Raw genomic sequence first — 113,527 nt, 5'->3', positions numbered from 1 at the left:
TGGTTTAGGGTCCGGCTGGACAACGGAATCGTGGCGGGTAGGACAGCATGGCGAGGCTCCCGGTCGGGGCTTCGGGTCTTGGTCGACAGCTGTCCTATCTGGAGCCTCGCACCCCTCGATCATCGGGTCCGCCACACCCGCCCTGAGCTGCAAGATCAGCTTGGAAAGGCTCAATGACATCGAAGCGTGGATCAAGGAACGGCGTCCGCATCAGGACGACACCGACTGACAGTGCAATCGGCGGGTCACCTCAGTTGATCCTGCCCTTACGTTGGGGTTTCGCGCTGGTCGACGTACTCGGCCAGTGCGTTGTCGTCGAGGCCGTGGAACCAGTTCAGGAAGTCGGGCAGCCTGGGGCTGATCGCTTCCGCCGCGGTGGAGGTGGCCATGGCTTCGGCCAGGCTGAGTCGCCCGTTGAGCACGTCGTCGGCCAGGTCGCGTAGGCGCAGGTCGCAGCTCTCGTTTCGTAGGTGTTCGAGGAGCCGTTCGACCAGCCGGTCGTCGTCCGGTGTCTGTTGGTGACTGTTCACAGCTCGCTCGTTTCGGGGTGGTGGTAGGCGGCTTGCGGCAACGGGTGCCGGGCCAGCGCACTGGTGTCGCCGGACGCGGATTGGATGAAGCCGGTGGCGGTGCCGATCACTGCTGATCCGGCGGCGATGATTTCGCGGGCACGAGCGGTCATCTGTCCGATCTTGTATGCCTCGTAGGCGGCGACTCCCCATCCGGTGACGAACCCGACGCCGGTCTGGATGGTGGCCGTGCCGACCGCGGCGCCCAGCGCGCCGATGAGCGCGGAGTCAGCAATGTCCTTCATCAGGCCCGACAACGCCTCGGTGAGGCGGTAGGTGCCCTCGGCTGCCTGCTCGTAGCCCTTCGCCAGTTCGGTCAGCGGGATGCGTTGCGCGCTGACCGCAGCGCTCAGCGCGGTGAAGCAGGTGTAGGCCGCGTCGGCGGCGTTACCGTCCCAAGACTGGTCGAGCTGGATGTTACCGGCCGATACGTTGACGCCGATGTCCTGCAGCGCGCCGGCGAGTGCCCGGTAGGCGCCGGCGCACTGCCAGACCAGCTCCCAATCACCGCTGACCGCTGCGGCGGCGTCGCCGAAGACGTCGTAGCCGGACACCGTTTTGACGAACTCGTTCACGAGGTGGGTGGGGCTCAGCCAGTCCAGGGCGGCGGTGCTGCTGAACGGCTGGCCCAGGATCGACTCGCTGTGCCCGGTCGGGCTGGTCAGATGCTGCAGCGGCTCGGCCGCGTCGGCGAACACGATGTCAATCCCGCCGCGGAGTAGGGCGCTCGATACGCGGATAGGCGTTGTCGAGTGCAGCGGCCGCGTGGTGGTCGGTACGGCGGTACACCGCCGACGCAGCGGCCAGTTGATCCTGCGAGGTGTCCAGCAGCGTCACCAGATGCTCCAGCATTGCGGTCAACTGACGCCGCACCCGCAGATGCTCGTAGGTGAGTGGATTGATGATGCCACCGGTCACCGGCGAGATCTCCGGCACCCACGTGCCGAAGTAGATTCGGCAGTCCCGGGCATCATCGGCGGCCCTGCCCAGCAGGCCGGCGAAGCCGTCCAAGTGTGACGGCTCGACACGAAAAACGGCCATCGATTTCCCCGTTCGAGATCAGACGACGAGTGCCCGGATGCCGTACAACAGCACGTCACCCAGCACAATGAGCACCGCAGCGATGGAAAGTCGCAGTCCCGAACTGCGCGGCTCGGCGGCCAACATGCCGCCCACCGCGAACACCACACCGACGAGGTTGATCGGCGCCGCGACGAACACCGAGATCCACTCCTTGTCAGCCGCCCCGGGATCAGAAGCCACCAACGCGAGACCGGCAACCGGCGCAACCGCAAGGAATACCAACAGCAACCCCACGAACCAGCGCAACTGACGTGTCGTGTCGTCCATCCGCTTAGCCCCTCGCTCCCGACAGCTACCGGAGAATATCGATCCGGCACGATTCCGGTTCACCGTCAATCGCGGCTCGTCCATGACAGAACTGCACGAGCAGCAAAGTGATCTCGTGACCGCTCCTGGCGCCGAGTAGTGCTCAACCAAGCTCCGGAGTGCGCTCCGGACATGGGAGGGCGCACACCATCGAGCTACACGGATCGGATACAGCCTTCACTCGTGGCTAGGGTGACTGCATGGGCAGCAACGATGTTGACCAGGCAATACAGCGACTTGCGGACGCCGCAGGATCGCTCACCATCGACCAAAGGCTACGGATCGCAGCACTCCTGGCTCAGCCGCCAGAGCCAGTGGCGGCCACACCACGGGACTACCCGGCAGCTAACCTCGTAGCCGCTGACTCGATTGTGCTTACGGTCGAGGAAACAGCTGAAGTGTTAAGGGTCGGCCGAACGACCGTCTACGACTTGATCAAAACCGGCCAGCTGAGCAGCATCATGATCGGGCGACTCCGCCGGGTTCGGCACACCGGTCTGACGACCTACCTCCATCAAGCAGCCGGCGACGAGTAGCTGGCCGACATTGCATGAGCGCTCCCCGACCTCGGAAGACGCTGTTCGGTGCTCCTCACGGCCGACAAGAACGGCCAACGAGCAGCACAAACACGCTCGCCGGGAGAATCGACGCTGCTCCCCACGCATGACACCTCGGCCCGCGTTCCAGAGACCGGCCAGATCGGGAGACCCGCAGAAACCGGCAAGACGCCTGGCGGGGAGCAAGCTGGGAGCACACCACCGCCCGGCGACACCCAAAAGAGTCCGTCTTACCATCGCGCTGCTCCCATCAGCGAAGCATCTACCGCAGTTCGCGGTCACCAACCGTAGTCGGGATGGACGGCCCAGCCATGATCGCGTTTCCGGACAAGTAGCCGATGTGAGCGCGTATGTAGCGAGTTCAAGTGGCCGACGCGGCCTTCCTGAGCGGTTGTCTCCGCAAGTCCCATGACGCCTGCATCCGTGAAGGCCAGCCCAGCGGCTACAGCGGAGACCCGCAATGCGGACAGTAACCGCGAACCTGCTGGGAGAATGGTATACCGCTTTTGGTAGCGTGAGCCATGTCGGCTTTAGCGTCGAGGAGGCCGGGCGGGTATTCATCTTCACGAAGGATGCGCGCCGTTCCGTCCTCTTCAATAATTGCGAAGTCGAAGTTGACGCCGTCAGCCCAAGTGAGTTCCATAAAGCGGGCTTTCGTAGTGTCTTGAACGCACCGACACAAATCCCGAACCGCCGATGCAACACTTAGTATTCTGGCGCTGCGCGAGCGCGCTGCCAATACGACATCTTCCCGTTCAATCACAATTTCGAAGACATCGCCAGGCTCAACCATCGCCGCGCCATCAATCTTTCCGGCGCCGACGGCATACTCATCTAGGTGTTCTGAGATATTGCGCAAATCTGTAACATGGAAGGTCTTTTGACTGAATGTCCTCAGGGCGGCGATTATGTGCCCGTTATTGTTCAATCGCTTGTGCAGGTCCCGCGCGATCCTCTCCATTCTCCGAGCGCAATTTATGATCGCCAGGGCGTCAATGCGCGCCACAAACTGAACTTGCTGGCGCTTGTTCCATGCCCTTGGGCCGACGGCGTTGTTAAAGTTCTTCAAGTCCGCCGCGAGCCGACGCTCGTGGATTGAAAGCTCCTGCAATAGAGCCTCCAGCGACGTCTCACCCCTTAGTCGTTCAAACCCTTCACGTGAAGCTCGGGTTGGCAGAAAGACAATCTCGCCAGGCTCATCTACGCCCTTTTGTTCGCGCAGCTGATCGCCTGCATCGACGGCAATCGCTATCAGCTGGGAGTCTTGGGGTGCGATATCCATGGCAATTGTAACGGCAGTATCAGCGAAATCATCCATCCACGCGCTCAGGAAGCCGCTATTGCCTTCAATGGTGATGGCAAACCAGACGTCTCCATCTTCGGCCTCTCGGCCTATCGAGGTATCAGCCCGGCGCCATCTCGTGTAGGCGGCGAACTCGCGAACCCATGATAATAGTGCGCGACTCGGCGGAGCCGCTATTCGGAATTGAACTGTCCGCCAACCCATTATCCTCCGCTCAACAAATCATGCGAAGTGAGGCTCCCACCGCGCCGATGACGGCCAGTGTCTCCAGGCATTATTCTACGTCCAAGTCATACGCTCCCGGCAAGCTCATTTGTTGGACGCACTAAACATGCAGCCGTCCCTGCGGATCGGCCCGCGCCGCACGACGGCGCGTGGGAGGGGTTGGCCGCTGGCATCGGTATAACGGGTGGCTGCCGAGCCGTGCCAACGGGTGTGACCGCGACACCTGGAACCCAGCAGACGCCTCCCGTAACCTCGAAGCCATAATCCGTTGAGCGGAGAGTAGGTATGAGTACGTACAAAAGCATCTATATTGATGGCAAGGAAGTCTTCTCTTTTCGGAATGAATTCCATCCCGAAACGGTCTACTACTTCCCGCTAACCGACTTGCGGACCCTCCAAGGTCAAGACGCCTTGCCATATACGGTTGGCGCCTACGGTGGTGATCCTTTCGAAGACGACATCTCCGAGCTGGAGCTGCCGGTCTTCATGGCACCGGCGCGTTCCATTAAGGAACGACTCGACGTACTCGGATACGGCGAAGCGCTCGTGCGCTGGTTGTATAAGCAGATTCTCAGCGAGGGCGCGTCTGGACTTTACAAAGTAGTGGGACCTGATAGTCAGGACGGCATAGGCGATCCACTCACGCTCGAAGACTGGCCCCACGAAGACTGGAAGGTGGACGTCAAAGAGCATGTGCAGAGGAAGATGCGAAACAATGATGCGAATGGCTCCTCTAACCTGAGGGATATTGGACCCCTCGCGATCTTTCAGGATTGGGATGAGCGGATTGTGGTGCGCGCGATTGTTGAAGCGGCCGAGGACACTGCACTAGTTGCGGTTGATGGCTGGGAGCTTGTAGAAAACAACTGGATAGAACCCAGCTACGATGAGGGCAAAGCCGATTCCTTCGGATCTGTCGATCTGAATCATGGAGAGGGAGTGGGACCACCAATCATCATTACTGAGGGCAGCTTCGACGCGTTCGTGTTAAGAGACACAATCGCATTGCTCCGACCGCACCTTGTTCCATTCGTCAAATTCCTGGACTACGACACAGGGGCCGAAGGAGGTGCCGCCGCGGCGGTCCGAACGCTCAAATCCTTTGCCGCCGCCGGCGTTGCTAACCGAATTGTCGCCATCTTCGACAATGACAGCGCCGCTTACGAGGCCGTTATGGCACTAGAATCCACTCGGCTACCCGACCATTATCGGGTCACGCACTATCCCGATCTCGCACAAGCTGCCGCCTACCCCACTCTTGGCCCTCAAGGGCAAGCGACCATGAACGTCAACCGCTTAGCCGGGTCCATCGAACTCTACCTCGGCGCAGACGTACTCTTGGACGCCAGCGGGCTACAGCGTCGAGTTCAGTGGAAGGGTTATATGGGAAAGGTCAAGGCCTACCAAGGAGAAGTGCTCGACAAAAGCGCGATTCAACGCGCGTTCCGGCACAAGCTCCAGGCGGCACATGCAGATCCAGCCCTAGTTCATTCTCAAGATTGGTCCGGCATGCAGCTGATCATTGATCACTTGATCAATGAACTTGGCTCATTCTGAAGTTACTCTAGCCGCGATCCGCTCGACCTGATCGTCGAGTGGGAGAGCACCGCAAGCCAGGCCGCTGACCGGCTCCGCGAGCAGATCACCGCGCTCACCGCCCAACTGGCCCGCCTCGACAGCGAACGGGCCGACCTGAAGACCACTCGCACGGCCCTGCAACAACTTGCCGCTGACCAGTTCACCGCTGATGCCCCGACCATCGCCAGTGCCCCGTATCAACAAATACTGGCCGTCCTCGCCGCCAACCCCGCCGCGATGCGCGCCAAGGACATCTACCTTGCCGTCGGCGTCGCCCCATTGCGAAACAGGTCGAAGGCGCCCGAACGCCTCAAACGCATGGTCACCCGCAGAATTCTGACCAAGATCGGACCAGGAGTGATCACCCTCTCCCCGAAACGGACCTAACCTCCCTACCGTCCTGAAACGGACGGATCCGCATCGCGGACGGATTCTCCCGGCAGAGCATCACCGAGATCACGTGCTCCGTCTCGGCGGCCTGCAGCGTGGCCCAAGCGACGCGGGTGGGCATATACACCTCCAAAGCTGACAGGCGAGCCTATCTCGCGCGTGGACGCGAATTGGCCCGGCAGCCAACCGAAGCAGGCCTGCATGCCGGCCGACCGCTCGGTCGAACTGGACTTGTGGCCTTGCGCGGCTCTTAGGTCAGATGCGCGGATCTGCCGCAGTCCGTATCAGCGGGGCGCGTCCTCATTAAGCAAGGCGCGGACCTGCTGGACGGACAGGAAATTTCGCCCCACCGGGGATTAACGCGAGGGAGCGATCCCACCGCATGGCCGGGCTGGGGTCGTACTGGAATGAAACAAATAGGCCGCGTTCCAGGCGTCTAGCCACTGCTTGTTCAGCGCCAGTACAGCAACTGAAAGGCTCGGCCGCAGGCAGCCGTCAAGGATCGAGGTGCCCTTCGTTATGGCTTTGGCCCACCTGGCGTACCGCTCTCCGCACCGGAGCGCGAACGTCCGTACCCGGCTACGTCCAGTCCGACGGATTCTCATCGAGTCGGCCCCAGCCTTCTGCCCCTTCAGACGGCAGCCCGCTGGGCGGGTCTGCGGCAGCGTAGAGGTACTCCCCGAACCTGTCCCCGTCCGTGGCGAGCGCGAGCCCGAGCACCCATCCCGAGGCAGTCACGCGCCAGTACATGACCTCGCTACCATCACCCCGTACCCGCTGCTGGATTCCATGATCCTCAGGCAACCCTCGCTTTCCGAAGTCGGCAGCGTCGTAGACCCCAGCCACTAAGTCAGCGCGGAAACTTCCTTGCCGGCGGTGCCACCCCATCGCTGAGGTTCCCAGCAGACGAAGAGCATCTCGGGTCTCGTCGAACTCCCGGTCGTCGACCCGCCGCCCTCGCTCGTCCAAGTCCTGGCTTCCAGCGTTCCGGACCTGTCGCTCCATCTTGCGCGCCTGAACAATCTCGCGGGCCTTCGGCAGCGCCCACTCCACAAGAGCGTCCAGGACCGACCATGTCTTGGCCGAGTTGACGCGGGTGTCATAGGCGAGCTCTCGACCGTGGAGTATGCCGTGGCGAGAGAGACTTCCCGCAGTCTGCGTCTCCCTTACATCCTGTCCGTAGGTAGCCTGGAGAGCGATCAGGCACGCCTCGATGCTGACCAACTGTTCGGGATCTAGCAGATCCGCCTTTTGCGATCCCTTCGTAAAGAACTTCTTGCCCCCGGTGACATCCATGACGACGCCCTCCAGGTGCGCATGGAGGAGCGGGATCGAGGCGTCGTACCGGCCTGCCAGGTGGTGGTCCCTAGCCAGTCCGAGAAGCCGGGCGCGCTCGCGGAACAAACGGTGAAGTTCCGGATCGGCGGCACCCATGCCTGCGACCCGGTCGCAGATCAGCTTCATGCGCCCCGCTCCGTCGCCATCCCATTGGTCAGCCAGCAGACCATCGGCCTCGTCGCCCCGGCCGGATTCAGCCACCTCGACTGCGTGACGCACTGCCTCCGCGTCCATCCTCATAACGGCCCAGCCTCGCGGCCCGAGAACCCGGACGGCAGCCGCGAGCCGCTCGACGGACGTGCGGTACCCAACGCCGACGGCGGCAAGATGCCCCCACGACTCGGCAACGTCCACCCCTACGCGATGCAGGAAATCGGGGACATCATGGCTGCCATGAATCACGGCGTTGATCAGGGTGCGGTTCTCGCCGGTGGGGTCAACGGCGCGCCACACCTGGTCGCGGATGATCGGATCCTGGGTGGACATGCGACCATCATGGCAGCGGCTCGCCTGCAGGACCTACCCACTTTGGGCGCAGCACCCTGTCCGCCCTTTGCTTTGGTGACGATTTAAGCGTCGCTCAGATGCGCAGGCCGCTCGCACGGACTGATCCAGCGCACCAGGCGCGGAACAGCATGCTGGTCGCCATGTCGGCCACCCTCGGCTCGACCGCATACCGCACGCCCTTGATCACGGTGTAGAGCCGCGCCCAGTGGATCCGGGCACGTGCACGCCGCCGCGCTCACGCCAGCACCTCACCGGTCTGTTCGACGCCGTCGTCCGGCTCGCGTCACTCCCTCGGCTTAACCCCGGTCGCGCTGGCGACAGCGTCGACGTCGCGATGCGCGTATGCGGTGCGCACCCCGGAGATTGACATGCCGGCAGCGGAGGCAGGTCGCCAAGGGTGTAGGGGGCGGGGCTGGACAGACCATCTGCATCCGGAGGGCTGAGGGCGAGAGTGGGACTCGCGACCGTCGCCAGCGCGGCCTCGGGCGCCGTATGCGCCTTCGTACGTTGGATCCGCGAGGGCATCGGCGAGGGCAACTAATCGGACCCCGGCGCCCGCCGGACCAGCGTTGCCGGTGCGGCGGGCGCCGCAGCTCTCAAGACTGGCCTGTGCTGAAGCCGAGCGACCGACGCACCGCCCACGACCGCGTGGGCCAGCGGCGTCATCCATACGTGTGACATCGGGTGGCCAGCGGCATCATGCGATCATTTTGGGATGCTCCAGGTCATCACGGGGATGTACTTCCGTGACGTCGCGCTGAACGCGACGGAGCATCGGCGGACCCTGTACACCAACGCAGACTTCTCGGTCGTCGGGCCAGTCGACCTGCCCGTAGGCAACCTGACACCGGCGACTGACACAGAGCTCGTGAACACCGTCTTGCTTGAATACACCGAGCGGTTGGAAGCCGTCATGCCCGACGGCACCGAGGACTTCATGATTTCAACTGGTGGAGACGAGATCGCTGATGATCTAGCCGTTGTACTGTCGTTTGCTCTGAACGCTACGTTCACGCCGATCCGGGAGAAGGCCGACCGCCTGATCAAAAAGCCCTCGGGCTCAACCCGACGGTTGGTGCCCGCGGACGTCCTGCCCCGCACGTTCACTCCGCGCCTGATACTGCGTGCTACCGACGTCGAGGCTCTGCTCGCCTTCACAACGAGCCTGCTCGCGCTCAACCGCAGGGCGTATGAACAGGCGATGAGAGCAATACGCCGCATCGTCAACGCCAGCGAGCAGGTCGCCGAAGACCCCACGCTTGCCTACACCGACTACGTCGCAGCGCTGGAATCTCTATCGGTAGACACCGAGGTCCCTAATGCGGGATGGGACCGTTACCCGCACGAGAAGAAGAAGATCTTCGACCCGGTGCTGGCCAAGTTGACCAGAGAACAAGCCGAACAGATGCGCTCGGCGATAATGGAGGCGGAAAAGGCGGGCGTCGCCGCGCGTTACAAGGCGTTCATGCATAGCCACATCCGCCCCAGCTTCTTCCGCGAGGAAGCCGTCGGTGTGGTCCGGCCCGTGACCGAGCCCGCCCTACCGCTGCTGGTCGCCCAGTCGTACACCACCCGTTCGAAAAGAGTCCACGAGCTCAGGGAACTGCGCCGGGAGACTTGGCTGCATGCCGGCGGCGCCCACACTGTCGATGTGCCTGGCGTCGGGCTGATACTCACGCACGAGGGCCTCAACCGGCTGGCGCGGCACGTAGTCAGGACCTTCGCCCAGCGCGGCTCGACCGAACTCGACCGCACCTACCGATGGCGTGATCACCTACCCAACGTCATCCAGGTCCGGTTGGCTCCGGAGCTATACCTTGGAAACTTTGAAGCAATGACGAAGTCCACCGCTGCCGCCAGCGCCGGTGAATTCTTCGGCTACGTCATTGAGGTCCTGGCCGGACGCGACGAACAGCTACGCGTCGACATGCGCCCGGTGCTCGAACGCATCGAACGCATGCTGGCCACGCACCGCAAGCGTGCGGTCCGCGAGCCGATGCTGGCCATTTACCTGCTGTGGCACCGGCTGATGGAACCCCAGTTCCACCGTCCCGCGCCCGACGAGGTGCTTACGGCGGCACTCACAGAACTTCAGGAACCGAGCATATTCGCGTTCACCGCCGGAGTTCTGCTCGGCTGTACCCCACCGTGGTCCACGGACGACCTATGTGATCTCGCCGAGCAACGGTACGAGGACATGCGCCGGCGCCAGCCCGTCGAGTTGCCCCCGCGAGTAGACGCCGCGCTCTGGGCGCTCGTCGCGCAACGCCTACTGGACGACGGCGCACCTACGTTAGCCCACGCGTCGATCGACCGGGCGGTGAAGTGCTCCCCGGGCGACGAGGACGTCATGGCACTTGAGGAGCGGTTCGCCGCCGGCCGCCAGCTAGACGATCTCGACCTGCAGGCGCTGATCCTCGGCCGGCTTCTCGGCTGATTGCTCGGACGATGCAGTGCATCGCTGGCCGGACGCGGCGATTACAGGTTGGCGCCCTGCCGGGGCACGTCTCAGACCTCCGAAGGCCCCGGGCACCCGGGGCCTTCGTCATGCCTGAGTTGGCGCGACGTTCCGGCCCTTACGTCCGCATCGCTGTGATCAGCGCGGCTTCGGCCTGCCCGAGCGCACCGTGGAGCGCTTCGGCGTTGCGTCCTCCAGCGCTGGCCAGCGGTCCGGTTCCGCCCGCTCCGCCGCCGATCATCTTGGCCGCCTCGATCAGCAGGTCGCGTGCTTGCACGCCCCGAGCGTGTAATTGATCGTTGATCGCTGCGGTGAGTTGCGCCTTCCCGTTGGTTAGGGCGGCGAGGATGACTCCCGCAGCGGTGTCGGCGGGCAGGTGGCGCAGGACGGCTGAGGCTAGGGTGCGCAGTTCGGCCGCTGTCACATCGTTGATCACGGCCGTTACGAGCGTGCGACCGTCAATGGTGCGGCGCTGCTTGGCGAGGCGGCTCTCGATGGCCTCCAGTTCCTTTTGGCGGTGGTCGGCTAGAGCTTTCTCCGCGTCGGCCAGCGCGGCGAGTCGCTTGGTTAGGACGTCGATGATGTCGTCTGGACGGGCACCGACGAGTTGAGTGATCTCCCCGAGGAGGCGGCGTTCGTGGTCGGCGTGCCGGAGGGCGTCGCTGCCGGTGAGGGCCTCGATGCGGCGTAGGCCGGCGCCGATGGAGGATTCGCCGAGGATGCGGACGGGTCCGGCTTGGGTGCCGTGGCCGACGTGAGTGCCGCCGCATAGTTCGCGGGAGGCGTCGCCGATATCGACGATGCGGACGTGGTCGCCGTACTTGTCGCCGAAGAACGCGGTCGCACCGGCTGCTTCGGCCTCGGCCCGGGTGGCATGCCAGACGCGCACCTCAGGGTCGTCCAGAAGGTAGTCGTTGACCAGGACGCCGATGGTGTTGAGCTGGGTTTGTTCGACGGGCGCAAAGTGCGCGAAGTCGAACCGAAAACGACCGGGTGCTACCAGGGAACCTTGCTGGCGGGCGTGGTCGCCGAGGCTGCGGCGTAGCATCGAGTGGAGCACGTGCGTGGCGGAGTGTGAGCGGGCGGTGGCTGCCCGGCGGTGGGGGTCTACGACGGCGCGGGCGGCGCGGCCGGTACGGGCTTCCCCGGCGGTGACCATGCCGGTGAGGATCTGGAATCCATCGAGTCCGTTGCGGGTGTCCGTGATGTCGATGGTGGCGCCGTCGCTGGTGGTGAGTGTGCCGGTGTCGCCCACCTGCCCGCCGGACTCGGCGTAGAACGGGCTGCGGGCGACAACGATCTCGACCTCCTGGCCTCGCTCGGCCGCCTCTACCGCTCTGCCCTGGCGGAGCAGGGCCAGCAGATCCGTGTCTGCGCTGGTATGGGTGTAGCCGATGAATTCGGTACGGCCGTGTTCGGCGAGCAGTGCGCGGTAGGTGTCCTGACGGCGCATGGCGTCCGCGGTCTTACCCTTGCCGCTCGTCTTCGCCCGTCGTCGTTGCTCGTCCAGGAGGTCGGCGTAGCGGTCGGAGTCGACGGTGAGTCCGGCGGCGTGGGCGGCTTCGAGGGTGAGGTCGATGGGGAAGCCGTAGGTGTCGTGCAGCTCGAACGCGGTCTCTCCGGCCAGCCGGTTCGTACCGGTGGCGCGGGTGCGGGCGATGGCGGCGTCGAGCAGGCGGGTGCCTTGGCGCAGCGTCGTGCCGAACGTTTCCTCCTCCCGGGTGACGACCGCGAGGATCAAGGACCGCTGTGCTTGCAGCTCGGGCCAGTCCTGACCGAGGTTGTCGATGACGCTGGTGCCCACGTCTGCCAGGACCGGCCCGTCGATGCCCAGGGAGCGGGCGTGGCGGATTGCTCGGCGCATCAGCCGACGCAGGACGTAGCCGCGGCCCTCATTGGAGGGCAGCACCCCGTCAGTGATGAGGAACGCCGTAGAGCGGGCGTGCTCGGTCACGACCTGGAACGACACGGACTCGTCGCTGCCGTCGTGGCCGGGGAACGGGCGACCGGCGAGACGTTCGACGGTGGCGAGGGTGGGGGCAAGTAGGTCGGTCTGGCAGACGGTGTCAACGCCTTGCAAGATCGCGGCGATGCGGTCCAGGCCAAGCCCGGTGTCGATGCTCTTGTTCGGCAGTTCCCCGACGATCGGGAAGTCGTTCTTGCCGTTCCCGGGTCCGCGCATGTTTTGCATGAACACCAGGTTCCAGATTTCTAGGTAACGCTCGCCGTTGGCCTCGGGGCCGCCGGCGGGGCCGAAGGCTGGGCCACGGTCGTAGCAGACCTCCGAGCACGGTCCGCAGGGGCCGGGTACGCCCATGGACCAGAAGTTGTCGTCCATACCCAAACGCTGGATCCGTTCGGCCGGTACGCCGACCTGTCGCCACAGGTCGGCGGCCTCGTCGTCGTCCTGGTAAACGGTGATCCACAGCCGGTCGGGGTCGAGCCGGTAGTGCTCGGTGAGCAGCTCCCAGGCGTAGGTGATGACCTCGCCTTTGAAGTAGTCACCGAAGGAGAAGTTGCCCAGCATCTCGAAGAACGTGGCGTGCCTGGTCGTACGACCGACGTTGTCGATGTCGGAGGTCCGCGCGCACTTCTGCACCGACACGGCACGCGGGTACGGCGGCGGGACTTCGCCGAGGAAGTAGGGCTTGAACTGGTTCATGCCGGCGTTGGCGAGCAGCAGGGTCGGGTCGTCCGGCACGAGCGGGCTGGACGGCACCCGGGTATGCCCGCGGCTGGTGAAGTAGTCGAAGAAGATACGACGGATCTCGGTGGAACGCATAGCAGGGCCTCACATGGGCAACGGGATCGCGAGCGCACCTGGAAACCCCGCACCAGCCATTCCGCAGAGGAACACAGGGGGTGCGGGGGTCCTCGCCGGTGTTCGTCCAGGCACAGTTCGCTAGGGCTACAACGGTGGGATGAAGTCAGGTCACGCCGAGCCAGGCCGAGGGGTCAAGCGAGGACGTAAGCCTCGTTCCCCAGCTCGGCGCAGCTAGCTCGCCGCCCCACCATGCCCATGCCCGCGTGTATCCGCTCTGCCGTCGTGCCCACCGCTGTCTACGGGCTGATCCCGGATCGCGCGGTGCCGTTGGAAATCGTAGCCTACCGTGACCGGCGGGCGGCCCAGCGCCATCGCCACGATGTCGACGGGCTCGAGGAGTAGCAGGTCCGCCCGCGCCTCGGTGAGCGCGTCCGCGTCTCGGTAGCCCCATAACGCGCCGCCGGTGCGCACACCAGCGGCATGGCCAGCCCGGATGTCGGAGGCAGTGTCGCCGACAAAGCACGCCTGGTCGGTGGCGACGCCGAGCCGATCCAGGGCCAGCCAAATCGGATCGGGGGCGGGTTTGGGCGGGGCGTCCTCGAAGCACACGATCGTGTCCACGAGGTCGTGGACCTCGCCCAGGTCGAGCAGGTTGACCCGGCGGCGGCGTTGCAGCGTGACGATGGCTTGCCTGCATCCGGCAATCCGGATGCGCCACATCGCTGCGGTTATTCCCGGCACCAGGGCAGCCTTGTGGACGTGGCGAGCGTAGGCGGCGTCGAAATGAGCGTCGAAGACTTCGGCGGCATGGTGGACGCCAAGGGCGGCAAGGGCACGAACCGGCGGCAGGTAAGCCAGGTGTTGGACCTGCTCGCGTGGTGGTGTGGTGCCCAGCGCCGTACGGGCGACGTCTTGCAGGGTGTCGATCACCGTAGTCCGGCTGTCCACGATGACTCCGTCCAGGTCATAGAGAACGGCGTGGATCATGATGGTCTCAGTGACGGCGGGGGCCTCGTTGCGGTCTCGTCCACGACGCCGGTAACGGTGATCCCGTGGCCGGCCAGCAGAGTCTTCGCTCCGCCTCGGCGGATGAGGATCGCGACAGCCGCCGTCGGCAGGGTTCCGGCATTGCGGAGCGCGGCGGCGGCGATCAGGATCTGCCCGCCGGAGCGGATCACGTCGTCCACCATTGCCACCCGCGCCCCGGACGCGGGCTGACCCTCGACCTGTAGACGGGTGCCGTACGGCTTCTCCGTCTTGCGGACCAGGGCTACTGGGAGGCCGGTAGCTGCCGAAACCGCGAGCGCGAACGGGACCCCGCCCAGCTCCAGCCCGGCGACGGCATCCACATCCGGCGGCAGCAGCGCGGCCAGTGCCCGTCCGGTCTGGGCCAACAGGTCAGGGTCTGCCGCTATGCGGTACTCATCGAAGTACGACGTGAGGATGCTTCCGTTCGGGAGGGTATAGCGGCCGGTCACGGTGCCGACGGTGATGACCCGCTCGACCAACGCCGTGGTGCTCAGCATGGTTCGCTCCGATGGGTGCTACCCGGTCGTGTGAGCAGTCGGGCGAGGTCGGCGCTGTCGCTGATCTCGTGCAGGAAACCCAGCGGTCGCGTCGGGGATGCGTAGATCCACCCTTGGAAGCGCAGGAACGCGGTGAGTCGCTGCGCGGTGGCCCCGGCGATCACCACGGGCACGGGCCGGATGTTGCCTGCGTACCAGATCGCGGCGGTCATCTCATGCAAGGTGCCGATACCGCCGGCCATCGCGATGACGATGTCAGCCTCGTCGAGGTAGGCGTGCATGCGCTCACCCATCGTCGCCAGGAGTCGGGCCTCGGTGACGTGTGGGTTGAACTCACCCCATTGCATTCCGTCGAGGGTGACTGCGGCGACGGATCCGCCGTGCTCGGCGGCACCTTTCGCGGCGTGTTCCATGAGGCCGTTGTAGCCGCCGTGCAGCAGCACAAAGTCGTGTACGGCGAGCATGGCGCCGACGTCATGGGCAAGGTGTTCCTCGTCCGGCGACGCCGGGATGCAGCCACCGAAGAACACGGCACTACGCGGGCCGATATCACCAGAGGTCATGGCGGTCACATCAGCTCCAGGTACTGCCAGTAGGCACTGATGGCCGTGCGGAGCCCGGCGACGGCGTCGGGCGCTGCCCTGTCGGCCACATCGAGCGCCGTGCTCAGCGCGGCGGTCAGGTCGTTGGCCGCCGGGATGGGATGGCCGGAGATCAGCCGATCGAGATCCGCCAGGCATTGCCGCCCGATCGGCGTCGCGCCGATCTCCTCGGCAAGCTGATACCAGCCGTAGAACGCCGATCCGGGCGCGAGCGCCGTCTTGATCAGATTCTTGGTGGCGGTGTGCAGCGCGAACATCTCGGCATAGGCGACATAGCGTTGACCGCGGGTGATCCGCTTACGGATCATGTGACCGAGGACCAGGATCTCGACTAGCAGCTCTTGGCCGGTGTACGGCCGCTCCAAGGTGCTGTTGATCAGCCAGTCCACCTGGCTGTGCCGTTGGGTGTGCTGACCCTCGGACTGGTAGACCGGCATCGCCTTTGTTCGGGCGAGCACGGTGTCCAGGCGGCTGACCGGGACCGCGTACAGGTCGATCTGGTGCAACTTGCCTTCGTGCGGGACGAGGAACACGTAGCCGAGTCCGCCCATGCGGGCCACGATCGTGTCGCGCCAGCCCGGGAGGATCGCGCCGAGTTCGGCGCTCATGAGGGTGTCGATAATGCGGATGAACGGGCCGAAGCTCGGGTCATGCACGGCGACAATGAAGTCCAGGTCCGACAGCCGGTCAGCGGTGCCGGTGGCCAGAGAACCGCGCACGTGCAACGAGTGCACGGCGTCACTGCCGCTGATCACCTCAACGGCCTTCTCCAGTAGGCCGAACTGGCGAGGCAGGTTCACGGCGGCGACGTCATCCAACAAGCGGGTGCTGCTCACGGGGGTCTCCAAACTGAAGGGACGCACGAAGGTCAAGCCAGGCCGAGCATCACGTTCTTCTTGGACCGCCACCGCTCGGCGTCGCCGTCGCGGTGCAGACCGGCGTACATGTCGGCGACCAGGTCATATGCCCTTCCTTCAGCAAGCGCGTACTGGTAGAACAGCCCCAGCAGGGCGGTCTCAGCGGCGTGGTCGTAGCCCAGCTCGGCCAGGCCGGTCGCGGTCGTGACCGTCTCATCGAGCACCGACTGCGAAGGTTCCGGCAACCGCGCGGCATCCCCGGCAGCGGCAGCATCACCCTGGTTCAGGTCATGGAATGCCGCGTCGGCGTAGCAGTCGATGATCAGATGGATGCGTGACGGTCCGTACCTGTTGCACACGCCGTGCGGACTCGTCGGGGTCAGCCGCCACACCCGGCCGACGCTCATGTGCACCTTCGTGCCACCGACCACCAGATACGCCGACGGGTTCGTCACCACCGGCACGTGCAACCGGTGCCGCTCGACCTCATCCAGCTCTCCGTAGTCGCGGTGCTCCCACAAAAAGGCACCATGATCCAGGCGGGCCAGCCGAGCCCACATGCACCTGACGCCCAGACCGGCAAGCAACTCCTGCACCGCAGGCATCCGCTCTAGCAAGGCCGTAAAGCGAGGCTGCGGACAGTCGCGGATGGTGACATCACGCGGATCGCCGGAGTCGTTCATCAGCGACAGCGTGTGCCATCCGCCGTTCTGATAATCGCCATACTCGGTCACCCAATCACGAGGCACCGTCAGCGCCTCGTGACGCAAACGTTCCACCGTGCTGGACTCCAAGTGCCGCAGCGCGGCGACTTCCGCCGGAAGCGCCACCTCGGCAACGGGCATAACCGTCATCTGTCTTCCTTCTTGAACTCGGGGGATGGTGCCCTTCTGGATCGGCCGCTTGCGAACGATCTCGCTGGTGGTGGGCAGTGCGCCGAGGCAGCGGAGGATCAGGCCGGGCGCACCGCCCACCCGATTGCGGCACCGTCAGGCCGGTGACGTGCCGCAGCCCTACGCGGTTGTCCGGGGACATCAGGCGGCGACGTGCCGGTCCGCGCGGACAGGTCAGGTTCGGCGGGTGGCGGCGGTGTGGGTGTTGACCAGGAACAGGTGGTAGTCCAAGACAGTGGGCTCGGTGATGCCGAGGCGTCCGGAGTCGCGCATCGCGGCCATCTCGAAGGCCAGCAATTCCCCGGTGGGGCCGAGGATGAGTAGGTCACGGCCGGCGCCGTTGTCGCTGGTGACGCTCAGGGCGATACCGGCGAGTGGATGAGCTGTCGGTGGGTTGGCAGCGGGTGTCGTGGGTGTGCTGACGATGGCGGGTGATGGTGTCGCGGGTCTCGGCGAGGAGCAACCGGCTGTAGCTAACCGCGAACACTGAGGTGAGGGCTGCGGGGACGGCTAAGGGGCGGTAGATGGCGGTGGCGAGCACGGTGGCGAAGGCGGCGCTGAGGTGCAGCCGGGTGAGCCTGGTCCCGGTGGTGGCCCACGCAGTGGTGGGTTTGTGGTGTCGGCTACGGATGGCGATAGCGGCGGTCACCGTGTGGGTGACGGCGCCGAGGATGCACCACGCGGCCATCGCTGCCATGGTGGCGGCGAGCCCGGTGTCGTGCGGGGCAGCTTCGGCGGCCAGCCAAATGAGGAACAAGGTGAATGCGGTGTAGATCCCGGCGACTACACCGTTGCCGATGGTGTGGCCGGTTAGGCGGCGGCTGGGGCACTGGCGGTCGGATCGCCGGGAGAGGTCAAGGCGCGGCGTGATGGTGGTCCGGGGTCGGGTGGCTGTTACCGACGGCGAGACGCTGCTGGCGGGTGTTCCCGGTGGGGTGGGGTGGATGAGGTCGTGCCACGGCGGCAACTGGTCGTCGGTGGTCATGGCGGGCTACCGGGGTTTGCGGGCGACGCCGCCGTAGACGGGTACCTGATCATCGGCTGGTGCTGGTGGGTCGTCGGGGTGGCGGTGCCAATGGCTGACCGGGGTGAGGCCGGGTTCGAGTAGGTGCAGGCCGGTGAAGAACCGGCCGATCTGGGTGTGGGTGCGGCTGGTAAACCCGTCTTTGCCGGGATAGGCCGTGTCGGTCAGTGCTGTCCGCGTGTCGGCTTGGAGTAGGTCGTAGCTGACGTGGGACAGCACGAGGAAGCTGCCCGGCGCGAGCTTCTTGAGCAGCGTCCGGACGCTGGTGAAAGCATCCTCGTCGTCGACAAGGAAGTGCAGGACGGCGACCAGGAGCAGCCCGACCGGGCGGGACAGATCCAGGGTGCCGGTCAGTTCATCACTGGTGAGGATGATGTCCGGCTGGCGCAGGTCGGCTTGCAGGTAGGCGGTGCGCCCGGGTGGGGTGCTGCCGAGCAGGGCACGGGCGTGGACGAGCACGAGGGGGTCGTTGTCGACGTAGACGACCCGGGCGGCCGGGATGATCTGCTGGGCGACGTGGTGGGGATGCCGGTCGGTGGGCAGGCCGGTGCCGATATCAAGGAACTGCTCAACGTCATGGCGTTGAGCGAGGTAGCGCACGGCACGCCCGGCGAACGCGTGGTTTTCGCGGGCGGCGGTGACGATGCCGGGGAAGCGAGCGGCGATGGCGTCGCCGGACTCTCGGTCGGCGGCGTAGTGGTCTTTGCCGCCGAGCCAGTAGTTGTAGCGGCGGGCAGGATGCGGCCGGGTGGAGTCGATGAGCGGGAGTGCCGGGAGCGGCGGCCGGAGCGGATCACCCGGCTGGTGGATCATGCGGGTGCCCCGGTAGTGGGGCAGTCCGGGGCGCGGCAGTCGTTGCGGTGGTGGGCGTGCAGCCAGAAGTTTCGGCCGCTGATCAGGACCACGCACAGGTGGGGTCGCCAGGATGAGCGGCGCCACCGATTGTGCTGGCTGTTCCACAGGTCGGCGGCGTCGGTCATGGTGGTGCCGGGGCCGACGAACTCGTGGGTGCCGTCGGGCCAGTCCCGGCGTACCGCGTACACGGTGCCCGCGTAGGTGGCGCCGACAATGTCGGCTGAGGCGGGGGACGGTTCGGTGAGTGCGCGTCGGCCGCTGCGGGTTCGTAGGTTGAGTCGCATCACGAGCACTGCTTTCAAGGACGGAAATGACGGGTTGGGATCGGGGCGGGCGTGGTGGGCTGTGTGGTCGTTGCCATGTACGACTCAGCCGGGTTGGGGTAGGCGTGACCGGGCAGCGGAGGGGAGAGAGCGCCCAGTCACGCCTACCAGGTCCCGTCACCGGAGGGCTTGGTGATGGCGGGGAGCTTCACCGGGGTTGGGCGGGCGGTGACCAGTGCGCGGCGGTCAGTTGCCGTTTTGGTGGCAGTACTGATGCCCGGGGCGCTGACCATGCTGGTAGTTGCCGACTGGCACAGGCAGTCGCGCCCCGTTGCCGGGTCGAGGTCGACGTCCATCTCGCAGCGTGGGGTGCGGTTGGTCAGCGGGGCGTAGCCGTGCAGTGCCGCGTAGCGGACCTGCTGCCAGGCGGTCACTTCCAGCGGGATCGCTGAGGAATCCCCATACTCGTGCCGGGTGCCGGCGTCTTCCCGCTCGAGCAGCTGCGCGACCCACCGTCGGGCGTCCTCAACCTTGGAGGGCGTGCGCAGCTGCTGGTTCATATGGTCGAGCCGCAGAAACGTATGGTCCTGCCCGGGGATCAGAAGCATCCAACAGCCGTGGTCACGGTCGAAGACCAACAGCCGGGTCAGCCACCCGCTGGTCCGCCTGAGGTCGGCCTCACCCTTTAACACGACCTCGCTGACCGATACTGGCGCCCGGAGCCGGGTTGCGGCTACCGGCTCGGTGAAACACCCAGCATGTCGTTGCGTGTCGGCGGCGCGGGTCACGGCTGGACTCTCCCGGCCCGCCACATCCGATACAAGACGATGTCGTCGGCGACGGCGATGGTGGGCACGCTCATCTCGGTATAGCCGTGCCGCTGGTACAACCGGCGGTTCTGCTCGCTGGTGGCCTCCAAGTACGCGGGCACAACATCGGCGTCGAGGCGGCGGTGCGTGTGGCCCATCAGAAGGCTGCCCAGACCTTGATTCCACCGGTCCGGGCGTACGGCCAGAAACAGCAGGTGCCAGTGCGCCAAGCCGGGGTGGTAGAAATCCATCTGCGCGTCGAGATACTGGAACCGGGGCAGGTCATCACCGGCCAGGTCGGCGAGGTGGGCGACGTAGCCGTCCGGCTCGGTGAACGGGCGGGTACGGTCAAACCAGACCGCCGCCGCGCTACCGTCGGCGGTCATCACCACTTCACCGGCCCCGCCGATGGCATGGGCGATGTACAGCCGATACCAGGCCCGCGACACCGCACGGCGGCGCCGTTCGTCCGGGACGAGGTAGGCGATGACGTCCAGGTGCAGGAACGCGTCCGCGACAATGTCCGCCACCCAGTCGATGTCGCCCGGTCCAGCGACATGCAAGTCGGGTAGCAAGTTTGCGCCATTGACCGTGGTGGTGTTCTCGGTACTGCTCATGACGTGAAGCTCCCGTTCGATTCAGTGGATCGCGGACAGGGCGGAAGCGGTGGTGCTGCGGGTGCCACGGCCGATGCCCGCATAGACCTGCGGGTTGCGGGACTTGAGGATCAGGCCCCAGCCGGTGCCGGCGGCGAAGACGCACAGCAGGGCGATCGGCACGATGCGGGCCGGGCCGGTACCGGGGGCGACGCCGTACAACCCGGCAAGGTTGTCGACCGCCAGGATCGTGACGAACAGCAGCACCATGGTGGCGATCAGCGGGGCGACCAGTCGCCGCCACCAGCTCTCGCCCCGTTTGTCACGGGCGAAGAAACAGATCACCGAGATGCTGGTCAGCGTGTACAGCAGCAGCACACCCAGGCCACCGGTGGTCGAACCCCAGTAGAACAACTGCACGAGCGGATCCCAGCCCGCCACCGCGAAAACGATCAACACCAACAAGGCGAGCCCTGTCTGCGCCAGGGAGGCGTTGCGGGGGGCGCCCTTGATCGTGGTGTGGCCGAACAAGCGAGGCAGCACCCCTTCACGGCCCAGCGCGAAGGTGTAGCGGGTGATGGCGTTGTGGAAAGCCAGCATCGCCGCGACCGTTCCAGTGCCGAGCAGGATCTTCCCGAGCGTCACCGAGCCTTGGCCGAGCATGAGCGCGGCCTGGTTGAAGAACAGATCCGCGCCCTCAGCAGTCGCTCGGTCGATGATCTGTGGCCCGCCTGCGGAGATCTGCACCCAGGACCCGAACCAGTAGATGACGCCGATCGCGGCGATCGTCACATAAGTAGCGACCGGGATAGTGCGCTTAGGGTCCTTCGACTCCTCGATGTAGACCACCGACTGTTCCACCCCGGCGAACGAGGTCGCACCCAGCACGACCAGCACACCGAGCGTCGGTCCGGACAGGCCACTGACCGACATCGCCGCACCGTTGAAAGCGAACCCCGGGGTGAACATGATGGCGACGCTGTACAACGCGACCAGGACTGTTTCGGCGACCACCAGGAACACCAGCACGTAGCCGGACACCTTGATCTCGTTGGCGCCGAGCACCGCGACCAAGGCCCACGCGAACAGGGCCGGGATGATCCACGGGACGGCGTAGCCGAGCCAGGAACTGAGTAGTGGGGCGCCGATGGCAGCGGAGAACGCGCCGTAACAGCACAGCTGGAAACTGTTGTAGGTGACCAGCGCGAACCACGACGTCCCGACACCGAACGGACGGCCGATACCGTGGGCGACGTAGGCGTAGAACGCCCCCGCGTTCGGGATGTGCCGGGCCATCGCGAGAAAACCGACCGCGTAGATCATCAGGATCGCGGCGACCGCGATGATCGCCACCGGGAAGCCGATCAGTCCGGTGGCGGCCAGCGCGAGCGGCACCACCAGGGTGATGACGGTCAGCGCTGCCACCGACGAGGCGATCACCGAGCCGATCGAGAAGGCGCCGAGCCGGTTGCGGGCCAACGTGTACGACACCCTGCTCCCCCGATCGAGGGCAGGTGAAGAAGCGTGCATCGAGGGGTTCCTCCTGTAAACGGCGAAGGCGAAAGGGAATCTAGGACAGGGCGAACGGAATCAGCGCCTGCGCATGGCGGCCTCACCGACCGCGACGTCCGCGGCTTTCAACAGGTCCCGCGACACCGGATCCAAGCCATCGGCGAGCATCCGGTTCAGCACGGCACGCTCGGCGGGCGTCGAGGTGGCCAACGCGTAGTGATGCAGTCCGGTGGCCAGTATCAAACCGGCCAAGAACAACTGGGGTCGCGTCAAGTCACGACCGGCGTGCAGCGCAGAACTGATCGAGTGAGCGGCAAACCCGGACACGTTCGGATCAGCCGGCACGTACCTCACCGACACACCACCGAACAGACGCCGCTGCTCCTGCCGCCGAACCAAACCCGCCCGCGCCAGCCGCTCCACCACCAAGTCCTCGGCACACCGCTCGTACGCCAGATACGACACCCACTCACCGAGGTCATGACCACACCGACGGTGCCGGGTATCCGGCCCTACCCACTGCGGCTCTTCCGGTGCATGACCCCAGCCGCTTATCGGCCCATGACCTTCGGCCGACGGCGTACGAAGGTCCCGGCGGCCGTACACCTGGCCGGGGAAATCCCGCTGCTCACCACCACCTGACACCGGTGCCCACACCGACGCGGGACGCGGCTGAACACGGCGCTCCTCATCAGCCATCTTCGACAGCAGTGGGAACAACGCAGGGTCATCCGGCAGCGCAGAACCGTCCAGCGACCGAGTACGGAACAGCTCACCCCGCCACAACTCCACAAAGCCGCCGTGCACCAACTCGGCCACCAAGCCCGTAGCCAGGCCCACCCCGAGAGCCCACTCACCGATCTGCAGCTTGCTGCGAACCGCATCGTGCGCCGCAAGCCACAAAGCGTCGGTGAGCCGCGTCAGCCCTGCTAACGGCATGACAATTCCTTCCAGACTGAGGCTGGTCATGATTGGGTAGATGCGAGTTGAGCGGTGCGGCCGGAAGGCGTGGTCGCCATTCGGCTCCGCCGACGCATCAGCTGCTCCAGGGAAGATGCATCGTGCCGAGGCGGCAGGCTGCGCGAACGGCGGATCCTGATTGCGCTCGCCAGCCACCCGGCGACCACGGAGTCATCCGGCAGCCCTCGCCGTTGCACTGCCGAGCCACTGGCCAGCAACGGATACAGCGCCGGATCATCCTGCGGGCGGACAGTCGCGCGGCACAGCTCTCCCTGCTGGAGTCAACGTGGATGCCGTTGATCAATTCGGCGAGCAAACCAGCAGCCAGCCCGAAAACTAGCCGCCACCCAGTAATCCATGGCTTACCGCTGACGCTGTCGTACGTTGCAAGCCATAGACCATCGGTGAGCCTTCTCGGCTCTACTGACGACATGAGAAGTCCTTTCGAACCATTCGCAAGTTGTCGGGTACGGGTTCCAGGGCCAAAAAGGGGACCGACGGCGCGGGAGCTTGCGTATGCCCCAACCGATCTCACGCGTAGGAACAGCGAACCGTGGCGGGCACGTCCAGCGCCAGGCCAGGGCCGTAGTCTCCGTGTTGTCCCTTTAGGGAGATCAACGAGTGAGGCATGACCAGCAACGACGAGGCGCGATACCGTACGTCCATCGCATAGGGGGTGGGTGCAGTGTCAAGACAACGGGTAGCCCAACCGGATCTTTTGGCGCATCCGCTCAGCGCCATTCGAGCCGAACGGAACTGGACCTACCAGGACGTTGTAAATATCGTCGCGCGGCGAGTGGGAAACGTTGCAGCGCGCCGCGAGAAGGCCTGGCGCTGGGAGAACTGGGGCGTCGTTCCCGACCTCGACAGCCAGTTGGCGCTCGCTGATGAACTGTGCGTACCGGAGTCGCGAGTCAAGACAGAGGCATGGCCGGCCTGGTTGCCCGATGGCGACCCCGTTCGCTTCTCATTCGACTGGACGCAGGACGGTGGGATGCAGGCCCTGGACGACGCAGTGGAGAATGCCGTGATGGATCGTCGCGGTTTCCTCAAGATCGCAGGAGGCTCGCTGATCGGGCTAGCTGAGGAGTGGCTCGGTATCGAACCAGGCGAGCTGGTCGCCGTTCTGAAAGGTGGCCAGGTCACGATTGACTTCATCGAGCGTATGGAAGAGGGGCTCCCCCGTCTTCGGCTTCTGGAGTCCACACACGGTGGTAGTCGCGCGCGGCGACTGATCGATGCTGAACTAGGTATGGTTGTCGAGGTCCTTGAACAGTCCAGCTACACCGCAGTGGTGGGAAAGCGGCTATACCGTCTGGCTGCCGAACTTGGCCGGATGGCTGGTTGGGCCTCGTTCGACGCTGGGATGCACGCCGCCGCCCAACGCTATTGGGTTGCAGCGCTACATGCGGCACATGCCGCGAACGAGCGCCTGATGGGCGCCAACATCCTCAAGTCCATGAGCCTTCAATGTTACGACTTCTCGCTCCCTCGCGAGGCGCTTGCCCTGGCCAGCAGTGCATATACAGGCGCCGTCACCGCAACGCCGCGTGCTGCGGCGATGCTGGCACTCCGTCTGGCACGCGCCCACGCCGCCCTCGGCGAGGCTACCGCCTGCGAGCGAGTCATCAGCGAGGCCGATACGTTGTTCGCCAACTACGACGCTGGAGACGACGACCCGGCCTGGCTCGCCTACTTCGACGAATCGGAGTTCTATGCCCAAATCGGCACCTGCTACCTCGATTTGAAAAAACCGCGAAAAGCCGACGCATACCTCATTAAAACTCTTCGTCTCGCGTCCCGGTCAAAGGTACGTGATCAAGCCACATACGTTATCCGACGCGCCTCGGCTCAAATGCAGCTCAAGAACGCCGATCGCGCCAATAGCCTGCTTCAGAAGGCGATACCCCTCATTCAGCAGGCTCCGTCCGAACGCAATGTTCGTCGCCTCGTCCGAGCCCGCGAAAGACTGCCATTCTCTAATTCCGATCCGCGCACTCGACACCTCGACGACCAACTTTCCGCGCTGGTTGCATGAGTATGACAGAAACGAAGATTGCACTTATCACGGGCGCCAACCGCGGCCTCGGCCTGGCCATCGGCCGTGGGCTTGCGGAGCGAGGGCTGCACGTCGTGCTGACGGGAAGGAACCAGAGTGCTGCTGAGGCGGCGGCGGCTGATCTCGCCAAGGACGGGTTGTCCGTAAGTGCACATCAGCTGGATATAACGGACCCTGCCAGCGTGGTCCATGCGATAGCGAGTGCAAGTAAGAGGTTCGGTCGCCTCGACGTGCTCGTCAACAACGCAGGAATCGCGATTGATCGAGGACAACTAGCCAGTAGCCCCGACTTCGAGAAGGTTCGGGCGACCCTGGAGACCAACATTTTCGGTGCGTGGCGTTGCTGCGCAGCCGCTATTGCGGAAATGAAACGGAACAACTACGGACGCGTAGTCAACATCACTAGCCATCTCGGCTCGCTCTCCACCATGGCTGATACGAACGTCGCCTACCGCGTTTCGAAGGCGGGCCTCAACGCTCTTACTCGAGTACTAGCAGCGGAGCTTGCCGGAACTGGCGTACTTGTAAATGCTTGCTCTCCAGGTCGGATGAATACTCGCATGGCGTACGGCGAGACCGACCGCACGCCCGAAGACGGCGCTGATACGCCGATTTGGCTCGCGACCCTGCCAGATGACGGCCCTACTGGAGGGTTGTTTGCTGATCGGAAGCCACTCGACTGGTAGATGTCACCGCTGGCGTCTCAAGGGCACACGGGCGCAGGAACCTCTCTGGCAGCGCCTACAGCGACACCCTCGGCGAGACCTTCGTCGTGTTCTGGGTTAGATACCAGCAGATGTCGATTCCGGAGCGAGTCCCGCTTGAGGAGACAGCTTGATAAGAGTTCGGCGCAGACTGTTAGCAAGGGGTGCCGCAGCTGGGCCATTGCCGTACGGCACACCACGCCGCTGAGCGAAGTCGTAACCGCCGCGCTGGACGCTGCTTCATCCGCACAGCCGTGCCGTTCCATGCTCCACCTGGCTCACAGGCCGGCGGTTGCTTCGCCGAGTTCAAGCAGCGCCGGCGCCCGGATTGACTTGCAACTCGACAACTCGCTGTTGCAGCGACGTGTTGTAGGGATCGATGGCGATGGCCCGGTGGAGCCAGGAGAGGGCGTCAGTGCGTTTGGCGTGCTCTGCCAGGAACAGGCAGGCATCGAGGGCTTCCCTGCGCAGTTTCTCACGGGCCGACTGAATCCATGGCCAGGTCTGGTTGGCCGCGAGCTCCCCTTGGTATAGCTGAGTAAGTTTGCGGCAGGCGTCAGCGCGAGCGACGCTGCCGATTGACTGAGTCGCGGCTGCCAGGGCTGCACGCCATTCGTCGAGATCTGTTTGGATCATCTCAGCGTTCAAGTAGTAGCGGTCGCCCAGGCGTTGGACTGGGTCGGTCAGGGTCGGCTGCAGTTGTCGGCGCATGTCGCTCAACGTTGTGTGGAGGCGCTGGCTAATTGACGCGGATGGCAGATTGGGCCAGGTCGCGGTGATGAGCTCGGAACGGGTGGCGCCTGTGGGGTGGACGGCGAGATAGGCCAGGATTTGCAATCCGGCGGATCGGCGTACCCGCAGAGGTTGGCCGGCCACAGTGAGTACACAACCGCCCAGCAGTGTGAGCCGCGCGGGAACAGGTCGGCCATTCTTGGAGCGTCGAGTAGCGGCGGCAGGTTGAGCCGGTACCAACGCTCTGGGTGTGATTGGGTTTCGTTGCCCAGCAAGGGCAAGAAGATCGCTGGCGGCATTCACGTCGAGGGTGCAGAGTCGCCGAGGTGTGGTGATGCCGGTTGCGGTGACGGTGCCGTCTGCGGCAATGTGCCATCGGGTGTGGGCGGCGCCCGTGTCACCGATAGCGAGCACGGTCACCGTTCCAGTTGGCGGTCTTCCTTCTGGCATGTCGGGAGTCCTTACGGCACTGCCTTGACTGCTCGCGCCGCCAATCTCGCCGTATGGCCACTCCGGCTCGGTCTCCGGCAGGACCGTGATGCCGGCGGCAGCGAGTGTTGAGTCGTCGATGCTCGGCACGATGTCGTTGCGGTGCGCGCGCTGGATCGCCAGGCCTGTAACCGGTGGCGTCGTGAATGCTGCAGTGACGAGGAGGCCTCGTGCAGCGGCCAGCGCTCCAGGGCCATGGAGGTGCAGGACACCAGCCGGTAGCTGCTCGGGGGGTACCGGCTCGGCTTGACGAGGCGAGATGCTCTGCTCAACAGCGGCGTTGACGGCGTCCACGGTTGCCGACAACGGTTGAAGATCGGTGTCATTGTCGTGGGTCCCGAGCCGTCGCGCGTCAGCTCGGTAGGTACGCCGCCGGTGCATCCAGATAGTGGTGGTGAGGGCAGCGATCACGGCAGCAATTCGGTAGGGCATCCACCCGCCGTCGGGCAGATCGATCCCTTCTTCGCCCCGTAGCGCGGGTGCGAGGAGGCTGGAGCCTTGCTCGCCGGGGTCGGCTGGTGGCGGGTCTTCAGTGGCGGTCGGTGTGCCGGGGATGTGCTCGACCGCTGCCGCTGGCATGGTGAGTGCGGCGACTCCAGCCATCGAGCCGACAGTGACCTGCGCCGGCGTGGGCAACGGCAGAGAACGTAGCCGCCGCCATTGGCGGTTGAGCGCATGCAGCCCGCGACGGGTGAGGTAACCGAGCAGCAGCAGCCAAAGTGCAGCTGCAACGATGATGGCGCCGCTAACGACATCGGTGGTGGTACGGGGTGCTTGCAGCCAGTGCCGCACGCCGTCGGCTGTTAGCGGCGGCCAGGAACGGTTCGAGAGCCAGAATCCGGCCAGCAACGGTGGGCCGCCGAGAAAAGCGCCAACGATCAGGCCGTTGGTGGCACGAGCGAACCAGCGCATCACTGCCCCTGCTCAGCGGCGTCCGGCGAGCAACACCCACAGCCGGGTGAGCAACCAGACGACGACGGCAGCAGTGTAGAAGAAGCCGAGCATCCGGTATCCCCACCAGCCCTGGGCGACGACCATCACCGGGAGGGCGAGCACGATGCTCAATCCGACCCGCAGTGAGAGGCGCTGGACCACGGTGCAGGCAATGGCGACGGCGAACAATGCCTCGCCGATGTAATTCAGTGCAGGCCCCCAACCCCAGAGCCACTCCGGGAGGCGGATGACCGACCAGTACGCGCTGATGACAGCACCTGCTGTGGCGAAGATCAGCGAACTCGCCGGGAAGCTGAGGAATCCGTCCCAGCCGCCCGCCGGGGTGAGCCGCCGACGTGCGGCGGCTACGGCGAGCAGCGCCGTGCAGACGGCCACGGGCAGGCTGGGCCAAACCGCCCACTGCACGGTCCAGTCCGCGATTTTGGTGAACGCACCGTTGAAGTACGCCGTAGCGACCAATGCGTAGATGTAGGCGATCACCGGACCGACCACCACCGTGATGCCGAGCGCGGCCGTGATCCTGCTGATTGATCCGGTCCGGCCCGGCATGTGCGGGTTCTGATCTAGCAGCGCGGCGAACACCGAAGCGGCCTGGAGCAAGCCTAACTGGACGAGCATGACCGCTACGGTCAGCTGCGGCCAGGCGGCATACACCTGCGAGCTCAATGGCCGGTAATTGCTGAACGGCTGGCTGCCCAGCATGTCGGCCTTTCCGAGGAAGAACGCGTATAACAGCAGCGACATCAGGGCGGGCACACCGAGCAGAAGAAGCCGCCGCAACGGCGGAAGCCGCAACGGCTCCTCGGTCTCCTCCGACCGGGCCGCCGCGACGGACGGATTCGCGTCGGCCGCACCGGTCACTGCCACCATGTTCGGCTGCGCGGAAACTTGCGGCACTACGCCCAGTTTCGCGGCAATCAGTTCCGCCGCGCCAGGAAGCGCGGCGACTCCGCCGATCAGATGCACGCCGTGAACCTCGGCAAGGGTCAGATCAGCGGCGGCAACGGCGTCGGCGGCCAGTTCCCCGGCACGTTCGAGCACGGGCTGGACCGCCTGCATGGCGTGCGCATGCGTGACGATCACCGGGCCCGGCGAACCCGGCATCGGCACGGTGACCGCCACCTGCTCAGCCAGAGACTGCTGCATGATGCGAACCGTTGCGAGAGTGGTCCACCGCTGTCCAGCGGGCAGATCGTCCAAGGGCGTCCCGGTCAATGCGGCAGTGAGCAGTGCATCGATGCGATCACCGCCAGCCGCCTGGTCATGGAGAGTGGACAGCACGCCGGTCTGCTGCGAGCTCTGCCGCAGCACCGTGACCTCACAGCCCGCCCCGATGTCGATGATCAGCAGCAGCCGCTCGGCATCTTCAGAAGCCGCGACGGCCGGTGCCGTCCGCAGGGCCGCCGCGACCGGTACCTCCATGAGCTGCGACACGTGCAGGCCACCAAGGCGAGCGGCATGCTGGAACCACGTCCTGCGCCGCGGACCCCACCCGGCAGGGATCAGCATTTGCACCCGCTCCACCCGATCACCCGCCACCCGCGCGGCCTCGGCGGCCACCTGCCGCAACGTGGCCGCCGCCAGCTCCGCCACCTCCACGGTTACGCCGGCGACTTCAACATGCCCAGTACCGGCCCGCAGCGGCGACAACACGAACCCGTCCGGGTCGGTCGCGGCTCGCCGCCACGCCTCCGCCCCCACCGAGACCTGACCAGCGCTGACATGTACCGCCGACGACAGCCACCAGCCACCGTCGAACTGCAGCACCACCCAGGAACCGTCCGCCCGGATCAGAACCGCACGCGTGATGGCCGCCCCGTAATCGATCACCAGCGATGGAGTCACCGCACCAGTGAAACAGAAGATCGCCAATGCGTCACCACACATTGGCCGCCCGCAAGTCCAATGCGTCCCTTGAGGCAACGGGCCCTGACCAGCATTGTCAGGCGTCGGCGAGAAAGTGTGAGTGTTTGTGAGTGGTGAGAACGGCGCTGACGGTATCGAGAGCCCTTAGCGTCAAGGTCAACCTATTCAAACCCACCGGTGCCTACGCCTCGCTGTCCGCCTGGCTAACGACCGGTGGTGACTGCTTTTGCAGCCTTGGGGGTGACCGAGTTGACTCGTCTTTTCGCGGCAATCAGAACCATGATCACTTTCGCGGTGATCCTTGCTGGATTCCCCGTCGTGATGGCCACGATCAACGGCCCGCCGTGGCCGGATCAGAAACCAACCGCCGCGCAGGTCCAGGACTACCTCGCAGCCCCCTTGAGTCCGCACAACGCTGCGACAACAGGGTGGGCGCTCGCTTGGGCCCTCTGGGGTCTCGTGGCGATGGGTGTTAATTCCTTAGCGGTCACCCGGTTGCGGTCACGCGATTGGCGACGAACGTGGGAGCGCTTGTGCTACTACCTGCCGAGTCCGCTGCAAAGCGTCGCGGCCGGTCTGCTGGGAACCGCTGCCGTGGCGACGTCGGCCACCGCTTTACCTGCGCACGCCGTTACCCCCGCGGCCGCAGCAACGCCAGACGACTGCCTACCGACCTCGACTCCCACCAGTCACCAACACCACGCCACCACCCTCCACAGTCAACCGCCGTCCGTCACCCGGACCCCGACGAAAGCACCCGTGGTGACGGTGCACCAGGGCGACACCCTGTGGGAAATCGCGGAACGCAAGCTTGATGACCCCACCCGCTGGCGCCAGATCTTCGAGCTCAACCGCGGTCACGAACAGGCCAACGGGTACGCACTAAGGGATCCCGACGAGATCCACATCGGCTGGGTCCTCGCCATGCCCGCGCATTCCGGCTTGGGCAGCCCCGCACCACCAGCCGACACGACTCCGTCCGATGACGGCATGATCGAACCAGGACCGGACGGAGCGGCGCCGACCACCTCCGCACCGACGGCACCGGCCGCCATCACAACCGCCCCTCCGACAAGTACGCCGAGCACCGTCGCACCGTCGACCTCCATCAACCCCTCAACCACCGTCGCACCGTCGGCGAGCGCCTCGACAACCGCGACATCGGAAGAGCAACCCTCGCCCGCCGCGCCCGACGACGTCCCAGACGACGAGACGGGGATCAGCCTGCCGTCGCAGGGCTGGGTCAGCTTCGGCCTGGCCGCGCTGATCGCCGCCGTCGCTTCCCTTCTGCGCCTGCAACGGCGCCGCCGCGCCCGGCTCAGCTTTCCCATCCCGGCTCGCATCACCGCGCCGCGAGCACCGGTCCCCGAACGCCTCGCCCCCGTCGACGCGGCCGGTACACGCCACGCGCACACCAACAATGACGAGCCGCACCGGCCCTCCGCACCCGTCGTACCTGCCCCGATCGGCCACGATGCGGACGGGAGCGAGGTGAGCCTGTTCGACCTGCCCGGCCCCGGCCTGGCGCTGACCGGTGACGCCGAATCAGCCGCCCGCGCGGTGCTAGCAGCCGTCCTCGCCACCGGCGCTACGCAAAGCGCCGAGGCACGGCCGATGGTGGTCACCACCACCGAGATCCTCGCCCGATTGCTGCCTACCGGTGCTGCACTGCATGGGCTCGACCCCGACGGCACCAGCTACGACGGCGAGCGCCTCATCGTGCACTCTGACTCCGCCGCGGCCGTCACCCACGCCGAAGAGGAGATGATCGTGCGGCGGCGACTGTTAGACACCTTCGACCTCGACTCCATCACCGCGTTGAACGAGCGCACTGACCACGCCGAAACCCAGCCGCCGTACGTGCTGCTTATCGAGGCCACGACCCGGCACGCTGCCCGCCTGCGCGCGGTCGGCGCGCACCGGGCAGCGCTGCACCTGCACCCGGTCATCCTTGGCGAACTCGACGGCATCCCCACCGCCGAGGCCGCCGGGGTGGTCCGCCTGTCCACCCTCGTGGCGGACGACCTCGCTGCCGTCCTGACCATGCTTACCGACGCCACCGCGCGCGCGGAGCCCGGCCACGACATCGACCTCGACCCGGCCCCGAGCGAGCCGGCTGCGGCACCGGATGAGGTGAGCATCGAGCCAGCCGAGCCGGTCCCGTCCAAGCCTTCCGAGGCGCCGGCCCCGGTGAGGTTGCGGGTCCTCGGCCCGGTCCTGGTCGAGACCGAGAGCGGGGCGGTGGCGACCGGGATGCGTAGCGGCTCCTACACCGTGCTCGCTTCCCTGGCCGCGAACCCGGGTGGGCGCAGCCTCGACCAGCTAGCCGCCGACCTGCACCCCGACACCAACCCGGGCACGGCCGGTAAGCGCATCCGTACCGACATCAGCACCACCCGCCGGGTGCTGCGAGCCGCCACCGGCAACGGCGAGGCGATGTTCGTCGTCTACGACGCCGCGACCGGCCGTTACCGCCTCGACCCCGAGCTGATCGCCGTGGACCTGTGGCAGATGCTCACTGCCATCGAGGTCGCGAACACCGCCGAGGACGACACCCAGGCTCTCGCGTCGCTGCGGGAAGCGGCCGAGTTGTACGGCGGCGACTTCGCCCACGGCGCCGACCAGACCTGGATCACCGATTATGCCACCACCTACCGCCACCAAATCCTGTCCGTGTTCGCCCGAATCGCTGAACTCCTCGAAACCGACCACCCCGGCCAAGCTGTCACCGCCCTCGAACGCGCCCTGGAGTTCGACCCGGTAAATGAGGAGCTGTATCAGCGCGTCATGCGCATCCACGGTCGCGCCGGACGCCCGGACGCGGTCCGTCGCACCCTGCGCCGCCTCGAAGACCGGCTGGCCGACCTCGGCGGCGCCGAGCCGTCCGAGGCCACCCGCCGGGTCGCGGAACGTCAGCTCCGGCCCGCCACCGCCAGCAGAGGCCACCGATGACCGACAACCCGAGGAAGGATGTCCAGACCATCAGCCCCACCGCCAGAGTCTCCAACGGCAACCCACAGCCGAGCGCGAGCCACGGAGGCTGGACGCCGGCCCGGTGGGCGTACTCGTTCTACGCCGTGGCGGCCACCGGCGCCGTGATCGGGCAGACCTGGGTGGCCCTCGACCATCTGCCGTGGCCGCCTGGAGTGCCGCTCGTGCTGCGCGTACTAGCGGTGCTGCCGTTCGCGCTCTGCCTGGAACTGCTGGCGATGGCGCTCGCTGCGATGGCCGACGAACGGATGCGTCTCGGTGAGCGTGCCTATGGCTTGCGGGTGTTCTCGGCCGTGGTCGCCGTGGTCGCGGTCGGTATCCAGGTGGCCGGGCACTGGCCCGACTACTACTGGTCGAGCGTGTTCGGTGTGCTGTCGGGCTCGGCGTACGCGCTGTGGATGCTGCACGCCGCCGCCCGCCGCCGAGACGCTCTCCGCGCGGCGGGCAAACTCGCCGATACCGCCCCTGACTACGGCCTGTGGCGGCGAGTGCGGCATCCGATCTGGACCGCCCGCGCCGCCGAGCTGGCCCGCGAGGGCCGCGCCGATCCGGACACCCGCGTATGGCGCCCGCTCGGCGTGTACGAGTCTTTGCGTGCCGCCGAGCTGGCCATCGGCGACGAGAAGCGCCGCCCCGCGGTAGCCCGCGCCGTCGAGGAGGTGGTGCGTGCCGACCAGCGCGATCCGCACATGGCCGAGGTCGCCGTGCGCACCTTGGACCTCGACCGGCTCGCCGCCGAGCTGGCCGCCCGCATCGACTACCACGCTTGGGCCGACCGGCTCGCCCCCGCCATCACCGCACCCGCCCCGCCGCCGCCGGACAGCCCCGCCGAGTTGCCACCGGCCAACGACAAAGCCGCACCCGAACAGCCACGCCGCTCACCGGCCACGCCCGGCACCGACTCCGCCACCGGCTCCGAAGGCGAACCCCGCCACGAACCGCTCGACCGGGACGACAGCGAAGACCAGTACCAAGACCGGAACAACCGCGAAGACGACGAAGAGGATCAGGACGGTGACGAATTCGACGCGGACGGCGATGCTGACCTCGCCCCTGACCTCCTCCCCCTGCTGCCCGCGGCCCGCGCCGCCCGTGACGAGTTGCTCCGTGAGGGACGCACGGTCAGCCGTGACGCCCTCGCGCACCGCCTTCGCCACCACGGCACCGCCATCCGCAACAACCGCGTATCTGAGCTACTCAACACCCTGCGCCGCGAGGAGAATGCCCTCAATGGCGAGCGTCCGAAAGTGCCGGCATGACGAAGGTGCATCGGTCAGCACTCCGCCTGATACTGACTGACGTGGCCCCAATCGGACGTTCCGGCATCAAGTGGCCCCACCGCGAGGATTGCTTGGTTTGTCGCTGCGGCGCTGTGTTATGCGGCCTCCGGTCCGCGGCGCACGTTATCTGCGGCAGATCCGTATGGTTGGGATGTTCGGTCAGAAAGCTTGCGGGTGGATGACAGCCAGGCTGCAGTACCGTACATGGATCATGGTGATCGGATTGGTGCGAGCGCCCCGGCTGCACATCAATTTGGGACCGGTCTTGTAGACCGGTGCACACCTTCTGTGCCTCTTCAAGACGGCCCGAAACGGGCCGCTCAGTCCGTCTGCCCAGGGCGTCGCACCGCGCAGCGGCAAGCCAAAGCTGCGCGGTGCGCGCCCTGCAGTTCGGTACGGGACTCCCGGTCTCCGAGATGGTCCGCCGGATCGTCAGGGGTCAGATATCTGGGCTGTCTTCAAACCCGTAACTACGTCGAGCTTCGGAAATGAGGGCGTTCGCGTCCTGAATTTCGGTCCCGTGAAGGGTCTCAAACTGCGACATCAGCCAAGTGTAAAGATCACGGATAAGCTGCGAATAGTCCGTGAAAGTCTTAGCGAGGTCGACACGGCTACCTGACCCTTCAATATAGTTCTTGGCGGCGGTCGTCCAGCTACTCCAAGCCAGGAGCTTGGCAGAATCAAGCTGAACCCGCGCCTCCTCAATCTGGCCCTGTGGAGTGTTGCGTACGGAAAATTGAAACGCGAACGGAGGAACGTCGTAATGCAGCATATAGTTTCTGAAGTTCTTAACAAACGCTGCACAATCCGACTTAGCTACGAGGTCCTTACGCGTTTCATACTCCGTTCGAAATTTTCCCGCCGGATAGCTTTCCACAAGCCTTCGCGTGTGGTCGATCAGGGAACCGACACTCGCGCCAAGGTTATGGGTTTCCTTTGCAAGCTGAAAGAAGAATTCTTCTTGCACTGTACTCGGTCGCGCATTCTGAACAATCTCTACGGCATTTTGCTGTGTCGTTGCCCAGGTCATTAGCTCGTTAAAGTCGGCTAGATTAGCTTCAAAAATTCGGCACATGAGATGAAGAGACTTCCATTTTTTGTCGGCAATCGTGGCCGAGTGCGCCTGAATCTCATCCAGGAATTGTGAAAGGCTTTTGGTGCCGGATGGTGACTGGTCGTTCATTCTACCATTATGCAGTGCTTTCAGGAGCTCGTGACCGCCAAACGCTCAGAAAACCAAAATCACTCCCTAGTGGCGCAATCAGCGCGAACACCACTGGCCCAAGAAGAAAGCATTGCAGCGACCTGCGATCCGGATGAACTCCCTGAGCCTGACCTAGAGCAAGCTGAACAACTAGCGCATCTCTGTCGCCGAATTATCGAGGTCATGTACGAGATCGACGCCCGAATCTCTCGCCCGTGTCAGGCACCTACAGCACCTCGCGTCCATTCTGCGGACAGCAAGGCGGGCCGGAACTAAAGTGACTTAAATGGGCGACAATCGCGGGCTATGACGACCGGTTCCGCCGCGGGTCCACCAGTGATCCACGTGCCCGCCTCGTGCCCGATCAACCGGTTAACAGAGGTCAACGACGGACCATTCCAGCACACTCGGCCCAGGCGGCAGCCAAGCGTTAGCCTCGTTCCAACAGCAGTTGACGATACAGCCAGTGATCCCGAAGTCCGAGGCTGATCCGCTGAACGAATGACCAGATGTGAGCAGTGCCTGGGGATCAAGGAGGTCAAGGTTCCCAAGAAAGTCAACTATCCAGCAACGACAAAGCCGAGCGCAAATCTGTCACTTCTCTGAAATCCATCGAAAAGCACGTTGCGACTCGGTGCGGCAACGCGAAGAACCGAACTTACCGCTTCGAGCATTGCTATTGCTTCTTGGATAGGAAGGTGATCTTTAGTGCCAGTAGAAAGAGTAAGTCTGATCGTATCTTCTGTGGCTTTAGGTGCGGCCACGGAATCGATATGACTGAAAGTTGAGGTCGTCGAGACCTCGCATGAATCTTCCGCCCGGACACTTGCGCCTTCGGAGCGTCCGGCGAACCAGACGCCTGCCCCCGTTGCAATGGCTCCGAGCCCAGCGACAGGCGCCCATGCCATGACAGGATCGATCTTGTCCGCGAGGACTGCTGTTAGGAAAGCTGCGACGCCGGACGCCGCTCCGAGGCTGCGGACCTTTCGGTCACGGTGCGTGGTCACACAAGCAGTATGGCAGAGCAAGCGCAACGACTCCGGGCACCTTCGGCTCATCCTTATGCCAGATCCGTGTCAAGACAGGTCGATCATCGCAGGAAAAGCGGACAGCAGCGGGCTGCCGATCTCTGTTCGGGAGGTAGTTGCGGGCAAGCTTAGAGAACTGAGACGAGGGCCGTCCGGGCAGGGCGGGAGTTGGTTGGGTAGGGGAACCCGGCTCCAGCCTCGTAGGAACATGTGCCACTCTGCCGGTGAAACTCATCTGGATCGTTCCTTGATGTGGAAGCGGTCCCGGCACCTGACCTGACACTAGTGGATTCGTGACGCCGCACATAAAGTCCGATGACGCAAGTTCCTTGCTGGTGATCATGGCTCAATGAATCGACCCATGAAGGACGCTCTTCGAATGGGTGTCGGAGCGCTCAACGTCTGGCGAAATAGCACTCCCCGGGACCTGAGGGACTTCGCTCATTATCTACAGGGCCTCGTCGACGACGAGGAGACGGAGGCCGAGCTCCAGCTCGCGGTCGGCCTGGCGATCGCCGCCGACCTTTTGATCGACCTCACTGCAGGGGCGACAGGCGAACATCCTGACAAGATCCTGGCGAAGATGGTGCAAGCCGCAGAGACCTCCAGCGATGAGTGACGGGCCAGATCGGCGGGTCGTCACCGGGGAATAGCGGGAAGTTGACCTACCTTCGCGCTAGTCGCGCCTTTGCAGATCAGCGGTCATGGCCGAGCACCAGCCTGGCAGTGTGGGGATCGGGGCTCCGTGCACGCGGAGGGACAGCTTGCGACCATAGCGCGACAATGCGATAGCCACTTTCGAACTTTTCGCAGGTCAAAGTCGTGCGGCGGCCGGTCTTGAAAACCGGTACGGGCTCGCCCAGCTCTCTCCACTTTCGGCACGTGAGCGCGGCATCGGAGGACGCCTTAACACCCGCTAGCGGTGTCGCCTGAGGCTGCCTCGGCCGTCACGCCTGCCAGTGTGCCGACGCTGTCGGCTTGATGCCTCGCCGCCGGTCGGCATAGATGGATTCCGGGTGCCCGACCGGCGGGCACCACCTGTGATGACCAGGGGGAAACGATGACCACGCCCGCACCCAGACGGCGCCTCATCGAAATCAGCGACGAGGCATTCGACGTCCTCGCCCGTACGGCCGAAACGCGGGGCACCGACTTCGACGGCGCGTTGCGGTACCTGATGCAGGCTCCGGCCGTGCCGACCGCCCGGCACGACAAGGACTCCGACGAAGACGAGTGAGCTGAGACGCGAGGCGCCGCCGGTCGAAGTGGCCGGCGGCGCCTCACGCTCTTCGGGGGTCAGCTTGGTTGGTCGGCCTCTGCGACAGTGAGCAGCCGTTGTGCGGTCCGCTCTGGGATACCGAGGCGGCTGGCCAGTTCGACGCCGAGGCCGCGCCGGTCGCGTCCGGCCTGCTTCGCCTCGGTCAGCAGTTCGGCGGCGGCCTGAAGCCGAGGGTCGTCGGCGTACGGATGCGGTTTGCGTGGGCCGGTCGTGGTGCCGGGGGTGCGGCCGGTGGATTGGCGGCCGGTACGGGCGTCAGCGTGCGCCCACACGGTGCGCCGGTACCAGTACCGGCGGATACGCCCGCTCGGCAGTTCCTCCACGAAGTCGGGGTTGTCGATCAGCTCGTCGGGCAGGTTGCGGTGCGAGGCGTAGCCGAGGATGGCGGCGGCGCCGCCGGAGGTGACCCGATCGTTCGGTCCACCGCTGCGGTCAATCTCGGTGAGCACGGCTTTCTTCGCCGCGAGGTGCGCGACGTGGAACGCGGTGATGTCATCAAGCCAGAACCACTCGCCGCCGTCGTGGGTTAACGCCTCGGGGAATCCGTACCGGTCCCGGTTGCGGTGCCAGTGGTTAACCGTGGAGCGTGAGGCGCCGGTGTGCGCGGCCACGCCCGCCCGGTCGAGGGCTACTCGTCCGTCGATGCTGCGTTGCGCCACGAGGATCATCCTTACACCTCCGGTCATGCTGAGGTCGAGCACGCGAGGCCGGGCAGCTCGTGGATCTGGGGACTACGATCGCTCGCACACCCCTCCCGGGAGATGCGGCTCGTTGGGCGCGGTGGCTCGGGATTCGGGTGAGGTGACCGGCGGGGTTGCGCGTACCCTCGGGTGTGCCCGCCGGTCACCGACACTCCTAGCCCTTGCGCCGCTGGCCGATCGGTCGGCCGGTGTCCGTTCGGTCCGGCGTCTCCTCCCACGCCATGAGCGGATACCGCGCGGTGATGCGCCCTCGGCCAGGGCGCAGCGTCTCCAGAACGGTGCTGTAGTTGCCATGGAGTAGCCCGCGAACGGTCATCAACTTCTTGCCTCGGATCAGTTTCGGAGGCATGGCGTCAGTGACCCGGGCGATCAGCCCGTAGAGGTCGTGGGCTTCGAGCAAGGCTGCGCAGCCGTCGCAGGTGCTCCACCGTTCGCCCCAGATCCGCAGAGGGCCGGATGCGGTCTCGACGGCGCGCGTGCGGGCCGCATAGTGGCGGCGCTGGTAGTCGCCCACTTCGACGGTCCGCCGGGTGACGTATCTCGTGTCGGTCTCCTGGTCGGCACACACGTAGACCCAGCGGGCCTCGGGGCTGGAGCAGAAGTCGCACTCGATGATCGGATCGGGGACCTCGGTCACCGGTGCCGGCTGAGGCTGGTGGTCGCGGGTGTCGCCGCGGAGTTCGTTCGGGTGCTCGAATGTGGCCACGCCGGTGGGAGTCTGGCGGCGGTGGAGTGCTCGGCGGCATGTCCGGCAGTGGAACGGCATCTCGTCGGGAGTCGGGGACGTCCACGCGGGCGTGAGGGTCACTGGCCGTCTCCTTCCGCCTCGTCGCGGAGGATGTCCCAGGCCAGCCGAGTCATGAGGGTCAGCGGCAGGCTGGCGATCTTCGTCTGCGTCCGGGGAGTGGCCGCCTCGTAGACGGTGAGGATGGCGCCTGCGGTGGTCGCATCCACGATGACGCCGTCGATCTTCATGGTGTGCCCGTCTCGTGCTTCCCGCAGTGTTTGCATGATGTGCGGGTCTCCGGTGACCGCGTCGTTGGGAATGAGTTCATTCAAGGCGGCGTCCGGGCAGTCAGGGCATGTGATGAGGCTCGGCTCGTTGGTGATCCGAGTGCCCGGCCCGTCGTCGCTGCCGCATACCGCTCGGTCGTGCCGGGTGGATCGGCCGTGGGTGAAGTTGAGGTTCATGAGGGCTCCTGGTTCAACGGGTGGCGTGGTCGGACTCGCCGCCGCCGTTGACCTCGAAGGCGATGACAGCGTCGTCGGTTTCGGAGGTGTCGGCGTGCAGGTACAGATTGCGGGCGCGGCGCAGGACGCCGATGGAGACGCCGTGGACGTCGAGGACGACGTAGCCGGTGCGGTCACCGGCGGCGTGGTCGCGCCGGTAGATGCGCAGGTTCAGCGCGGCGAGCACGTCGGTGATCGGGGGCTCAACCTGGCCGAGTGCCGCCAAGGCTTCACTCAGCCGGCGTCCGTCGAGGGCGACCTGGAAGGCGCCGACCTCGTGTCCGCCGGTGCCGGAGGTGTCGGTCATGCTCGCCTCCCGGCGTCGGGCGTGTCCGGGCCGGTCGCGGTCGGTGCGCTGGCCTCGGCGGCAGGGAAGGTGCCGAGGATGCCTGACAGGGTGCCGCCGAGGCGCTGGTCGGTGATGGCCGCGCAGGCGATGAGCCTGGTGCCGATGGCGAGGGCCTGCTCGGCGGTGTAGCGCACGCGCACGGCCCGTTCGCCGCTGTTGGTTAGAGCGCGGATCAAGACTTGGCCGTTGTGCCAGGTGCACACGGGCAGACTCGTGTCGGGTACGGCGTACACCGGAAGCTCGAGAGCGTTGTGCACAGCGGCGCGGAGCGCAATGCGGGCGGCATCGACGGCGGAGTCCGCTGTGCGGACGGCGGACTCGGTCGCGGCCTGCTCGGCGGGGGTGGCCGCTGAGCGGGCGGAGGCTCGGTCGCGGTCGGCCCGGACGGCGGCCTGTGCATACGTGGTGGCGAGGGTCAGCAGAGTTTCCACGGTGGGCATGGCTATCTCCCTGTTGGAGGGGTCGGTGGTGGCCGGGGTGCAGCGGCCCCGGCCACTGCACCCCGGGGCTGTTCATCGGGGGTTGGGCACGGGCGCGCGGCCGGTCACGGCGGCGGGCGGCGTAGGCACGGGGACTGCCGGAAGGAGCGGGTCGACTTTGGCGCCGGTGCGGTCGAGGCCGATCGCGGCGTGGGCGGTGAGGTGGATGGCGACGGAGACCGCCTCGGCACCGGTGAACGTGACGACCACGGGCCGGGCGTGCTGGTCGTGCGCGTGAACCTCGACGTGGCCGCTGGGCAGCGTCCGCACCGGCATGAACTTCTCTATCTGAACCGGGCGCGAGGCGACGGACTCGATCGTGGGGACGAGGGCGTCGTACCGGGTGCGTGATTCCCGCTCCCAGTAGTCGGCGACGTTGGCGTGGCGCTCGTATTCGGCGTGGTCGGCCGAGTGCTCGGCCAGGACGCGAGCTACGCGAGCCCTTGCCCACGCCTCGCACAGGTCGTTGATCTCGGCAAGAAGGTCAGGGGCGTTCGGCGTGCCGGCCGGAGTCGCGGAGTCCGCGGACATGAGGGGGTACCTCCGTGGTGGAGTCGGTTCGAGGGGTTCGAGGCGCGAGTGCCGCCGTGGCGGCGCCCGCGGGGCCGGGGATGACGGGCACACCGCGATGGCCGGAAGGTGCCGTTGGCGGGCGTCGTGGGCCGGGTTGCGTGGGTGGGCGGGACCGTCCCGAGCCGCCCGGCCGTGCGTCGTCACGGAGACGCTGCGCCGGGGGCGGCGGTCGTGGTGGTGCCCGCCGGTGACGGGGCCGAGCGTCGCCCGGTGCGGCGGAGTCGACCCCGGTACCGGGCCATGCTCAGACCGCCAGCAGCTCGAACGCGCGGGCTTTGAGGTCGGCACCCTGACCGGTGACCGCGCGGCGGGCGCGGACGGCGTCGGTGCTGGCCTTCGCGTAGTGATCGACGTACTCGGTGATGGCTTGGTATCCGGCCCACCGGGTGCCCTTGATCGCTTTCTGGGTGTCCGCGTCGCGAATGAGGAACCGCAGCGTGGCCGAGCGCTGCTTCGCGTTGTTCTTCGCCACGTCGGAGGCGTCGTCCTCGGTCGGCCACAGCTGCGCGACGACTTTCTCGAACTCGCCCATGGTCAGCGCTTCGTTGATCATCTTCTCGGCCTCGCGCTCGAACGCGTCGAAGTGCTTCCACACCAGCCGGAGCGCCTGACGTGCCTCGCTGATCTTGGAGGTGATGTTCGAGGTGTGCCGGAAGATGTACGAGCCCTCGCTGCGCGCATACGCCATGCGCTGCGTGTTCGCGCATACGATCCGCACCGGAGTCGCGTCCACCCGCAGCGAGGCGGTTCCGTCGTGCGAGGTGGTGGCCGCCAGGTAGAGGTCTATCCGGTCCACCCCGGCGATCTCCATCGCCTTCGGCAGCTTCATCGTGACGAAGACGCTCTTGCCCTTGCGCATCGAGCCGGCCGTCTCGAAGTGCGCGCCGGAGGCGTCGACCAGGAGGTTGAGCATCTCGGCGACCTGCTCGTTCTGAACGGTCGCGTAGTCGTCGCCGACGATGCCGAGGTACTCGGTCTCGCCGCTGTGCGGGTTGGTCCGCACCGTCATCCACTTGTCCGGGCAGTCGATCTTCGTGACGCCCTTGTCGTTGACCTCGATGCCCTGGAGCGGGATCTTGCGGACCTCCCAGCCGCCGAGCCAAGCCTTGCTCATGATCTCCTCGGCGGTCATGCAGTCGTCGGCGACGGTGCCGAGTTGGTGCCAGGCGGTCAGCCGGGCGGAGGCGAAGGCGGTCTGGCCGTTGGCGAGTTTTTCCAGCTCGTGTGCCACGAGTGTTTCCTTCCGGGTTTGTAGGGTCGGTGGGCGGCGGGCCGGGGGTTGCGACCCCGGCCACGCCGTCAACAGCAATGTTTCCAACCTTTGAGCCTGGATCAAGTCGATTCGGGTCGGTCTATGGAGGTTTCTCCGGCGAATCTGACGCCCGCCGCCACCGCGTCCCCACCGGGTGCACGGGGTGGTGATCAGGCGCCCGTCCGGGCCGTACTCGTACTCGTGAACGGACTTGAACGGCGCCGGCAGATACACGGAGAAGCCGTGGAGAGGCACGAACTCCGTCCGGTAGGAGCGGGTGATCCCGAGGACGTACTTCTCGGGTTTCTCGCCGTGCGAGCCTGGCGGGATCATGCCGCCGCCGGGACGGTCAGCGCGTGCGCGCCGGTGCCGGGAGAAGGCGATATGCGGGCACAGCGACAGCGCCGCCGTCATGCACTCCGGGTGCCCCGGCGGGTCGGTGTAGCGCAACAGCTCCGCCGCGCGGGGACCGCCGAGGAACGCCACCCAATACCCCATCGGCTCACCGCACAGCGAACACCGCCGGGCGAGCGCGAGCTCCGTAGAGGTCGCGGTGTTGATCGTGGTGAAGTCCACGTACGACCCGTCGGGACCGTCGTGCACGTTGACCGGCGGAATCGGCAACCCACGCCGTGCGTCACGCGGACGGATGGTCAGACCGGCGGGAAGGCCGGACACCCCATCATCAGAAGTGCGCTGCCCGTTCACTGGTTCGCCTCCGCCCATGCGACATACCGCCGCTCTGTCTCGTCGGCGTAGGCGATAGCGGCGGCGGCATCGGTGACCGGGTAGGCACGCTCTGACTTGCCGCGCACGGTGCGCACGTACAGACCGGCGGGGACGCTGCCGCCCGAGCAGGTGAGGCGGGTTTGCAGCGCGTACACGTACACCGCGACCTCCCAATCCGACTCCCCGCCCACGGCGATCGGGTCGGCCGATTCGCGCAGGGCCTCGGTCTGCTGGTCGGACAGTTTCGGTGCCCCGTCATCGGGGCCGGGGCGGGTCACCGGTCGCCCCCGTCACGGAGGTCCACGATTACGAGGCCGGGGACCGTGGCGATAAGTCGCGCCCGGAGGGCCGCCCACCGGTCGGCGCGGACCGTGCGCGCGGTCGGTTCGAGGTTCGCGCCGACCAACTCGATGAACTCGATGGCGGCGGAGTCCGGCTCGGGGAACACGGCGATCATGTCGCCCCCGGCCACCACGTACACCGTCCCCGGGCCGGACGCCACGTCTACGCCGGTCGTGGGTGCCCCGGCGGGGGTGCCCACCCGGCGGCGGGTGCGCCGCGCGGGCGGGGCCGGGTGGGGGTCGGCGGGCCGGTAACCGTGCGCGCCCATCACCGGGCACAGCGCCTCACCGTCGGTGTGCGACCAACGCGGGCGCGGGCCGGTGGCAGCGAACCACCGGCGGGGCGGGCACTTGCGGGCGGGCTCACCGCACCCCGGGCACACGAGGTGCCACACGGTCCGGCGTCGATTCGTTCTCATGATTGCGTCTCCTAGCGTTGAGGGCTGGTGGGAAATCCGCCGCAACGGCGCCGGGGCCGGGACGCTAACCGCGTCCCGGCCCCGGGGGCTGTTACGCCGCCCGTGCCTCGTCGGCCACGTCGGTGGCGTCACCGGCGGGCGCGTCCGCGCTGATGTCGGAGGCGCTGGCGTCGTCGGCCGTCGGCGTGCTGGCGTCGTCGGCGGCGGTGTTGTCGGCGGTGTCGGCGGCGGCCTCGTCGTCGGTCGGGTCGGCGGCCGTCGCGTCGTCGGCGGTGTCGGCCTCGTTCTCGCTGATCACCGGGGGCTTCATCAGGGCGGCCACCTCAGCCGCCGGGGCGGGCGCGTCGTCGGCGAGGGCGTACCTCACCGGCGCCTCGTTCGTCATCACGACCACCCCGGCGATGGTGAGCTTCTGCAACGCGTTGCCGCACGCACCGGAGCTACGCCCGCCCAACTCACGCCCGACGGTGCCGGGGGTGACCTCGTGGCCGGTGCCGAGGTCCCGCATGAACGCCTCCACCAGACTGCGGAGGCCATTTTTGGCGAGCTTCTCGGACCCGTCGGTGTTGATCTCACCGGTGGCGGCGCCGGTGCGGGCGGTGCGGCGGGCCGTGACCGCGACACCGTTCTTCACCCGGTGCTTGTGGCCACACGAACACACGCACTCGCGGTACGGGGTCGCGTTCGCGAGGTCAACCGTGCGCAGGTCGGCATCCCCCAGAACCCACCGGTCCGGGTTGTCCTCCTTGTTGGGACCGCCCGGCTTCAGCACCGCCGCCCCGGCAACCTCCATAGCCATCAGCACCCGCGCCACCACCGGCACACGCAGGCCAGACAGCTCGGTAATGAGCGCCGCCGCAACGCCGTTCGGGTAGTCACCCAGAATCCCCGCGACCATCACGATCTTGAAGTAGTCGGCTCCACCCGACGGCGCACCCGACACCGGCGCTGCCGAGACGGACGCCTCCGGCAGACCGGCGGGGGCCTCGTCGGTCGCGGTGCCGTCGCTGGCGGCGGGGGCCTCCTCGGCGGCGGTGGTGCCGTCGCCGGTGTCACCGTCGGCGGTCACGGTTACCGGCACGTCGGCAACAATGTTTCCTCCTTCAGTGAGGAAGATTCCGGCCTCACGGTTGCCGAGGTTGGTCACCTCGGTTCCGGCAACCTCGAACCGGACGGTCTGACCGGGGTTAGCCATGTGGCTCTCAACAATCCGGTTAGGCCGTGCCTCACCTTCGGCGGCGGGGGCGTCGTCGGTCGCGGTGTCGTCGCTAGCGGCGGGGATCTCGTCGGTCACGGTGAGGTCAGTCATGGCGGGCTCCTCGGTGGTGGTGGCGGGGTGCCAGAGGTCGGCAGGCTTGCGGTTGCCGTTGGCCGGGCCGGGGGTGCGGGTCGCGGTTCCGGCCGCCTCCATGGCGACCAGGGCCTTTGCGGCGGTGGAGGCGCCGACTCCGGCGGCGGTGGCGAGGTCACGGGCAGTGATGCCGTCGGGGTGCGCGGCCAGGGTGCGGGCGACGGACTCGGCGGCGGGGGTGGCAGTGGCGGACATGGGAATACCTCCATAAGAAAAGGGAATGGCATTGCGATTCCGTGGCGCGGGGTGCGCCTCGTTGCGGTTTCGCCGGGGCCGTTGTTGTTGCCCACGTCCATGGACGCTCTGCACCGGCGCATTGTCAACCCGCATTCCCATGACTCTTTTGAAACCGCACCGCTAATCGATTGCGCCTCGTACGCGGACGGGAATGCCGTACCCGATGGCGCATTTAGTGGCCCTAGCGTCGCCCCTCCGGCGCGTTTAAATACGGGCCGATGCAACGGCATGGGTGCACGGTGTGGCGCGCGTGCGGGGCCGTGAGCCGGTCGCGGGAACGCCCCGGAATCCTCGCGGATTCCGGGTCGCGGGCACCTTCGGCCGAGCCGGGCCGGCTACCTCGACTAATTGATGAAGTCAAGTCCATGCGTGGTGCGAAGAATCACTTCACCGGTTTATAGGGTGACGTCTTTTCCGGCCATGAATGGCACCGGGTTGACGGCGTTACTTTCCGTTGCCGGATAGCCCTCATGGATCTCGAAATGCAAATGTGGCCCGGACGAGTTGCCGGATGATCCGACGTAGCCGATCGGCTGTCCGGCGGTCACGGTCTGACCGACAGTCACGAGGGGTTGCCGGACCATGTGGCAGTACCGCGACACGATGTCGCCCGCGTGCCGCACCTCGGCATAAAACCCGCACCCGCCGAACCCCGGGTACCCGTCGGTGTCGCACAGCGTCCGGCCCCGGAACGGGGCATCCCACGAGCCGCCGCCCGCGTTGCACCGCACCCGCACCACCACTCCGGCGGACGCGGCCCGGATCACCGTGCCTTTGTCGGCCCCGATGTCGGTGCCGTCATGGCCGGGACGTTCGGGTGTGCGGAACCCGGACCCGGCTTCACCGGCCACGGGACGGGTCCACCCGGACGCGCTCACGGTCCCCGCATCGCATACCGGCAGCGTGCCGCCGGTGAATGCCGCCACGATGGCCGCAGCGCGCGGCTCGTGTTTGGCGTAGGCGTCCGGGTACGCCGACCGTTGCACCGCCTGAGCCGCCTCGGTCAGCGGCAGCGATTGCCACCCCGGCACGGTCAGCAGGCGTTCATAGAACTTTCCGGCGGCGTAGTCCGGCGTCATGAGCTGTGCCGGGGTGCCCCATCCCTGGCTAGGCCGTTGCTGAAACAGCCCCAACGAGTCGTGATCGTTGCCCGTCCCGAGGTGCCCTAGGTTGATCAGGTCGGATTCTTGGAGGGCGGTGGCGACCGCGACAACCCACCCGCGCACCGGCACCCGCATCCGCTGACCGACGGCCACGATCACGGAGGCGTTACGGGTCTGATCGGCGGTCAATCCCGCCGGGACCGCGCCGGGGGTGATCACCACACCGGCACAACCCGGCCGGCCACCGGCACCCCCGCCGAACAGAGACCCGGCCACCCCGGCGGCGGCCCCCGCGATCAGGACCACCAGCGCCACGAACCCCACAGCGACGCCGGTAACTATCCGTCCCACACCGCACCGCCTCCGGCGGGCGTGAGGTCGGCCAAGCTGACCCGCCCGCCGCGCCCGGCGACCCGCCACACCGCACCGGCCGGTCCGTCGGGCGCGTTGTCGGCGGCGGCGGTCGCCACGGTCACCCCGTCCGGCACCCCGGACCGGATGAGGTAGGCGTGCACGTTGACCTCACGGGCGCCGGTGGGCAGCCAGAACAGCGCCGGATACGCCTGCGCGGGAGGTAACGCGGCGTAGCCGGTGAGCTTCCCGACGACCCGCGACAGCGTTTCGGTGCCGAGGTCGGCCTCCAACCAGAACGGCACCGCCCGCCCGCCGTCATGCCACACGCCGTGGCCGTCGGGCCGCACGACCGTCCCGACCGCCTCACGGCACCGGGCCTCGTTCCACCACCGGCTCAGCCGGGCCGCCGGGGCGGTGCGGGCATGCGCGGACAGTGCCACGAAAAACCCGTTGGTGGTCACGAGGTGCGCCAGCGTCGGAGACATCGCGATTCGCGCCGTAGCGTCGCGTACGGCGGCGGGACGGGGCAGCGTGGCGCCTCGACCGGCCGCCAGGATGGCAGCGCCGATGGGGCCGAGGGTCCACCGCCACGATTGCGAGCCGGGCCGCTGGTAGTGGCGGAACCGGTCGAGGAGCTCGCGGGTGTAGAGCTGCCCAAGGCGGATGCGGGTCCGGGCAAGCGAGGTGAAGGCGAGGGTGTGGATCTGCTCGGTCGTGAAGGTCTTGTGCTCGTCGAGCAGGTCGAGCAGGAGCCGGTCTCGGGGAGTGAGTCTCGTGAGTTCGCCGGCCACGGCGGACGCCGTCAGGCGGGCACCAGTAGGGGCAGAGCTTGAAGTGCTAGTAGCAGGGATATCTCTTATCAGTCGGTTCCGGTCCACCAGTCCTCCACAGGGTCCGTGACGTGCGCGTACGACGTGCTATAGGGGGCGTGTTGACCGGCGTTTTCGCCGTCGTGAGCCGCCTCGTGAGGTACCTCGTGAGCCGTCATCTGAGGGGTCACTAGTGACCGCTCGGGGTGCAACGCAAAGTTGTTCGGCTCCAACAGCGGCTGCACCATCACTGCGGAGGGCCGCTCCTCTTCACCGGCCGGCGGTGCGGTACTCGCCACCCCGACCAGCGCCCTGCGGTCGGAGTGCGACAGCCCGGTCTGCTCCCGCGCGGCCCGGCGCAGAAGAACGGCCCGGCCCTTGATCGGCGGAGGCGGCGGCTCGGTGTCAGCGGTCGCCGGAGGCACCACCCGCCCGTTCGCCACCGGCCGCAGAACGACCTCGTAGCCACCCAGGCGAATTAGGTCCCCGGCGTCGAGGTAGGGGCGTAGGTGGCGGGCCTGATCGATGGCGTCGCGCGGGGCGAGGGCGAAGTACACCTTGTTGCGGGCGTTGGCGTCGATCGCTGCGGCCATCTCCCCGGAGAGTTGGCCGAGGTACTGGTGGGCCAGGACGAACGAGGTGTGTAGGCCGCGGGCTTCGGCGAGGGCGTCATCGATGCCGATCGGCAGGTGCAGGAAGTTGTGGCACTCATCCAGCACCACCATCGCGTCCGGGCGCTCGTTCTCGGGGATGCGGGCGCGGGCGGTGGTGGCCTGCCACAACCCCGCCAGCAGCAACGAGCCGATGAGGCGGGTGCCGTCCTCGCCGATGACGCCTTTGGGTAGCCGGCACAGCAGCACGCCGCCGTCGAGGATGTCGGCGAAGGAGAACGTCGTGGCCGGGACTCCGAACAGCGAGTTCGCCATCGGGTGCGCCAGCACGAGGCGCAGCCGTGACAGCAGCGGCGCGATGAGCCCGGCGCGCTGGCCCGCCGAAAGGCTGTCGAAGCCTTCCCAGAACTCGCCGAGGGTGTTGCCCTCCCACGCCTTCAAGGCGTTGGTCACGGCCTTGACCCGCGCGGTGCGCCACGTCGTGTCGGACAGCAGCCGCGGCAACTGGGCGAGGGTGGAGCCTTCCAGATGGGTGAGGGTGAGCAGGGCGTGGTAGCAGATGTCGGCGGAGCGGTGGCCCCACCAGCGCGCCCACACCTTGCTCATGACGGAGGTGAGGTTGGCGGCCACGTCGTGCGGGGTGCCACCGTGCACAGCCGGATCGAGCAGGTTGATCGCCGGGGGTGCGTGCCGTTCGTCCGGGTCGATGAGCACGAGCCGGTCACCGGCGGATCCCGGTAGCCGGTCGAGCAGGTCGCGGATCAGGTCGCCCTTGGCCGGGTCGAACGCCGCGACCCCTCGGCCCGCCTCGACGTCGGCGAGGATCATGTTCATGAGCAGGGTGGTCTTGCCGGTGCCGGTCGGGCCGAGCGCGTGCATGTGGTAGCGGCAGTCATTGAGCGAGATGCCGATCCTCGTGCGGGGGCCGGCGTTGGCGATCCCGATGACTTTGCCGCCGAGCCCGTGCCGCTCGTCGACGGGGACGAGGTTGAGGCGGCGCTCCGGCGAAGCCGTGCCCGGGTTGAGGGGTGCGGTCACGGGATGCTCCAAGCGGTCGGCGGATCTTCGTCGGTGCCGTCGGGGCTCGGCGGAGCGTTTCGCTGCGCAGGCGCGGGGCGGTGGGTGGCGGGTCCGGCGCGGAAGACGTCGCGGTTGCCGGGTCGGCGCCGCGACGCAGCAGCCGGGAGGCCGTAGGCGGCCGGTTCCGCCGGGAGCCCGGCGAGGGCGGCGGCCTCGGCGACGGCGGCGACGCTCATCCGGGACTCGGGCACCCAGCGCTGCGCCGCCGCGGTGGTACCGCCTCGCAGGCGCCGGCGGGCGAAGTGCGCCGACAGCAGCCCGAACCCCGAGGTAATGTCAGCCGCTGCCGACACAGCGGCGGCCTTCGTCGGCCCGGTCCCGGTGGCGTAGACGGCGACGAGCAGGTGCGGCGCGGCGTGGAACTTGGCCCGCGCCTGCCGCGCCAGCTCGGCCAGATAGGGGTCGTTCCTGCCGGAGGCGTTTTTGCGGGGCGCTGGGCCGGGGGTGACCATGTTGAGCACGCCGAGGATCAGCGCCCGCAACCCGTCGGCCAGCATCCCCACTGCGCGTGAGGCACCCCGCGCTTTACGGGAACGTTCGGGGTGGGTGGTGGCGCGGCGTAGCGTCCGCATCCGGTGTGCCGGTGCCCGGCTGATGTGGACTTGCAGCAGGCCGCCGCCGGTGCGCCCGGCCGAGGCGAGCCCGTCATAGACCGCCCGGAGCCGGTCCTCGTCCGGCGGTGCGGTCTCCCAGTTCCTCGAGCTGGCTGTGGTGGTGTCGTCCACCAGCGGCAACCAGTCGGGCTGTGTCGGCAGCAGCGCGAGCGTGGTCGCGGTCCCCCCCGGCACTCTCGGCCGGGCGGCCTGCTCGGCGCGTACGCCCGGCCAGGCCCGCTGCAACAGGCGCAGCACGGCGGTCGGATTCACTCCGGGCGGCAGCCACATGCCCACGCGCATGCCGTGCGGGTCCGCCTCGACCTCCCACACGATGCGGGCCGGGCGCAGCGTCCACGGGCTCGGCGGCGGCAGTGCGGTGGCGAGGAGCTGCCACAGGCCCACGGTCGCGGCGGGGGTCGCGGTGACCGGCGGGATGATGTGCAGCCAGCACGCCTGGGCGGCGTGGAGGCGCCAGATCCGACGTCGCCACATCCGCCATGCGATCACGAGGGCGATCAGGACCACGAGTGCGGTGAGCAGCAGCGGCCAGCGCTGCCGGACGAAGTCGGCCACGGCGGCGGGGGCTTTCGGTCCCCAGGTGCCGCACAGCAGTTCGCCGAGCACGCCGTCGGGCATCCCGGCCTGACCGGGCACACATCCGGTGACCGGCGGCTGGGACGGCGCGGGGGGCGGAGAGGCCGTCAGCGGGGACGAGGGGTGTGACAACGTGGTGAAAAGGGACACGGAGCGCTCCGTTCTCGGTGCAGGGTTGGGTTAGCGGCGGGGGGCGGGCGGACCGGTCACGACCAGCTCGTGCTCGACGTCGGAGGCGAGGCTGTGAAACGCCACCCGCGACGACCCCGACGCCAGCAGCGCGTCTCCGCGTGAGCAGGAGAGAAGGAATGCCTGCTCGCCGTCGGTGAGCCCGAACGCCTCGGCCACGGCGCCGATCGCCTGCGGTGCCTGGCGCAGCAATACCTGCGTGGCCGCGTTGGAGGCGACGGCCCGGCCGACGTCGGTGGCGAGCACGTCGGCGGCATCCTGGGTGATGACGCTCAGTCCGGCGCCGTACTTGCGGGCGCTCTTCGACAGCCGGAACAGGAATTGCGCCCCGAGTCCGGCGCGCAGCATCAGCCACGCCTCATCGACCAGCACCAGCCGCCTGGTGGTGTTTCCGGCGCGGTTGGCGGTGCTGACGGTGCGCCAGATCGCGTCGAGGATGAGCAACGTCCCGACCGGTTTGAGCTCCTCCGGCAGGTCCTTGATGGCGTAGACGACCAGGTGCCCTTCGGCGGCCGTGGTGGTGGGGCCGTCGAACAGGCCCTTGAAGCTGCCGGCCACGTACGGGTGCAATCGAGCCGCCAGCGTGCGCCCGGCATCACCGGTGTCCTTGAGCGCCTCGGCGACGTCGGCCAGCAGCGGCGCGGGGCGCCGCCACGTGCGCGGGTCGGTGGTGATGCCCTTGGCCCGGTAGGCGGCCAGCACCGCCACGTCCAGGGCGGCGGCCTCCTCCGGCGCGATCTGACCAGCGCCGGACTCCCTGCCGGTCAGGACAGCGACGAAGGTCTGCAGGAACAGTGCCCGCCGTACGAGGGCGTCGTCGCCGTCTCCGGCCGACAGGTCCAAGGGGTTGATCCGTACGCCTGGGGTGCCGGGCCGGATGATCGTGCCGCCGACCGCTTCGGCGAGCTTGATGTATTCGTCTTCGGGGTCGATGACGAACGCCTCAACCCCGAGGTAGAGGTTGCGCAGCAGGTCGAGTTTGGCGAGGTAGGACTTGCCCTCACCGGAGCGGGCGAGGATGACGGAGTTGTAGTTGGGCTGCGCCCACCGGTCCCACACCACGACCCCGGGTGAGTGCAGGTTGAGGCCGTAGAGCACACCCATGCCGGTGTCCCCGGCGGTGGTGGGCAGGTCAGGGCTGGTGAAAGGGAACGCGGCGGCGAGCGCGTCGGTGTCGAACACCCGCTTCATGCCGAGCGCGTCGAAGGCCAGGGGCAGGCCGGTGATCCAGCCTTGAAGTTGGCGCCATGTCGCCGGCGCGACATCGAGCAGCAGCGACGAGGCCAGTGCCCGGACCTCGCTGACCCGGTCGGCGAGTTCCTCGTCGCTGTCGGCGTGCACGGTCAGGTACAGGCCGAGGCGGAACAGCCGGGCTTCGCCTCGGGCGACGCGGGTGGCCAGCTCGGCGGCGTCCGCGGCAGCCGCGTCGAGTTCCGGATCGTCGAGCCGCCCCTTCGCGGCGTCCTGGCGCCTCGACGCCTCGAACCGGCCGCGCTGTTTACGCAACCGCTGCGAGGCGATCACGGGCGGGACGGGTTCGATGTGCAGCGACACGTCCACCCGCCCGGGGTAGGCGATCAGCGGTTCGAGCCAACCGGGGCCGACCTCAGCCGGGTAGCCGGTCACGGCGAGAGCGGCAGTGTAGCCGTCCCCGACCCGCACCGACCGTCCCCCGACTTCCACGGCGTCCGGGGCGCCGGGGACGACGGTCCACCGCTCGGGGACGGCGTTGTTGCGATGGCGGGAGAACAGGCTCACAGCTCCTCGCTTTCATCATGCTCGGGGACGGGCCGTCCCCGCGGCGGGGACGACTCGGCCGAAGGGTTGAGCGCGGCGGCCAACGTGGCGGCGGCGTCGAGCGGGTCGAGAACCCGCGCGGCGACCTCGCAGCCCGACAGCGCCCGCACGGTCTCGGCCGCCTGGTGGACGGTGTTGCCGGGGCTGCGGGTGCTTCGCACCGCGACGGTGACGTGCCGGTGCAGCAGCTCCCGTCGGGCGGCGACCTCATCCAGGAAGGCCGCGTGCGCCACCGCGGCGTCTTCAAGAGCCGGGTCCGGCAGGTTGGGTGCCTGGGCGATGATTCGGTCGGCTACATGGGTCAGGTCGACGCGCTGAGCACGAACCAGGACTTGTGCCGGGCCATCGAGGCTGTGTAGCCAGCGGGCGAACCCGGCGACCAGGCCGTTCTGCTCGGCCGGGGTGCGCAGCCCGAACGCCACCGTGGAGGCAGCCACGAGACCCGTGGTGCCGTCCGGGCCGAGATCGATCAGCCCATCGGCGGTGATGCCCTTCGCCGGTAGCCGCAGCGCGGCGGGCAGCGGGAGCCGGTCACCCGGCCCCCGCGTGGTCGTGACCCACGCGGGCGCTGGGGTAATCGGGCCTTCGGATGGGACTAGCTGACGCGGTGCCCGGCGGTGGCGCCATGCGGCGAGTAGCCACACGTCGAGGCTGATCCCGTCGCGGCGCCCGACGGCTAGGAAGAACGCGGCCCCGAGTATCGGCATGCAGCAGGCGGCGAAGATCAGCGGCGGCACCACCGTGACGAGGGCGGTCCACGCCGCGTACAGCACGAGACCGGTGACGGTCACGATGACCAACTGCCGTGCGGTCAAATTGAAGGCGATCCGATCGGCCCGCTCGACATCTGCGGGTACTCGGGCGCGCAGCGGCGCCTCGTCGGTGCGGCGGTGCATCAGTTACCTCCTCGGTGACGGCGCCGCACCGGCGGCGGGGACGGAGCCGCAGCCGGGCGGGACGGCGGCGACGGTGGCGGGCTCGGGCTCGGGGACGGCCGGGCGGCCGGACTCGGCGACGGTGCCGCGCGCGGGGTGGCGGTGGCCGGTGTCGTGGTTACCGGTGGTGGACCGCTCCTGGTGGCTGCTGTACGGGAGTCGGTCGCCCGGGATGCGGTCGTGCGGGGTGCGGCGGAGGGCCGCTGCGCCGCCGTGGGCCGCGTCTTCGGAGTCGGCGGTGCGGAGGAGAACACCGGTGTGACTGGTGCCGGTGGCCGGCGCGGCGCGCTCTGCGGTTTCGCTGGGTTAGAGAACGTTGCCGCAGGTAGCGGCCTCACCCGGGTCGAACTCGTGGAGGTGGGTGTGGTGTTGCTGAACGCCGCCGGAGCCGGGCGTCCACTCGGTTGCGTGGGGGGCTGTGCGGGGTTGGGGTGTGAAAAGTGCGCGGCGGATGCCGGGCCGGTCGGGGCCGCCGTCGGGGTGATCGGTTGCGGTGCGTTGCTGAATGCGGGTGCCCCGGCGGTCCCAGCGGGCGCTGCTAGTGGCGTCTGCATGATCGGGGCGTTACTGAACGCCACCGGGGCGGGCGGGGACGGCCGGGACGGTGCCGGGCGGCGGTTGCCGGGCCGTCCGCCGGGGCTAGAAATGGGCCGAGCGGTGCTCGTCGGCGGCCCGTTCCCGGCGGTTGCCGCCGCCCGCTGGCGGGCTGCCGTCGCGGGGCGGGCGGCGCGAGAGCCTCCGCCTATAACCCCGGCTGCGGCCCCGAGTGTCTTCAGCATCACGTACGCCTGCAGGAGCTGCCCGACCAGTCCCCGGCCCTGGCTGCGCAGGCCCAGCGGTGCGAGGACGAACTGCTTCATCAGCCCTGGCAGCTTGATCAGTAGCCACAGCATCGTGACGCAGACCAGCATTCCGAGCAGCCCGCTCGCGGTGGCCGGCACTCCCAGCAGGACGAGGCCGTGCGGGGTCAGGAACACCTTCACCGTGGCCACCACGATGATCGCCTGTCCGAACTGCAGGCCGAAGCACGCGGCCAACGCCCGCCACCAGGTGTAGGCGATGCCCTCGGTCTGCGGCGTGGCGTGAAAGATCAAGACCCAGGGAGCCACACCGATCAGCACCACCAGCAGCGCCACGCGCAGCAGGAACGTGATGACGACAACGAGACCGAGCACGACGACGGCGATGACCAGCAGCGCGAGCAGGATGTTGCCGGGGCCGCCGGTCAGCGGCTGGTCGACGATGCCGACAATCGCGTTCGCGGCGGTCGGCCCGTCGACGCCTTGTCCGGCGATGGCGGCGGTCAGGGCGTTCGCTGCATCGATGCCCTTGCCACACAGGATCAAGCTGACGTTGGAAAGCACCGCCGCGAGGACCAGCCGCGGTGCGATCTGCTTGAACCCGTACTGGCTCTGCAACGTCTCGCGAGAGGCGATGATGAAGCACCCGGCGATGATGAAAAGCACGTAAACGCCGTTTGCGGCGACCAGGCTGGTCGTCCAGATCGCCTTGACGTGCTCGCTGCCGGTCAAGTCCGGGGTGGACAGGGCCGTGCGGCCGAGGACGTCCATGACCGGCTTGAGGCCGCTCTGGGCCACCCAGACGAGGAGATCACCAATCGCCTTGCGGATCTGCCCGGGGACGTCGAACATCCCGGGCTCGTCGTCCCCGCTGTCGGGCGGCGGCGCCGAAGGCGGGGGCGGCACCGGTGTGGGCGGGGACGACGGGACGGTAGGGGCCGTTCCGCCCGGCGGCGGGGTGGGGATCGGGGACGGCACCCCGGGGACGGGGACGGGTGTCGGGGACGGCCCGCCCGGGGTGGGGGCCGGTGCCCGGGACGGCTCGGCCCACGCCGTCCCCGCCAACGCGGGACCGGACGCCAGGCCGATGCCGAGCACGACGAGCACTAGCAGCCGGGTGCGGTGCGAGGGTATGAGGTGGGCTGCCATCACGCCACCCACTGACCAACGATGGTTACGAACAGCGGCGCCAGCATCGCGAGGCCGTAGCCGATCGCGGCGGACTTGAGTGCAAGCTTGGCCTTCTCGACCTCGCCGGGGTCGCCGTTGGCGGCGGCGTAGCGCAGTCCGCCGACGGTGAGGAACAGCGTGGCGACGGCGACGAGGATGCCGACCAGCCAGAGCCGAATACGGTCAACGACCTGCGGAATCGATTCGACGGCCGCGTACGCGGCGTCCGGGATGAGCGCGACCGCGATAACGGTGCTGGTGGTGACCGCCACGGCCGGGGCGAAGCGGCGCGCGGTGCGGCGCAGGCGCCGACCGGGTCGGTCGGTGATCGGGCGGCGCGGAGTCGGGGTCGGACGATGCAGCGGGCGATGGTGGTTCATGGGACGTGGGCACCTTCCAGGGCAGCCCAGCCCCACACCCAACGAGGTGTGGGGCTGGGCGAGCGACGAGGGATGGTGGTGACCTCGACCCGGCCGTGTTGGCCGTCCTCCTTCAAAGGGGTTCGGCGGGGCCGTTGCGGGGTGTCAGCGCCGTCAGCGGGGCCGGTCGAAGAAGGTCACCGGGTGCGGAAAAGTCCCGCACTAAGAGATACAGATTTCGGCCCTCGTTTGGACATCGGTCCGTAAAGATGCTGTTCAGCCGTGGTGTGCCGGGTCGGCTGCGACGGTCATCGTGGCTTCGGCGATCGCTTCGCCGTCGTCGTCGGACAGTGCTCCGGAGCGCACCGCCGCGACCAGAAGTTCCTCGGCCCGAGCGCGCTCCTTGGCCACCGCCCAGTAGCTGCGACCGTGACGCTCGGCGTATGCGGCCAACGACACGCCTTCCAAGCGGGTCGCGCCGATCAGGTTCGCCACATCAGCGGTGATCATCCCGGCCGCCACGGCGCGGGCCAGCACCATGTCCGGGTGCCCGGCCGCCGTCACCGGTGCCTGGACCGGCGCGGTCGTGCGGATCGGCTCCTCGGCGTGCAACGCCGACCGAGCGGCGGTGAACGTCGCCGACAGCAGCCGCTGCGCCACCTTCGCCCCGCCCGGCTTCACCGTGCGCGACACCGCGACGAAGGCGGTCAGCAGCTCTGCCTGCACGTCACCGGAGTAGTGCCGCAGCCGGTAGGCCGCCTGACGTAGCCCCGGCAGAGCCACACCGGCCGCGCCGACCACCCAGGCCGGGCCACCCGTGCGGGCCTGCTCGATCAGCAGCCGCCACACGCGGTCGCTCGTGGGGTAGCCGCACGAGGGGTGCATCAGGATCGAGGCCAGCTCCGACAGCGCGATCCGCCGCGCGGGCAGTCCTCCGCCGAGGGCGGCGCCGTCGATGGACAGCGGCTCCGGACCGGTTGTCAGCAGCCGAAACGAGTTCGCCGCGACGTCGAAGGGCTGCTCACCGAGGACCAGACCCGGCGCGTCGGCACCGGCGGCAGGCAGCACAGAATCCAGGTACTCAGACATGAAGAATCCCCCGAGGAGTGGGTGGGATGCCGGCGCCTCACTGAGGGCGTCCGGCGGGAACAGCACCCATCCCGCCACTCGGGTGTAACAGATCATGAACACTGTCGAGCTTGATGGAGGCTCACGCAGCGTGTTCAACCCTTGTGCTAGCGCGCCGGCGCGACGTCCACCCCAGACGCGCTCCGCATCCGACACTGCGCCAAGTTCGAGGGCATTGAGCTGCGTGTTCAACCCCCGTCGAGCGGATGTGCGATGGCGACCCTCACAGGACATAGACGCGCCTTGAACATCAAATGTCTGCCCGGACATCGGACGCCGCTCGACGGCGCCGGGATCCGCCACGCGAGGGCAGCATGTTCGACCGCCAGAAGAGCCGAGCGCCCGCCCCGGCGCCGCTTAGTGATCTTGTTACGCCCCTAACCCGATCTTGTTATAGCGACGCACGATCTTGTTCGACCTCGGAGGTGATCTTGTTGCACCTCAAGATGATCTTGTTCTAGGTGACGACGATCGCCGAAATGCCAGCAGCCTCGTGCGCGATGCCGAGGCGACACCGCGCACGAGGCTGCGACCTGCGTGTTCAACCCGAGTTGACCTTGTTCTAGGTGCCCCATTCGGGCCGCCATTCGGGTAACGGCAGGTGTTACAGGCCGGGGACGATGTCCAAAACGGCCCCGAAATCTGTATCTCTATATGTCAGCGTTCGTCGGCGGACATGGCCCACCACCCCATGCCGCAGACCCACCCCACCGGCACCCGCCCGACCCGGGCACCCGTCGGACTGCTCCTGCACCCCGCCCACGCTCATCGGCCCGCCGATCCGAGCGGGCGAGCACTACCCGACTGGTACGGCATCCACCCCGACCACGTCGCGCACCTCATCGCCCGCTACACCCGCGACGGTGACACCGTCCTCGACACCGACGCCCACCCGACCATCGCGGCAGCCGCCGGGCACCTGCACCGCCGCCCCGGCCTCACGGTCACCGACCGTGACAGTCCGCGAAGCTGTCCCGATCCCCTTGACAGCCTGTCGGCAGCGAGCGCCAGACACGGCGCCGGGCTCGTCCTGGCGACGCTTCCGCGTGTGGACGTCGACAGCCGTGATCCGCACGCCGTGTGCCAGGCCCTCGGTGCCTGGCGAGAGCGCCTGCGCCCTGGCGGATTCCTCGTCGTCCTGCTGACCGCCGGGCCGGGCACCGGCGCGTTCGGGCACCGCTCGACGGTCATCGCCGCCGCCCGCGCCGCCGGACTGCTCTACCACCAGCACATCCCGGCGCTGCTCGTGCCGCTACCCGAGACCGAACCACGCACCGGCACCCGCCCCGCCGCCCGGCCACCGCTCATCGCGGGCCGGCACGTCCGAGCGCATCGAGACCTCCTCGTCTTCGCCACGACCATCCCGGAGGCCGCTGATGTCTGAGTCCCCGACCCACCGCCAGAGCGCCGGTGCCGTCCCCGGGCTCGTCCCCGCCCAGGACGCCGATTCGATCCCCGTCCCCGGCGTCGTCCCCACCTCCGGCTCCGTTCCGCCCGCCGTCCCCACTACCGTCCCGACCGGCGATTCCGCACCGGCAGTGCGCACCGATGGACCTCCCGGATCGGTTTGGCTGACTGGACAGCAGCAATCCCGGGCACTGCGCCGAGGCCGGTATGCCCCCGAATCGATCACCCACCCGGGCAAGATGCTGCCCACCATCGCCCGCTACGCCATCCACACCTACACCGACCCCGGCGACCTCGTGCTCGACCCGATGGCCGGCATCGGCACCACCATGGTCGAAGCCATGCACCTCGACCGCCACGGCGTCGGCGTCGAGTACGAGGCCCGTTGGGCAGCGCTGGCCGCCGCCAACATCGCCCTCGCAGAAAAGAATGGCGCTCCCGGCACCGGCGCGGTCTACACCGGCGACTCCCGGCACCTGCCCTCACTACTGCCGCCACAGATCCGCGGCCGAGTCGATCTCATCATCACCTCACCGCCATACGGGTCATCCACCCACGGCCACGCCCGAACCCCCGGCCCGCGACGCGGCAAGGTCCGCAAGATCAACCACCGATACGGCGGCAGCGACAATCTTGCCTACCGCAACCACGACGAACTGGCCGAAGGGTTCACCGCGATCCTCGCCGGATGCCGGGCAGTCCTGCGACCCGGCGGACACGTCATCGTCACCGCTCGCCCCTACCGGCGCCACGGCGAACTCATCGACATCCCCGGCATGGTCGTCGCCGCCGGACAAGCCGCCGGGCTCGAACTAATCGAGGAATGCGTCGCTCTGATGGCCGGCATCCGCAACGGAGTCCTCGTACCCCGCGCGTCCTTCTTCCAGCAAAAGAACGTGCGCGACGCCATCGACAACGGAGACCCGCAATGGATCCCGCAGCACGAAGACGTCCTGATTCTGCGGGTCGAATGAGCCGGTCAGCGGAAGCCGAGTCCGGCTCAACCGGCCAAGCCGTACCGCCCGATCCATCGGTTCTTCTCTACACAGCGGAGCAAGCCGCCGCACTCCTGCAAATCAGTCCATGGTGGCTCCGCCGGAAGGCAACGGCCCGCCAGGTGCCGTGCACCTTCATCGGCAGGCACCTGCGGTTCTCAACGGCTGACCTTGAACACCTCATCCGAGCAGGCGCCCACCCCACTACGAGCAGAGACGGGCACTCCACACCAGATCAACGGGCTTGATCCCGCCGCCATCTGGCACGTCCATGGGGTCTGACCGCTACCACGGTCGCCCCCATCCGCACGACAGCAGGGAGCCAACATGGCATGGGTAGAAAAGCGCGGTGACGGCTACCGGGTCCGCTACCGACGGCCCGACGGCAGGGTCGGCACCGACAGCACGCACCCCAGCAAGAAAGCCGCCCAGACCCGCGCCACCGCCGTTGACGCTGAACAGCAGCAGGACACCTACATCGACCCCAGCAGCGGCAAGATCACCCTCCGCGAATGGGCCGACATGTGGCTGAAGATCCACCGCGTCAGCGCCACGACCACGGCGAAGTACAACAGCTATCTGAAGAACCACATCCTGCCGGCCTTCGGTGACACTTCGCTCAACGCCATTACCCGGATGAGAGTCAAGAGCTGGGTCAACGACATCAGCGAAGGCCGGGCAACTTCTACCGTGGTAGACATTCTCGCCCTGTTCTCCATGCTCATGGGTGAGGCCGTCGAGGAACGCCGCATCAGCGCGAACCCCTGCCGGAGGCTCCGCCCGGCCGCCGATCACAAGCCGGAACGGCCATGGGCCACGCCATCGCAGGTCCTCGCCATCGCTAACCACCTGAACCCGGCAGAGGCTCACCTCGTCATCACCGCGGCCTACACCGGCATGCGTTGGGGCGAACTGGTCGGCCTCCAACGGCACAACTGCAAGCTCGACGACGCCCTGATCTATATCGACCCGGACGTCGGCGCCCTTCACGAGGTCAGCGGCAAACTCGAACTCGGGTCTCCGAAAACTCCAGCCGCTGTCCGGCCCATCCTGCTGCCGCCTTTCCTGGTCGCTCGGCTCCGCGAGCACTTGGAAAGCCACGACCACTCCCACGTTTTCGTAGGTGAGGAGGGCGGACTGTACCGGCGCTCCAATTTCAGCCGCCGCTTCTGGCGACCCGCCACCGACGGATCACGAGATGGACTAGTCGCCCCGGTCATCCCCAGCATGCATTTCCACGATCTCCGACACACTCACAAGACCTGGATGATCGAGGACAGCGTTCCGGAAGCCGCTCAGGCGAAGCGGCTGGGCCATCGGCTACCGGGTGTTCGCGGCATCTACAGCCACGTCACCCCCATCGTCGAACAGCGCCTCGTCGATGGCCTGCAAAAACGCTGGGAGGGCACCGCTAAACCCGAACCTAAACGGTGACCACATTTGCGACATAGTGGTGGTCAGCCGGGGAGCGAACAAATCAAACTCAGGAGTGGTCAGCACAACGTGACCGCCGCTGCTCCCCGTTTGCTCCCAAAACTATGACAAAACACCCGCTGCCATGGATCATGGCAGCGGGTGTTTTCGCAGCTAGATGCTATGTGGGCGATACTGGGATCGAACCAGTGACCTCTCCGGTGTGAACGGAGCGCTCTCCCGCTGAGCTAATCGCCCTCAACGAGAGGGAACTCTACTAGACGACCGCCCCGGGATGCGAACCAGGGGTCAGCGCCACCCCAGGAAATCCAGTGTCCAGGTGAACAGGTTGAGGTCGAAGCTGAGCAGGACGCTCAGCCACACCACCGCGCTGATGAAGATCATCCCGACCAGGCCCACGAGGGCGCGGATCGGCATGGTCTGGCGGGCGATCCAGTGGGTCCAGCTCTGTACGTGGCGTTTGGTGAAGGCGAGCAGGCCCTTGGCCCACGCGAACTCGATGGCGAGGATGGCCAGTCCGAGGATCACGATTGCCCAGCCGGGGCCGGGGAACGGGATCAGGACGATGCCCACGGCGACCACCAGGCCGCCGACGATTCCTACGCCGATCTTCAGAGCGAGACGCCCGGTTGAGTTGGACCGGATACGGTCGAGCAGACGCACGTTCGTAACCCTGTCGTCCGGTTTTACACCCATTTCATCCCCCAGTGTCCCGGAGCCCCGTCACCGCCCGGGAGGAATGGACGTTACCGGAGTAAGTCAACTGCTGAACCACCCGACGCCGGGCGGAACCGAGTACCTGGGCAGAACAGGACAAGATATCGCTTTACGTCCTGAGCGGAGTCGTTTTCGGAACCGTCTTCCCACTACTGGGTGAGATCAGCGTATGGCGGAGCGTAACGACAGGGATCACCTGAGTATGGGACACGCGGGGTTCACCAGCCTCGCAGCGGTGCCGGGGGGAGTTCGTCCATGAGTACCATTCGTCCAACGACCGTCGAGGTCGAAACCTCGCTGCGGCTCGTAGCGCCTGACGCGACGGCACTGCCGGTCCGCGCCAGTCTGCGCTACGACCCAGCCGACCCATATGCGGTCCACGTGTTGTTCCACGCAGAATCAGCCGGTGGGGAAGCCGTGAGCTGGTCCTTTGCGCGTGAACTGCTCGTGACCGGGCTTGATGAACCAGCAGGGATCGGCGACGTCCGGGTGTGGCCGTGGGCCACACCGCGCGGCGATTTCGTCGCCCTGGCGCTGTCGTCACCCGACGGCAACGCACTGTTCGAGGTACCACGCAGTGTCCTGGTCCGGTTCCTGCGGCGCACCTACGTGGTCGTGCCTCGCGGGCGGGAATCCGATCACCTGGACGTCGACGCGGCCGTCAACCGGTTGCTGGCCGGCCGGTAGGAACAGCGTCGAGCAACATCGGTGAGGGGCGACCCGCACGGACTCTGCCGGTCCGTGCGGGTCGCCCTTTATCCGGAATAGCAAGTGATCTCCGAAAAGCGATCGGAATCGAACGTATAGCGAATACCGAGCAGGAAATCGGACAAAGGGTTCAGTAAGTGCGCTAGTGGTCGCGTTGACGGGCGTCGACGGTTACCGTCAGCGTCGATGCCAGTACTCACTCATGCCACGACGCCGGCGTCCGCCCCGATTCAACCCGACCGGGCGGCGATCCGAAGCTGTCCACTGCCGGTCGCGGCCGGCAACCCCACGACGCTGCTGGAGTCGCACGCGCTCGTCCTGACGATCGCGGGGCCCCTGCACGCCGAGATCGACTTCGCCACCCATACGTGCGAGCCGGGCACCCTGCTCTGGCTCCGCCCGGGACAGGCGGTCCACTTCTCGGCCACGAGCTCCGCCGACATGGCGGGACTCAGCGGAAAACGGAACGGAACCGGGACCGGGAGCCGAAGCGCCACCGGAACCGATCCGGCCCTCACCATCACCTTCCGCCCCGGCCTCTTCGCACCGGACGAGCTCCCGGGTCTCGCGCCCGACGATCCGTCCGGACCGGCCCGGGCACCACTGCCGCTGGCCGATCCACCGGTCTTCCGGGCGACCTTCGAGCATCTGGCCCGCGACGCCGACGGCCCGCCCGGCCCGGCCGCCGCGGCGCTGCTCCGGCACGAGCTGGCGGCGCTGCTGCTGCGCATCGCCATGCTCGATCCGGAGACGCCGGAAACCGCCCACGTCGAAGGCCGTACGTTCGAGCGGTTCCGCCGCCGGCTCGAGGACGGTTATCCACACACCCGCCGGGTCGAGGACTATGCGGCCGAGTTGGGCTGCTCCGTCCGTACGCTGACCCGCGCGAGCCTCGCCCTCACCGGCCGCACCGCCAAGCAGGTGGTGGACGACCGCGTCGCGTTGCAGGCCCGGCGGCTCCTGGCCGCCACCCCGCTCTCGGTCGCGGAGGTCGGGCGTAGCCTCGGTTTCGGTGAACCAACGAACTTCGGGCGGTTCTTCCACCGCGAGACCGGCCTCAGCCCTGGGCAGTTCCGGGCGAGATACGCGGCCGACCGTCCGAGTGGGATACCCGGACAGCGATCACCGGCCGACTGACGGTAATTCCCACAAACCCATGGGGTATATGCATCGGGGGGTGCGGGCACGAGGCATGATAGTCACGTGCAGATCTCCGCGCGCGGCGACTACGCGGTCCGGGCCGCCCTCAGTTTGGCGCAGGCCTACCCCGCACTGATGTCCGCCCAAGCCATTGCCCAAGACCAGGAAATGCCCCGCAAGTTCCTCGAGGCGGTGCTCGCGGACCTGCGCCGCGCCGGCGTGGTGCGGGCACAGCGTGGCGCGGAGGGCGGCTACACGCTGTCCCACCCGCCGCGGGACGTGACGATCGGCCAGATCCTGCGGGCCGTCGACGGCCCGCTGGCCGGTGTGCGCGGCCTGCGTCCAGAGGAGACGCAATACACGGGAGCCGCCGAAAACCTGCCCAACCTCTGGGTTGCGGTGCGCGCTGCGGTCCGCGAGGTGGTCGACGAGGTGAGCCTCGCCGAGCTGATCAGCGGCCGGATGCCGGCCCACGTGCGCAAGCTGACCACCCGCCCGGACGCCTGGCAGCCACGCTGACGTCACGACTCGGCCCGCGCAAGCCGCACGCTGACGTTTGTGAATTCGACTGATCGGGAATCGTCGGACCATCAGTTACGAGATGGGAGACGTACCGATGGGACTCGTGTTCCGCAGCCGCAAGAAGTTCGGCCCCCTCATCCTGAACTTCACCGAGAACGGCTACTCGTCCTGGACCTTCAAGATCGGCCGTTGGTCGTGGAACTCCAAGACCCGCGCCCACCGCTACGACCTGCCGGGTCCGATCTCGTGGAAGCAGGACAAGTCCCGCTCATAGGCTGATTTCGACATCGCCGCCCAGCCGTCCGTGTTCCGGCCGCCGGGTGACCGCGCCGGAATCGACGAGCGTGTGCAGGACCCGGGTGGCGTCCGCCGCCCGGTAGACGGTTCGGGTCAGCGCGAACGTGCGCAGTTGCGTCACGGTCGCGCTGCCGACCTCGGCCAGGTGGGCCAGCAGTTCGCGGCGCAGCGGGCCCGGGTGCGGGCGCAGCGAGATGTCGATCAGGTGCTGTTCGGGATCGGCTGGATCGCGTAGGCGTACCCCGGCGAATTCGTCGACCGCCCAGAGCGCCTCCTTGAAACTCTCCAGACTCTTGGCCGAGGTGGTGGCGAAGGCCACCACCTCGCCGGGCTCCGGCCCGGCAGCCAATTCCGCGGCCGTGACCAGCGAGAATCCGGCATCGCGGTAGGGCTCGAGCGACGTCGCCGGCGGCAGCACCAACAGCGCCTCCGCCGGCTTGCCCCCGGCCAGAGCCGCCAGCGTGGGCACGGCAGGCGGTTCGCCGGCGGCCGTCGCATCAAGAAACGCCAGCAGCGGTACGCCTGGAGCACCCGCCGCTCGCAATGCCACCGGAAGCCGCTCCTCCGTCCCGCCGCCCACGGGAAGCACCGCCAGCCCCGCCGCCGTCCCGGCCTCCCGCTGCGCCTCGGTGAGCCGTCCGGTGATCGCGGTGACGTCAGCGCCGAGCGCCACCATGGACAGTTCCCGGCCCCGGGACAGGTCCGGCAGGTCTGCCAGCACCCGCACCGCGGCCTCCACCGCCTCGCCGCCGTCATCGTCCGCATAGCCGTGCACGTAGGTCGCCCGGCGTGCGCGATGCAGCGCGCCGGCCGCCCAGGCCTGCAGATGGCGGACCAGCAACTCGCGTTTGACCGTGGCTATCGGGGACATACCGAAGTTCTACCCTGTCCACTTCGTCACGGGAAACTTGTACCTAGGGTATCCGGCCGAGCACTATGAGATACATGGCTCCTCCGCTCGCTGAACTCACCGCGCAGGCACAGACGTTGACGTCGTCCGGCGATCTCGTGGGCGCACGAGCCGTTCTCGACGACGTCCTGCGTACCGCCGACTCTGATCCTCGCCGTGCCACCGCCGACCTCGCCATCGCCGCGGCCCTGCACGCCAGGGTCCTCATCGCACTCGGCGACCCGGAGTCCGCCCGGCTCTGGGCCGCTTTCGCGCACGCCGCCGAGGAACGCCTGCACGGCCCGCGCGACGAGCGCACCATCGCCGCCGCGGCCACCCACGCGGCGGTCCTCCAGCAGATCGGCCAGCCCGGCCGGGCGGCGACGGTCTATCACGGCCTGGTCGCCGAACTGGCGCGGGTGGACGGACCGGACTCGCCCCGGGTGCTGGCCGCCGACGCCGACCTGGCCACCGCCGAACACGCCGCCGGTCAGTGCGCCACGGCCAGGGCGCGGCTGTCGCGCGCCTGGAGACACCACCGGGATGTGTACGGCGACGGCTCCCCGGCCGGCATCAAGATGCTCGCCCGGCTCGGCGCGATGGAGCGGGAGTGCGGCCGTGACACCGAGGCCCGCGAGCACCTGGCCCTGGCACAGGAGCTGAGCTCCCGGCACCTGCCCCCGGACCATCCCCTGGCCCGGCAGGCGGCCGCACTGGCCGCCGGCAAGGCGTCCGGCCGACATACCTGCGGCAGCACGGAACAGAGCGGAGGCAGGCCGTTCCGCCCGTTCCCCCGCCGGCCCACCGTCCCGGACCCCGGGCTCGCCCGCCCCTCTCCATTCCCGGCGGAGGCACCGGGCCAGCCTCCGCCGGACGATCGGCCCACCGACCCGAACGGCACCGTCTACCCGGGCGATCCCGTCGATCCGGGCGATCCCGTCTACCCCGGGGATCCCGTCTACCCGGGCGATCCCGTTGTCGACTCGGGCATGCCGCCGCCCGACAACCGGCCCACCGACCCGAACGGCACCGTCTACCAGCAGCCGCTCTATCTGAGCGACGTCCATCGGCTGCCCGGTGACCTGACCGGCAGGCACGCGCGGGCGGACACCCCGCCGCCTCTGCCCGGCAACCGTGCGCCCGACTACGGGTCCGAGCCGATCGGCACCGCACGGGCCAGCACGCTCACCGACCCGCCCAACTCGCGCCGGCTGCCCGTCCGGACCGAACAGCCGGAGAAGCGGCGCGGCACCAACCCGGTGCTGCTCGCCGTCGTGCTCGCGGCCGGGGTCGCCGCGGCGGCCGCCGTGGTCATCCTGACGCTGCCGGACGCCGACGGCGCGACCGGCTCGCAGCCCGCCGCCCCCGGGCCACCGTCCGCGGCCGCCACCGCGTCACCCACCGCCGCGTCGCCCACCGCGACCGGAGCTCCCGGTGCACCGCAGAACGTCCGGCTCCGCGACAACGGTGGCAACGTCACCCTCCAATGGGTGTACCCGCGGGGTGCCGACGGTCCGGTGCTGATCTCCGGCGGGCGCACCGGGCAGGAGCCCCGCAAGTTCCAGGAGCTGCCCGGCGGCGCCTCCGACTTCGTGGTCTACAGCCTCAACGAACAGCTGAACTACTGCTTCACCGTGGCGGTGGAGTATTCGGCCGATCGGGTGGCGGCCTCAGCTCCGGTCTGCACCAGCCGATGAAGGCGGATGCAACGGCGTGGCAACCCGGTGCGACCCGCCCCGCCATCGACGAGCCGCACGCTGAATCGTCACGGCGACTACAGGAAGTAGGGACAGTGACGACCGAGACGGCGAGCTGCCTCCCCACCGGACTGCGCCGGGAGTACGACGCGGTCGAATCCGCGATCGCGGAACTCGAGGAGCGTCCCCAGTCCCAGTTCCGTTCGCTGCTCACGCCGGCGGTCGAGCTGGGGCAGCGAGCCGAGGAGCTGGGCGCGGCCGAGCTGGTCCAGCGGACTGTCCTGCTGCGCGCCGGTGCTCTGCTGCGGGACGGGCGTACCGGTGAAGGCGGTCAGCTCGCACTCCAGGTGCGGGCGTGGGCCGAGGAGAACCACGCGCCGTACCTGCTGTCGCGCGCCCACCGTGAGCTCTCGACCTTCTACCGCGCGATCGGTGACTTCTCGGACGCACTCACCCACGCGGTGCAGAGTGTCGCCATGCTGCCCGACGACGTCGCACCGACGCTGCGGGCCCGGCACCTGATGACGCTGTCGGTGGCGCTGGAGGAGGGCGGCTCACCGATGGACGGCGAGCAGCGCGCCCAGGAGGCCCTGGCCCTGGCCGCGACCGCCGGTGACGACGAGCTGATCGTGCAGGTGCTCAACAACCTGGCTTACAGCGCGTTCGAGCTGGACGACGAACCGGCCGCCCGGCACCTGGTCGAGCAGATGCGTGAGATCTACGCACGGAGCGGCACACCGTTCGGCGCCAACCAGCTGGACACCATGGCCCGGGTCGAGATGATGAGCGACCGGTACGCCGCCGTCGAGGAGATCCTCGCCCCCGTGCTGGACGACCGGATCGCCGCCTTCGAGGGCGACGCCGTGGCCGTGTGCCTGCTCACCCTCGCCCTGGCCCGCCGCCTCGACGGCCGGTTCGACGACGCCCAGACGGCCCTGGACAGGTGCCGGCAGGTGTCCGCGGAGCGCGAACTGGCCGCGATCGGTGCGCAGGCCCGCGAGGAGCAGGCCGCCCTGTACGCGGCCACGGGACGCTTCGCCGAGGCGTACGAGGAGCACCGCGCCTTCCACGCCGCCGCGACCGCACAGCACTCGGCCCAGCGCGACGCCCGCGCCCGGGCCCTGCAGGCCGTCCTCGACGCGACCGAGGCCCGCCGGGACAGCGAGCACTTCCGCGAGATGGCCCACCGTGACGCGCTGACCGGCCTCTACAACCGCCGATACGTCAACGAGCGGGTGCCCGCCCTGCTGCTGGAGTCCGAGTCGAACCGCCGGCCGCTCTCCGTCGCGATCCTCGACCTGGACCACTTCAAGCGGATCAACGACACGTTCTCGCACTCCACCGGCGACACCGTGCTCCAGCACATCGCCGAGCTCCTCGAGGAGGCCGCGTCCGGCCCGGCGATCGCGGCCCGGATGGGCGGCGAGGAGTTCCTGCTGATCTATCCCGGACTCGACGCCCGGGAGGCGGCCATCCGCTGCGAACGGCTCCGGCTGCGGATCCGCGCACACGGCTGGGAGCCGATCACGGGCACGCTGGCGGTGACCGCCAGCATCGGCATCACCAGCACCAGCCCGGACGGGGGCGGCTCGTTCACGGCGCTGCTGGCCCAGGCCGACCGCAACCTCTACGCCGCCAAACGCAGCGGCCGCGACCGCGTGATCGCCGACCTGACTCTCTGAGCCTCCCTCACTCCCCCACCGGGCGGCCTCACCCGTCGGCTCGGGTCCCTCGGACCGGCCCCGCCCGCTGGCTCGCATCCCCCGGGTCGGCCCGGCTCACTCGCCTACCGGGCCACCGGCGAGTTCGGCGACGATGTCGAGGTGGCCGAGGTGGCGGGCGTACTCCTGGATCAGGTGGAAGCAGATGCGCTCGAGCGGCGGGGGTTCCGCGCCGTCCCAGCGCGGGCCGGGCTTGCCGATCGCGGCGAGGTCGGTGCTGGTGAGCACGGCGGCGGTGTGAGCGCCCTGAGCCCGTAGCGCTCCGGCCAGCTCGGGCAGCGTCTCCTCGGGTGCGACATACCAGCGGTCGTCGCGCCGGTCGGCCCAGGGGTCGTCGACGGGTTTGCCCTGGAAGCCCCATTCGATCCAGCGGAGCTCGACCCAGCGTAGGTGCTTGACCAGCTCCAGCGGGGTCCACCCGGAGGCCAGGCGGCTGGATCGCAGCTCTTCCTCGGGTAGTCCGGACACCTTCGCGAGAAGGGTCTCCCGGAAGAAGTCCAGGTACTTCACGACGACCTCGGCCCGATCAGCAGCGGGCACCATCGGCGACGGAAACTCCAGTGTCATCCCGCGAGTATGTGCCGCTGCCGGCCCGCCCGCGGTCCCGCCGAACAGCCTTAAAGGTCTAGATCCACCCGAACCGGATAGTGATCGGAGGCGTGGGCGGTGAGGTCGTCGCGGATCACCTCGAGGTTGTGGGCGTGGGGAGCGACGGCGCGGCCGGCGAAGACGTAGTCCAGGCGGGTGGAAGCGAACTCCTTGCCGCGCAGGCCTTCGGTGGGGACGGTGCGCAAGTCGCCTGAGCCGGCCGTGCGGGAGAGGTCCGTCAGCCCCGCGGCTTCCAGGGCGGCGATGGCGCGCGTGTCGGTGCTGCCGTCCCCGCGCAGGTGGCGGCGCCGGTAGAGGGAGGGCAGAGCGGCCAGTGACTCGGCGTGGTCGGTGTGCGGGTCGAGGCCGTTGAGGTCGCCGGCCAGCAGGAGGTGGTCGCCGGCGTAACGGGCGGCGAGCCAGCGTGCCTCGCGCATCCGGCGGTGGGGGTTGTGCGGGTTGAGGTGTGTGCTGACCACGGTGAGCGGCCCGGTGCGGACGACCGCCGCGGCGTGGTGGAGGCGCCAGGTGACGCTGGAGCGGGCGTCGATGCGCAGTGGCGGGCGGAGAAAGACGGCGACGGGCTGGCCGAAGCCGGAGCGGGCCAGGTGGGGGGTCATGCCTACGGCGGCGGCGAAGTTCTCCAGGCGGCTGTTCTCCCGGCGGGGATTGAAGCCGCGGAGTTCCTGGAGGGTGAGAATGTCGGGGCGCTGCTCGTTGATCACTTCGATGATCGAGGGCAGTCGGTCGCCGCCGCCGTTGAGAATGTTCCAGGTCATGAACCGCAAAGTCACGAGATGCTCTCCAGCTTGCGCGGGGATCCGGCGACCTCGGCTGCCTCGGCGGCGGCTTCGGAGGCGGTCTCGGCATGGGCGTTGGGGCGGACCGTGAACCACAGGACGGTGATCCAGGTGGCGGTGAGCAGGGCGGCGCCCATCATGTCGGTGGGGTGGTGCATGCCGCGGTACATCCGGGACAGTGCCACACCGAGCGGCATCAGGACCGCCAGGGCCGGGAAGATCCAGCGCCACGGCTGGCGGATGCGGGCCATCGTGATGATCGCGATGGCGGCCCACAGGCACATGGTCGCGGCGATGTGCCCGGAGGGGAACGACGACGTCGGCATCTGGCCGTCCAGCTGCTCGACCGGCGGGCGGGGGCGGCCCACAGCGGCGGCGGCGCAGAGGAACAGGGTCAGCTCACCGACCATGGTCAGGGCGAGGAACAGGACCGGGCGCCACTGCCGCCAGAACGCCAGCGCGAGCGAGCAGAAGATCAGCGAGACGGCGAGGATGGTGTGGGTGTCGCCCGCTTTGCTCCAGAAGTGGCTCAGGTCGTCCAGGCCGGGGGTGCGGAAGGACTGCAGCCACTCCACGACAGCCACGTCGAAGCCGGGGGTCCAGCGCTTGACGGTGTATCCGACGACGTAGAGCAGGCCGAACACGAAGACCCAGCCGACCAGGATCTCGGCGGCCTTGGCCCACGGGTGCGGCAGCACGGCGGGCTCAGCGGGTGCGATCCGCAGGTCCGGGCCGGACTCGGGCTCGAGGCCGTCGGTGAGCGGCGGGGTGGGACGGCCCGCTTCGCGGCGCCAGATGCGGAAGGCGTACGCCGTGACGCTGATCCACGCCAGGCCCAGCAGCCAGCCGCCCAGCACGTCGGAGACGAAGTGCACGCCCAGCGCGATCCGGGTGAACCCGATCGCCGCCACCAGAACCGCGAGGGCACCGATGAACACCGGCCGCCACGAGCGCCGGATCGCGGCCAGGAAGACCAGCACGATCATCCCGTAGACGACCATCGAGCCGAGCGCGTGCCCGCTCGGGAAGCTGTTACCGGGCGCCTGCGCGACCGGCACCTCGACCACCGGGCGCAGCCGGCCGATCAGCGCCTTCAGCGACGGGTCCAGCAGCATCGCACCGGCGCCGGTGACGATCATGTAGATCGCCGGGCGCGGGCGGCGGCGGATCAGCAGCAGCGCGGTGAGCAGCACGACGAGCGGGATCAGGAAGCCACGCCCGCCGAACGACGAGATCTGCTGCAGCACGGCGACCACGGTGTCCGAGCCGGACGCCCAGCGGTTGAGGCTGTCCGCCACGGAGCGGTCCAGGTCCTGCAGCGGGCTCCAGTGGAAGCGGACGAGCAGCAGGAGCACGCCGAACGCGAGGCCGAACAGGGCCACCACGATCAGGCCGAGCACGCTGCGTTCGGCGAAGTGGCGTACCGGCGCCCAGCCGGTCCGTTCCACCACACTGTTGTCTTCGGTCACGTGACGCTCCCAAGTGGTCGGGGGGTGCGCCGTTCTTACCCGGACGGCTCCGCCGGTACACCGGGGTCACGCTGAGCGGGGATTTCCGATGCCGGGAACTCCTGGGCGGGGGTTTCCGGCGCCGGTTCCCAGTGGTCCTCCTTGGCCGGTGGCGCACCGACCCGGCGGGCCTCGAGCTGCGCGGCGAAGGCGAGCCCCAGGAAGAGCGCGATGCCGGTGAGGTTGGCCCAGAGCAGCAACGCCATGATCGCGGTGAGCGGGCCGTAGGTGGCGCCGAAGCTGTCGCTGACCCGGACGTACCCGGCCAGCAGCAGGCTGGCGAGCCACCACAGCACTGTCGACATCACCGCACCGAAAAGCAGCCAGGACAGGGCCGGTTGCCGGCGCCGTACCGAGTAGCGGAAGAGCAGGCCGACCGCGAAGACGATCAGGAGCAGGCTGAGCGGCCAGCGGACCACGTCCCACCCCACCCGGATCCAGTTGTCCAGGTGCCACTGGCGTTGCGCCGAGTCGCCCGCCGTACGGCCCGCGACCAGCAGCAGGAACCCGAAGAGCGCGGGCAGCCCGGCGATCAGCGCGAGAATGGCGGCGCGTACGTACTTCTGCAGGGCGGGCCGGTCGCGCTCCACGCCGTAGATCCGGTTGGCGCCCCGCTCGATCTGCGCCATCGCGGTGGTGAGCGCGAACAGGCCGGTGATCATACCGAGGGCGAGGGCCAGTTCACCGGCCTCCTCGGTACGGTCGTCGTCCACCAGCAGCTCCCGTACCAGGGGCTCGCTGTCACCGGGTGTCAGCGCGATCACCGTGTCCGCGACGATCTGACCGCCGGACTCGGCACCCAGGTCGGTGGCGAGACCGGAGAGCGCGATGAGGAACGGCACGATCGCGAGGCACAGCTGGAGCGCGAAGGCCCGGGCGTGGCTGAAGCCGTCGCCGTACCGGAAGCGGATGAAGGCGTCGTGGAGCAGCGGCCAGCGGCCGTAGTGCCGCAGCGCCAGAAAGGCGTCGTCCGCCGAGAGGGTGTCCCCCGGCATCATGACGGTCTCGGGGACGGGTTCGGTACTACTCACTCAGCTTCTCCGCGCGCTCGGCCACCGCGTCGACGTCGTGCTTCAGGTCGGGGTCAGTATCCGGCTGCGGTACGCAGAGCAGCAGCGCCCGCGGCCGGACATGGATCTTCATCGCCTTACCGGGCGCGATCAGGTCACCGTCGAGCTGCCGCGCCTGCGCCCGGTTGCTGTAGATCTCCACGCGCTCGGCGGTGTACGTCTCCATCAGCGGGATCCGGTCCTGCTTGCGCAGCACCGCCCAGGCCAGCTGCGCCCAGTGGGCCAGGTTCGCCGGGCTGAGGATCGCCACGTTCAGCCGCCCGTCGTCCGGCTCGGCCTTGCTGAGCAGCCGCACCCCGCCCTGGAGCCGGCCGACGTTGCCGACGATCACCGCGCGCGGCCGGCGGGGCATCGGCGGGCCGCCGTCCAGCCGGATCCGGGCCCGCATCGGGCGGTCCAGCAGGTTCTTCGCGGCGCCACCGACGTAGGCCAGCCAGCCGATCCGCTTCTTCGCCGTCTCGGAGGTGTCCTCCAGCATCTTCGCGTCGAAGCCCATCCCGGCCATCACCACGAAACACCGGTCCTCGATCACGCCGACGTCGATCCGCCGCCGCCCGCCGTCGAGGGCCACCTGCAGGCCGGTCGCCGGGTCGGTGCCCAGGCCCAGGTTGGCGGCGAGCAGGTTGCCGGTGCCGGCGGGCAGGACGGCCAGCGCCACGTCCGAGCCGGCCAGCGCGGTCACCACCGAGGTGACCGTACCGTCGCCGCCGCACGCGAAGACCAGCTCGGCGCCGTCGTCCATGGCCGCTTTGGCCTGGCCACGGCCCGGATCCTCCGGGGTGGTCTCATACCACCGCGGCTCCGGCCAGCCGACCTTGGCGAGCCCCTCGGCGACGACCTGCCGGAGCTGATCAAGATCGGGCACCTTTGTGGGGTTCACCACGACGGCAGAGCGAGGTCCTGTCACCGGCTCAGTGTGCCGGAGCCGCGTCGGCTGGGCGACCCGAGAATCCTTCGAGGTTGCGTTGGGCACACTGCAGAGGTGACTGAACTGACGTACCCCGAAGTCGGGCTGACCCGGACCGGCGCGCTCCCGGCGGGCTACCGCCACCTCCGCTACCGCACTCGCGTCGGCACCGGCCGGGCGGTCCTCGCCCGAGCCGGTGAGGCGATTCTCACGTTCCGGATGCACCGGGCCACCGGCGCGCGGATCACCACCGATGCCCCTCGCGCCACGCCCGGCACGCGGGTGACCGTCGGGCTCGGGCCGTTGCGCGCACCCTGCGAGGTGGTCTGGACGGTCCAGGACGAGGATCAGATCGGTTTCGGGTACGGGACACGGCACGGCCACCCGGCGATCGGCGAGGAGGCGTTCCTGGTCGAACGCGACGAGAACGACACCGTGTGGTTCTCGGTCACTGCGTTCAGCCGGCCCGCCGGAACCCTGATGCGGCTCGGCGGCCCCGTCGCGGTGCTCTTCCAGCACCTCTACGCACGTCTCTGCGGCCGTGCGGTCCGCCGGCTCGGTACCGTGGCCCGGTGAGCACGACATCGGCCGGCTCGGCATCGGCCACCTCGGCATCGGCCACCTGGTGGGGCCACAGCACGATCTCCATCGTCGACTCCGGCGTCACGCTGCTCACCGACCCGCTGCTCACCGGGCGCCTGGCACACCTGCGCCGGATGGCGGGCCCGATTCCGCGGCTCACCGGTGCGCCCGACGCCGTCCTGCTGTCGCACCTGCACGCCGATCACTTCCACGTGGCCTCGGTCCGGGCGGTGCCGGGTGAGCCGCTGCTGGTCATGCCGCGCGGTGCGCGGTCATTCGCGGTCAAAGCACTGGGCCGGTCGGTGGCCGGGCGCTGCGTGGAGCTCGCGCCGGGTGAGGAGACCACGATCTCTGGGGTACGGGTACTCGCCGTTCCCGCGGCACACGACGGCGCCCGGGGCCCGTGGTCGCGGGAGCGCGCGCTCGCCATCGGGTTCGTGGTGGAGGGCTCCTGCCGTACCTGGTTCGCGGGCGACACCGGCCTCTACGACGAGATGGCCGACCTCGGTCCGCTCGACCTCGCGCTGATCCCGGTCGGTGGCTGGGGGCCCACGCTCAAGGCGCACGGCCACCTCGACCCGGAGGCCGGGGCGGAGGCGCTGCGGCGGGTGAAGTCGACGTGGGCGGTGCCGGTGCACTACGGCACGCTGTGGCCGATCGGTCTGGGGCGGGTCCGGCCGTACATGTTCTCCGAACCGGGGAACCAGTTCGCCGAGCACGCCGCGCGGGTCTCGCCGGACACCCGGGTCCGGGTGCTGACCCACGGTGAGACCCTCGCCCTGGAGCCGCCGGCGTGATCGACGAGCTGGCCACCCTCGGTTGGCTCCTTCTGATCGTCGCGTTCGGCGCCATCGTGCCGATCGTGCCGACCGGAGCGGCGGTCAGCGGGACGGCCGCCCTGGTCTTCCACGAGCGCCCGTTCACCATCGGGCTGGTGATCGCGGCGGGTGCGCTCGGCGCCTACGCCGGCGACCTCGTGATGTACGCGATGTGCCGGTTCGGCGGCGTGCAACTGGCCCGGCGGCTGCGCTGGCTGCGCGACGAGGAGCACCTCACCTCGGTCAAGGAGCGGCTGAAGGCGAGACAGGTCCCGGTGCTGCTGGTGTCCCGGCTGATCCCGGGCGGGCGGGTGCCGGTGCTGCTGGCGGCCGCGTTCGCCGGCATACCCTGGCGCACCTTCGTGGTCGCCAACGCGCCGGCCTGCGCGCTCTGGTCCGCCGTCTACGCCGCGATCGGACTCGCCGGCGGCTCGATCTTCCCGGAGCCGTGGCAGGGCGTGGTGGCCGCGATCGTCCTTATCCTCCTGGTCAACCAGGCGATCACCTGGTGGAACAAGTGGCGGGACATCACTAGTACTTCAAGTGCGTCCGGGTGAGCTTGGCGACCTTCTGCACGACGCCGATGCCGCCGTCCATCGTCGGGTTGGTGTGCGAGAGCACCGCGATCGACACGTCCACGTTCTCGCCGGTGATCCGGCCCACCGTGTTGATGATCCAGAGGTTGTTCTCGGTCGAGCGCTGGAGCCAGCCGTTCTTCACGGTGGCGGTCTCCCCGGTCTTGGCGGCGGCCGGAACACCCCAGTCCTGATCCGGGGCGACAGAGCCCATCAGCTTGTCCGCATAGGCCCGGGAGGCCTCGCTCAGCTCGCTCTTGTCGTCGGCCAGCTCGCTGAGCAGCTGAACCTGGTCCTTCACGGTGGTCCGGGTGAGGCCCCAGGCGCTGTTCACCTTCGTCTGGGTGAGCCCGAGCCGCTTGTTGCAGGCGCCGATCGCGCTCGCCCGGCCGAGCAGGTTGAACAGAGCGGTGGTGGAGGCGTTGTCGCTGAACCGAATCATCTTGTCGGCCAGCGCCTTCTCGTTCGCGGTGAGCTTGCGGTCGTCGTCCTGGGCGGTCAGCAGCAGACACGCCAGGATCTGGACCTTCACCACGCTCGCCGTCTCGTAACGCTCGTCGCCGCGGTACGCATACGTCTTGCCGGTCTTGCGGTCCAGCACCGCGACCGAGAACTCGGGCTGGGTCGCCGCATACTTCTTCAGCGCCGAGTCGAGAGCCTTGACCCGCTTGACGCGCTCCCGCTCCGCCAGCTCCTCCGGGGTGGGCCCGGTCGGTGTCGGTGAGGCCTTTGGAGCGCTTTGCGAGGATCCGGACACGGGGACCCTGGTTCCGGTGGCGCCATCGGCGGCCACTCCCCGGACCACCAGGAAAGAACCCCCAAGGATACCCACGGCGGCAATCGTCAGGACGAGATTCCGGGAACGGCGCACCCATGCATACTGCCGTGTTAAAGGCCGTTGTTGGTGCCCGGGATGCTGTGGATTGCCAACTTTCGACCGAGGGCTGTGGTATGGGCACCGTGCGTCACCGAACTTCGGGTGCGGAGACAGCGCATCATGGAGGCATGGCCTTCTTCGTGTCCCGCGCCGTCCAGCTCTCCCGCCTCGCCCTGGCCGCCCCGGCCGCGGCGATGGACCTCACCCGGGAGGCAGCCGGCCGGGTGATCGAGACGGCAGCCGCCGCGGCGACCGTACCGGTCCGTGCCGTGGGCCTGATCGGTCAGGCGGAACTCCTGCTCAACCGCGTCAACCTCGCCGTCGGCCAGGCCGAGGAACTGATCAAACGGGTCGCGGTGGTGGCGGCCTCGGCCGAGACCACGGTGGCCGAGGCGCGGGCCATCGCGACGGCGGCATCCCTCACGGTCGAGGAGGCCGGATCGATCTCGGCGGCCGCCGGCGACCTGGTCCGCCGCACATCGATCACCGCTGAAGCGGCCGGCGTGGTGGTCGGCGACGCCGGTTCGGCAATCTCGGAAGTGACGGCCATCACTACCGCGGCGAATCAGGCCATCACGCAGATCTCCGCGATCACGACCTCCGCCTCGAGCGCGGTCAACGACATCTCCACCATCACGACCGCCGCCTCGGGAGCGGTCAACGAGATCTCGTCGATTGCTTCGCGGGCGTCCGGGACCATCTCCGAGGTGGGTGAGCTGACCGGCTCGGCCCGGGAGATCGTCACCACCGCGTCGTCGGTCGCCTCACGCGCCGACGCGGTGGTCGGCCGGGCGGACGCGGCGGCGACCGAGGCGACCGAGCTGCTCAACGGGTACGCGCCGACCCTCCGCTCGGCAGCCCCCCTCGCCGCCCGCTTCGTCAGCGAACTCACCCCGGACGAGGTGACCGCCGCGATCCGGATGGTCGACCAGCTGCCCGAACTCCAGCAGCACCTGATCAACGACGTGATGCCGCTGCTGAGCAAACTCGACCAGGTCGGCCCGGACCTCCACAAACTCCTCGAAGTGACCGAAGACCTCCACCTCGCCATCGCCGGCCTCCCCGGCCTCAAAATGCTCCGCCGCCGCGGCGAGGAACGCGTCAACGACTGACCCCGGCCCACGGCCCACCGCGCCGCGCGCCTCGCTCGCCCCGCCCGCCGCGCGCTCACCGCCACGCCACACTTACCGCCCGCCACGCTCACCGCCGCGCCACGCTCACCGCCGCGCCACGCTCACCGCCGCGCAGCGCTCACCGCCACGGCGGGCCGGGGGTCAGGCGGCGAGGATCATGCCTTTGAGTTCGTAGGAGGCGATGTCGGGGCGGAGGGTTACCCGGGGTTCCTGGATGAGGCGGAGGTTCGGCATCGCGAAGAGCTTGCTGAGGAAGATGTCGGTCTCCTGGATGGCGATGTAGGCGCCGGGGCAGCGGTGTGCCCCGTCCCCGAAGGACAGTCCGGGGTCGGCGACGCCGTCGGCCAGGGTGCGGCCGGGGCAGACGGCGGCCGGGTCGGCGCCGACCGCGCCGGTGTCGAGGTTGGCGGCGGCGACCTCCACGTCGACGCGGGCGCCGGTGGGGATGGTGAGGTCGCCGAGGCGTACGTCTGCGGTTGTCCAGCGCAGCAGATCGGCCACGACCGGCTCGAGTCGCAAAATCTCGTGCAGGACCGCGACGCGCTCCGCATCGCCGGCGGTCGTGTAGCGCTCGCGCAGGGTCTCGTCGGTGAGCAGATGCCAGGCGGCGACGGTGATGAATTCGCGCGTGGTGACCATTCCGGCGGCGGCGAAGGTCACGCACTCACCGAGGATCTCGGCGTTGGTGCAGCCCTCGTCGAGCAGGTGGGAGATCAGGTCGTCGCGGCGGGTGCGGCGGCGGGCGGCGATCGCCGGGCGTACGTCTCGCCAGAAGAAGGACAGCACGGTGAAGTTGTTCATCGCCTGCTGCCGTGCGGCTGCCAGACCGCGCGCGCCGGGGTCCGGTACCCGGAAGAACCGGTCGAGGCGGTGGGCCATGTCGCCGCGGCTGGAGGTCAGGCCGACCACCTCGGCGGCGACCGCCACCGCCAGCTGGAACGAGAGGCTGGACAGGTCCGCCGCACCGCGCCGCCGCAGCACCTCGCACTGCTCGTCGGCGAGGCGGTGCATCAGGTCCCGGTACGCGGACTCGACGCGCTTCGGGGTGAAGTACTTGGCGGTCTGCCGGCGGTGCTCCCGGTGTTCCGCGCCGTCGCGATAGAGCACTGGCAGGCGCAGCCGGTGCTGGAGGCGTAACGCGTTCTCGATGCCGAAGCCGGCCTGGCGGGTGTCGGTGTGCCGCAGGAACTGACGGGCGGTGGCGTAATCCCGGATGTGCCACACCCCTGCGGCGTCGACGTGTACGGGGCAGCCGGGCTCCCGGTCGCCGCGGTACACCTTGCGGCTGCTGTCGACAGAGGTCATTTCTCGATTGTGAAACATGTAGGAAACCCGTCCCCGGCGGGGCGCCGGGGACGGGCATCGATGAATCAAAGAGAACCGGGGGTGATCCTTAGAAGACGGACACGCCGTACGCGCTCAGCGCCTCGGTGACCGGCTGGAAGTAGGTCACGCCGCCGCTGGTGCAGTTGCCGCTGCCGCCCGAGGTCAGGCCGAGAGCGGTCGAACCGGAGTAGAGCGGGCCGCCGCTGTCGCCCGGCTGGGCGCAGACGGTGGTGCGGATGAGGCCGGAGACCGAGCCCTCGGCGTAGTTGACCGTGCTGTTCAGCGCGGTGACGCGGCCGGAGCGGGTGCCGGTGGTGGAGCCACGGCGGTAGACGGTGGAGTTGACGGCGGGGGTGCCGGCTCCGGTGATGTCGATCGAGCCGACGCCACCGGTCTTGGTGATCGTCGTGTTGGTGTAGCGGACGATGCCGTAGTCGTTGCCCGGGAAGCTGCTGCCGGACGTGGTGCCCAGGGTCGCCGAGCCGTTGTTCCAGCTGGAGGAACCGCGGGTGCAGTGGCCGGCGGTCAGGAAGTAGTTGGTGCCGGCGCTGTTGCGGACGTTGAAGCCGAGCGAGCAGCGGCCGCTGCCGGAGTAGATCGCGTCGCCACCGGAGATCTTGATGCTCATCTTGCCGGCGACGGTCTCGATGCGGGCCGTGTCACCGAGCTTGGCGACGGTGGCCTTGACGGCGGCGAGCTTGGCGCCGGTGACGGTCTCGTCGACGCTCACCACGACCTGGTTGCTGACCGGGTCGACGGCGAAGGCGGTGCCCGGCGTCTTGAGGTTGACCTTGAGCGACTCGTCGGCGGCGGCCAGAGTGGCACCGCTGCGGCTCACGTAGCGCGCGGTGGCGCCGGAGGCGCTCACCTCGGCGGCGGTGGCGGCGTCGGTCACGTTGACCACGAGCTTGCCGGAGGAGTCCAGATAGGAGCCGGCGTCGCGGGCGCCGAGACGGGAATCAAGCGAGGCGGCGAGGGCGGACGGTGCGAACGAGGCGTCGCCGGCAACCGGCGCGGCCGAGGCGGGTGAGGCGGCCAGGCCACTGCAGACGAGAATGCCGACTGCGAGGCCGACGATCGGTCGGCGAGCCTTCGGGTTGAGCACGGTTCCTCCCAGGGGGACGGGCGGGGTGGTACGCCGGTCCGGCGCACCCGTGCTCGTAGTATTCAAATGCTTCTATTGAACTGGCAAGGACCCGACTTGATCTACGTTTGCTGATCAACAGGGCGCTGAGGTGCGGGAACGGCCCTTGCATACCTTGGGCGTATTACTCGTTCGGGATGAATAGGCGATGACCGCCATTTGACCGGCGAACAGGCAAAACCGGCTGGCGACAGGCTGCCGCCAGCCGGCACGAAGCCAGACGGTACGAAGCCGCCGATATGACAGCCGGACACCCGGCCCCGTCCCTACTCGCCGGCGACGGAGATCGCGGCGTCGTCGGCGAGGCGGTAGCCCAGCCCGTACACCGTGGTGATCAGCTCAGGATCGTCCAGCTTGGTACGCAGGCGGCTCACATGCACGTCCACGGTCCGGTTGGTGGTGTGCCGGTGCCCCCAGACATGTGTCAGCAGCTGCACCCGGCTGAACACCTGGCGGGGGTGACGGGCCAGGAAGAGCAGCAGGTCGTACTCGAGGCGGCTGAGCTCCAGGAGGCGCTCCCCCCGGAAGGCCGTACGCGCACGCGGGTCCAGCCGGATCTCGTCGTCGGCACGCGGCTCGGCGATCGTGCCGAGTTCCACCGCCGCGGCCGGGCCGGCCGCGTCCACCAGTTCGCGCAGCGCCGCCAGCACCCGCTCCCGGCCGCTCGCGCCGCCCGCGATGCTGATCGTGACAGTCACCGGGGCGTCGGTGCCCGCTTCCGGCGGGGGCGGGTCGGGCACGGGGCGCAACCGGACCGGCCGGGGATACGTGGCGTGTGGATGCGCGACGGCGAGAGCGGACATGGCTTCTCCTCTTCGACGGTGTGCGCCGTGCGTTTGCGGAACGACGCAGAGCAAGGATACATTTCCTATCTGTTAGATAGGTATACCCGAGCCAGTGGCGGGCGTCATAACCGCGGCGGTGATAATTCCCCATCGGCCTACTAGGATATGGGAACACGTTGACCACCAGGCCAGCCAGGTAGGACGGTGGAGTCATGCAACGAAAGTCGCAGGATGACGCAAAATCCCATCATGCGGAAAGCCCGTCAAGGGAGACCTCGTGACCGTCAGCTCACTCGTGGACACTGACCTCTTCCGGACCCTGCTGCGCCGGCACGCCGCGGCGGTGGTCGTCATCACCGCGCCCGGCGAGCCGCCGGCCGGGTTCACCGCGACCTCGTTCACCTCGGTGTCACTGGCGCCGCCGATGGTGTCCTTCTGCCTGGCACACACCGCGTCGGCCTGGCCCGCCGTCTCCACCGCCGACGTCGTCGCCGTGCACGTGCTCACCGAGGAGCAGGAGCATGTCGCGCGTACCTTCTCGACGCGCGGGATCGACCGGTTCGCCGCACACGGTGACTGGGAGCGGGGACCCGGCGGCGTGCCGCTGCTGAACGGCGTCCTGGCCCGGCTGGTCTGCCGCGTGGTGCGCCGCGTCGAGGCCGGCGACCACACGATCGTGCTGGCCGCACCGGAGACCGGCGCCGTCCACGACGACCTGGCCGCCACACCGTTGGTCTACCACGACGGCTCCTACACGCACCTGCGCCGAGCCGCCTGAACAAATCGACCCACATGACACTCAAACAGGAGAGGACGACATGACGGGAATCGTGGTGGTGTCCGGCAATCCCCGCGCCGGCTCACGTACGTCAGCCCTGGCCGTTGCCGTCGGCGAGGCCATCGCCGCCCAGCTCGGCTCACCCGGACCGCGGGTCATCGAGGTCGGCGATCTGGGCGCCGGCCTGCTCACCCCCGGCGACGAGGCGACGAAGGACGCGGTCGCGGCTCTGACCGAGAGCCAGCTGCTGGTGATCGCCACACCGACGTACAAGGGCAGCTACACAGGCGTACTCAAAGTGCTGCTGGACCAGCTCCCGGCCAATGCCCTGGCCGGAAAGCTCGCGGTCCCGGTGGTGACCGCCGGTGTGGCGCCGCAGGCGGCCGCCGCGGAAGCCCTGCTGCGGCAACTGCTTGTCGAGCTCGGCGCGATCGCTGTCCGCCCCGGCCTGCCGGTGGTGGAGGCCGACCTCAGCGAGTCGGCGCAGACGGCGCAGAAGTACGCGGCCGGTCTCGACTGGTGAGAAGCGTGTCGAGACCGGCCGTCGCCGGGATCAGCCTTCGGTAGCGGGAGGGGTGACGGGGGCGGCCACCACCGGGATCACCACCTGGCGAGTGGCGGTCTGCGGCACGAAGTCGCTGAACTGCACCGTCACCGTGTAGGTGCCGGCCTGCGTCGCGGTACCCCGCAGGTAGCCGGTGGGCGAGAAGGAGAGACCCGGCGGCAGCGTGCCGCCGGCGATCCGCCACGAACCACGGCCGGTGGTGGTCCGGTTGAACTTGAAGACGTACGGGGTGCCCACGGTCACGGTGGTCGTCCGGGACGTCTTGATTCCCGGTGCCTTCGGCGGCGCGGCGATGTAGAGCAGCCGGTCGGGCGAACCGGCCCGGCTGGTGACCTTGCCCTTTGTCGAGTAGCCGACCAGCTTCTCGCGGACCTGGGCCGGGGTCAGGGCCGGCGCCGCGTCCAGCAGCAGCGCCGCGGCACCGGCCACGTGCGGTGCCGCCATCGAGGTGCCGCTGTACGCCGCCTTGGCCGTGTTCGACGTCGCGACCGAGGAGACGATGTCCACGCCCGGCGCGAAGATGTCGACGGCACTGCCGTAGTTCGAGAAGACCGCCCGCTTGTCCTTGCGGTCGGTGGCGGCCACGGTCACGGCGGCGGGCAGGCCGGCCGGGCTGCCCAGCGACGCGCTGGTGTTCTCGTTGCCGGCCGCCACCACGAACGTGATGCCCGAGTTGATCGCGTCCTGCACGGCGAACTCCATCGCCGGGCTGTAACCGCCGCCCAGGCTCATGTTCGCCACCGCCGGGTGGACCGCGTGCTCGGTGACCCAGTCGATGCCGTCGATCACGTCGGAGAGCGAACCCTCGCCGTCGCAGTTCAGCACCCGTACGGCAACCAGCTTCACCTTCTTCGCCACGCCGTACGTGCTGCCGCCGATCGTCCCCGCGACGTGCGTGCCGTGCCCGTTGCAGTCGGCCGCCGTGGTGTCGTTGCCGACGAAGTCGTAGCCGTACGTCGCGCGGCCGCCGAACTGCTGGTGTGTGGTCCGGATCCCGGTGTCGATCACGTACGCGTGGACGTTGTCCCCGTCGGCGGACGGCAGGTAGCTCTTCGACGGCGTGCGGCTGCGCTGATCCACCCGGTCCAGGCCCCACGTGGGGTTCTTCTGGGTGCCGGTGAGGCGTACGACCCGGTCCTGCTCGACGTGGCGGACCGACGGGTCGGCGGCGAGGCGCTGCGCCTGCGCGGCGGTCATCTCGGCGGCGAACCCGGGGAAGCGCGAGAAGTCGCGCACCACCCGTCCCTCACCGAGGCTGAGCGCCGAGACCCCGGACCTGCGCTCCTTCAGGGTGACGATGTACCGGCCGGTCAGGGCGCCGGGAAGGCCGGCTCCCTGGACAACGCCGGTGCCACCCGCCTGAGCAGCGACGGACGTGTCCGGCGCTGCCTGCGCGGCGACGGGGGCGGCCAGGCCGGCCGAGGCCGCCACCGCCGCGGTGAGAACGGTGCCGAGGGTCCACTTACGCATGCCGCCGTGATCGGCCGCCGCCACCCCGGGTTGAGAGATCAGGCCCGGTCAGCGGGAAGAACCAGGATCAGGCCCGGTGAGCGAGCAGCGCCAGGCGGACCCGGTTCGGGCTGCCGGTCTTGGTCATCAGGGCCGTGATGTGGGTTTTCACCGTCGTCACCCCGATGTGCATGCGCTCGGCTATCTCGTTGTTGCTCAGACCCTCACCCACAAGATCAAGAACTTCTTGCTCCCGTACGGTCAGATTGTCCATCCGGCGCGGAACCTCCGGCCGCGCGTCCACGGCGCGCCGAACCAGCCGGAGCAGCACCTCCTGACTGAACGGGCTCTCCCCCGACGCGGCCTGGCGGATCCCGTTCAGCAACTCGGCCGGCGGCGCGTCCTTCAGCAGGAAGCCGCACGCACCCGCCTGCAGCGCCGGATAGAGGTGGTCGTCGTCGCCGAACGTGGTCAGCACGAGCACCCGGGCGGCCGGGCGCTCGGCGACGATCCGGCTCGTCGCGGTGATCCCGTCGACGCCCGGCATGCGCAGGTCCATCACGATCACGTCGGGGACCAGCCGGGCGGCGAGCTCGATCCCGGCGCGGCCGTCGCCCACCTCGCCGACCACCTCCATCCCCGGCTCCGCGTCGCAGAGCATCCGCAACCCGGCCCGGATCAGCTGCTGGTCGTCGACGAGCAGTACCCGGATCACTCGGACTCCCCCGGAAGCATCGTGGCCACCCTCCAGCCCTTTCCGGCCGGCCCGGCGGTGAGCGCACCGCCGAGCACCTCCACCCGTTCGCGCATCCCGATCAGCCCGTGCCTGCCGCCGGGAGGCGCCTCCGGCCGGCCGCCGGGCGTCGCTTCCAGCCCACTGCCGGGCGTCGCTTCCAGCCCACTGCCGGGCGTCGCTTCCAGCCCACTGCCGGGCGTCATTTCCGGCCCACCGCTGAGGCCGCCGTCGTCCACGACCTCCCAGTCGACGTCGGCTCCGGTCACGGTGACGCGCAGCCGGGCGCGGGCGGAGACGCCGGCGTGCTTGGCGACGTTGGTCAGGGCCTCCTGGGTCAGGCGCAGCACGGCCAGACCGCGTACCGCGTCCAGGGCACCGACGGCCGGGTCGATCTCGGCCTCCACGATCACGCCGGCCGTACGGGCGGTCTCCACGGCACCGTCCAGGGCGGCGGGGAGGGCGGAGGGATCAATCGCGGTCAAGGACGCGTCACGCCGTACGGCATCCGGGTCTCGAAGCACGGCAACCAGCCGGCGCAGATCCGCCAGGGCCGAGGTACCCGTGCGATGGACGTCGTCGAAGACGTCGGCGACCTTCGGGTCGAGACCGGGAAGCACGTGCTGTGCCACACCCACCCGCAGCACCATCGAAGCCACATGGTGTGCGACCACGTCGTGCAGCTCCCGGGCGATCGCGCTACGCTCGCCGGCACGGGCCGCCCGGTGCTCGGACTCACGCCGGCGCTGCTCCTCGATCGCCCGCTGCTCCGCCTGAATGCTCAGCTCACGGGTGGTGCGCCCGACCGTGCCGATCAGCACCGGCACGCCGAGGCTGATGCAGAGGCCGACCAGCGCCTCGGTGATCCCGCCGCCGCCCCACGGAGCCTCGAAGATCAGGTAGACGGCGGCGACCAGACCGACCAGCCCCCACAGGTACCGCTGGCGCGGCGCCCAGAACGCCACCTCGCCGATCGCCCACGCGGTGCCCACCTGGTTGATCGTCGGGTCGTCGAGGACGGCGAGCGCCACCGCGAACAGCACGGTCTGCACCAGCAGGTTGATCGCCGGCCGCTGGTGCAGCAGCAGGCCCGCGGCGAACGCGGGCACGGCGAGGGCCCACTGCGGCCCGGTGGGCGGCGTCTGACCCTGACACATCACCAGCAGATAGGCGATTCCGCTCAGATCGAGCAGCAGCATCCGCGTGAACGTACTGCGCACATCGAACAGGCGGCCCATGCTGCTCAGCCTAGATCCCGCGTTCTTTCCGGCGGCGCGGCGGCTTTCGCGCCACCGCCACCGCCACCGCCACCGGCGTCGGCGTCGGCGTCGGCGTCGGCGTCGGCGGCGGCGGCGGCGGCGGCGGCGCCTTTGGTTTCTTCGCCGGCCAGCCGGCTCTCCCGAACGGCCGCGGCGGCTTTCCCGAGCGGCCGCACGGCCAGGTATGCGGCCAGCCCGAGCGGGCCCAGCATGATCGTCAGCAGCAGGATCGGGGCCATCACCAGCGCCGGAACGCCACGATCCCGGCTGTCCAGCCAGGACCAGCGGCCGACGAACAGGTCGAACGCGATCATGTGAGCCCAGCCGGCCGCCGCACCGGCCGGGGAACCCAGCAGCTCGCTCACCCCGTCCAGCGTCGGCGACGACACCGCGGACAGCACCGTACCGAAGTCCGGAATGATCAACAGCGCGTAGATCGCCACGATCGGCAGCACGATCAGCGGCGAGGACACGACGCGGCGCGTCCACGACCACCCCGGCAGCAGGATCATCAGCGCCCAGAACGGCGCGGCCAGCAGAAACGTCAGGCTGAACAGCGACTCGGTCATTTCGCTCCCTTCCGGATCACGCCGATCGCCGCACCCGCCGTCGCGGCTGTCAACCCCAGGACCGCGATCATCGTGAGGCCATCAGGTTGCAGCAGCGGTTGCGCCCGCAGCGCCTGCCAGGTCAGCAACAGCACCAGTACGGCGTAAGCACTCCCGCCGACGAACACCAGCCGTGCCCGAACGATTTCGGTCAAGCTGCTCCAACGGCGCAGAGCGTAGGCGAGGAGCGGCAACGCCTGCAGCGCGTGCAGCCCGACGAAGTGACCGATGCGCAGGTCACCACCGGTCGTACTCCAGCCGGTCAGCGGCATGCCCGGCCCGCCGTCCGGCACACCGACGTTGTGCGCGCCGACCATGCCGTCGACACCACCCTGGCTGGTCATCAGGAAGGCGAGACCCATACCGAGCAGGGCGACGAGCAGACCCAGGCGGATCGCGTACGCGGCCGCGCGATCCGGGATCCGCTGCCGCAACGCCGTCACGGCGATCAGGACGTGGGCGAGGAAGAGCACCATGATCGACGAACCCATCGCCGACCACAGGGCCGCGTTGAACGGTGTGCTGATGTTGTAGTGGCTCGTCGTGCCCCGGACCACCTGGATCACGATGATCGTCAGCTCGATCACCGAGACACCCATGATGACGATGCCGGCCCGCTCGGCGAGGCGGCTGCGGCGCGGCAGGATCGCGAGCATCCAGGCCAGCGTCCAGGCGTAGACGGCGAACGACACGGCGAACTTGAACGGCTTCAGCCAGATCGGTACGCCGGTCAGGACCCGGGGATCGACGAGGATCCCGATCCCGGCGACGACCGCCAGCAGCGCCGACGCCACGGCGAGCACAAGCAGCGAACGGTTCCAGCGCACCGGGCTGCGCAGCGCCGGCAGATGTCCCGGTCCGGCCGTCCTTGACGAATCGATGATGGTCATGCCAGCAGCGTCCCGCCGCGCGGTGCCCGAATCGCCCGACCAGCGGCCGCATTTCCGGCCACCGGTCGTAGCCCTTCTCCTCCCCTGGTAGGAGGAGGCAATACTGACGCCGTGCATCACACCCCCGGCCTGACCGAATTCCCCGCTGACGACACCGGACGGCGCAGCAGCAGCGCGTTCGGCCAAGCCGTCGTCGCCGACGCCCTCCGCCCCGCCGACCCGGCCGCCGCAGCGGCCGCCGAACGGGAGACCGACTGGCGGCGCGGCTACCTCCGGCACTTCAAGGCCCTGGTCGAGACCGGCCTCGCCGCCGACGGCACCGCCGGCTACGAGATCGCCGAAGCGGGCCTCGCCTCGGTGCAGGCCCGGATGCGGTACGTCCGCGACGACGGCGAGTTCACGCTGGCCCAGGCACTGCTGGCCGCACCGGAGCGGGCGCTGGAGACGGTCGAGGTGACCGGAACGGGTACGGCCGAGCGGGAACTGGTCCTGCCGTACCGCGGTGAGCAGCTGCGGGGCGACTCACTGCACCGGCAGCTCGACAGCTGGGTCACGGCGGGGGTCGTTGAGGAGTCGTGCGCCGAGGCCGTACGCGAGGTCGCCGCCAACCCGGACTGGCTCGACCTGAACGACCAGCAGTTGGTGGCACTCGGTGCGGGCGCGGAGATGGGTCCGGTGAACGCGGTCCTCGGGTGGGGCGGCACGGTGCTCGCCGTCGACCTGCCCCGCCCCGACCTGTGGCAGCGCGTGTCCGGCGCGGCCGCGAAGAGCGCCGGCCGCCTGCTGGCCCCCTTCGCCGCCACGCACCCGTCCGGCGGCTCGCCCGCTGCCGGCGGCTCGTCCGCTGTCAGTGGTACGCCCGGCGCCGACCTGCTCCGTGATCTCGGCGCGGTCGCGCAGTGGCTGCTCAGCTTCGACGGACGGCTGATCGTCGGCAACTACGGCTACGCCCCCGGCGCGGCCTACCCCCGGCTGGCCGCCGCCGTGGACGCTCTCGGCGTACACCTGCGCCACCACCGCCCGGACACCGCACTCGCGGTCCTCGCCACCCCCACCGACGTGTACGCCGTACCCGCCAGTGCCGTCGCCCAGGCCCGCACCCGCTACCAGGACCGTTCCCGCCTGGCCGGTGTCACCGGCACCCTCACCGGCGGTCGCCTGCTGCGCCCCAACTACGCGTGCGACGAGGCACCCGGCATCAACGACAGCCTCGTACCCCAGCAGGGCCCCAACTACGCCCTCGCCAAGCGCATCCACCGCTGGCGCGCCACCCTCGCCCGCCGCGACGGCGTGGTCAGCTTCGCCGTGGCCCCGCCCACCCGCACCCGCTCCGTCATCAGCAACCGCATGCTGGCCGCCGCCTACGCCGGAGCCCACCTCTTCGACGTGGAGATCTTCGAACCCGCCACCGCCAGCAAGCTGATGGCCACCCTCCTCGTGCACCAGATCCGCAAGCCCCGCCCCGCCCACCCCGCCGCCTGGCAGGACGAGGCCCTGTCCGCCGCACACGGAGGCCTCTGGCGAATCGCCTACAACCCCCGAACCGCTCTGCCCCTCGCCGCCGTTCGCGGCTTGGCCCTCCCCCACCGCCCCTGACACCCCGCTCCCGCCGCCCCTCCCGAGGGTCAGTAGGCGCACACGTTGGGGTTGTGTGCGCGTTTACCCACGTCATGGCCGTAGCCAGCGCACGTGTAACCCCAATGTGTGCGGTTACCCCACGCCGCTGACCCGGGGGCATGGAGGGTGACGCACTAAGGTCGGCGCATGGGTACGGCGGGAGTGGTGCTGGCGGGGGGTGCCGGGCGGCGCTACGGGATGCCGAAGGCGCTGGTCACCCACAACGGCCGGCTGTTCGTTCAGCATGCCGCGGACACGCTGCGGGCTGGGGGCTGTGATCCCCTGCTCGTCGTCCTGGGCGCCGCCGCCGACGAGGTGCTGACAGCGGCACCCGACCTGCCTCCGACGGTGTTCAACCCCGACTGGGCGACCGGCATGGCCTCCTCCCTCCGAGCAGGACTGGCCGCTCTTGCCGGCACCGACGCCACCGCCGCGGTGATCCTCCTGGTCGACATGCCCGGGGTGACCCCCGAGGCGGTCCGCCGCATTCGAGCCCACTCCTCCCCCGACGCCCTGGTCATGGGCGGCTACGGTCCCCGCCGCGGCCACCCCGTTCTGCTGGGCCGCAACCACTGGGCAGGCGTCGCCGCATCCGCGACCGGCGACCGCGGCGCCCGCGACTACCTGCGCTCCCGCGACGTCCAAGTCATCCCCGTGGGCGATGTCGCCGACGACACCGACATCGACACTAAGTAATCGTTTGATGACTCAAAATAGTCGCGGGAACGGGGCAACCTTCCCGCCGCCACCGCACACTCCATCAGCGGACAGTGATGGACCGCCCGCTGCCGCTGAGCATTTCCCCTGGTGCTATTCCCCCAGCGTGCGCGGGCCGGTGAAGGAAACGGCCGGGTAAGGCAGGGCCACACCTAACTCCTCGGGTGTGCGGACCATGCCGAACCCGGCCGTTCCCGTTCCCCAAGAAATGGAGCGGGTGACGAAACCCGGGATCGCAGCCGTCGCAGCATCCGGGCGTCCCCGAAGCCCACCGCCCGGGCCGCCGCCTCCACCGTGGAACCGTGGCCGATCAGATGCTCGGCCCGCTCCACCCGCAGCACCTGCTGGTACCGCAATGGCGTGCATCCGGTCGCCGCCGTGAAAAGCCTGGTCAGCGTGCGTTCGCTGACGCCCGCGCCGGTAGCCAGATCCGACAGCAGCAGCGGTTGTGCGTAGGCCGAGTCGATCCGGTCCTGCACCCGGTGGACGACGTCGCTGAGGTGCCCCCGGTGCCGCAGCATCGCGCTGTCCTGCTGCGAGTCACCGTTGCGCCGGGCGTAGACCACCATCTCCCGGGCGACCCGCGCGGCCACCGCCGGTCCGTGCCGCAGCGCTACCAGGTGCAGCGCGAGGTCGATGCCGCTGGCGATGCCCGCCGACGTGACCACCCGGCCGTCCATGACATAGAGGACGTCCCGCAACACCGTGGCCGCCGGGTATCCGCGGGCCAAACGTTCCTGCAAGTCGTGGTGGGTGGTGCAGCGCCGGCCGTCGAGCAGCCCGGCTCGGCCGAGGGCGTCGGCGCCCGCGCACACGCTCGCCACGGTCCCGCCGGCCGCGTGATGCGCCGCGATCCGGGAGAGCGTCGGCTCGCCGAAGTATCCGTAGCCGTCGCGCCATCCAGGCACCACCACGAGGTCCTCCGGGGACAGGGTGGGCCACGTGACCGACGCCTGCAACGCCACGCCCTGCCAGGTCGGCACCGTCGGAGCCTCGGCCACGTACTCCAGGTGATATCCCGGAGCGGTCGAGAACACCTGGGCGGGTCCGGCCAGGTCGAGCAGGTGCACCTGCGGTGTCAGCACGAACAGCACCCGGCTCACGATCCGGTCACACTCCAACAAGCTCCGCGACGGTCCGGATGGTGGCGAACCGGCCGGCGAGCGCGAACTCGGTGCGGGCCACCACGTCCTCGGCGGCCAGCGTACGCGGATCGGCCAGCAACTCCTCGACGCTCAGATCCTCCGCGGCGTCCCGGTGCGGGATCGGGAACGTGGCGGTCGCGTCGGTGACGAACGTGACCTCGTACCCGAGGTCCGAGGCGACCCGCGCCGTCGTCTCCACGCACTGCTCGGTACGCAGCCCGCAGACCGTGATCGACGCGATCCCGGCCACGGTCAGCCGGTGCTGCAGGTCGGTGGTGGTGAACGCGTTGTGCACGGTCTTCACCAACACGGGCTCGTCCGGCGCCACCTCGAGATCGTCCATCACCCGGACGAATCCGCTCGCCGGATCGAACACGTCGCCGGTACCGGGTTCGGCGTGCACCACCCAGATCACCGGGTCGCCCGCCGACCGAGCAGCCTCCACGAGTTTCCGCACGTTCTCGACCACCGCGGTATTGTTCACCGTTCCCCACAGCGGTCGCGCACGGAACGATTCCTGAACGTCGATCACGACGAGAGCATTGGTCATGCCTCTGATCCAACGCCCCTGGCACGCGATCCAGCAGACATCATCACGTCCGGCCCCGGACCGATCCGGTCACGCTGAGACGAGCGGGAGAGTCAGCGAGCCAGGCGAGCGGCGGAGCGGGTGCGAGCGTGGGACAACAGGCGCTCGACCTCGTCGGCCGTGGCGGGGCCGGGGTTCACCACGCTCGCCCAGCCCTGGACGGCGTAGGCGGGATGGGGCATCAGCCGGTCCGGCTCGGTGAAGTCGATGTCGGCGATCCGGGCGGCGAAACCCTCAGGTCCGTACCCGAAGAGGTTCTTGAACTCGGCTCGTCCCACCTCGATGTTGAGGCGGAACGCGAACCGCCGGTTGAGGTGGGAGCGCTCGTCGAAGCCTGGGATGTCGTGCCCGACGATGGTGGCGAAGGGACGCATCCGGTCCTCGCCGGCGAAGAAGAACCGGTCACCCCACGTGTAGGGCGGCATCTCCGACTCCGGTTCGATCCGGGTCTGCGCGACTCCGGGCAGGGCCAGCACCCGGGCGGCCACCTCGGCGGCCGGGTCGTCGCCGGCCGCCACGTGCAGGAGGGCCTCGCACTGCGCGAGCGTCTCGGGATCGAGGGGGAAGTAGCGCGGCTCGTCCGTGACCCGCTCGGAACCCTTCGCCGTCGCCGGGGGGACCATCCCGGAGGAGAGCGACCCCTCGAAGGAGTCCGGCGACGGCTCGGCCAGGCCCAGCGTGGGGCCGGTGCCGAGGCTGCCGGCGACGAAGACGTACCGGGAGCCGAGCAGCGACGACACGATCGCCCCGGCCGACGACCATTCGAGGTCCATGCCGGCGAGCCGCCATCGGCTCGGGTGTCGTTGCAGGTGGCGGTTGTGGGAGAAGACGAGGGTGGGCCCGCGGTCCCGTTCCGACTCGCGGATGTCGAGCAGGTTCCATGCCATCAGCGCGTCACGCAGGCCGAGCAGCCGGCGGATCCGTTCGTCCTGCGGTGCCGGATCGGCGGCCACCGCGTGGTAGCGGAGCAGGCCCAGGGCCGCGTCGGCGTGGACCTTCGCGCGATGCCAGGACTGCGCGGAGGTGTCCCGCACGAGGCGGGACGCATGGACGTACAGCATGGTTTTCAGATCGTCGGCAAGCGCTCGCAGCGCGACAGCCTCGGGTGACCGGCCCGGAGATCGCGCCGCGTCCATGATCGCGGCCTGGTCGGTCCATCGAGTCTCGTCACCGAGCAGCTGATCCAGATCGGGCGCGGACACGCCGAGGTAGTCACGCACATGCCGGAGGGAGGTGCCGGGACTAGCGGCGCTGGTCATCTCCAGCGGAGCGTCGAAACCGTGGAAGGAGAGACGGTCGGCCGGCGCCAGCTGCTCGTTGTGGGCGCGCATCCAGGTGATCAGCTCGCGGTTCCCGGTGAGATGGCCGAGGCCGTGGCTGAAGCCGGTCGCGAGCGGCAGCTCGTCGCGGTCGCCGTTCACGTAGTCATTCGCGGTCAGGCCGGCGATCCGGTCGGACTCGATCGCGATCGAGCGGAAGCCCTGCCCGACGAGAAACTCGAAGATCTCGTTGCGCAGGCGCGGGAAGGCCGGCTCGAGATGGGTGGGCTCGCCGAGGGCCAGCAGCGCCGGACGGCGTGACTCGAGAAGGGGCAGCAGCTCGGATTCAAATGCCATGGCCTTCACCGTATCGTTGAATTTGCTGTTTAAAGTTTCCTGCGATCCGCACTGGGAGTGCCCTCTGAAGCCTCAACGACCGGTGGACCTCGCCCGGCGGCACGGCCTGACCGCGCAGGCGGTGCGCAACTACGAGCGCAACGGCGTGATCCCGGCCGCGCGGCGCACCGGGAGTGGCTACCGCGTCTACACCGAACTGCATGTGGTTGCGCTCAGTGCCTATCTCGCGCTTGTTCAGGGGTACGGGTACCGCACGGCTGCCGTGATCATGAGGGCTGCCGGCCGGGGCGACGTGGAGTCCGCTCTGACCGCTCTCGACGGCGCCCACGGACTACTACAGCGCGATCGGGAGACCCTGGCAACCGTCGCGTCGGCCGCCACGGTGCTGGCGTCCGCCCCGCCGTCCCGTCCCGGCGACCGCCCGCTCCCGGTCGGCGCCGTCGCACACCGGCTCGACGTCACCCCGGCCACGCTGCGCAAATGGGAACAGGCGGGGATCCTCGTCCCGGCCCGCGACCGCTACACGCACCACCGGATGTACACGCCCGACGACGTCCGCGACGCGGAGCTCACCCACCTGCTGCGGCGAGGCGGTTACCGGCTGGACCACATCGCCACAGTGGTGGCGCAGGTCCGGTCCGCCGGTGGGCCGGAGGCGCTCGCCGGGTCGCTGGCCGGCTGGCAGGAGCGGCTCACCGCCCGCGGGCGCGCCATGCTCACCGGCTCCGCGCGCCTCGACGAATACCTGACCCTGCTGGAGAAAGACCTGCTGGAGGAAAGCCCGCTGGAGGAAAGCCCGCTGGAGAAAGACGTCGCCCCGCCCGTGGGGGGTACGGGCGGGGCGGCGGGTCTGTGACGGTCAGTGCGGATAGTCGCGGTAACTACCTGTGTAGTAGTCCCCGACCTCGTCGCGGTACTCCGGAGACTCGAAGGTGTCCTTGTCGTACTCGGGAGAGGTCTTGATCTGCTCCTTCGTACGGTCCACGTAGACCTTCCGCTCCGCGTGATCGACGGTCTGCACCGTTCCGGCGGGCAGAAGAACCTTCCGCCCGAAGATCCACGGTCCGGTGTCGACCACGACGTGGGCACTGCCGACGTCGTAGCTGGCCTGGTCGATCGAGCCGATGTGGCCATCGGTCGCCTCGACCTTGTAACCGACCAGGTCCACGCCGGACCTCGCGCCCTCTTCGACGCTTTCCGTGTCGGTCTGGTCATACGTCGCGGCCAGGCTCGACGGGTCGCGCCACGACCACGGGGTGAACGGCGTTGGTTGCATCACGGCCTCCTCACATCGATGAATTGGCTCTGCACCACTCGTACCCGTCCACCCGGCGGGTTAACCATCACCGATTGATGTCGCCTCCGGAGAGTGACGCCAACTCCGCCCGGCTGGGCAGACCCTCGCAGTCACCAGGCACGGTGACCGCGAACGCGCCGGCCGCGATCGCCGTGCGTAACCGCTCCTCCGCGTCAGCGCCGGCCTGCCGGTCCGCGAGATAGCCCGCCACGAACGCGTCACCGGCACCGACCGGGTCGAGCGAGGTCACCGGCAGGGCTGGTACGTGGAAGCGGTCGCCGCCGATCCGCGCGACGCAACCCCGGGCGCCGTCCTTGACGATCACCTCGGTGGGGCCGAGTTTCGCCAGGCCCTCCACCGGATCGGGGTCGTCGACGAAGATGGCCGCCTCGTCCGGGCCGGCGAAGACCACGTCGGCGCGGCTCACCAGATCGCGGAGCACCGGGGCGGCGTCGAACCGGGACCACAGCTTGCTCCGGTAGTTGACGTCCACCGAGACCGCCACCCCGGCGGCCCGTGCCGACTCCACCGCGTGGAAGACGGTGGCCCGGGCGGAGTCGCTGAGTGCGGGGGTGATCCCGGTGATGTGCAGGATGCCGGCCGCCTCGATCTCGGCCGTGGGGACGTCGGCCGGGGTCAGCCGGGAACCGGCACTGCCGGCGCGGTGGTAGTCGGCCTGGATGAACTGGGCGGAGCGCTGGTACCGGATCATCAGGCCGGTGAACGCGTCGTCGGGGAGGGCGATCACCCGTACGCCGAAGGAGCGCAACCGGGAGGCGATGAGCGCGCCCGTCGCGTCCGGGCCGAGCCGGCCCAGCCAGGTGGCGTCGCCGCCCAGGCGCGCCACCCCGATCGCGACGTTGCTCTCGGCGCCGGCGACGCCGAGGGTGAAGCCGCGGGCGCTCTCCAGCGTGCCGATGCCGTCGGCCACGAAGATGCCCATCGACTCACCGAACGTCAGCACGCCGGGGCGCCTGCTCGCGGGTGGGGTTTCCGGGCTGGTCATGAGCGGGCGAGGGCGACCGCGTCGGCGGCGCGGCGGGCGCGGGTGGCGAGTGCGGTGAGGCTGCCGCCGGTCGCGGCGTCGCCGATCAGCGGCCCGCCGAGGCCGACCGCGACGGCGCCCGCGGCGATCCACTTGGCGATGTCGTCGAGGCCGATGCCGCCGGTCGGCATGATCTTCACGTCGGGCAGCGGCCCGTGCAGGTCCTTCAGATATCCCGGGCCGAGGCCACCCGCGGGGAAGAGCTTGACCAGCGGCGCACCGGTCCGGTGCGCCGCGTAGACCTCACTGGGTGTGTACGCACCCGGGTAGCACGGCACGTCCTGCCCGGTGAGGGTGTCACCCACCGGCGACACCAGGAAGACCGCACCGGCGTCGACGGCGGCCTTGGCGTCGTCGGGGGTGAGCACCGTGCCGGCGCCGACCACCACGGTGTCCGGGAGCTGGCGGCGCAGGCCGGCGATCGCCTCGATCGCGCCCCGCGAGGTCAGCGTGACCTCGAGGGCGGTGATCCCGGCGGCGACCAGGACGTCGGCCACCACGGCGAAGCCGTCGGCGGTGGGTGCGCGGAGGATGGCGACGAGCCCGCTGTCGACGATGGCGGTCGAGACAGGATCGAGGGAAGCGCTGTGTTCAGTCACGATTTCGATCCTGCCCGATGCAACCGTTTGCATAAAGCCCTCAGCCGCCGAGCAGACGGCCGATCGTGTCGAAGACGTCGGCGTAGAACGTGCCGCCGATGCTGCGGAACAGCTCGAACGGCTTGTCCGGGCTGCCGAAGAAGGGCCGCAGGGTCCAGGCGAGCTGGGTGCCGACGAACCCGAAGAGCAGGATCCAGATGTAGAGCAGCGTCATGCTCGCCGAGCCCTCGGGCCGGGGCGGCGGACCCGGGCGGGCGCCGATCTGGGAGAGCGGCTTGATCGGCGCGGTGAGCACGGCACCGTTCCCCGTGGGCGCGGCGGACGTACCCGCCCCCTCGGCCTTCGCCTCCAGCGCGGCCGGCGTGGCGGGCACGGCGATCAATTCCTGATGGTCGTTGAGCGCCCGCATGCCCGCGGTCAGGAAGCGCAGGCCGACTATCGCGGTGAGCACGAGGATCGCCACGTTGAGCAGTTTGAAGAACGAGTAGCTCTGCGCGGTGATCAGGAAGAACAGGCTGATCGGCGCGAAGGCGAGCGTGAGCACGGCGGTCACGGTGATCGTCACCATGATCAGGGTCAGCGCCTGGAGCACCGAGAGCTTCGCGCCGAAGACCAGGTTGAACAGGTAGAGCGTGGGCAGGCAGATGGCGAGGGTCGCCAGGAACAGCAGGGGCAGCTTGACGAACGAGGCGAGCGCCTGGAGCGCGCTGTTCGAGGCGCCGAGGACCGCGCCGTAGAACGCGAGGCTGAGCGCCGAGCTGACCAGCATCTGACCGGTGAGCTGCTTGAGATCGCGCTCCTCGATGATCTGACGCCAGATTCCGTCCCGGTCACGGAGCAGGCGTTCGATTACGAGGAGGCTGTTCCCGGAGGGGTTGGCCATCGTGTCTCCCGAGGTGGTGGGGGAAAAACTTCGCGGAGGCTACCCTGTCGCCGTGACTGATCCGACGCTCAGGACCTCCGACGCAGAACGGTACCGTGTCGTCGCAATGCTGGAAATGCATGCGGCCGCAGGACGTCTCACCCTTGACGAGTACGCGGAGCGCGTCGACCGGGTGCTGGCCTGCCGTACACACGGGGATCTGGCCGCGGTCACCGCGGACCTACCGAGCACGGAGGAGCCGCGCGACGACTCCCGTCACCTGCTGTGGGCGTTCCTCGCCGCGGCGGTGGTGCTGGTGCTGTTCATGGTCGTTCTTGGTCTGGCCCGCTGAGCGTGGCCGGCTTGCGGTGCAGGAGGCTGCGCACCACCCCGTTCGGCGCGTCCACCGGCAACGGCGGAGTCTCCCGGATGCCCAGTTCCTCCCGAATGGCCGCCTCGAACTGCTGCATGACAAGCGGAACCTGAGCGATCAGCTCCCGGAAATGGGTCTGCGGCTGCACACCGGCCACCGCTTCCGGGTTCATCTCGCTGTGCAGGCGCTCCAGCTGGAGGTGCACGGCCAGCGCCGCACTCCGGACCGGCCCCGAGGCCAGCAGACGGACCGGCATCAGGGCCGGGCCGATCTGATCCAGGTACGCCAGCGGGCTCGGCGGCTTCTCCCCCGACTCGAACGACGTACGCAGCCGGTGAGTGGCCCGCTCGAAAGCGGTCAGCAACTGGACGTACGCGTCCCTGCGCTCCGAATACCACTGCTTCGTGCGGCGGCGCCGGCTCAGCAGGCTGACGTTACGAGCCTGAACGAGCACCGCCACTCCGGCTCCGGCCAGCGCGAACACGACGGCCACGAGGGGCAGCCCCCACCACGGGATCTGAGACACCCGCTAACCGTATCGAGCCCGTACCCGGACGACCGTCAACTACGCCCCCGTACGAGCACGGCATCCGCTTTCCGGCGCTGATCAGCCACGCCCGAGCCCGGCGCGGCATCCGCTTCCGGCACTGATCAGTCACGACCGCGGGCCAGCGCGGCGTCGATGGTGCGGGCCGCCCCGCCGGCTATCTGTGCTGGTCCGAGCAGTGCACCGCGCCGGCGCAGGGCCGCCACCCGCTCCGCGCCGAGCCGCTCCTCCGCCGCCGCGCGGGCCCGGTCCAGGCGTGCCGCCTCCGCCGGGTACACCGCGGCGGGCGGCAGCGCCGCGTCGATCAGCACCGCCGTCTCGTCCTCACCCACCCGGACGAGCAGCACGATCAGGTTGCGCAGGGCCGCCGCGTGCAGGGTGTCGTTGCCCGCCCGCCGCCACAGCCGCAACACGTCCCGGAAAGCAGCGAGCGCCGGACCCGGATCACCGTGCCGGCTGCGCACCGCGACCGCCGCCGTGCCGGCCGCCGCCTGGAACAGCCGGTCGTCCACCGGCCCGGCGAGCGCGACGGCCTCGTCCAGCAACTCCAGGGCCCGCTCCGGGTCGGTGTCGCCGAGTGCTTCACCGAGCCCGTACCGGGCCTCGGCCCGCGCGCTCGGATTGCCGGTCGAGTCCGCGAGCTCGACCGCGGAGACCGCCAGTTCCACCGCCCGCTCCACCTGCCCCGACCAGGCCCGCACGAGTGCCTCCCCGACCAGCCCGGACACCCTGGCGATGGGCTCGCCGTCCATCGCCCGGTAGTGCGCGATCGCGGTCCGCGCGTCACAGGCGACCAGCGCCACGTCGCCGAGCACCTCGTGAGCCGGCGCGCCCGGCGGGTCGGCGAGACCGGCGAGCTTCCGCGCCTCCGCCAGGTCACCCCGGCCCCAGGCGTGGGTGGCCGCGGCGGCGAGCGCATCCGGGTGCCGCGGGCCGTCGACGGCGGCCAGACCCCAGGCGAGCACCTCGTACTGCTGGCAGCGGTAGCCGTAGCGGTACATCGCGGCGGCGAGCCGGACCCGGATGTCGGCTGAGCCCCGAGCGTGGGCCAGGCGCAGATCGGGCAGGATGGCGTCGATCTCCCGTACCGCTGACGCCTGCTCCGGCCCCCGCATGCGCGAGTCGAGCTCCTCGGCCATGGCGGCCATGGCCATGGCATGGCGCGCCTCGGTCTCGGCCCGGTCCGCCGCCTCGCCCGAGACCGCGCCCGAGCCCCGGCCCGCGACCGCGTTCGGGCCCGGTGCCGGCCCGGCTGCCGCGTCCGCACGCCCCGCCCGGCGCCGCGATTCCCGGCGCGAGGTCTCCCGGTGCGATCGCTGCCCGTTCCCACCCGCCCTCGCCGCCGCCCGCTCCACAAGATCCCCGCCCGGCCAGCCGCTCGCCGCACGCGGCCCGCCCGACCCGTTCGGCATCACCCGGCCATCCCCGTTCGGCATCGCGCGGTCCGGATCCACGGCGTGATCAATCTCGGCCACCGGCTCTGACGCAAAGGCCCGCTCCGGCTCCGACGCATAGGCCCGCACCGTCTCCAGCAGCCGGAACCGCCCCACACCGTGCCGCGCCACCAACGACCGGTCCACCAGCCCCGCGAGCAGCCCCGCCACCCGAGGGCGAGGCAGCCTGCCATCCGCCGCCACCGCCTCGGCCGCCGCCACCGAGAACCCGCCCGCGAACACCGCCAGCCGCCGCAGCAACCGCTCCGAAGCCGGATCCAGCAGGCCGAACGACCAGGCCACCACGGCACGCAACGTACGGTGCCGCGGATCACCACCCCGCCGCCCCCGGCTCAGCAGGTCCAGCCGGTCATCCAGCCGGGCGTGCAGCTCCTCCACGCCCAGCACCGCCGCCTGGGTGGCCGCCAACTCGATCGCCAGCGGCAACGAATCCAGCCGTTCCACCACCTCACCGACCGCCGGCGACATCGGCACCCGCGCTCGCTCGCAGAACAACCGCCGAGCCGTCTCCGGAGCCAGCGGCCCGAGCCGCAACACCTGCTCACCGTCCACCCGCAGGCTCTCCTGGCTGGTCACCACCACGCGCACCCCGCGCAGCGCCTCAGCCACCTCGGCCGCCGCGCTCAGCACATGCTCACAGTTGTCCAGAACCACCACCGGATACCGCTCCGCCGCCGCCGCGATCACCGCAACCGGCACCTCGTGCGGCGCCACCCGCGCACCCACCGCAACCGCCACCGCCGCGAGGAAATCCGCCTCCCGCACGTCGGCCGCGTCCACCCAGGCCACCCGGGGAGCCGCCCGCACGGTCTCCGCCACCAGCCGCGTCTTGCCCACACCACCGGGCCCCACCACACTGACCAGGCCGGGCTCAGCGAGCAGCGCGGCCAATTGCCGCTGCTCACCCTCCCTGCCAAGAAAAGACGAGAACCGCAGGGGTACGCCCGGAGCACCCTCCCTCCACCCCCGACCTCCCCCACTCCCCACCCCCGCGCTCGCGGCCGTCCCTGGCCCGGTCGTCCCTCGCGTGACCGGCCCGTGCGTGACTGGCCCGTGCGCTTCCTTCGCCACGCCACTGCTGCTCGCGTCCACTGACGCCACACCTCTCGGCCGGTCAGCGGCCGGCGGGAAGTCGGCCGGCTCGCCGCGGAGGAGGGCCACCTGAGCGCGGCGGACCCGTTCGGAAGGGTCGAGGCCGAGGCGGTCGACGACGGCGTCGGCGTGGTGGCGGAGCACTTCGAGGGCCTCACCCCGGCGGCCGGCCGCGGTCAGTGCGGCGGCCAGGGTGACAGCTCCCTCTTCCCAGCAGGGGTCGGCGTCCACCGTGGTGTGCAACTCGGCGGCCGCGTCGGCTGCGGGCAGCGACGCGGCGTGCCGGAGGAGGGCGATGCGGTGCAGCCTGACCAGCCGGGCCGCCGCACCGCGGAACGGCTCGTCCGGGAACTCGGGAAGCGGCCGCCCCCGCCACAGCCCCATCGCCTCGGCCGGGGCACGGTGATCGCGAACCAGGTCCTCGAAGCGCAGCGCGTCCACGCAGGTGCGGGGCAGGTTGAGCCGGTAGCCGGCCGGTTCCAGGGTGATGATTCCGGGCACGCCGAGCCGGGCGCGCAACCGGGCCACATGCGACTGCATGCTGTTGCGCGCCGACGGCGGTGGATCCTCCGGCCAGAGGGCGTCGACCAGCTCCGGCACCCCGACCGGCCCGCCCGCCCGCAGCGCGAGCAGAGCCAGGACGGCACGCTGCGCCCCGCCCGACAGGATGACCGGACCGTCGTCGCCCTCCACCTCGAAGGGTCCCAGAACGCGGACCAGCACTCCCCGACGTTAGGACCCCGCCCCGGGGGCAGCGCAACAATTTTCGGCCTATCGACAGATCTCCGACTCTTCCGATCACCCTCACGGCCCCCGGTCACGTGCGTGAGTGCCGCCTCCCCGCAGGCGAAACAGCACCGGGAGCCAGCCGAGGTGGGGGCGGGGTGGGTTTCAGTGCAGGTGGTAGAAGCGCCAGAAGTCGTTGTCGAGCGGAAGGACCTCGGGTGCCTCGAAGCCGGCCTCCCGCGCCCACCCCAGCAGCGTCGGCGCCCGCAGGATCGTCCCGTTGGCGATGACCGGGTTCTCGGCGCGGGTGGCGGGCAGGCAGTGCAGGACGCTGAACGCGTACTGGAGCCGCTCGACCTCCCCGGCCGGCGCGGTGAACGTGTCCGCCACCCGCTCGTCGGCCACGAAGACGCTCCCGGACGGACCGAGCACCGCCCGAGCCTGCCGCAGCACACCGACCGGATCTCCCATGTCGTGCAGCGCCTCGAAGATCGTGACCAGGTCGAACGCCCCGTCCAGCGGGCCGGCCGCGTCACCCGTCACGAAGCTCACCCGGTCTGCCACTCCGGCCGAGGCCGCGACCTGCCGCGCCGCGGCCACCGAGTCCTCGTCCAGGTCAACCCCGCGCACGGTGATCGCCGGATACGCCAGCGCCATCGCCACCGAGGAATACCCCGTCCCGCACCCGAGGTCGAGCACCCGGGCACCGGCCGCCGACCGCAGCCGAGCTTCGATCGAGGGCACCGCGGGCAGCCAGGTCGTGGTGAGCAGGTGGTCGAACATCGGCCGGTTGAAGCCGGCGATGCCGTGCCGCACGTGGGCGTACTCCGAGTACGGGACACCTTCGCCGGTCCGGAACGCCTCGATCACCCGGGGGGTCAGCATCGCGACGCCGACAGCGAATTCGGCCGCCGCACCCGCATAGAGCATCCCGCCCTCATCCAGCAGAACGTCAGCAACGCCCGGAGCGAGCCCGAAAGCCGCCACGGCAGCCGGCCCGGACAGGGTCAGGAACCCGGCCGCGGCCTGCTGTTCCAGCCACTCCCGCGCATACCGCTCGTCGATCCCCGCCGCCTTGGCCAGCTCGGCGGGCGTGAGCGGACCGTCCCGCAGAGCGGCATACAGCCCGAGCCGGCGCCCGAGCTCGACAGTGCAGAGTTCGACGGCCCCGGTGAGGGCACCGAGCAACCGGTCACCCAGGGCCTGAGAAGAGTCAACAGTCATGGACGACAACCTGCGCCACGCCGCGTGCAGAGCAGGTACAGAGCGCGTGCAGACCGCTTGACCTCAACATGAGTTCACCTTGCAGGCTGGCTCCATGAGAGCTGCCGTCTTCGACAGGTACGGTCCGCCGGACGTCCTCCGCGTCATCGCCCTGCCCGATCCGACCCCCGGCCCGGGCGAGGTCCTGGTCCGCGTGCACGCCGCCGGAGTCCAGCCCTTCGACGTGGCCGTCCGCGGCGGCACGATGCCGTGGGTCAAGGCCACCTTCCCCCAGCAGCTGGGCCAGGAGTACTCGGGAGTCGTCGAGCAGATCGGCCCCGAGGTCCGAGATCTCCCGGTCGGGACTCCCGTACTCGGTTCGACGATGCTCAACGGTGCGGCGGAGCTGCTGACCGTCCCCGCCGGCAACGTTGTCGTCAAACCGGGCATCCTCGACTTCCCCACCGCCGCCGGCCTGGTCGCAGCCGCACAGACAGCGAGCGGCGCCCTCCAGGAACTAGGGGTGACCGCCTCCGACGTGCTCCTGGTCCACGCCGGCGCCGGCAGCGTCGGCACCATCGCCACCCAGCTGGCCCGTCTCACCGGCGCCACCGTGATCGGCACGGCGAGCCCCGGCAACCACGACTACCTTCGCGAAATCGGCGCGGTGCCCGTCCCGTACGGAAAAGGTCTTCTTGAAGCGATCCGCACCACCGGCCTGACCCCCACTGTCGCTCTCGACGCCGCAGGCGGTGAGGCGATCGCCCAGTCGGTGGCGCTCGGCATCGATCCGGATCGGGTCGGCACGATCGTCGACGACAAGGCCGCCGCCGAGTTCGGTACGCGTGTCGTGCGCGCCGGACGGTCGCCGCAACGTCTCGCCGAGGTGGTCGCGCTGGCCGCTCAGGGCCGGATCACCATGCCGATCCGGACTTTCACCCTGGACGAGATCGCCGCGGCGCACGCGGTGGTCGAATCCCGGCACGGACGCGGGAAGGTCGTGGTGACGGTGGCGAGCCGGTAGCGCACGGTTGCGGTAGTGGATCACCTGCTCAGCGGCGCTCCGAGCCCGACGAAGCGCCGTGCATGCGATTGATGAGCCACCTCACCGGAAATGGCCCGGCGCCGCTGTTCGCCGCCGGCGTGATGGCCGCAGCCATCGCCCTGTCCGCAGGGACCCAGGCGGTCGCCGGGCCTTCTCACCAGGACCGGGGCGCGGCTCAGAGCAGCCGGGCCGCCCAGGACCACGCCGATGACTACCGCACTGCCGACTACCGGCCGAAGGGCAGCGGCAGCAACACCATCCGGATCATGCCGCTCGGCGACAGCCTCACCTTCGGCAAGGGTGACCGGACCGAGAACGGCTACCGGCGTGAGCTCTACGCCTGGCTCGCCGACTCCGGGATCCGGGCCGACTTCGTCGGGTCGCTGCGCAACGGCTCCGGCCGCGACAACGCCCACGAGGGACACCCGGGCTGGCGCATCGACTGGGTCACCCGGCACATCGACGAGTGGATGCTGAAGTACCAGCCGCAGGTGGTGCTGCTCGACATCGGCACCAACGACCTGCTGCGCCACCGGGCGGCCGGTTCGCCGCAGCGGCTGGCCGAGTTGCTGGACCGGATCGTCGCGGCTGATCCGTCGGTGCGGATCGTGCTGGCCAAGCTCCTGGTGGTGCCGGGCCCGCACCAGAGGGAGTTCCGCGTCTTCAACACCGCCGTGGCGCGGGTGGCGGCTCGCTACCCGTACAACGTCACGCTCGCCGACATGTCGCGCATCCCGGCCGCGAACACGGTGGACGGTGTGCACCCGGACGTGCTGGGCTATCGGCAGATGGCGTTCCAGTGGTACCAGGGCCTGCGCCGTGTGCTGCCCACCGGCCGTTCGCTGCCGGAGGTCCCGAACCCGTTCATCGCAGATAGGCGAGTCCGTCGAGCATGACCGACGGCCGGCCGGAGGTGCCTTCGGCCTGCACGCGGACGGTGTGCCGGGCGCTGTCGGGCCACGACCGGGTCCAGACCGCCTGACGGTAGGTCGCGGCCGCCGACCGCAGATCGACGACACCCTGGTCGCGGCCGTCCAGGAAGACGCGGACCCGGCCGGAGGTCGCGGTGCGGCCCACCACCAGGGCCGCGGACCGGCCGGTGAAGGTCCAGCTGAGCGACGCGCCGGCGGCCGAGGCGGTGAGTGCCTCACTGCCGAGGAAGCCGGGGTCGCGCAGGGTGCGCCAGGTTCCGGTCCGGGTGGCTCCGGCTTCGGGCACAACCACGGGGGTACGGGTGACCGACGCATTCCGCACGTTGCCGGCCGGGTCAGCCGCTGTCACCGTCCACGCGCCCGCTTCTCCGGCCCGTGCCGCCCCGTCCAGGCTGCGCGCGGTCCCGCCGAGCACCGCGCGGGAGGTGCCGGTCACGCGTACCGAGCGCAGTCCGTTGGGGTCGGTGGCCGCCCAGCCGAGCCGGATCGGCACCGAGTCGCTCAGCGTGCCGGTGCGCAGGGCGACCTGCGGTGCCGTGGTGAAGGCGGGCGCCGCCGCGTCGGCGACGATCGTCGCGCTGGTCAGTGCCGTACGCCCGGACAGGTGCACCGCCTTGACGGCAACCGTGTGCGTTCCCGGCGTGAGCCGCAGCCGTGACGTCCGGTGACCGGCCGGGGTGGCGGTGAACATGCGCCCGTCCAGCCAGACCTCGAAGCGGTCCAGCATCCGGGTGGCGGTGGTCAGGTCCCAGAGCGGCTGCACGAGCCCCTTGGTGTGGTACCTGCCGGCGAAGGCGGCCGCGCCGGTGAGCTTCGCGTATTCGAGCCCGGCCGGTGCCGCACCGGCCACCGCGCGGATCGAGGGCAGTTGGGCGTAGAGGGAGTTGCCCGGGCATTCGGTCTTGCCGGTGTCGCGGTGCCCGGAGATCCGGTTGAGCACCGCGGTCCTCCCGGCCGGGTACCTGTCGCTGCCGCCGGAGAGCAGGGCCACCCGCCCGGCCGGCGGGCTGCCCCAGGCACCCAGCTTGTAGGCCGCGAGCTGCGCCACCGACGCCTTGGCGGCGGCCGGGATCGGTACGGCACCGAAGTTGCCGATCACCGCGATCGCGCTGGCGTTGTTGTTGAAGCCGAGCGTGTGCGCGCCGAGCACGGACCGGTTGACGCCGCCCCTGCGGCCCTCGAAGATCTTCCCGCACTTGTCGACGAAGAAGTTGTAGCCGACGTCGTTCCAGCCCTTGCTCTTCACCTGGTACGCCTGGATGCCCCGGACCACGCTCGCCGTCTCACCGCAGGAGTAGTTGTTGCCGGTAGCCGTGTGGTGCACGAAGACCACCTGGATGCCGCCGGTGTAGGCGGGCCCCTCCTTGACGATCCCCTCGTTGGCTCCCCAGCCGGCCCGGGTGATCAGTTTGGGTACCGGCCGCGCCGGAAGCCCCGGTGCCCGTTTCGGTTCGGCCGTCACGTCGCGACGGGCCGCCACCAGCTCCAGGGACGGTTCGGCGCCGGTCCGGGCGTCCGGGTTGATCAGATCGACGCGCAGGCCGTCCGGCAGCGGGCGGCCGTGGGAGACCATCCGAGCCTGGACGCCGTCGGAGGGGCCCACCCACAGCGGATCGCTGGCACCCCGCACCGCCGTCCCGCCCGTGCCGCCGGACGCGTCCGGGTTGTCGGTCTCGAGCAGCTGCCAGGGTGTCCACTCCCGGCCGTCGGCGGGCCGGGTGCGCACCTCGATCGCGCCCTCGGCCACCGCTCGCGGGTCGGCCCAGGTCACGCCGATCAGGCTGAACGGCTCGGTGTCGCGGCGGGGCAGTTCGGCCGTACGGATGCCCCCGGATTGTTCGGCGACCAGCCGCAGGTCTCCCGCCCTGGCGGCCGGCGAGGTCAGCGCGAACGTCTGGAGCGCACTGTCCCGGCTGGTCCTCAGCGCTGCCTCACGGGCCGTCAGGCAGCACTGGAAGCCGGCCGCGGCGGTGAGCACGGCGAGGGCGGCGGTGAAGCGGACGGCGAGCAGCCGGGTGTGGCGCATGTGAACTCCCCGACCACCGGCGATGGGGTCATTTCGGGCTTAACCGGCGGCCAGGTGACACCTTGCCTGCAACCGGAGGGGCCCGTGGGGAGTTCTGTGAAAAATCCTCTGATTTATTGGTTTGCGAGCCAAATCGCCGCATTGAGCGCCGTCGCGTAACTCACCCAGGCCCAGTACGGCAGCAGCAGTCCGGCGGCGACCCGGGAGACAGGGCGGAACTTCCACGCCGTGATCCCGATCAGCACCCAGAGAACCACGATGTCCAGCAGCGCGAGGCCGTACTGGCCGAACCCGAAGAAGATCGGGGTCCAGACCGCGTTCAGGGCGAGCTGGACGGCGTAGAAGTTCAGCGCGGGCGACCAGCCGGTGCGCCGCCAGACCAGCCAGCCGCTCACCGCGATCATCACGTAGAGCACGGTCCAGACCGGCCCGAACAGCCACGACGGCGGGGCCCAGGCCGGGCGGTCCAGACTCTGGTACTCGCCCGCGGTGCCGGCCACGCCGAGGCCGCCGAGCAGCGCGGCGAACGCGGCCGCCGCACCGAACCCGGCCAGCGCCAGCCACGGGTTGACGGAGCGGCCGGAGCGCATCGCGTGACTGGTCATGCGCGACGTTTACCCGCGGACCCGCCGAACGAATCACCCGCCTGCCGTACCAGGCCGGTGATGACCCAGTCCGCGACCACGGCGAAGTCCGGCCCCGTACCGCCACCGCCCTCGGCGAAGACCGCGGCGAGCCGGGGGAAGTCGCCGCTCGCCACCACGGCGCCGATCTGGGCCGCCTGCTCGGTCCCGGTGGGGTCGCCGGCCAGTTCCCCGGTCACGTACGAGGCGACGAAGCCGGTGAACATGCCGATCAGCGCCATCCGGGTGGTACCGGGAAGTCCGGTCGGCTCCATCGCACCCAGGCCGTGCTCCAGATAGCCGAGCAGGTTACGGCCGGAGACGCCGCGCCCGGCGAGGGCACCGGGCAGCCATCGGTGCCGGTGCATCAGATCCCGCTGCGTCGACACCAGGGCGAACACGTCGGCACGCCAGTCACCGGTCAGCGCGGGCAGCTCGGGCTCGCCGGCGACGGCGTCCACCATCAGATCGATCAGGCGCTCCCGGTCCGGCACGTAGGTGTAAAGCGACATCGCGCCGGCACCGATCTCCGCGGCGACCCGGCGCATCGTGACGGCGTCCAGACCGTCGGCGTCGGCGAGCCGGACAGCCGCGTCCACGACCTGGTCACGGGTGTACGCCGGGGGACGACCTCGTGCCACGGGGCACCTCCTGATACTGTTTCTGGTACAGCGTACGAAAAAGGGGGTTGGACAATGCGCGAGCTGCCCTTGATCCTCCGATTGATGCGGCGCAGGGCCCGCAAGGGCCCCGCCGCACGCTACGACGTCACCTGGGAGCGAGCCGTTCCGGTGCCCGGCCCGGCCGGCAAACTGCTCACCGACCACTACGCGCCCGTCACCAGCGAGCCGTGCCCGACGATCCTGCTGCGTGCGCCCTACATCCGCGCCGGCTTCCCGTTCGACTGGCTCTACGGCGTGCTCTTCGCCGAGCAGGGCTTCCACGTGCTGCTGCAGAGCTCCCGCGGGACCGGCGGCTCGGAGGGCGAGTTCCACACCTGGCGCAACGAGGCGGCCGACGGCCGGGCGGCGGTCGAGTGGATCCGCAAGCAGGAGTGGTTCACCGGCGACCTGTTCACCCTCGGCGCCAGCTACACCGGTTACACCCAGTCGCAGATCGCCGAGAATCCCCCGCCGGAGTGGCGCGGTGCGATCGTGCAGGTGGCGCTCTTCGACCCGCAACCGTTCTTCTGGCCCGGCGGCGCGTTCGCTCTGGAGCGCTCGCTGGTCGGCGGGATGGGCATGTTCGGCGGCGCGACAACGCTCTGGACCAACCTCAAGGCGATCACCCGGCTCCAGCGGCATCTCAAGCGGACCGTGTCGGAGGTTCCGCTGATCGAGGTGTACCAGGTGCCGTTCAAGGGCCGGCGCATCGAGTTCGAGCGCTGGCTGGCCGCACCGGACGCCGCCGACGACTTCTGGCGGGGAGCGAACGGCATCCCGGCGCTCTCGGCGGCCGAGGTACCGGTGAGCCTCAGCACCGGCTGGCACGACCTCGTGCCCGAGCAGACCATCGAGGTATATCGGCGGCGCCGCGCGGCGGGCCTGCCGGTGGACCTGCTGATCGGCCCGTGGACGCACACCAACTCGCTCGAGATCGGCTGGGCGGAGATGTTCGGCCAGGCGCTGCGCAACCTGAGGGGCGAGGCGCCGGCCCAGCCGGTGCGTGTCCACATCGGCGGCGCCGACGAATGGCGTGACCTCCCCGACTGGCCGCCGGCCGGCGTCGACCTGCGGTTCCATCTGGGCGCGGAGACGTTGCGGCCCGAGGCCGGTCCGGGTTCGACCACTTTTCGGTACGACCCACGCGATCCCACGCCGTCGATAGGAGGAGCCCTGCAATCGCCTACGCAGGGCACCCGGGACAACGCTCCGCTGGAGCAGCGCTCCGACGTGCGGGTCTTCACCGGCCCGGTGCTGACCGAGGCCGTCGAGGTGATGGGAGCGGTGCGCGGCGAGTTCGACGTCACCACCACGGCGGCCAGTGGCGACCTGTTCGCCCGCCTGTGTGACGTCGACCCGTCCGGCAGATCGATCAACGTCTGCGACGGGCTGGCCCGGATCCGGGACGGCCGGACCGTTGTCGCGATGGGCTCCACCGCGCACCGGTTCCGGCCCGGCCACCGGATCCGGCTGCTGGTGGCGGGCGGGGCGCACCCGCGGTTCCTGCGTAACTACGGCACCGGGGAACCGCCCGGACCGGCCACCGAGATGGTCCCCACGGAGACCACAGTGGGGCACAGCTCGGTGCTCGTCCTCCCGGTCGTCCAGCACGGTTCTGTTTAGCGGTCCCCGGCGTGGGGGTAAGGCGTCGCCGCCCCACCCCCACATCGAGGAGCGGACATGTCCATGCAGGCAATCTTCTACATCATCGCTGTCATCCTGCTGGTGCTGGCGGCGCTGCCGATCACCACTCGCGGTGTCAGCCTCGCGCTTCTCGGCGCCGCCTTCGCCCTGCTCGGTTACGCCTGGCCCGAGATCACGGCCTGACCGCCCGGCGGTAGACGACCGCCTGCCACGGGCCGAGGGTGAGATCCACCGGCGCGGGTTCCACGTTGGTCAGCACCAGCTCCGCTGACGACCAGGATCCGGCGTCCTCGATCTCGGCCCGGGCGGGCTCCCCGGAGAAATTGCCGATCACCAGCAACTCGGTGGTCCCGAGCCGCCGGGTGAAGGCGTAGAGGCGCTCGTCGTGCGGAAGCAGCATGGTGAAGTCGCCCTCGGCCACGGCCGGCTCGGTGTGCCGCAGTTCGATCAGCTTCCGGTAGTAGTGGAAGACCGAGTCCGGGTCGGCACGATCCGCGGCGGCGTTGATCTCGCGGTGGTTCGGGTTCACCGCCAGCCAGGGTGTGCCGGTGGTGAACCCGGCCTGCGGCGAGTCGTCCCACTGCATCGGCGTACGGGCGTTGTCGCGTCCCCGGGCCCGCAGGACGGTGAGCACCTCCTCGGCGCTACGGCCCTCCAGATCGAGCGCCTGCCGGTACTGGCCGAGCGCCTCGATGTCGCGGAAGTCCTCGATCCCGCCGAACGGGTAGTTGGTCATCCCGAGCTCTTCGCCCTGATAGACGTAGGGCGTACCCCGGTGCAGGTGCAGCACGGTGCCGAGCATCTTGGCCGAGGCCACCCGGTACTGAGGACCGTCGTCGCCGTAGCGCGAGACCACCCGCGGCTGGTCGTGGTTGTTCCAGTAGAGGCTGTTCCACCCCAGGTCGGCGAGGCCGGCCTGCCAGCGGCCGAGGATCGCCTTCAGCGCGGTGAGCTGGAGCGGCTGGAGCAGCCACGGGTCGGGACCGCGGTCGACCCAGACATGGTCGAACTGGAAGACCATGTCGACCTCGTGCCGCTCCGGGTCGGTGTGCAGCCGCGCCTCCTCCACGGTGACGCCGGGCATCTCACCGACGGTGAGCAGGCCCTCCCGGCCCTCGAAGACCTCCCGGTGCATCTCCTGGAGGAACTCGTGCAGCCGGGGACCGCCGATGAAGCTGTCCGAGCCGTCCGCGTACGCGGCGCCGGCCGAGAGGCGGCCGTCCCGCAGCGAGCCGTCCTCGCCGATCACCTTGGAGATCATGTTGATGACGTCCATCCGGAAGCCGTCCACGCCCCGGTCCAGCCACCAGCGCATCATCGCGTAGACAGCCTCGCGGACCTCCGGGTTCTCCCAGTTGAGGTCGGGCTGCTTCCGGGAGAACAGGTGCAGGTAGTACTCGCCGGTCTTCTCGTCGAACTCCCAGGCCGGGCCGCCGAAGACCGAGCCCCAGTTGGTCGGCTCGGCACCCGGGGTGCCCGGTTCCATCCCGGCGCGGGCCGGGCGCCACCAGTACCAGTCCCGTTTCGGGTGGTCCTTGGCCGAGCGGCTCTCCAGGAACCACTGGTGCTCGTCGGAACTGTGGTTCACCACCAGGTCCATGATCAGCTTCATGCCACGGGCGTGCGCCCCGGCCAGCAGCTCGTCGAAGACCGCCAGGTTGCCGAAGAGCGGCTCGATGTCCTGGTAGTCGCTGATGTCGTAACCGTTGTCGTCCTGCGGTGAGGGGTAGATCGGAGAGAGCCAGAGCACGTCGACACCAAGCTCGGCCAGGTGGTCGAGGTGGTCGATGACGCCGCGCAGGTCGCCCATGCCGTCGCCGTCGGAGTCCGCGAAGCTCCTCGGGTAGATCTGGTAGACGACCGCCTTCTTCCACCACGAATCCGTCATTGCTCTTCTCTAACACGAGAACGGGCTCGCAACCCGCCATGCATACTGAGCACGTGGTTATGACCGGAAATTCTGATTTGTCATGAAGGTCGCACTACTGGGGCCGATCGCCTGGCGTACGCCGCCGCTGCACTACGGCCCGTGGGAGCTGATCACCAGCCTGCTGGCCGAGGGGCTGACCGCCCGCGGCGTCGACGTGACCCTCTTCGCCACCCTCGACTCGCTCACCAAGGCCACCCTCGACGGGGTCGTCCCCACCGGGTACGAGGAGAGCGATCAGATCGACGGACGGGTCTGGGAAGCGATCCACGTCAGCCACGCGCTCGCCCGCTCCGGCGAGTTCGACCTGATCCACAACCACCTGGACTGGCTGCCGCTGGCCTTCTCGGTACACTGCCGGGCTCCGATGCTCACCACCGTCCACGGCTTCTCGGGACAGAACATCCTGCCCGCCTACCGCCGGGCGCGGTCGCACTTCGTCGCCATCTCCGACAGCGACCGCTCGCCGGACCTGGAATATGTGGCCACCGTGCACCACGGCGTCGACCTGAGCGCACTTCCGGTGCATCCGGACGGCGGCGACGACCTCATCCTGTTCGGCCGAATCCACCCGGACAAGGGAACCGACATAGCGATCGAGATCGCCCGCCGGGCCGGACGCCGTCTGATCATGTGCGGAATCGTGCAGGACCAGGATTACTTCGCCGAACGGGTGGAGCCGCTGATCGACGGAGAACGGGTGGTCTATCTGGGGTCGGTGGGGCCGGACGAGCGGGGCACCATTCTCGGCTCCGGCGCCGCCCTGCTGCACCCGATCCGGTTCGCCGAGCCGTTCGGGCTCTCCGTCGTCGAGTCGATGGCGTGCGGGACACCCGTTGTCGCGTACCGGAAAGGGTCCATGCCCGAAGTCGTCGACGAAGGGATGACCGGCCGCCTGGTGGACACGGTCGACGAGGCGGTGGCGGCCGTCGCGGGGATCGCGGAGATCGACCGTATGGCCTGCGCGGCGCACGCCCGGCGACGGTTCTCCGCCGATCGCATGGTTGACGAGTACATGACGATTTACCGAAAAATCATCAGCTGAAAAGCTGGATCTTGTTAACGTCGCAATGTGAATTGCGCGTTAAACGTGCCTTTTTCCTGGGCCGTCTTTGCGCCGTTCTCGCGCGGTGTACGGCACTTTGCCCGCGCGCGCAGAGTCCGTGCTGCGGGGAGGCAGCCGGCCGAGGAGAAAGGCTTGTCATGCCCGCGACATATGGGTTTCTGAGCACTTATCCCCCCACACAATGCGGTTTGGCGACGTTCAATGCGGCACTCGCGACCCACCTCAATGCCGGAGGCACCGGCTCGGGTGTGGTGCGGCTGCTCGCCGGCGACAACACCAGCGGTGGGATCGTGCTCGACCGGGCCGCTCCACGGGTGGTGCACACGTGGCACACGGACCGGCCCGGCGGCTGGGTGGCCGCCGCGACCGCCCTCAACCGCTTCGACGTGGCGATCATCCAGCACGAGTACGGCATCTACCCCGGCGACGCCGGTGCCGAGATCCTGCCGGTGCTGCGGGCCCTGCGTGTACCGGTGATCGTCGTGCTGCACACCGTGCTGACCCACCCGGACCAGTTGCAGCGGGCCGTCCTCGAGCAGATCGGTGCCGCCGCCGACGCGGTGGTGACCATGACCGACACGGCACGGCGGCGCCTCACCACCCACTACGAGGTCGACCCTCGCAAGATCACGGTGATCCCGCACGGTGCGGGCAGCCACAGCGGCGTACCACGCGAGGACCACGACCGGCCGCACCTGCTCACCTGGGGGCTGCTCGGGCCGGGCAAGGGCATCGAGTGGGCGCTGCGGGCGCTGGCGTTCCTGGACGACATGGCTCCGCAGCCGGTCTACACGGTCGCCGGGCGTACCCACCCGAAAGTGCTGGAGCAGCAGGGTGACGCGTACCGGGACTCGCTCAAGGAACTCGCCGAGGAACTCGGGGTATCGGACTCGGTCCGCTGGTCGGACGTCTACATGGATCCGGCCGACCTGTCCCGGCTGATCTGCTCGGCCGACGTGGTGGTGCTGCCGTACGACTCGACCGAACAGGTCACCTCCGGCGTGCTGATCGAGGCGGTCGGTGCCGGGGTGCCGGTGGTGGCGTCGGAGTTCCCGCACGCCGTGGAACTGCTCGCGGACGGGCCGGGGCTGCTCGTACCCCATCACGACCCGGAAGCGATGGCGATGGCCATCCGCCGGGTGCTCGCCGAGCCGGGCATGCCGGGCCGGCTCACCGGCCTGGCCGGCGGGCCCACGCTGCGCTGGCCCGCGGTGGCCGCGCGCTACCAGTCGCTCGCCGCCCGCCTGCTCGGCGACCGCCGGCCCCTTCTCGCTCCCGCGCCCGCGATTTCGGCATGAGCCTTGGGTTGCGGCTGATCCCGCCGCCGATCCGGCTCCAGGACGTTCCCGAACCCCGCTGGGACCACGTGTTCCGGCTCTCCGACGACACCGGCCTGCTCGAACACGCGCGCAACGCGATCGTCCGCCGTGAGCACGGCTACTGCGTGGACGACGTGTCCCGCGGGCTCCTGATCGCCTGCCGGGAACCCCGGCCGTCACCCGAGCTGCTCCGGCACACCGACCGCTACCTGGCGTTCCTCACCCACGCCCAGGGCGCCGACGGCGGTTTCCGCAACCGGATGAGCTACGACCGGCGGTGGCTCGACGAACCGTCGCTCGGCGACTGGTGGGGCCGGGCCCTGTGGGGGCTCGGCACCGCCGCCGCGCGCGGCAGCACCGGATGGCTCCGGCGGGAGGCGGCGAACGCCTTCCAGCAGGGTGTCCGGTGCCGCTCGCCCTGGCCCCGGGCGATGACCTTCGCCGGGCTCGGTGCCGCCGAGGTGCTCCGGGCTGACCCGCACGACCGCCAGGCCGCGCAACTGCTCGGCGACGCGGCGACCGTGATCGGCGTGCCCGGCTCCGACCCGGACTGGGTCTGGCCGGAGCGGGAGCTCACGTACGCGAACCCGGCACTCGCCGAGGTGGTCATCGCCGCCGGTGACCTCCTCGGTGACGAGGGGCTGCTCGCCGACGGCCTGCGGATGCTCTCCTGGCTCTGCGACATGCAGGAGCATCGGGGCCACCTCTCCACCGTCCCGGTCGGCGGCTGGC

The 113,527-nt window shown here is 69.0% G+C and carries 107 protein-coding genes, 1 tRNA gene and 1 pseudogene (2 of these 109 running past the window's edge); 36 read left to right on the top strand and 73 right to left on the bottom strand.

The window, feature by feature from the left end:
* The 5 genes and pseudogenes from ACFQV6_RS02725 to ACFQV6_RS02705 all read right to left on the bottom strand — a co-directional run.
* A pseudogene (locus tag ACFQV6_RS02725) lies at nt 1-89 on the bottom strand (transposase family protein); it reaches 734 nt to the left of the window's first position.
* Between the two features lie 177 nt (nt 90-266).
* A complete protein-coding gene (locus ACFQV6_RS02720) occupies nt 267-530 on the bottom strand; it encodes a hypothetical protein (RefSeq protein ID WP_378025661.1) in 264 nt (87 codons plus the stop codon).
* Entirely contained in the window at nt 527-1,267 is a 741-nt protein-coding gene (locus tag ACFQV6_RS02715) for a hypothetical protein (protein ID WP_378025660.1), read from the bottom strand. Before ACFQV6_RS02715 ends, ACFQV6_RS02720 begins: the two co-directional genes overlap by 4 nt.
* Before the next feature lie 4 nt (nt 1,268-1,271).
* On the bottom strand, nt 1,272-1,580 hold the full coding sequence (locus tag ACFQV6_RS02710) for a hypothetical protein (RefSeq protein WP_378025659.1): 309 nt from the start codon (nt 1,578-1,580) through the stop codon (nt 1,272-1,274).
* Nucleotides 1,581-1,628: 48 nt separating this feature from the next.
* Nucleotides 1,629-1,919: a hypothetical protein gene (locus ACFQV6_RS02705; RefSeq protein ID WP_378025658.1), complete on the bottom strand. Its 291-nt coding sequence runs from the start codon at nt 1,917-1,919 to the stop codon at nt 1,629-1,631.
* Nucleotides 1,920-2,158: 239 nt separating this feature from the next.
* On the opposite strand from ACFQV6_RS02705, the gene ACFQV6_RS02700 reads away from it, so the two are divergent.
* Nucleotides 2,159-2,494 carry an excisionase family DNA-binding protein gene (locus tag ACFQV6_RS02700; protein ID WP_378025657.1) on the top strand — a complete coding sequence of 112 codons (336 nt, stop codon included), beginning with the start codon at nt 2,159-2,161 and terminating at the stop codon, nt 2,492-2,494.
* Between the two features lie 463 nt (nt 2,495-2,957).
* Here ACFQV6_RS02700 and ACFQV6_RS02695 read toward each other — a convergent pair whose 3' ends face one another.
* Nucleotides 2,958-3,833 (bottom strand): hypothetical protein, encoded by an 876-nt coding sequence (locus tag ACFQV6_RS02695; protein WP_378025656.1) that lies wholly within the window; start codon nt 3,831-3,833, stop codon nt 2,958-2,960.
* Between the two features lie 495 nt (nt 3,834-4,328).
* Here ACFQV6_RS02695 and ACFQV6_RS02690 point away from each other — a divergent pair, with 495 nt between their 5' ends.
* Nucleotides 4,329-5,600: a hypothetical protein gene (locus tag ACFQV6_RS02690; protein WP_378025655.1), complete on the top strand. Its 1,272-nt coding sequence runs from the start codon at nt 4,329-4,331 to the stop codon at nt 5,598-5,600.
* Nucleotides 5,601-6,590: 990 nt separating this feature from the next.
* Here ACFQV6_RS02690 and ACFQV6_RS02685 read toward each other — a convergent pair.
* Entirely contained in the window at nt 6,591-7,835 is a 1,245-nt protein-coding gene (locus ACFQV6_RS02685; RefSeq protein WP_378025654.1) for a hypothetical protein, read from the bottom strand.
* Nucleotides 7,836-8,571: 736 nt separating this feature from the next.
* On the opposite strand from ACFQV6_RS02685, the gene ACFQV6_RS02680 reads away from it, so the two are divergent.
* Nucleotides 8,572-10,293 (top strand): hypothetical protein, encoded by a 1,722-nt coding sequence (locus ACFQV6_RS02680; RefSeq protein ID WP_378025653.1) that lies wholly within the window; start codon nt 8,572-8,574, stop codon nt 10,291-10,293.
* 139 nt (nt 10,294-10,432) lie between these two features.
* Here ACFQV6_RS02680 and alaS read toward each other — a convergent pair whose 3' ends face one another.
* The 13 genes from alaS to ACFQV6_RS02615 form a co-directional block, all read right to left on the bottom strand.
* Nucleotides 10,433-13,096 carry an alanine--tRNA ligase gene (gene alaS / locus ACFQV6_RS02675; protein WP_378025652.1) on the bottom strand — a complete coding sequence of 888 codons (2,664 nt, stop codon included), beginning with the start codon at nt 13,094-13,096 and terminating at the stop codon, nt 10,433-10,435.
* A gap of 213 nt (nt 13,097-13,309) precedes the next feature.
* The gene (locus ACFQV6_RS02670) at nt 13,310-14,065 is read right to left on the bottom strand and encodes an HAD family hydrolase (RefSeq protein WP_378025651.1); all 756 of its coding nucleotides are present in this window, start codon (nt 14,063-14,065) and stop codon (nt 13,310-13,312) included.
* A complete protein-coding gene (locus ACFQV6_RS02665; protein ID WP_378025650.1) occupies nt 14,062-14,604 on the bottom strand; it encodes an orotate phosphoribosyltransferase in 543 nt (180 codons plus the stop codon). The genes ACFQV6_RS02670 and ACFQV6_RS02665 overlap by 4 nt, the downstream gene beginning before the upstream one ends.
* On the bottom strand, nt 14,598-15,167 hold the full coding sequence (locus ACFQV6_RS02660) for an LOG family protein (protein WP_378025773.1): 570 nt from the start codon (nt 15,165-15,167) through the stop codon (nt 14,598-14,600). Before ACFQV6_RS02660 ends, ACFQV6_RS02665 begins: the two co-directional genes overlap by 7 nt.
* 5 nt (nt 15,168-15,172) lie before the next feature.
* Nucleotides 15,173-16,078 carry a hypothetical protein gene (locus ACFQV6_RS02655; protein ID WP_378025649.1) on the bottom strand — a complete coding sequence of 302 codons (906 nt, stop codon included), beginning with the start codon at nt 16,076-16,078 and terminating at the stop codon, nt 15,173-15,175.
* Entirely contained in the window at nt 16,075-17,037 is a 963-nt protein-coding gene (locus ACFQV6_RS02650) for an aspartyl/asparaginyl beta-hydroxylase domain-containing protein (RefSeq protein ID WP_378025648.1), read from the bottom strand. Before ACFQV6_RS02650 ends, ACFQV6_RS02655 begins: the two co-directional genes overlap by 4 nt.
* Before the next feature lie 244 nt (nt 17,038-17,281).
* On the bottom strand, nt 17,282-17,941 hold the full coding sequence (locus ACFQV6_RS02645) for a hypothetical protein (protein ID WP_378025647.1): 660 nt from the start codon (nt 17,939-17,941) through the stop codon (nt 17,282-17,284).
* 6 nt (nt 17,942-17,947) lie between these two features.
* Nucleotides 17,948-18,793 (bottom strand): SAM-dependent methyltransferase, encoded by an 846-nt coding sequence (locus tag ACFQV6_RS02640; protein WP_378025646.1) that lies wholly within the window; start codon nt 18,791-18,793, stop codon nt 17,948-17,950.
* Nucleotides 18,790-19,122: a hypothetical protein gene (locus tag ACFQV6_RS02635; RefSeq protein ID WP_378025645.1), complete on the bottom strand. Its 333-nt coding sequence runs from the start codon at nt 19,120-19,122 to the stop codon at nt 18,790-18,792. Before ACFQV6_RS02635 ends, ACFQV6_RS02640 begins: the two co-directional genes overlap by 4 nt.
* Before the next feature lie 140 nt (nt 19,123-19,262).
* Entirely contained in the window at nt 19,263-19,886 is a 624-nt protein-coding gene (locus ACFQV6_RS02630; RefSeq protein ID WP_378025644.1) for a hypothetical protein, read from the bottom strand.
* Nucleotides 19,883-20,524 carry a GNAT family N-acetyltransferase gene (locus tag ACFQV6_RS02625; protein ID WP_378025643.1) on the bottom strand — a complete coding sequence of 214 codons (642 nt, stop codon included), beginning with the start codon at nt 20,522-20,524 and terminating at the stop codon, nt 19,883-19,885. Before ACFQV6_RS02625 ends, ACFQV6_RS02630 begins: the two co-directional genes overlap by 4 nt.
* A gap of 21 nt (nt 20,525-20,545) precedes the next feature.
* Nucleotides 20,546-21,994, bottom strand: a complete 1,449-nt coding sequence (locus ACFQV6_RS02620) for an APC family permease (RefSeq protein ID WP_378025642.1) — start codon at nt 21,992-21,994, stop codon at nt 20,546-20,548.
* Between the two features lie 99 nt (nt 21,995-22,093).
* A complete protein-coding gene (locus ACFQV6_RS02615; protein WP_378025641.1) occupies nt 22,094-22,984 on the bottom strand; it encodes a GPP34 family phosphoprotein in 891 nt (296 codons plus the stop codon).
* 676 nt (nt 22,985-23,660) lie between these two features.
* On the opposite strand from ACFQV6_RS02615, the gene ACFQV6_RS02610 reads away from it, so the two are divergent.
* On the top strand, nt 23,661-25,013 hold the full coding sequence (locus ACFQV6_RS02610; RefSeq protein WP_378025640.1) for a transcriptional regulator: 1,353 nt from the start codon (nt 23,661-23,663) through the stop codon (nt 25,011-25,013).
* Entirely contained in the window at nt 25,010-25,720 is a 711-nt protein-coding gene (locus tag ACFQV6_RS02605) for an SDR family oxidoreductase (protein ID WP_378025639.1), read from the top strand. Before ACFQV6_RS02610 ends, ACFQV6_RS02605 begins: the two co-directional genes overlap by 4 nt.
* A gap of 324 nt (nt 25,721-26,044) precedes the next feature.
* Here the strand turns inward: ACFQV6_RS02605 and ACFQV6_RS02600 are convergent, their stop codons facing one another.
* Nucleotides 26,045-27,871, bottom strand: coding sequence for a hypothetical protein (locus tag ACFQV6_RS02600; RefSeq protein ID WP_378025638.1), 1,827 nt, complete (start codon nt 27,869-27,871; stop codon nt 26,045-26,047).
* Nucleotides 27,872-27,883: 12 nt separating this feature from the next.
* Nucleotides 27,884-29,800: an Hsp70 family protein gene (locus ACFQV6_RS02595; RefSeq protein ID WP_378025637.1), complete on the bottom strand. Its 1,917-nt coding sequence runs from the start codon at nt 29,798-29,800 to the stop codon at nt 27,884-27,886.
* Nucleotides 29,801-30,058: 258 nt separating this feature from the next.
* Here ACFQV6_RS02595 and ACFQV6_RS02590 point away from each other — a divergent pair, with 258 nt between their 5' ends.
* Both ACFQV6_RS02590 and ACFQV6_RS02585 read left to right on the top strand, forming a co-directional pair.
* Nucleotides 30,059-32,731 (top strand): BTAD domain-containing putative transcriptional regulator, encoded by a 2,673-nt coding sequence (locus ACFQV6_RS02590; RefSeq protein WP_378025772.1) that lies wholly within the window; start codon nt 30,059-30,061, stop codon nt 32,729-32,731.
* Nucleotides 32,728-34,029, top strand: a complete 1,302-nt coding sequence (locus tag ACFQV6_RS02585) for a hypothetical protein (protein ID WP_378025636.1) — start codon at nt 32,728-32,730, stop codon at nt 34,027-34,029. Before ACFQV6_RS02590 ends, ACFQV6_RS02585 begins: the two co-directional genes overlap by 4 nt.
* A gap of 460 nt (nt 34,030-34,489) precedes the next feature.
* Here ACFQV6_RS02585 and ACFQV6_RS02580 read toward each other — a convergent pair whose 3' ends face one another.
* Complete coding sequence (locus tag ACFQV6_RS02580) at nt 34,490-35,233, bottom strand: hypothetical protein (RefSeq protein ID WP_378025635.1); 744 nt, start codon at nt 35,231-35,233, stop codon at nt 34,490-34,492.
* A gap of 1,410 nt (nt 35,234-36,643) precedes the next feature.
* Here ACFQV6_RS02580 and ACFQV6_RS02575 point away from each other — a divergent pair.
* Nucleotides 36,644-36,901 (top strand): hypothetical protein, encoded by a 258-nt coding sequence (locus tag ACFQV6_RS02575; RefSeq protein WP_378025634.1) that lies wholly within the window; start codon nt 36,644-36,646, stop codon nt 36,899-36,901.
* A 441-nt stretch (nt 36,902-37,342) separates the two neighbouring features.
* Nucleotides 37,343-37,519, top strand: coding sequence for a hypothetical protein (locus ACFQV6_RS02570; RefSeq protein WP_378025633.1), 177 nt, complete (start codon nt 37,343-37,345; stop codon nt 37,517-37,519).
* 59 nt (nt 37,520-37,578) lie between these two features.
* Here the strand turns inward: ACFQV6_RS02570 and ACFQV6_RS02565 are convergent, their stop codons facing one another.
* The 19 genes from ACFQV6_RS02565 to ACFQV6_RS02475 form a co-directional block, all read right to left on the bottom strand.
* Entirely contained in the window at nt 37,579-38,229 is a 651-nt protein-coding gene (locus tag ACFQV6_RS02565; protein ID WP_378025632.1) for a hypothetical protein, read from the bottom strand.
* Nucleotides 38,230-38,416: 187 nt separating this feature from the next.
* On the bottom strand, nt 38,417-38,968 hold the full coding sequence (locus tag ACFQV6_RS02560; RefSeq protein WP_378025631.1) for a hypothetical protein: 552 nt from the start codon (nt 38,966-38,968) through the stop codon (nt 38,417-38,419).
* Nucleotides 38,969-39,066: 98 nt separating this feature from the next.
* Nucleotides 39,067-39,453: a hypothetical protein gene (locus ACFQV6_RS02555; RefSeq protein WP_378025630.1), complete on the bottom strand. Its 387-nt coding sequence runs from the start codon at nt 39,451-39,453 to the stop codon at nt 39,067-39,069.
* A 13-nt stretch (nt 39,454-39,466) separates the two neighbouring features.
* Nucleotides 39,467-39,799 carry a hypothetical protein gene (locus tag ACFQV6_RS02550; protein WP_378025629.1) on the bottom strand — a complete coding sequence of 111 codons (333 nt, stop codon included), beginning with the start codon at nt 39,797-39,799 and terminating at the stop codon, nt 39,467-39,469.
* Nucleotides 39,796-40,281: a hypothetical protein gene (locus ACFQV6_RS02545; RefSeq protein WP_378025628.1), complete on the bottom strand. Its 486-nt coding sequence runs from the start codon at nt 40,279-40,281 to the stop codon at nt 39,796-39,798. The genes ACFQV6_RS02550 and ACFQV6_RS02545 overlap by 4 nt, the downstream gene beginning before the upstream one ends.
* Before the next feature lie 72 nt (nt 40,282-40,353).
* On the bottom strand, nt 40,354-40,851 hold the full coding sequence (locus ACFQV6_RS02540) for a hypothetical protein (protein WP_378025627.1): 498 nt from the start codon (nt 40,849-40,851) through the stop codon (nt 40,354-40,356).
* Between the two features lie 286 nt (nt 40,852-41,137).
* Nucleotides 41,138-42,124: a DUF932 domain-containing protein gene (locus tag ACFQV6_RS02535; protein WP_378025771.1), complete on the bottom strand. Its 987-nt coding sequence runs from the start codon at nt 42,122-42,124 to the stop codon at nt 41,138-41,140.
* 725 nt (nt 42,125-42,849) lie between these two features.
* On the bottom strand, nt 42,850-43,152 hold the full coding sequence (locus ACFQV6_RS02530) for a hypothetical protein (RefSeq protein ID WP_378025626.1): 303 nt from the start codon (nt 43,150-43,152) through the stop codon (nt 42,850-42,852).
* A complete protein-coding gene (locus ACFQV6_RS02525; RefSeq protein ID WP_378025625.1) occupies nt 43,149-43,634 on the bottom strand; it encodes a hypothetical protein in 486 nt (161 codons plus the stop codon). Before ACFQV6_RS02525 ends, ACFQV6_RS02530 begins: the two co-directional genes overlap by 4 nt.
* A 91-nt stretch (nt 43,635-43,725) precedes the next feature.
* Nucleotides 43,726-45,180: a MarR family transcriptional regulator gene (locus tag ACFQV6_RS02520; protein ID WP_378025624.1), complete on the bottom strand. Its 1,455-nt coding sequence runs from the start codon at nt 45,178-45,180 to the stop codon at nt 43,726-43,728.
* Nucleotides 45,181-45,617: 437 nt separating this feature from the next.
* Nucleotides 45,618-46,676: a M23 family metallopeptidase gene (locus ACFQV6_RS02515; RefSeq protein ID WP_378025623.1), complete on the bottom strand. Its 1,059-nt coding sequence runs from the start codon at nt 46,674-46,676 to the stop codon at nt 45,618-45,620.
* On the bottom strand, nt 46,664-47,470 hold the full coding sequence (locus ACFQV6_RS02510) for a replication-relaxation family protein (protein ID WP_378025622.1): 807 nt from the start codon (nt 47,468-47,470) through the stop codon (nt 46,664-46,666). The genes ACFQV6_RS02515 and ACFQV6_RS02510 overlap by 13 nt, the downstream gene beginning before the upstream one ends.
* 68 nt (nt 47,471-47,538) lie before the next feature.
* The gene (locus ACFQV6_RS02505) at nt 47,539-49,137 is read right to left on the bottom strand and encodes a type IV secretory system conjugative DNA transfer family protein (RefSeq protein WP_378025621.1); all 1,599 of its coding nucleotides are present in this window, start codon (nt 49,135-49,137) and stop codon (nt 47,539-47,541) included.
* On the bottom strand, nt 49,134-50,519 hold the full coding sequence (locus ACFQV6_RS02500) for a hypothetical protein (protein WP_378025620.1): 1,386 nt from the start codon (nt 50,517-50,519) through the stop codon (nt 49,134-49,136). Before ACFQV6_RS02500 ends, ACFQV6_RS02505 begins: the two co-directional genes overlap by 4 nt.
* 30 nt (nt 50,520-50,549) lie before the next feature.
* The gene (locus ACFQV6_RS02495; RefSeq protein ID WP_378025619.1) at nt 50,550-52,316 is read right to left on the bottom strand and encodes a VirB4 family type IV secretion system protein; all 1,767 of its coding nucleotides are present in this window, start codon (nt 52,314-52,316) and stop codon (nt 50,550-50,552) included.
* The gene (locus ACFQV6_RS02490; protein ID WP_378025618.1) at nt 52,313-53,251 is read right to left on the bottom strand and encodes a PrgI family protein; all 939 of its coding nucleotides are present in this window, start codon (nt 53,249-53,251) and stop codon (nt 52,313-52,315) included. The genes ACFQV6_RS02495 and ACFQV6_RS02490 overlap by 4 nt, the downstream gene beginning before the upstream one ends.
* Nucleotides 53,251-54,942, bottom strand: a complete 1,692-nt coding sequence (locus tag ACFQV6_RS02485) for a hypothetical protein (protein ID WP_378025770.1) — start codon at nt 54,940-54,942, stop codon at nt 53,251-53,253. The genes ACFQV6_RS02490 and ACFQV6_RS02485 overlap by 1 nt, the downstream gene beginning before the upstream one ends.
* Before the next feature lie 296 nt (nt 54,943-55,238).
* On the bottom strand, nt 55,239-55,640 hold the full coding sequence (locus tag ACFQV6_RS02480; protein ID WP_378025617.1) for a pilin: 402 nt from the start codon (nt 55,638-55,640) through the stop codon (nt 55,239-55,241).
* A 255-nt stretch (nt 55,641-55,895) separates the two neighbouring features.
* On the bottom strand, nt 55,896-56,708 hold the full coding sequence (locus ACFQV6_RS02475; protein WP_378025616.1) for a hypothetical protein: 813 nt from the start codon (nt 56,706-56,708) through the stop codon (nt 55,896-55,898).
* Between the two features lie 730 nt (nt 56,709-57,438).
* Here ACFQV6_RS02475 and ACFQV6_RS02470 point away from each other — a divergent pair.
* The 4 genes from ACFQV6_RS02470 to ACFQV6_RS02455 all read left to right on the top strand — a co-directional run bounded on the left by ACFQV6_RS02470 (nt 57,439) and on the right by ACFQV6_RS02455 (nt 60,583).
* Complete coding sequence (locus ACFQV6_RS02470; RefSeq protein ID WP_378025769.1) at nt 57,439-58,131, top strand: hypothetical protein; 693 nt, start codon at nt 57,439-57,441, stop codon at nt 58,129-58,131.
* Nucleotides 58,124-59,128 carry a TRM11 family SAM-dependent methyltransferase gene (locus tag ACFQV6_RS02465; RefSeq protein ID WP_378025615.1) on the top strand — a complete coding sequence of 335 codons (1,005 nt, stop codon included), beginning with the start codon at nt 58,124-58,126 and terminating at the stop codon, nt 59,126-59,128. Before ACFQV6_RS02470 ends, ACFQV6_RS02465 begins: the two co-directional genes overlap by 8 nt.
* The gene (locus tag ACFQV6_RS02460) at nt 59,083-59,397 is read left to right on the top strand and encodes a helix-turn-helix domain-containing protein (protein WP_378025614.1); all 315 of its coding nucleotides are present in this window, start codon (nt 59,083-59,085) and stop codon (nt 59,395-59,397) included. Before ACFQV6_RS02465 ends, ACFQV6_RS02460 begins: the two co-directional genes overlap by 46 nt.
* Nucleotides 59,398-59,476: 79 nt before the next feature.
* Nucleotides 59,477-60,583: a tyrosine-type recombinase/integrase gene (locus tag ACFQV6_RS02455; protein WP_378025613.1), complete on the top strand. Its 1,107-nt coding sequence runs from the start codon at nt 59,477-59,479 to the stop codon at nt 60,581-60,583.
* 165 nt (nt 60,584-60,748) lie between these two features.
* Here ACFQV6_RS02455 and ACFQV6_RS02450 read toward each other — a convergent pair.
* Nucleotides 60,749-60,820: transfer RNA gene (locus ACFQV6_RS02450), tRNA-Val, on the bottom strand.
* Between the two features lie 51 nt (nt 60,821-60,871).
* Entirely contained in the window at nt 60,872-61,279 is a 408-nt protein-coding gene (locus tag ACFQV6_RS02445; RefSeq protein ID WP_378025612.1) for a TIGR02611 family protein, read from the bottom strand.
* A 276-nt stretch (nt 61,280-61,555) separates the two neighbouring features.
* Here ACFQV6_RS02445 and ACFQV6_RS02440 point away from each other — a divergent pair, with 276 nt between their 5' ends.
* The 4 genes from ACFQV6_RS02440 to ACFQV6_RS02425 all read left to right on the top strand — a co-directional run bounded on the left by ACFQV6_RS02440 (nt 61,556) and on the right by ACFQV6_RS02425 (nt 63,944).
* A complete protein-coding gene (locus ACFQV6_RS02440; protein WP_014446635.1) occupies nt 61,556-61,987 on the top strand; it encodes an SsgA family sporulation/cell division regulator in 432 nt (143 codons plus the stop codon).
* Nucleotides 61,988-62,194: 207 nt separating this feature from the next.
* On the top strand, nt 62,195-63,145 hold the full coding sequence (locus ACFQV6_RS02435) for a helix-turn-helix domain-containing protein (RefSeq protein WP_378025611.1): 951 nt from the start codon (nt 62,195-62,197) through the stop codon (nt 63,143-63,145).
* 66 nt (nt 63,146-63,211) lie between these two features.
* Nucleotides 63,212-63,667 carry an Rrf2 family transcriptional regulator gene (locus ACFQV6_RS02430; protein ID WP_092554613.1) on the top strand — a complete coding sequence of 152 codons (456 nt, stop codon included), beginning with the start codon at nt 63,212-63,214 and terminating at the stop codon, nt 63,665-63,667.
* Between the two features lie 97 nt (nt 63,668-63,764).
* Nucleotides 63,765-63,944: a DUF4236 domain-containing protein gene (locus ACFQV6_RS02425; protein ID WP_364233547.1), complete on the top strand. Its 180-nt coding sequence runs from the start codon at nt 63,765-63,767 to the stop codon at nt 63,942-63,944.
* Here the strand turns inward: ACFQV6_RS02425 and ACFQV6_RS02420 are convergent.
* Entirely contained in the window at nt 63,939-64,838 is a 900-nt protein-coding gene (locus ACFQV6_RS02420; RefSeq protein ID WP_378025610.1) for a hypothetical protein, read from the bottom strand. The genes ACFQV6_RS02425 and ACFQV6_RS02420 overlap by 6 nt on opposite strands.
* A gap of 74 nt (nt 64,839-64,912) precedes the next feature.
* Here ACFQV6_RS02420 and ACFQV6_RS02415 point away from each other — a divergent pair, with 74 nt between their 5' ends.
* Both ACFQV6_RS02415 and ACFQV6_RS02410 read left to right on the top strand, forming a co-directional pair.
* A complete protein-coding gene (locus ACFQV6_RS02415; RefSeq protein ID WP_378025609.1) occupies nt 64,913-66,553 on the top strand; it encodes a fibronectin type III domain-containing protein in 1,641 nt (546 codons plus the stop codon).
* 95 nt (nt 66,554-66,648) lie between these two features.
* Nucleotides 66,649-68,235, top strand: coding sequence for a GGDEF domain-containing protein (locus ACFQV6_RS02410; protein WP_378025608.1), 1,587 nt, complete (start codon nt 66,649-66,651; stop codon nt 68,233-68,235).
* A gap of 96 nt (nt 68,236-68,331) precedes the next feature.
* On the opposite strand, the gene ACFQV6_RS02405 is transcribed toward ACFQV6_RS02410, so the two are convergent.
* From ACFQV6_RS02405 to ACFQV6_RS02385, 5 genes are read right to left on the bottom strand one after another with little or no spacing between them, the layout of a single operon-like run.
* Entirely contained in the window at nt 68,332-68,841 is a 510-nt protein-coding gene (locus ACFQV6_RS02405; RefSeq protein WP_378025607.1) for a DinB family protein, read from the bottom strand.
* 50 nt (nt 68,842-68,891) lie between these two features.
* Entirely contained in the window at nt 68,892-69,641 is a 750-nt protein-coding gene (locus tag ACFQV6_RS02400; protein WP_378025606.1) for an endonuclease/exonuclease/phosphatase family protein, read from the bottom strand.
* 11 nt (nt 69,642-69,652) lie between these two features.
* Nucleotides 69,653-71,131, bottom strand: a complete 1,479-nt coding sequence (locus tag ACFQV6_RS02395) for a phosphatase PAP2 family protein (protein WP_378025605.1) — start codon at nt 71,129-71,131, stop codon at nt 69,653-69,655.
* Nucleotides 71,132-71,166: 35 nt separating this feature from the next.
* Nucleotides 71,167-72,201 carry a YihY/virulence factor BrkB family protein gene (locus ACFQV6_RS02390; RefSeq protein WP_378025604.1) on the bottom strand — a complete coding sequence of 345 codons (1,035 nt, stop codon included), beginning with the start codon at nt 72,199-72,201 and terminating at the stop codon, nt 71,167-71,169.
* Nucleotides 72,194-73,147: a diacylglycerol/lipid kinase family protein gene (locus tag ACFQV6_RS02385; RefSeq protein WP_378025603.1), complete on the bottom strand. Its 954-nt coding sequence runs from the start codon at nt 73,145-73,147 to the stop codon at nt 72,194-72,196. The genes ACFQV6_RS02390 and ACFQV6_RS02385 overlap by 8 nt, the downstream gene beginning before the upstream one ends.
* A gap of 75 nt (nt 73,148-73,222) precedes the next feature.
* On the opposite strand from ACFQV6_RS02385, the gene ACFQV6_RS02380 reads away from it, so the two are divergent.
* From ACFQV6_RS02380 to ACFQV6_RS02370, 3 genes are read left to right on the top strand one after another with little or no spacing between them, the layout of a single operon-like run.
* Nucleotides 73,223-73,723, top strand: coding sequence for a DUF1990 family protein (locus ACFQV6_RS02380; protein ID WP_378025602.1), 501 nt, complete (start codon nt 73,223-73,225; stop codon nt 73,721-73,723).
* On the top strand, nt 73,720-74,526 hold the full coding sequence (locus ACFQV6_RS02375) for an MBL fold metallo-hydrolase (protein WP_378025601.1): 807 nt from the start codon (nt 73,720-73,722) through the stop codon (nt 74,524-74,526). Before ACFQV6_RS02380 ends, ACFQV6_RS02375 begins: the two co-directional genes overlap by 4 nt.
* Entirely contained in the window at nt 74,523-75,104 is a 582-nt protein-coding gene (locus ACFQV6_RS02370; RefSeq protein WP_378025600.1) for a DedA family protein, read from the top strand. Before ACFQV6_RS02375 ends, ACFQV6_RS02370 begins: the two co-directional genes overlap by 4 nt.
* Here the strand turns inward: ACFQV6_RS02370 and ACFQV6_RS02365 are convergent.
* Nucleotides 75,079-75,954, bottom strand: coding sequence for a serine hydrolase (locus ACFQV6_RS02365; RefSeq protein ID WP_378025599.1), 876 nt, complete (start codon nt 75,952-75,954; stop codon nt 75,079-75,081). The genes ACFQV6_RS02370 and ACFQV6_RS02365 overlap by 26 nt on opposite strands.
* Before the next feature lie 173 nt (nt 75,955-76,127).
* Here ACFQV6_RS02365 and ACFQV6_RS02360 point away from each other — a divergent pair, with 173 nt between their 5' ends.
* Nucleotides 76,128-77,111 carry a hypothetical protein gene (locus tag ACFQV6_RS02360; protein WP_378025598.1) on the top strand — a complete coding sequence of 328 codons (984 nt, stop codon included), beginning with the start codon at nt 76,128-76,130 and terminating at the stop codon, nt 77,109-77,111.
* 162 nt (nt 77,112-77,273) lie between these two features.
* Here ACFQV6_RS02360 and ACFQV6_RS02355 read toward each other — a convergent pair whose 3' ends face one another.
* The 3 genes from ACFQV6_RS02355 to ACFQV6_RS02345 form a co-directional block, all read right to left on the bottom strand.
* A complete protein-coding gene (locus ACFQV6_RS02355) occupies nt 77,274-78,437 on the bottom strand; it encodes a cytochrome P450 (RefSeq protein ID WP_378025597.1) in 1,164 nt (387 codons plus the stop codon).
* Between the two features lie 88 nt (nt 78,438-78,525).
* Nucleotides 78,526-79,563: a S1 family peptidase gene (locus tag ACFQV6_RS02350; RefSeq protein WP_378025596.1), complete on the bottom strand. Its 1,038-nt coding sequence runs from the start codon at nt 79,561-79,563 to the stop codon at nt 78,526-78,528.
* Between the two features lie 305 nt (nt 79,564-79,868).
* Nucleotides 79,869-80,405: a winged helix-turn-helix domain-containing protein gene (locus ACFQV6_RS02345; RefSeq protein ID WP_378025595.1), complete on the bottom strand. Its 537-nt coding sequence runs from the start codon at nt 80,403-80,405 to the stop codon at nt 79,869-79,871.
* 259 nt (nt 80,406-80,664) lie between these two features.
* On the opposite strand from ACFQV6_RS02345, the gene ACFQV6_RS02340 reads away from it, so the two are divergent.
* Both ACFQV6_RS02340 and ACFQV6_RS02335 read left to right on the top strand, forming a co-directional pair.
* The gene (locus ACFQV6_RS02340; RefSeq protein WP_378025594.1) at nt 80,665-81,165 is read left to right on the top strand and encodes a flavin reductase family protein; all 501 of its coding nucleotides are present in this window, start codon (nt 80,665-80,667) and stop codon (nt 81,163-81,165) included.
* A gap of 40 nt (nt 81,166-81,205) precedes the next feature.
* Nucleotides 81,206-81,688 (top strand): NADPH-dependent FMN reductase, encoded by a 483-nt coding sequence (locus ACFQV6_RS02335; RefSeq protein WP_378025593.1) that lies wholly within the window; start codon nt 81,206-81,208, stop codon nt 81,686-81,688.
* Nucleotides 81,689-81,718: 30 nt separating this feature from the next.
* Here ACFQV6_RS02335 and ACFQV6_RS02330 read toward each other — a convergent pair whose 3' ends face one another.
* The 5 genes from ACFQV6_RS02330 to ACFQV6_RS02310 all read right to left on the bottom strand — a co-directional run bounded on the left by ACFQV6_RS02330 (nt 81,719) and on the right by ACFQV6_RS02310 (nt 86,669).
* The gene (locus tag ACFQV6_RS02330; RefSeq protein ID WP_378025592.1) at nt 81,719-83,200 is read right to left on the bottom strand and encodes a S8 family peptidase; all 1,482 of its coding nucleotides are present in this window, start codon (nt 83,198-83,200) and stop codon (nt 81,719-81,721) included.
* 67 nt (nt 83,201-83,267) lie between these two features.
* On the bottom strand, nt 83,268-83,894 hold the full coding sequence (locus tag ACFQV6_RS02325; RefSeq protein WP_378025591.1) for a response regulator: 627 nt from the start codon (nt 83,892-83,894) through the stop codon (nt 83,268-83,270).
* Nucleotides 83,891-85,150 (bottom strand): sensor histidine kinase, encoded by a 1,260-nt coding sequence (locus tag ACFQV6_RS02320; protein WP_378025590.1) that lies wholly within the window; start codon nt 85,148-85,150, stop codon nt 83,891-83,893. The genes ACFQV6_RS02325 and ACFQV6_RS02320 overlap by 4 nt, the downstream gene beginning before the upstream one ends.
* Before the next feature lie 5 nt (nt 85,151-85,155).
* On the bottom strand, nt 85,156-85,740 hold the full coding sequence (locus ACFQV6_RS02315) for an ABA4-like family protein (RefSeq protein WP_378025589.1): 585 nt from the start codon (nt 85,738-85,740) through the stop codon (nt 85,156-85,158).
* Nucleotides 85,737-86,669, bottom strand: coding sequence for a hypothetical protein (locus ACFQV6_RS02310; RefSeq protein WP_378025588.1), 933 nt, complete (start codon nt 86,667-86,669; stop codon nt 85,737-85,739). The genes ACFQV6_RS02315 and ACFQV6_RS02310 overlap by 4 nt, the downstream gene beginning before the upstream one ends.
* Before the next feature lie 111 nt (nt 86,670-86,780).
* Between ACFQV6_RS02310 and ACFQV6_RS02305 the strand changes: the two genes are divergently transcribed.
* The gene (locus tag ACFQV6_RS02305) at nt 86,781-88,265 is read left to right on the top strand and encodes a hypothetical protein (RefSeq protein ID WP_378025587.1); all 1,485 of its coding nucleotides are present in this window, start codon (nt 86,781-86,783) and stop codon (nt 88,263-88,265) included.
* Between the two features lie 168 nt (nt 88,266-88,433).
* A complete protein-coding gene (locus ACFQV6_RS02300; protein WP_378025586.1) occupies nt 88,434-88,982 on the top strand; it encodes an NTP transferase domain-containing protein in 549 nt (182 codons plus the stop codon).
* A 173-nt stretch (nt 88,983-89,155) separates the two neighbouring features.
* On the opposite strand, the gene ACFQV6_RS02295 is transcribed toward ACFQV6_RS02300, so the two are convergent.
* From ACFQV6_RS02295 to ACFQV6_RS02285, 3 genes are all read right to left on the bottom strand, one after another.
* A complete protein-coding gene (locus ACFQV6_RS02295; RefSeq protein ID WP_378025585.1) occupies nt 89,156-90,106 on the bottom strand; it encodes a GlxA family transcriptional regulator in 951 nt (316 codons plus the stop codon).
* Between the two features lie 7 nt (nt 90,107-90,113).
* Entirely contained in the window at nt 90,114-90,698 is a 585-nt protein-coding gene (locus ACFQV6_RS02290) for a cysteine hydrolase family protein (protein WP_378025584.1), read from the bottom strand.
* A gap of 92 nt (nt 90,699-90,790) precedes the next feature.
* Nucleotides 90,791-92,353: a DUF6194 family protein gene (locus tag ACFQV6_RS02285; RefSeq protein WP_378025583.1), complete on the bottom strand. Its 1,563-nt coding sequence runs from the start codon at nt 92,351-92,353 to the stop codon at nt 90,791-90,793.
* A gap of 82 nt (nt 92,354-92,435) precedes the next feature.
* On the opposite strand from ACFQV6_RS02285, the gene ACFQV6_RS02280 reads away from it, so the two are divergent.
* Complete coding sequence (locus ACFQV6_RS02280) at nt 92,436-93,209, top strand: TioE family transcriptional regulator (protein WP_378025582.1); 774 nt, start codon at nt 92,436-92,438, stop codon at nt 93,207-93,209.
* 3 nt (nt 93,210-93,212) lie between these two features.
* On the opposite strand, the gene ACFQV6_RS02275 is transcribed toward ACFQV6_RS02280, so the two are convergent.
* The 4 genes from ACFQV6_RS02275 to ACFQV6_RS02260 form a co-directional block, all read right to left on the bottom strand.
* A complete protein-coding gene (locus ACFQV6_RS02275; protein WP_378025581.1) occupies nt 93,213-93,629 on the bottom strand; it encodes a PRC-barrel domain-containing protein in 417 nt (138 codons plus the stop codon).
* Nucleotides 93,630-93,696: 67 nt separating this feature from the next.
* Nucleotides 93,697-94,656 carry a sugar kinase gene (locus ACFQV6_RS02270; protein ID WP_378025580.1) on the bottom strand — a complete coding sequence of 320 codons (960 nt, stop codon included), beginning with the start codon at nt 94,654-94,656 and terminating at the stop codon, nt 93,697-93,699.
* Nucleotides 94,653-95,294, bottom strand: a complete 642-nt coding sequence (locus tag ACFQV6_RS02265) for a bifunctional 4-hydroxy-2-oxoglutarate aldolase/2-dehydro-3-deoxy-phosphogluconate aldolase (protein ID WP_378025579.1) — start codon at nt 95,292-95,294, stop codon at nt 94,653-94,655. Before ACFQV6_RS02265 ends, ACFQV6_RS02270 begins: the two co-directional genes overlap by 4 nt.
* Nucleotides 95,295-95,334: 40 nt before the next feature.
* On the bottom strand, nt 95,335-96,177 hold the full coding sequence (locus ACFQV6_RS02260) for a hypothetical protein (RefSeq protein WP_378025578.1): 843 nt from the start codon (nt 96,175-96,177) through the stop codon (nt 95,335-95,337).
* Between the two features lies 1 nt (nt 96,178).
* Between ACFQV6_RS02260 and ACFQV6_RS02255 the strand changes: the two genes are divergently transcribed.
* On the top strand, nt 96,179-96,508 hold the full coding sequence (locus ACFQV6_RS02255) for a DUF1707 domain-containing protein (RefSeq protein ID WP_378025577.1): 330 nt from the start codon (nt 96,179-96,181) through the stop codon (nt 96,506-96,508).
* On the opposite strand, the gene ACFQV6_RS02250 is transcribed toward ACFQV6_RS02255, so the two are convergent.
* The 3 genes from ACFQV6_RS02250 to ACFQV6_RS02240 form a co-directional block, all read right to left on the bottom strand.
* On the bottom strand, nt 96,480-97,055 hold the full coding sequence (locus ACFQV6_RS02250; RefSeq protein WP_378025576.1) for a hypothetical protein: 576 nt from the start codon (nt 97,053-97,055) through the stop codon (nt 96,480-96,482). The two genes, ACFQV6_RS02255 and ACFQV6_RS02250, sit on opposite strands and share 29 nt — an antisense overlap.
* Before the next feature lie 125 nt (nt 97,056-97,180).
* Nucleotides 97,181-100,345 (bottom strand): BTAD domain-containing putative transcriptional regulator, encoded by a 3,165-nt coding sequence (locus tag ACFQV6_RS02245; protein ID WP_378025575.1) that lies wholly within the window; start codon nt 100,343-100,345, stop codon nt 97,181-97,183.
* Nucleotides 100,346-100,513: 168 nt separating this feature from the next.
* Nucleotides 100,514-101,572 (bottom strand): class I SAM-dependent methyltransferase, encoded by a 1,059-nt coding sequence (locus ACFQV6_RS02240; protein ID WP_378025574.1) that lies wholly within the window; start codon nt 101,570-101,572, stop codon nt 100,514-100,516.
* 94 nt (nt 101,573-101,666) lie between these two features.
* On the opposite strand from ACFQV6_RS02240, the gene ACFQV6_RS02235 reads away from it, so the two are divergent.
* The gene (locus tag ACFQV6_RS02235; protein ID WP_378025573.1) at nt 101,667-102,575 is read left to right on the top strand and encodes an NADP-dependent oxidoreductase; all 909 of its coding nucleotides are present in this window, start codon (nt 101,667-101,669) and stop codon (nt 102,573-102,575) included.
* 62 nt (nt 102,576-102,637) lie between these two features.
* A complete protein-coding gene (locus ACFQV6_RS02230; protein WP_378025572.1) occupies nt 102,638-103,492 on the top strand; it encodes an SGNH/GDSL hydrolase family protein in 855 nt (284 codons plus the stop codon).
* Here the strand turns inward: ACFQV6_RS02230 and ACFQV6_RS02225 are convergent.
* From ACFQV6_RS02225 to ACFQV6_RS02215, 3 genes are all read right to left on the bottom strand, one after another.
* The gene (locus ACFQV6_RS02225; protein WP_378025571.1) at nt 103,461-105,554 is read right to left on the bottom strand and encodes an N-acetylmuramoyl-L-alanine amidase; all 2,094 of its coding nucleotides are present in this window, start codon (nt 105,552-105,554) and stop codon (nt 103,461-103,463) included. The two genes, ACFQV6_RS02230 and ACFQV6_RS02225, sit on opposite strands and share 32 nt — an antisense overlap.
* Before the next feature lie 113 nt (nt 105,555-105,667).
* Nucleotides 105,668-106,159 (bottom strand): TspO/MBR family protein, encoded by a 492-nt coding sequence (locus ACFQV6_RS02220; RefSeq protein ID WP_378025570.1) that lies wholly within the window; start codon nt 106,157-106,159, stop codon nt 105,668-105,670.
* Nucleotides 106,156-106,818 (bottom strand): TetR/AcrR family transcriptional regulator, encoded by a 663-nt coding sequence (locus ACFQV6_RS02215; RefSeq protein WP_378025569.1) that lies wholly within the window; start codon nt 106,816-106,818, stop codon nt 106,156-106,158. Before ACFQV6_RS02215 ends, ACFQV6_RS02220 begins: the two co-directional genes overlap by 4 nt.
* 84 nt (nt 106,819-106,902) lie before the next feature.
* Here ACFQV6_RS02215 and ACFQV6_RS02210 point away from each other — a divergent pair, with 84 nt between their 5' ends.
* Nucleotides 106,903-108,462, top strand: coding sequence for a CocE/NonD family hydrolase (locus ACFQV6_RS02210; RefSeq protein ID WP_378025568.1), 1,560 nt, complete (start codon nt 106,903-106,905; stop codon nt 108,460-108,462).
* Between the two features lie 57 nt (nt 108,463-108,519).
* Complete coding sequence (locus ACFQV6_RS02205; RefSeq protein ID WP_378025567.1) at nt 108,520-108,666, top strand: hypothetical protein; 147 nt, start codon at nt 108,520-108,522, stop codon at nt 108,664-108,666.
* Here ACFQV6_RS02205 and ACFQV6_RS02200 read toward each other — a convergent pair.
* Entirely contained in the window at nt 108,656-110,371 is a 1,716-nt protein-coding gene (locus tag ACFQV6_RS02200) for an alpha-glucosidase (RefSeq protein ID WP_378025566.1), read from the bottom strand. The two genes, ACFQV6_RS02205 and ACFQV6_RS02200, sit on opposite strands and share 11 nt — an antisense overlap.
* Before the next feature lie 82 nt (nt 110,372-110,453).
* Here ACFQV6_RS02200 and ACFQV6_RS02195 point away from each other — a divergent pair, with 82 nt between their 5' ends.
* From ACFQV6_RS02195 to ACFQV6_RS02185, 3 genes are all read left to right on the top strand, one after another.
* A complete protein-coding gene (locus ACFQV6_RS02195; RefSeq protein WP_378025565.1) occupies nt 110,454-111,455 on the top strand; it encodes a glycosyltransferase family 4 protein in 1,002 nt (333 codons plus the stop codon).
* Nucleotides 111,456-111,613: 158 nt separating this feature from the next.
* Nucleotides 111,614-112,774, top strand: a complete 1,161-nt coding sequence (locus tag ACFQV6_RS02190) for a glycosyltransferase (RefSeq protein WP_378025564.1) — start codon at nt 111,614-111,616, stop codon at nt 112,772-112,774.
* Nucleotides 112,771-113,527: the 5' portion of a glycosyltransferase gene (locus ACFQV6_RS02185; protein ID WP_378025563.1), read on the top strand. It continues 326 nt past the right edge of the window; 757 of the gene's 1,083 nt are visible here — the first part of the coding sequence; it begins with the start codon at nt 112,771-112,773; its stop codon lies beyond the right edge, outside the window. The genes ACFQV6_RS02190 and ACFQV6_RS02185 overlap by 4 nt, the downstream gene beginning before the upstream one ends.

The organism is Actinoplanes sp. GCM10030250, assembly GCF_042666575.1.
Classification (GTDB): Bacteria; Actinomycetota; Actinomycetes; order Mycobacteriales; family Micromonosporaceae; genus Actinoplanes.
The sequence above is the reverse complement of the archived record's forward strand: the minus strand, read 5'-3'. Positions and strand labels throughout refer to the sequence as shown.

Bases quoted from the DNA above. Each gene is read 5' to 3' on its own strand.
- ACFQV6_RS02705 (WP_378025658.1), bottom strand. From the start codon at position 1,919: ATGGACGACACGACACGTCAGTTGCGCTGGTTCGTGGGGTTGCTGTTG.
- ACFQV6_RS02700 (WP_378025657.1), top strand. From the start codon at position 2,159: ATGGGCAGCAACGATGTTGACCAGGCAATACAGCGACTTGCGGACGCC.
- ACFQV6_RS02695 (WP_378025656.1), bottom strand. From the start codon at position 3,833: ATGGATGATTTCGCTGATACTGCCGTTACAATTGCCATGGATATCGCA.
- ACFQV6_RS02690 (WP_378025655.1), top strand. From the start codon at position 4,329: ATGAGTACGTACAAAAGCATCTATATTGATGGCAAGGAAGTCTTCTCT.
- ACFQV6_RS02685 (WP_378025654.1), bottom strand. From the start codon at position 7,835: ATGTCCACCCAGGATCCGATCATCCGCGACCAGGTGTGGCGCGCCGTT.
- ACFQV6_RS02680 (WP_378025653.1), top strand. From the start codon at position 8,572: ATGCTCCAGGTCATCACGGGGATGTACTTCCGTGACGTCGCGCTGAAC.
- alaS (WP_378025652.1), bottom strand. From the start codon at position 13,096: ATGCGTTCCACCGAGATCCGTCGTATCTTCTTCGACTACTTCACCAGC.
- ACFQV6_RS02670 (WP_378025651.1), bottom strand. From the start codon at position 14,065: ATGATCCACGCCGTTCTCTATGACCTGGACGGAGTCATCGTGGACAGC.
- ACFQV6_RS02665 (WP_378025650.1), bottom strand. From the start codon at position 14,604: ATGCTGAGCACCACGGCGTTGGTCGAGCGGGTCATCACCGTCGGCACC.
- ACFQV6_RS02660 (WP_378025773.1), bottom strand. From the start codon at position 15,167: ATGACCTCTGGTGATATCGGCCCGCGTAGTGCCGTGTTCTTCGGTGGC.
- ACFQV6_RS02645 (WP_378025647.1), bottom strand. From the start codon at position 17,941: ATGACCACCGACGACCAGTTGCCGCCGTGGCACGACCTCATCCACCCC.
- ACFQV6_RS02640 (WP_378025646.1), bottom strand. From the start codon at position 18,793: ATGATCCACCAGCCGGGTGATCCGCTCCGGCCGCCGCTCCCGGCACTC.
- ACFQV6_RS02625 (WP_378025643.1), bottom strand. From the start codon at position 20,524: ATGAGCAGTACCGAGAACACCACCACGGTCAATGGCGCAAACTTGCTA.
- ACFQV6_RS02615 (WP_378025641.1), bottom strand. From the start codon at position 22,984: ATGACCAGCCTCAGTCTGGAAGGAATTGTCATGCCGTTAGCAGGGCTG.
- ACFQV6_RS02605 (WP_378025639.1), top strand. From the start codon at position 25,010: ATGAGTATGACAGAAACGAAGATTGCACTTATCACGGGCGCCAACCGC.
- ACFQV6_RS02600 (WP_378025638.1), bottom strand. From the start codon at position 27,871: ATGCGCTGGTTCGCTCGTGCCACCAACGGCCTGATCGTTGGCGCTTTT.
- ACFQV6_RS02595 (WP_378025637.1), bottom strand. From the start codon at position 29,800: ATGTGTGGTGACGCATTGGCGATCTTCTGTTTCACTGGTGCGGTGACT.
- ACFQV6_RS02590 (WP_378025772.1), top strand. From the start codon at position 30,059: ATGATCACTTTCGCGGTGATCCTTGCTGGATTCCCCGTCGTGATGGCC.
- ACFQV6_RS02585 (WP_378025636.1), top strand. From the start codon at position 32,728: ATGACCGACAACCCGAGGAAGGATGTCCAGACCATCAGCCCCACCGCC.
- ACFQV6_RS02580 (WP_378025635.1), bottom strand. From the start codon at position 35,233: ATGAACGACCAGTCACCATCCGGCACCAAAAGCCTTTCACAATTCCTG.
- ACFQV6_RS02575 (WP_378025634.1), top strand. From the start codon at position 36,644: ATGAAGGACGCTCTTCGAATGGGTGTCGGAGCGCTCAACGTCTGGCGA.
- ACFQV6_RS02570 (WP_378025633.1), top strand. From the start codon at position 37,343: ATGACCACGCCCGCACCCAGACGGCGCCTCATCGAAATCAGCGACGAG.
- ACFQV6_RS02565 (WP_378025632.1), bottom strand. From the start codon at position 38,229: ATGATCCTCGTGGCGCAACGCAGCATCGACGGACGAGTAGCCCTCGAC.
- ACFQV6_RS02555 (WP_378025630.1), bottom strand. From the start codon at position 39,453: ATGAACCTCAACTTCACCCACGGCCGATCCACCCGGCACGACCGAGCG.
- ACFQV6_RS02550 (WP_378025629.1), bottom strand. From the start codon at position 39,799: ATGACCGACACCTCCGGCACCGGCGGACACGAGGTCGGCGCCTTCCAG.
- ACFQV6_RS02545 (WP_378025628.1), bottom strand. From the start codon at position 40,281: ATGCCCACCGTGGAAACTCTGCTGACCCTCGCCACCACGTATGCACAG.
- ACFQV6_RS02540 (WP_378025627.1), bottom strand. From the start codon at position 40,851: ATGTCCGCGGACTCCGCGACTCCGGCCGGCACGCCGAACGCCCCTGAC.
- ACFQV6_RS02525 (WP_378025625.1), bottom strand. From the start codon at position 43,634: ATGAGAACGAATCGACGCCGGACCGTGTGGCACCTCGTGTGCCCGGGG.
- ACFQV6_RS02520 (WP_378025624.1), bottom strand. From the start codon at position 45,180: ATGTCCGCCACTGCCACCCCCGCCGCCGAGTCCGTCGCCCGCACCCTG.
- ACFQV6_RS02490 (WP_378025618.1), bottom strand. From the start codon at position 53,251: ATGCACCGCCGCACCGACGAGGCGCCGCTGCGCGCCCGAGTACCCGCA.
- ACFQV6_RS02485 (WP_378025770.1), bottom strand. From the start codon at position 54,942: ATGTTCGACGTCCCCGGGCAGATCCGCAAGGCGATTGGTGATCTCCTC.
- ACFQV6_RS02480 (WP_378025617.1), bottom strand. From the start codon at position 55,640: ATGAACCACCATCGCCCGCTGCATCGTCCGACCCCGACTCCGCGCCGC.
- ACFQV6_RS02475 (WP_378025616.1), bottom strand. From the start codon at position 56,708: ATGTCTGAGTACCTGGATTCTGTGCTGCCTGCCGCCGGTGCCGACGCG.
- ACFQV6_RS02470 (WP_378025769.1), top strand. From the start codon at position 57,439: ATGCCGCAGACCCACCCCACCGGCACCCGCCCGACCCGGGCACCCGTC.
- ACFQV6_RS02465 (WP_378025615.1), top strand. From the start codon at position 58,124: ATGTCTGAGTCCCCGACCCACCGCCAGAGCGCCGGTGCCGTCCCCGGG.
- ACFQV6_RS02460 (WP_378025614.1), top strand. From the start codon at position 59,083: ATGGATCCCGCAGCACGAAGACGTCCTGATTCTGCGGGTCGAATGAGC.
- ACFQV6_RS02455 (WP_378025613.1), top strand. From the start codon at position 59,477: ATGGCATGGGTAGAAAAGCGCGGTGACGGCTACCGGGTCCGCTACCGA.
- ACFQV6_RS02445 (WP_378025612.1), bottom strand. From the start codon at position 61,279: ATGGGTGTAAAACCGGACGACAGGGTTACGAACGTGCGTCTGCTCGAC.
- ACFQV6_RS02440 (WP_014446635.1), top strand. From the start codon at position 61,556: ATGAGTACCATTCGTCCAACGACCGTCGAGGTCGAAACCTCGCTGCGG.
- ACFQV6_RS02435 (WP_378025611.1), top strand. From the start codon at position 62,195: ATGCCAGTACTCACTCATGCCACGACGCCGGCGTCCGCCCCGATTCAA.
- ACFQV6_RS02425 (WP_364233547.1), top strand. From the start codon at position 63,765: ATGGGACTCGTGTTCCGCAGCCGCAAGAAGTTCGGCCCCCTCATCCTG.
- ACFQV6_RS02420 (WP_378025610.1), bottom strand. From the start codon at position 64,838: ATGTCCCCGATAGCCACGGTCAAACGCGAGTTGCTGGTCCGCCATCTG.
- ACFQV6_RS02415 (WP_378025609.1), top strand. From the start codon at position 64,913: ATGGCTCCTCCGCTCGCTGAACTCACCGCGCAGGCACAGACGTTGACG.
- ACFQV6_RS02405 (WP_378025607.1), bottom strand. From the start codon at position 68,841: ATGACACTGGAGTTTCCGTCGCCGATGGTGCCCGCTGCTGATCGGGCC.
- ACFQV6_RS02400 (WP_378025606.1), bottom strand. From the start codon at position 69,641: ATGACCTGGAACATTCTCAACGGCGGCGGCGACCGACTGCCCTCGATC.
- ACFQV6_RS02360 (WP_378025598.1), top strand. From the start codon at position 76,128: ATGGCCTTCTTCGTGTCCCGCGCCGTCCAGCTCTCCCGCCTCGCCCTG.
- ACFQV6_RS02355 (WP_378025597.1), bottom strand. From the start codon at position 78,437: ATGACCTCTGTCGACAGCAGCCGCAAGGTGTACCGCGGCGACCGGGAG.
- ACFQV6_RS02345 (WP_378025595.1), bottom strand. From the start codon at position 80,405: ATGTCCGCTCTCGCCGTCGCGCATCCACACGCCACGTATCCCCGGCCG.
- ACFQV6_RS02335 (WP_378025593.1), top strand. From the start codon at position 81,206: ATGACGGGAATCGTGGTGGTGTCCGGCAATCCCCGCGCCGGCTCACGT.
- ACFQV6_RS02330 (WP_378025592.1), bottom strand. From the start codon at position 83,200: ATGCGTAAGTGGACCCTCGGCACCGTTCTCACCGCGGCGGTGGCGGCC.
- ACFQV6_RS02320 (WP_378025590.1), bottom strand. From the start codon at position 85,150: ATGGGCCGCCTGTTCGATGTGCGCAGTACGTTCACGCGGATGCTGCTG.
- ACFQV6_RS02315 (WP_378025589.1), bottom strand. From the start codon at position 85,740: ATGACCGAGTCGCTGTTCAGCCTGACGTTTCTGCTGGCCGCGCCGTTC.
- ACFQV6_RS02310 (WP_378025588.1), bottom strand. From the start codon at position 86,669: ATGACCATCATCGATTCGTCAAGGACGGCCGGACCGGGACATCTGCCG.
- ACFQV6_RS02300 (WP_378025586.1), top strand. From the start codon at position 88,434: ATGGGTACGGCGGGAGTGGTGCTGGCGGGGGGTGCCGGGCGGCGCTAC.
- ACFQV6_RS02290 (WP_378025584.1), bottom strand. From the start codon at position 90,698: ATGACCAATGCTCTCGTCGTGATCGACGTTCAGGAATCGTTCCGTGCG.
- ACFQV6_RS02285 (WP_378025583.1), bottom strand. From the start codon at position 92,353: ATGGCATTTGAATCCGAGCTGCTGCCCCTTCTCGAGTCACGCCGTCCG.
- ACFQV6_RS02275 (WP_378025581.1), bottom strand. From the start codon at position 93,629: ATGCAACCAACGCCGTTCACCCCGTGGTCGTGGCGCGACCCGTCGAGC.
- ACFQV6_RS02270 (WP_378025580.1), bottom strand. From the start codon at position 94,656: ATGACCAGCCCGGAAACCCCACCCGCGAGCAGGCGCCCCGGCGTGCTG.
- ACFQV6_RS02260 (WP_378025578.1), bottom strand. From the start codon at position 96,177: ATGGCCAACCCCTCCGGGAACAGCCTCCTCGTAATCGAACGCCTGCTC.
- ACFQV6_RS02240 (WP_378025574.1), bottom strand. From the start codon at position 101,572: ATGACTGTTGACTCTTCTCAGGCCCTGGGTGACCGGTTGCTCGGTGCC.
- ACFQV6_RS02235 (WP_378025573.1), top strand. From the start codon at position 101,667: ATGAGAGCTGCCGTCTTCGACAGGTACGGTCCGCCGGACGTCCTCCGC.
- ACFQV6_RS02230 (WP_378025572.1), top strand. From the start codon at position 102,638: ATGCGATTGATGAGCCACCTCACCGGAAATGGCCCGGCGCCGCTGTTC.
- ACFQV6_RS02225 (WP_378025571.1), bottom strand. From the start codon at position 105,554: ATGCGCCACACCCGGCTGCTCGCCGTCCGCTTCACCGCCGCCCTCGCC.
- ACFQV6_RS02220 (WP_378025570.1), bottom strand. From the start codon at position 106,159: ATGACCAGTCACGCGATGCGCTCCGGCCGCTCCGTCAACCCGTGGCTG.
- ACFQV6_RS02210 (WP_378025568.1), top strand. From the start codon at position 106,903: ATGCGGCGCAGGGCCCGCAAGGGCCCCGCCGCACGCTACGACGTCACC.
- ACFQV6_RS02205 (WP_378025567.1), top strand. From the start codon at position 108,520: ATGTCCATGCAGGCAATCTTCTACATCATCGCTGTCATCCTGCTGGTG.
- ACFQV6_RS02200 (WP_378025566.1), bottom strand. From the start codon at position 110,371: ATGACGGATTCGTGGTGGAAGAAGGCGGTCGTCTACCAGATCTACCCG.
- ACFQV6_RS02195 (WP_378025565.1), top strand. From the start codon at position 110,454: ATGAAGGTCGCACTACTGGGGCCGATCGCCTGGCGTACGCCGCCGCTG.
- ACFQV6_RS02190 (WP_378025564.1), top strand. From the start codon at position 111,614: ATGCCCGCGACATATGGGTTTCTGAGCACTTATCCCCCCACACAATGC.